This window comes from Microbacterium helvum (assembly GCF_014779795.1).
Classification (GTDB): domain Bacteria; phylum Actinomycetota; class Actinomycetes; order Actinomycetales; family Microbacteriaceae; genus Microbacterium; species Microbacterium helvum.
Window position 1 is genome coordinate 55,907 of sequence record NZ_JACXZS010000001.1, and the last position, 111,915, is coordinate 167,821.

106 protein-coding genes and 1 tRNA gene (2 of these 107 only partly in view) are annotated in these 111,915 nt (G+C 70.3%); 43 read left to right on the top strand and 64 right to left on the bottom strand.

The genetic code is table 11. From position 1 onward, the window contains the following. Window positions 1–451, top strand: the 3' portion of a protein-coding gene (locus IF188_RS00295) for an SRPBCC family protein (protein ID WP_191169795.1). The gene continues 5 nt to the left of window position 1, outside the view; 451 of the gene's 456 nt are visible here — the last part of the coding sequence; the start codon falls outside the window, past its left edge; it ends in the stop codon at window positions 449–451. Between the two features lie 85 nt (window positions 452–536). Here the strand turns inward: IF188_RS00295 and IF188_RS00300 are convergent, their stop codons facing one another. Together IF188_RS00300 and IF188_RS00305 are read right to left on the bottom strand one after the other, a co-directional pair. Then, a complete protein-coding gene (locus tag IF188_RS00300) occupies window positions 537–2,231 on the bottom strand; it encodes an ABC1 kinase family protein (RefSeq protein WP_191169796.1) in 1,695 nt (564 codons plus the stop codon). Between the two features lie 10 nt (window positions 2,232–2,241). Continuing rightward, window positions 2,242–2,805 carry a PadR family transcriptional regulator gene (locus IF188_RS00305; protein ID WP_191169797.1) on the bottom strand — a complete coding sequence of 188 codons (564 nt, stop codon included), beginning with the start codon at window positions 2,803–2,805 and terminating at the stop codon, window positions 2,242–2,244. A 104-nt stretch (window positions 2,806–2,909) separates the two neighbouring features. Here IF188_RS00305 and IF188_RS00310 point away from each other — a divergent pair, with 104 nt between their 5' ends. Beyond that, window positions 2,910–3,455 carry a MarR family winged helix-turn-helix transcriptional regulator gene (locus IF188_RS00310; protein ID WP_191169798.1) on the top strand — a complete coding sequence of 182 codons (546 nt, stop codon included), beginning with the start codon at window positions 2,910–2,912 and terminating at the stop codon, window positions 3,453–3,455. A 1-nt stretch (window position 3,456) separates the two neighbouring features. After that, window positions 3,457–4,257, top strand: a complete 801-nt coding sequence (locus IF188_RS00315; RefSeq protein WP_191169799.1) for an SDR family oxidoreductase — start codon at window positions 3,457–3,459, stop codon at window positions 4,255–4,257. A 57-nt stretch (window positions 4,258–4,314) separates the two neighbouring features. On the opposite strand, the gene IF188_RS00320 is transcribed toward IF188_RS00315, so the two are convergent. Next, the gene (locus IF188_RS00320) at window positions 4,315–5,745 is read right to left on the bottom strand and encodes a dihydrolipoyl dehydrogenase family protein (protein ID WP_191169800.1); all 1,431 of its coding nucleotides are present in this window, start codon (window positions 5,743–5,745) and stop codon (window positions 4,315–4,317) included. Between the two features lie 134 nt (window positions 5,746–5,879). Here IF188_RS00320 and IF188_RS00325 point away from each other — a divergent pair, with 134 nt between their 5' ends. The 5 genes from IF188_RS00325 (at window position 5,880) to IF188_RS00345 (ending at window position 9,401) form a co-directional block, all read left to right on the top strand. Further along, window positions 5,880–6,704, top strand: coding sequence for an ABC transporter ATP-binding protein (locus IF188_RS00325; protein WP_191169801.1), 825 nt, complete (start codon window positions 5,880–5,882; stop codon window positions 6,702–6,704). After that, complete coding sequence (locus IF188_RS00330; protein ID WP_191169802.1) at window positions 6,701–7,375, top strand: ABC transporter permease; 675 nt, start codon at window positions 6,701–6,703, stop codon at window positions 7,373–7,375. The genes IF188_RS00325 and IF188_RS00330 overlap by 4 nt, the downstream gene beginning before the upstream one ends. Further along, a complete protein-coding gene (locus IF188_RS00335; protein WP_191169803.1) occupies window positions 7,372–8,097 on the top strand; it encodes an ABC transporter permease in 726 nt (241 codons plus the stop codon). Before IF188_RS00330 ends, IF188_RS00335 begins: the two co-directional genes overlap by 4 nt. Window positions 8,098–8,125: 28 nt before the next feature. Then, a complete protein-coding gene (locus tag IF188_RS00340) occupies window positions 8,126–9,040 on the top strand; it encodes an ABC transporter substrate-binding protein (RefSeq protein ID WP_191169804.1) in 915 nt (304 codons plus the stop codon). A gap of 61 nt (window positions 9,041–9,101) precedes the next feature. Next, window positions 9,102–9,401, top strand: coding sequence for a hypothetical protein (locus tag IF188_RS00345; RefSeq protein WP_191169805.1), 300 nt, complete (start codon window positions 9,102–9,104; stop codon window positions 9,399–9,401). Between the two features lie 23 nt (window positions 9,402–9,424). On the opposite strand, the gene IF188_RS00350 is transcribed toward IF188_RS00345, so the two are convergent. The 4 genes from IF188_RS00350 to IF188_RS00365 form a co-directional block, all read right to left on the bottom strand. Further along, complete coding sequence (locus IF188_RS00350; protein ID WP_191169806.1) at window positions 9,425–9,820, bottom strand: DUF3054 domain-containing protein; 396 nt, start codon at window positions 9,818–9,820, stop codon at window positions 9,425–9,427. After that, entirely contained in the window at window positions 9,817–10,563 is a 747-nt protein-coding gene (locus tag IF188_RS00355; protein ID WP_191169807.1) for a sulfurtransferase, read from the bottom strand. The genes IF188_RS00350 and IF188_RS00355 overlap by 4 nt, the downstream gene beginning before the upstream one ends. 385 nt (window positions 10,564–10,948) lie before the next feature. After that, a complete protein-coding gene (locus tag IF188_RS00360) occupies window positions 10,949–11,866 on the bottom strand; it encodes an SDR family oxidoreductase (RefSeq protein WP_191169808.1) in 918 nt (305 codons plus the stop codon). 78 nt (window positions 11,867–11,944) lie between these two features. Next, the gene (locus IF188_RS00365) at window positions 11,945–13,384 is read right to left on the bottom strand and encodes an amidase (protein WP_224751266.1); all 1,440 of its coding nucleotides are present in this window, start codon (window positions 13,382–13,384) and stop codon (window positions 11,945–11,947) included. 160 nt (window positions 13,385–13,544) lie between these two features. Here IF188_RS00365 and IF188_RS00370 point away from each other — a divergent pair, with 160 nt between their 5' ends. The 3 genes from IF188_RS00370 to IF188_RS00380 all read left to right on the top strand — a co-directional run bounded on the left by IF188_RS00370 (window position 13,545) and on the right by IF188_RS00380 (window position 15,282). Beyond that, window positions 13,545–14,132 (top strand): Dps family protein, encoded by a 588-nt coding sequence (locus IF188_RS00370; protein ID WP_191169810.1) that lies wholly within the window; start codon window positions 13,545–13,547, stop codon window positions 14,130–14,132. Window positions 14,133–14,237: 105 nt separating this feature from the next. After that, on the top strand, window positions 14,238–14,609 hold the full coding sequence (locus IF188_RS00375) for a hypothetical protein (RefSeq protein ID WP_224751267.1): 372 nt from the start codon (window positions 14,238–14,240) through the stop codon (window positions 14,607–14,609). A 58-nt stretch (window positions 14,610–14,667) separates the two neighbouring features. Further along, window positions 14,668–15,282 carry a winged helix-turn-helix transcriptional regulator gene (locus IF188_RS00380; RefSeq protein ID WP_191169812.1) on the top strand — a complete coding sequence of 205 codons (615 nt, stop codon included), beginning with the start codon at window positions 14,668–14,670 and terminating at the stop codon, window positions 15,280–15,282. Between the two features lies 1 nt (window position 15,283). On the opposite strand, the gene fdhD is transcribed toward IF188_RS00380, so the two are convergent. After that, on the bottom strand, window positions 15,284–16,207 hold the full coding sequence (fdhD, locus tag IF188_RS00385) for a formate dehydrogenase accessory sulfurtransferase FdhD (protein ID WP_191169813.1): 924 nt from the start codon (window positions 16,205–16,207) through the stop codon (window positions 15,284–15,286). A 1-nt stretch (window position 16,208) separates the two neighbouring features. Continuing rightward, window positions 16,209–17,261: a GTP 3',8-cyclase MoaA gene (gene moaA, locus IF188_RS00390; RefSeq protein WP_224751312.1), complete on the bottom strand. Its 1,053-nt coding sequence runs from the start codon at window positions 17,259–17,261 to the stop codon at window positions 16,209–16,211. 268 nt (window positions 17,262–17,529) lie between these two features. Between moaA and IF188_RS00395 the strand changes: the two genes are divergently transcribed. Genes IF188_RS00395 through IF188_RS00415 form a run of 5 tightly spaced genes read left to right on the top strand, consistent with a single transcriptional unit; the run spans window position 17,530 to window position 24,386 of the window. Continuing rightward, the gene (locus IF188_RS00395; protein WP_191169814.1) at window positions 17,530–18,984 is read left to right on the top strand and encodes a cytochrome ubiquinol oxidase subunit I; all 1,455 of its coding nucleotides are present in this window, start codon (window positions 17,530–17,532) and stop codon (window positions 18,982–18,984) included. A 9-nt stretch (window positions 18,985–18,993) separates the two neighbouring features. Further along, window positions 18,994–20,028 carry a cytochrome d ubiquinol oxidase subunit II gene (gene cydB / locus IF188_RS00400; RefSeq protein ID WP_191169815.1) on the top strand — a complete coding sequence of 345 codons (1,035 nt, stop codon included), beginning with the start codon at window positions 18,994–18,996 and terminating at the stop codon, window positions 20,026–20,028. 10 nt (window positions 20,029–20,038) lie between these two features. Then, window positions 20,039–21,742, top strand: coding sequence for a thiol reductant ABC exporter subunit CydD (gene cydD, locus IF188_RS00405; RefSeq protein ID WP_191169816.1), 1,704 nt, complete (start codon window positions 20,039–20,041; stop codon window positions 21,740–21,742). After that, window positions 21,739–23,412, top strand: a complete 1,674-nt coding sequence (cydC, locus tag IF188_RS00410; protein WP_191169817.1) for a thiol reductant ABC exporter subunit CydC — start codon at window positions 21,739–21,741, stop codon at window positions 23,410–23,412. Before cydD ends, cydC begins: the two co-directional genes overlap by 4 nt. 29 nt (window positions 23,413–23,441) lie before the next feature. Further along, a complete protein-coding gene (locus tag IF188_RS00415; RefSeq protein ID WP_191169818.1) occupies window positions 23,442–24,386 on the top strand; it encodes a capsular polysaccharide synthesis protein in 945 nt (314 codons plus the stop codon). Window positions 24,387–24,413: 27 nt separating this feature from the next. Here IF188_RS00415 and IF188_RS00420 read toward each other — a convergent pair whose 3' ends face one another. From IF188_RS00420 to IF188_RS00440, 5 genes are read right to left on the bottom strand one after another with little or no spacing between them, the layout of a single operon-like run. Continuing rightward, entirely contained in the window at window positions 24,414–25,025 is a 612-nt protein-coding gene (locus IF188_RS00420) for a GNAT family N-acetyltransferase (RefSeq protein ID WP_191169819.1), read from the bottom strand. Between the two features lie 9 nt (window positions 25,026–25,034). Further along, window positions 25,035–26,297 (bottom strand): sulfate/molybdate ABC transporter ATP-binding protein, encoded by a 1,263-nt coding sequence (locus IF188_RS00425; RefSeq protein ID WP_191169820.1) that lies wholly within the window; start codon window positions 26,295–26,297, stop codon window positions 25,035–25,037. After that, window positions 26,294–27,124, bottom strand: a complete 831-nt coding sequence (locus IF188_RS00430) for an ABC transporter permease (RefSeq protein WP_191169821.1) — start codon at window positions 27,122–27,124, stop codon at window positions 26,294–26,296. The genes IF188_RS00425 and IF188_RS00430 overlap by 4 nt, the downstream gene beginning before the upstream one ends. After that, window positions 27,121–27,930: a molybdate ABC transporter substrate-binding protein gene (gene modA, locus IF188_RS00435; RefSeq protein ID WP_191169822.1), complete on the bottom strand. Its 810-nt coding sequence runs from the start codon at window positions 27,928–27,930 to the stop codon at window positions 27,121–27,123. Before modA ends, IF188_RS00430 begins: the two co-directional genes overlap by 4 nt. 1 nt (window position 27,931) lies before the next feature. Then, window positions 27,932–28,324 (bottom strand): TOBE domain-containing protein, encoded by a 393-nt coding sequence (locus IF188_RS00440; protein ID WP_191169823.1) that lies wholly within the window; start codon window positions 28,322–28,324, stop codon window positions 27,932–27,934. A gap of 98 nt (window positions 28,325–28,422) precedes the next feature. Here IF188_RS00440 and IF188_RS00445 point away from each other — a divergent pair, with 98 nt between their 5' ends. Genes IF188_RS00445 through IF188_RS00470 form a run of 6 tightly spaced genes read left to right on the top strand, consistent with a single transcriptional unit; the run spans window position 28,423 to window position 32,527 of the window. Further along, on the top strand, window positions 28,423–29,592 hold the full coding sequence (locus IF188_RS00445) for a ThiF family adenylyltransferase (protein ID WP_191169824.1): 1,170 nt from the start codon (window positions 28,423–28,425) through the stop codon (window positions 29,590–29,592). Beyond that, entirely contained in the window at window positions 29,589–30,836 is a 1,248-nt protein-coding gene (locus IF188_RS00450) for a molybdopterin molybdotransferase MoeA (RefSeq protein WP_191169825.1), read from the top strand. Before IF188_RS00445 ends, IF188_RS00450 begins: the two co-directional genes overlap by 4 nt. After that, on the top strand, window positions 30,833–31,396 hold the full coding sequence (moaC, locus tag IF188_RS00455) for a cyclic pyranopterin monophosphate synthase MoaC (protein ID WP_224751268.1): 564 nt from the start codon (window positions 30,833–30,835) through the stop codon (window positions 31,394–31,396). The genes IF188_RS00450 and moaC overlap by 4 nt, the downstream gene beginning before the upstream one ends. Continuing rightward, complete coding sequence (mobA, locus tag IF188_RS00460; RefSeq protein WP_191169826.1) at window positions 31,393–32,025, top strand: molybdenum cofactor guanylyltransferase; 633 nt, start codon at window positions 31,393–31,395, stop codon at window positions 32,023–32,025. The genes moaC and mobA overlap by 4 nt, the downstream gene beginning before the upstream one ends. Then, complete coding sequence (locus IF188_RS00465) at window positions 32,022–32,294, top strand: DUF6457 domain-containing protein (RefSeq protein WP_191169827.1); 273 nt, start codon at window positions 32,022–32,024, stop codon at window positions 32,292–32,294. Before mobA ends, IF188_RS00465 begins: the two co-directional genes overlap by 4 nt. Then, window positions 32,294–32,527, top strand: a complete 234-nt coding sequence (locus tag IF188_RS00470; protein WP_191169828.1) for a MoaD/ThiS family protein — start codon at window positions 32,294–32,296, stop codon at window positions 32,525–32,527. The genes IF188_RS00465 and IF188_RS00470 overlap by 1 nt, the downstream gene beginning before the upstream one ends. Window positions 32,528–32,621: 94 nt before the next feature. Here the strand turns inward: IF188_RS00470 and IF188_RS00475 are convergent, their stop codons facing one another. The 10 genes from IF188_RS00475 to IF188_RS00520 all read right to left on the bottom strand — a co-directional run bounded on the left by IF188_RS00475 (window position 32,622) and on the right by IF188_RS00520 (window position 44,073). Continuing rightward, window positions 32,622–33,071 (bottom strand): molybdenum cofactor biosynthesis protein MoaE, encoded by a 450-nt coding sequence (locus tag IF188_RS00475; RefSeq protein WP_191169829.1) that lies wholly within the window; start codon window positions 33,069–33,071, stop codon window positions 32,622–32,624. Then, window positions 33,071–33,550, bottom strand: a complete 480-nt coding sequence (locus IF188_RS00480; RefSeq protein WP_191169830.1) for a MogA/MoaB family molybdenum cofactor biosynthesis protein — start codon at window positions 33,548–33,550, stop codon at window positions 33,071–33,073. The genes IF188_RS00475 and IF188_RS00480 overlap by 1 nt, the downstream gene beginning before the upstream one ends. A 48-nt stretch (window positions 33,551–33,598) precedes the next feature. Then, window positions 33,599–34,819: an MFS transporter gene (locus IF188_RS00485; RefSeq protein WP_191169831.1), complete on the bottom strand. Its 1,221-nt coding sequence runs from the start codon at window positions 34,817–34,819 to the stop codon at window positions 33,599–33,601. Between the two features lie 98 nt (window positions 34,820–34,917). After that, window positions 34,918–37,365: an FdhF/YdeP family oxidoreductase gene (locus IF188_RS00490; protein WP_191169832.1), complete on the bottom strand. Its 2,448-nt coding sequence runs from the start codon at window positions 37,363–37,365 to the stop codon at window positions 34,918–34,920. Between the two features lie 120 nt (window positions 37,366–37,485). Next, window positions 37,486–38,157 carry a DUF305 domain-containing protein gene (locus tag IF188_RS00495; protein WP_191169833.1) on the bottom strand — a complete coding sequence of 224 codons (672 nt, stop codon included), beginning with the start codon at window positions 38,155–38,157 and terminating at the stop codon, window positions 37,486–37,488. A 47-nt stretch (window positions 38,158–38,204) separates the two neighbouring features. Further along, window positions 38,205–40,220 carry a helicase HerA-like domain-containing protein gene (locus tag IF188_RS00500; protein ID WP_191169834.1) on the bottom strand — a complete coding sequence of 672 codons (2,016 nt, stop codon included), beginning with the start codon at window positions 40,218–40,220 and terminating at the stop codon, window positions 38,205–38,207. A 52-nt stretch (window positions 40,221–40,272) separates the two neighbouring features. Further along, complete coding sequence (locus IF188_RS00505; protein WP_191169835.1) at window positions 40,273–41,040, bottom strand: SDR family NAD(P)-dependent oxidoreductase; 768 nt, start codon at window positions 41,038–41,040, stop codon at window positions 40,273–40,275. Next, complete coding sequence (locus IF188_RS00510; RefSeq protein WP_191169836.1) at window positions 41,037–42,170, bottom strand: Gfo/Idh/MocA family protein; 1,134 nt, start codon at window positions 42,168–42,170, stop codon at window positions 41,037–41,039. Before IF188_RS00510 ends, IF188_RS00505 begins: the two co-directional genes overlap by 4 nt. Continuing rightward, on the bottom strand, window positions 42,167–43,063 hold the full coding sequence (locus tag IF188_RS00515) for a sugar phosphate isomerase/epimerase family protein (RefSeq protein ID WP_191169837.1): 897 nt from the start codon (window positions 43,061–43,063) through the stop codon (window positions 42,167–42,169). The genes IF188_RS00510 and IF188_RS00515 overlap by 4 nt, the downstream gene beginning before the upstream one ends. Continuing rightward, the gene (locus IF188_RS00520; protein WP_224751269.1) at window positions 43,060–44,073 is read right to left on the bottom strand and encodes a zinc-binding dehydrogenase; all 1,014 of its coding nucleotides are present in this window, start codon (window positions 44,071–44,073) and stop codon (window positions 43,060–43,062) included. The genes IF188_RS00515 and IF188_RS00520 overlap by 4 nt, the downstream gene beginning before the upstream one ends. 72 nt (window positions 44,074–44,145) lie before the next feature. On the opposite strand from IF188_RS00520, the gene IF188_RS00525 reads away from it, so the two are divergent. The 5 genes from IF188_RS00525 (at window position 44,146) to IF188_RS00545 (ending at window position 48,986) form a co-directional block, all read left to right on the top strand. Then, entirely contained in the window at window positions 44,146–45,096 is a 951-nt protein-coding gene (locus IF188_RS00525) for a PfkB family carbohydrate kinase (protein WP_191169838.1), read from the top strand. A gap of 111 nt (window positions 45,097–45,207) precedes the next feature. Next, entirely contained in the window at window positions 45,208–45,936 is a 729-nt protein-coding gene (locus IF188_RS00530; protein WP_318152682.1) for a GntR family transcriptional regulator, read from the top strand. Window positions 45,937–46,040: 104 nt separating this feature from the next. Next, entirely contained in the window at window positions 46,041–47,312 is a 1,272-nt protein-coding gene (locus IF188_RS00535) for a Gfo/Idh/MocA family protein (RefSeq protein ID WP_191169840.1), read from the top strand. Window positions 47,313–47,316: 4 nt separating this feature from the next. Continuing rightward, window positions 47,317–48,201 (top strand): MBL fold metallo-hydrolase, encoded by an 885-nt coding sequence (locus IF188_RS00540; RefSeq protein WP_191169841.1) that lies wholly within the window; start codon window positions 47,317–47,319, stop codon window positions 48,199–48,201. Continuing rightward, window positions 48,198–48,986: an SDR family NAD(P)-dependent oxidoreductase gene (locus IF188_RS00545; protein WP_191169842.1), complete on the top strand. Its 789-nt coding sequence runs from the start codon at window positions 48,198–48,200 to the stop codon at window positions 48,984–48,986. Before IF188_RS00540 ends, IF188_RS00545 begins: the two co-directional genes overlap by 4 nt. Window positions 48,987–49,055: 69 nt before the next feature. On the opposite strand, the gene IF188_RS00550 is transcribed toward IF188_RS00545, so the two are convergent. The 9 genes from IF188_RS00550 to IF188_RS00590 form a co-directional block, all read right to left on the bottom strand. Continuing rightward, window positions 49,056–52,883, bottom strand: a complete 3,828-nt coding sequence (locus tag IF188_RS00550) for a family 43 glycosylhydrolase (protein ID WP_191169843.1) — start codon at window positions 52,881–52,883, stop codon at window positions 49,056–49,058. A gap of 40 nt (window positions 52,884–52,923) precedes the next feature. After that, window positions 52,924–53,910: a DUF4432 family protein gene (locus tag IF188_RS00555; protein ID WP_191169844.1), complete on the bottom strand. Its 987-nt coding sequence runs from the start codon at window positions 53,908–53,910 to the stop codon at window positions 52,924–52,926. Between the two features lie 19 nt (window positions 53,911–53,929). Next, window positions 53,930–54,817 (bottom strand): carbohydrate ABC transporter permease, encoded by an 888-nt coding sequence (locus IF188_RS00560; RefSeq protein WP_191169845.1) that lies wholly within the window; start codon window positions 54,815–54,817, stop codon window positions 53,930–53,932. Between the two features lie 11 nt (window positions 54,818–54,828). Continuing rightward, window positions 54,829–55,653, bottom strand: a complete 825-nt coding sequence (locus IF188_RS00565; RefSeq protein ID WP_318152683.1) for a carbohydrate ABC transporter permease — start codon at window positions 55,651–55,653, stop codon at window positions 54,829–54,831. A 160-nt stretch (window positions 55,654–55,813) separates the two neighbouring features. Beyond that, window positions 55,814–57,181, bottom strand: a complete 1,368-nt coding sequence (locus IF188_RS00570; protein WP_191169847.1) for an ABC transporter substrate-binding protein — start codon at window positions 57,179–57,181, stop codon at window positions 55,814–55,816. Between the two features lie 112 nt (window positions 57,182–57,293). Continuing rightward, entirely contained in the window at window positions 57,294–59,327 is a 2,034-nt protein-coding gene (locus IF188_RS00575; RefSeq protein ID WP_191169848.1) for a hypothetical protein, read from the bottom strand. 32 nt (window positions 59,328–59,359) lie between these two features. After that, on the bottom strand, window positions 59,360–60,889 hold the full coding sequence (locus IF188_RS00580) for a CoA-acylating methylmalonate-semialdehyde dehydrogenase (RefSeq protein ID WP_191169849.1): 1,530 nt from the start codon (window positions 60,887–60,889) through the stop codon (window positions 59,360–59,362). Continuing rightward, complete coding sequence (locus tag IF188_RS00585; protein ID WP_191169850.1) at window positions 60,889–61,800, bottom strand: class I fructose-bisphosphate aldolase; 912 nt, start codon at window positions 61,798–61,800, stop codon at window positions 60,889–60,891. The genes IF188_RS00580 and IF188_RS00585 overlap by 1 nt, the downstream gene beginning before the upstream one ends. A gap of 172 nt (window positions 61,801–61,972) precedes the next feature. After that, window positions 61,973–62,653 (bottom strand): phosphatase PAP2 family protein, encoded by a 681-nt coding sequence (locus IF188_RS00590; protein ID WP_191169851.1) that lies wholly within the window; start codon window positions 62,651–62,653, stop codon window positions 61,973–61,975. A 177-nt stretch (window positions 62,654–62,830) separates the two neighbouring features. Here IF188_RS00590 and IF188_RS00595 point away from each other — a divergent pair, with 177 nt between their 5' ends. Next, window positions 62,831–63,331: a nitroreductase family deazaflavin-dependent oxidoreductase gene (locus IF188_RS00595; RefSeq protein WP_191169852.1), complete on the top strand. Its 501-nt coding sequence runs from the start codon at window positions 62,831–62,833 to the stop codon at window positions 63,329–63,331. A gap of 19 nt (window positions 63,332–63,350) precedes the next feature. Here the strand turns inward: IF188_RS00595 and IF188_RS00600 are convergent, their stop codons facing one another. Next, the gene (locus IF188_RS00600) at window positions 63,351–64,712 is read right to left on the bottom strand and encodes a multidrug effflux MFS transporter (RefSeq protein WP_191169853.1); all 1,362 of its coding nucleotides are present in this window, start codon (window positions 64,710–64,712) and stop codon (window positions 63,351–63,353) included. Between the two features lie 245 nt (window positions 64,713–64,957). Between IF188_RS00600 and IF188_RS00605 the strand changes: the two genes are divergently transcribed. The 3 genes from IF188_RS00605 to IF188_RS00615 are packed head-to-tail and all read left to right on the top strand — an operon-like array spanning window position 64,958 to window position 66,838. Continuing rightward, window positions 64,958–65,674 (top strand): DUF3105 domain-containing protein, encoded by a 717-nt coding sequence (locus IF188_RS00605; protein WP_191169854.1) that lies wholly within the window; start codon window positions 64,958–64,960, stop codon window positions 65,672–65,674. A 5-nt stretch (window positions 65,675–65,679) separates the two neighbouring features. Next, entirely contained in the window at window positions 65,680–66,357 is a 678-nt protein-coding gene (locus IF188_RS00610; RefSeq protein WP_191169855.1) for a DUF305 domain-containing protein, read from the top strand. A 22-nt stretch (window positions 66,358–66,379) separates the two neighbouring features. Beyond that, on the top strand, window positions 66,380–66,838 hold the full coding sequence (locus tag IF188_RS00615; protein ID WP_191169856.1) for a hypothetical protein: 459 nt from the start codon (window positions 66,380–66,382) through the stop codon (window positions 66,836–66,838). Here IF188_RS00615 and IF188_RS00620 read toward each other — a convergent pair whose 3' ends face one another. From IF188_RS00620 to IF188_RS00635, 4 genes are all read right to left on the bottom strand, one after another. Next, the gene (locus IF188_RS00620; protein ID WP_191169857.1) at window positions 66,839–69,259 is read right to left on the bottom strand and encodes an HAD-IC family P-type ATPase; all 2,421 of its coding nucleotides are present in this window, start codon (window positions 69,257–69,259) and stop codon (window positions 66,839–66,841) included. Window positions 69,260–69,354: 95 nt separating this feature from the next. Continuing rightward, complete coding sequence (locus IF188_RS00625; protein ID WP_191169858.1) at window positions 69,355–70,332, bottom strand: carbohydrate ABC transporter permease; 978 nt, start codon at window positions 70,330–70,332, stop codon at window positions 69,355–69,357. After that, entirely contained in the window at window positions 70,332–71,672 is a 1,341-nt protein-coding gene (locus IF188_RS00630; RefSeq protein ID WP_191169859.1) for a carbohydrate ABC transporter permease, read from the bottom strand. The genes IF188_RS00625 and IF188_RS00630 overlap by 1 nt, the downstream gene beginning before the upstream one ends. Window positions 71,673–71,734: 62 nt before the next feature. Then, entirely contained in the window at window positions 71,735–73,078 is a 1,344-nt protein-coding gene (locus IF188_RS00635; RefSeq protein ID WP_191169860.1) for an ABC transporter substrate-binding protein, read from the bottom strand. A gap of 236 nt (window positions 73,079–73,314) precedes the next feature. Here IF188_RS00635 and IF188_RS00640 point away from each other — a divergent pair, with 236 nt between their 5' ends. Next, on the top strand, window positions 73,315–74,352 hold the full coding sequence (locus IF188_RS00640) for a LacI family DNA-binding transcriptional regulator (RefSeq protein WP_191170277.1): 1,038 nt from the start codon (window positions 73,315–73,317) through the stop codon (window positions 74,350–74,352). Window positions 74,353–74,360: 8 nt separating this feature from the next. Here IF188_RS00640 and IF188_RS00645 read toward each other — a convergent pair whose 3' ends face one another. The 8 genes from IF188_RS00645 to IF188_RS00680 all read right to left on the bottom strand — a co-directional run bounded on the left by IF188_RS00645 (window position 74,361) and on the right by IF188_RS00680 (window position 83,353). Continuing rightward, the gene (locus IF188_RS00645; RefSeq protein ID WP_191169861.1) at window positions 74,361–75,470 is read right to left on the bottom strand and encodes a Gfo/Idh/MocA family protein; all 1,110 of its coding nucleotides are present in this window, start codon (window positions 75,468–75,470) and stop codon (window positions 74,361–74,363) included. Beyond that, window positions 75,467–77,323 (bottom strand): DUF6807 family protein, encoded by a 1,857-nt coding sequence (locus tag IF188_RS00650; protein WP_191169862.1) that lies wholly within the window; start codon window positions 77,321–77,323, stop codon window positions 75,467–75,469. Before IF188_RS00650 ends, IF188_RS00645 begins: the two co-directional genes overlap by 4 nt. A gap of 265 nt (window positions 77,324–77,588) precedes the next feature. Continuing rightward, a complete protein-coding gene (locus tag IF188_RS00655; RefSeq protein WP_191169863.1) occupies window positions 77,589–78,932 on the bottom strand; it encodes an ABC transporter substrate-binding protein in 1,344 nt (447 codons plus the stop codon). 106 nt (window positions 78,933–79,038) lie between these two features. After that, entirely contained in the window at window positions 79,039–79,959 is a 921-nt protein-coding gene (locus IF188_RS00660; RefSeq protein ID WP_191169864.1) for a carbohydrate ABC transporter permease, read from the bottom strand. Further along, complete coding sequence (locus IF188_RS00665; protein ID WP_191169865.1) at window positions 79,946–80,872, bottom strand: carbohydrate ABC transporter permease; 927 nt, start codon at window positions 80,870–80,872, stop codon at window positions 79,946–79,948. The genes IF188_RS00660 and IF188_RS00665 overlap by 14 nt, the downstream gene beginning before the upstream one ends. Before the next feature lie 287 nt (window positions 80,873–81,159). Continuing rightward, window positions 81,160–81,543 (bottom strand): 50S ribosomal protein L7/L12, encoded by a 384-nt coding sequence (gene rplL / locus IF188_RS00670; RefSeq protein ID WP_191169866.1) that lies wholly within the window; start codon window positions 81,541–81,543, stop codon window positions 81,160–81,162. Window positions 81,544–81,596: 53 nt separating this feature from the next. Beyond that, window positions 81,597–82,085: a 50S ribosomal protein L10 gene (gene rplJ / locus IF188_RS00675; protein WP_191169867.1), complete on the bottom strand. Its 489-nt coding sequence runs from the start codon at window positions 82,083–82,085 to the stop codon at window positions 81,597–81,599. A 422-nt stretch (window positions 82,086–82,507) separates the two neighbouring features. Continuing rightward, a complete protein-coding gene (locus IF188_RS00680; RefSeq protein ID WP_191169868.1) occupies window positions 82,508–83,353 on the bottom strand; it encodes a hypothetical protein in 846 nt (281 codons plus the stop codon). 419 nt (window positions 83,354–83,772) lie between these two features. Between IF188_RS00680 and IF188_RS00685 the strand changes: the two genes are divergently transcribed. Continuing rightward, window positions 83,773–84,462, top strand: coding sequence for a YqaJ viral recombinase family protein (locus IF188_RS00685; protein WP_191170278.1), 690 nt, complete (start codon window positions 83,773–83,775; stop codon window positions 84,460–84,462). 429 nt (window positions 84,463–84,891) lie between these two features. On the opposite strand, the gene IF188_RS00690 is transcribed toward IF188_RS00685, so the two are convergent. The 6 genes from IF188_RS00690 to IF188_RS00715 are packed head-to-tail and all read right to left on the bottom strand — an operon-like array spanning window position 84,892 to window position 92,688. Further along, window positions 84,892–85,497: a histidine phosphatase family protein gene (locus IF188_RS00690; RefSeq protein ID WP_191169869.1), complete on the bottom strand. Its 606-nt coding sequence runs from the start codon at window positions 85,495–85,497 to the stop codon at window positions 84,892–84,894. Then, entirely contained in the window at window positions 85,494–87,368 is a 1,875-nt protein-coding gene (locus IF188_RS00695; protein ID WP_191169870.1) for a dipeptide ABC transporter ATP-binding protein, read from the bottom strand. Before IF188_RS00695 ends, IF188_RS00690 begins: the two co-directional genes overlap by 4 nt. After that, window positions 87,365–88,228, bottom strand: coding sequence for an ABC transporter permease (locus IF188_RS00700; protein WP_191169871.1), 864 nt, complete (start codon window positions 88,226–88,228; stop codon window positions 87,365–87,367). Before IF188_RS00700 ends, IF188_RS00695 begins: the two co-directional genes overlap by 4 nt. Beyond that, a complete protein-coding gene (locus IF188_RS00705; RefSeq protein WP_191169872.1) occupies window positions 88,228–89,184 on the bottom strand; it encodes an ABC transporter permease in 957 nt (318 codons plus the stop codon). The genes IF188_RS00700 and IF188_RS00705 overlap by 1 nt, the downstream gene beginning before the upstream one ends. Window positions 89,185–89,244: 60 nt before the next feature. Then, on the bottom strand, window positions 89,245–90,894 hold the full coding sequence (locus tag IF188_RS00710) for an ABC transporter substrate-binding protein (RefSeq protein WP_191169873.1): 1,650 nt from the start codon (window positions 90,892–90,894) through the stop codon (window positions 89,245–89,247). A 36-nt stretch (window positions 90,895–90,930) separates the two neighbouring features. Next, window positions 90,931–92,688, bottom strand: a complete 1,758-nt coding sequence (locus IF188_RS00715; protein WP_318152687.1) for an amidohydrolase — start codon at window positions 92,686–92,688, stop codon at window positions 90,931–90,933. Window positions 92,689–92,848: 160 nt separating this feature from the next. Between IF188_RS00715 and IF188_RS00720 the strand changes: the two genes are divergently transcribed. From IF188_RS00720 to IF188_RS00730, 3 genes are all read left to right on the top strand, one after another. Next, window positions 92,849–93,529 carry a TetR/AcrR family transcriptional regulator gene (locus tag IF188_RS00720; protein WP_191169874.1) on the top strand — a complete coding sequence of 227 codons (681 nt, stop codon included), beginning with the start codon at window positions 92,849–92,851 and terminating at the stop codon, window positions 93,527–93,529. Between the two features lie 159 nt (window positions 93,530–93,688). Next, on the top strand, window positions 93,689–95,428 hold the full coding sequence (locus IF188_RS00725; RefSeq protein ID WP_191169875.1) for an MDR family MFS transporter: 1,740 nt from the start codon (window positions 93,689–93,691) through the stop codon (window positions 95,426–95,428). Window positions 95,429–95,439: 11 nt separating this feature from the next. Then, window positions 95,440–95,898, top strand: coding sequence for a MarR family winged helix-turn-helix transcriptional regulator (locus tag IF188_RS00730; RefSeq protein WP_191169876.1), 459 nt, complete (start codon window positions 95,440–95,442; stop codon window positions 95,896–95,898). Between the two features lie 17 nt (window positions 95,899–95,915). On the opposite strand, the gene IF188_RS00735 is transcribed toward IF188_RS00730, so the two are convergent. Next, window positions 95,916–97,061: a Gfo/Idh/MocA family protein gene (locus IF188_RS00735; protein WP_191170280.1), complete on the bottom strand. Its 1,146-nt coding sequence runs from the start codon at window positions 97,059–97,061 to the stop codon at window positions 95,916–95,918. Window positions 97,062–97,157: 96 nt separating this feature from the next. Continuing rightward, on the bottom strand, window positions 97,158–98,204 hold the full coding sequence (locus IF188_RS00740; protein ID WP_191169877.1) for a substrate-binding domain-containing protein: 1,047 nt from the start codon (window positions 98,202–98,204) through the stop codon (window positions 97,158–97,160). 305 nt (window positions 98,205–98,509) lie between these two features. Here IF188_RS00740 and IF188_RS00745 point away from each other — a divergent pair, with 305 nt between their 5' ends. The 4 genes from IF188_RS00745 to IF188_RS00760 all read left to right on the top strand — a co-directional run bounded on the left by IF188_RS00745 (window position 98,510) and on the right by IF188_RS00760 (window position 103,428). Beyond that, window positions 98,510–99,985: a sugar ABC transporter ATP-binding protein gene (locus tag IF188_RS00745; protein ID WP_191170281.1), complete on the top strand. Its 1,476-nt coding sequence runs from the start codon at window positions 98,510–98,512 to the stop codon at window positions 99,983–99,985. Further along, a complete protein-coding gene (locus IF188_RS00750) occupies window positions 99,982–101,043 on the top strand; it encodes an ABC transporter permease (protein WP_191169878.1) in 1,062 nt (353 codons plus the stop codon). Before IF188_RS00745 ends, IF188_RS00750 begins: the two co-directional genes overlap by 4 nt. A 58-nt stretch (window positions 101,044–101,101) precedes the next feature. After that, a complete protein-coding gene (locus IF188_RS00755; RefSeq protein WP_191169879.1) occupies window positions 101,102–102,277 on the top strand; it encodes an ROK family transcriptional regulator in 1,176 nt (391 codons plus the stop codon). A gap of 128 nt (window positions 102,278–102,405) precedes the next feature. After that, window positions 102,406–103,428, top strand: a complete 1,023-nt coding sequence (locus IF188_RS00760) for an NADP-dependent oxidoreductase (protein WP_191169880.1) — start codon at window positions 102,406–102,408, stop codon at window positions 103,426–103,428. 83 nt (window positions 103,429–103,511) lie between these two features. Here IF188_RS00760 and IF188_RS00765 read toward each other — a convergent pair whose 3' ends face one another. Continuing rightward, complete coding sequence (locus IF188_RS00765; protein ID WP_191169881.1) at window positions 103,512–104,429, bottom strand: LysR family transcriptional regulator ArgP; 918 nt, start codon at window positions 104,427–104,429, stop codon at window positions 103,512–103,514. 68 nt (window positions 104,430–104,497) lie between these two features. On the opposite strand from IF188_RS00765, the gene lysE reads away from it, so the two are divergent. Further along, on the top strand, window positions 104,498–105,145 hold the full coding sequence (gene lysE, locus IF188_RS00770) for an L-lysine exporter (protein WP_191169882.1): 648 nt from the start codon (window positions 104,498–104,500) through the stop codon (window positions 105,143–105,145). Window positions 105,146–105,156: 11 nt separating this feature from the next. On the opposite strand, the gene IF188_RS00775 is transcribed toward lysE, so the two are convergent. Beyond that, window positions 105,157–105,534 (bottom strand): iron chaperone, encoded by a 378-nt coding sequence (locus IF188_RS00775; RefSeq protein WP_191169883.1) that lies wholly within the window; start codon window positions 105,532–105,534, stop codon window positions 105,157–105,159. 45 nt (window positions 105,535–105,579) lie between these two features. On the opposite strand from IF188_RS00775, the gene IF188_RS00780 reads away from it, so the two are divergent. Beyond that, window positions 105,580–105,855, top strand: a complete 276-nt coding sequence (locus IF188_RS00780; protein ID WP_191169884.1) for an acylphosphatase — start codon at window positions 105,580–105,582, stop codon at window positions 105,853–105,855. A gap of 14 nt (window positions 105,856–105,869) precedes the next feature. Here IF188_RS00780 and IF188_RS00785 read toward each other — a convergent pair whose 3' ends face one another. From IF188_RS00785 to IF188_RS00815, 7 genes are all read right to left on the bottom strand, one after another. Beyond that, on the bottom strand, window positions 105,870–106,916 hold the full coding sequence (locus tag IF188_RS00785) for an NAD(P)H-dependent flavin oxidoreductase (protein ID WP_191169885.1): 1,047 nt from the start codon (window positions 106,914–106,916) through the stop codon (window positions 105,870–105,872). Between the two features lie 107 nt (window positions 106,917–107,023). Further along, a complete protein-coding gene (gene rplA / locus IF188_RS00790; RefSeq protein WP_018172799.1) occupies window positions 107,024–107,716 on the bottom strand; it encodes a 50S ribosomal protein L1 in 693 nt (230 codons plus the stop codon). Between the two features lie 14 nt (window positions 107,717–107,730). Next, on the bottom strand, window positions 107,731–108,162 hold the full coding sequence (gene rplK, locus IF188_RS00795) for a 50S ribosomal protein L11 (RefSeq protein WP_018172800.1): 432 nt from the start codon (window positions 108,160–108,162) through the stop codon (window positions 107,731–107,733). Window positions 108,163–108,265: 103 nt separating this feature from the next. Beyond that, window positions 108,266–109,357, bottom strand: coding sequence for a transcription termination/antitermination protein NusG (gene nusG / locus IF188_RS00800; protein WP_191169886.1), 1,092 nt, complete (start codon window positions 109,355–109,357; stop codon window positions 108,266–108,268). Window positions 109,358–109,438: 81 nt separating this feature from the next. After that, the gene (secE, locus tag IF188_RS00805; protein WP_191170282.1) at window positions 109,439–109,711 is read right to left on the bottom strand and encodes a preprotein translocase subunit SecE; all 273 of its coding nucleotides are present in this window, start codon (window positions 109,709–109,711) and stop codon (window positions 109,439–109,441) included. 89 nt (window positions 109,712–109,800) lie between these two features. Further along, window positions 109,801–109,873 (bottom strand) — tRNA-Trp (locus IF188_RS00810). 153 nt (window positions 109,874–110,026) lie between these two features. Continuing rightward, window positions 110,027–111,124, bottom strand: coding sequence for an FAD-dependent monooxygenase (locus tag IF188_RS00815; protein WP_191169887.1), 1,098 nt, complete (start codon window positions 111,122–111,124; stop codon window positions 110,027–110,029). A 64-nt stretch (window positions 111,125–111,188) separates the two neighbouring features. Between IF188_RS00815 and IF188_RS00820 the strand changes: the two genes are divergently transcribed. Continuing rightward, the gene (locus IF188_RS00820; RefSeq protein ID WP_191169888.1) at window positions 111,189–111,794 is read left to right on the top strand and encodes a TetR/AcrR family transcriptional regulator; all 606 of its coding nucleotides are present in this window, start codon (window positions 111,189–111,191) and stop codon (window positions 111,792–111,794) included. 25 nt (window positions 111,795–111,819) lie between these two features. Here the strand turns inward: IF188_RS00820 and IF188_RS00825 are convergent, their stop codons facing one another. After that, on the bottom strand, window positions 111,820–111,915 hold the final stretch of the coding sequence (locus IF188_RS00825; RefSeq protein ID WP_191169889.1) for a pyridoxamine 5'-phosphate oxidase family protein. Its footprint extends 342 nt past the window's final position; the window shows 96 of its 438 coding nt (coding positions 343–438); the start codon falls outside the window, past its right edge; the stop codon is at window positions 111,820–111,822.

A 111,915-nucleotide genomic window follows, 5' to 3' on the forward strand; every position in this document is an offset into this window, starting at 1 on the left:
TCAGATCATCGAGACCATCGACGTCGACGTGCGGGTCACCATGGCCTACAACCAGTGGACCCAGTTCGAGAGCTTCCCGAAGTTCCTCGACGAGGTCGTGTCGATCACTCAGCTCGACGACACGCACAACCACTGGAAGGTGCGGGTCGGGCCGTTCGAGCGCGAGTTCGACGCCGAGATCACCGAGCAGCATCCCGACGAGCGAGTGGCGTGGCGCAGCGTCGGCGGCGACACGGCGCACGCCGGCGTCGTGACGTTCCACCGGCTCAGCGACACCCGTTCGCGCGTCGCCGTGCAGATCGACTGGGAGCCGACGGACGCCCTGGAGAAGCTCGGGTCGCTCGTCGGAGCCGGCTCGCACGCCGTCAAGAAGGACCTGCAGAACTTCAAGGAGTTCATCGAGAACGCCCCGCGCGAGACCGGCGCCTGGCGCGGCGACGTCGCGAGCTGACGCCGATGGATGCCGCGACCGGCCGGGTCGCGGCATCCATCACCGGCGCGTCGGGGCGACCCTCGTGGTCACGCGGCGCGCGGCCTCATTCGCCGGGGCGCCGGAGGAACCCCGAGAACAGCGTGTGCAGCAGCGGCAGCACCGACACGATCATGAGCACGGTGCCGATCACGAGGTCCTGCGAGCGCAGCACGGCACCGCTGATCAGCAGCCCCGCGAACAGCACCGCCGACACGGCACGGCGACCCATGCGTTCCAGTCGTCGAAGCTTCTGGTCGAGCTTGGGCACCTCGGCCACGAGTCTGCCGTCGACGATCTGCGACACCATCTCGTCGAGCCGCTTCGGCAGCCGCGCCACGACGCCGGCGACCGACACCGCCTCGCGCGCGAACCCCTGCACGAGGTTGCCGCTCTGGTCGCGCAGCAGCTGGTCGGCGTAGGGCTCGACGGCGTCCCACACGTTGAACGCCGGGTCCAGCGCGCTGCACACGCCGCTCGTGAGCGAGATCGCCCGCACGATCAGCAGGAAGTTCTCGGGCAGCTGGAACGGCAGCGAGCGCACCACGTCGCCGAACTCGGTGGCGAAGTCCTGGAACTCGCGGGGATCGACCTTCTGCAGCTCGGCGAAGCCCATGCCGCCGAATCGCGCGAACAGCGCCGTCATGGCGCGTTCGAGCTCGCCCGTGTCGGCGGACGGCAGCAGCGCGCCGACCTCGCGGATGCTCGCGACCATCTTCTTGCTGTCGCGCGCGGCCACCGCGATGATCAGCTGCTGCAGGCCGGTGCGCAGCGTATCGGGCACCTCGCCCATCATCCCGAAGTCGACGAACGTGAGCCTCCAGGGGCGGGCTCCCGGTGCGGCGTCCGGCTGTGCCGGCGTGACGAAGATGTTGCCGGGGTGCGGATCGGCGTGGAAGTAGCCGTCCACGAACAGCTGGTCGAACATGACGTTCGCGAACTCTTTCGCGACGGCCGCCGGGTCGATGCCGGCTGCGCGCAGTCCGTCGACATCCGTGATCTTGATCGCGGTGACGTCGGCGAGCACCAGGACGCGTCGCGTGGTGCGCTCCCACGCCACCTCCGGCACGGTCACCCGGTCGTCGCCCGCGAAGTTCTCGGCGAACCGCGCCGCGTTGCGGGCCTCGAGCACATAGTCGATCTCGTCGCGGCTGGTGCTCGCGAACTCCTCCACGAGCGCCGGCAGGTCGACGTGGTCGCGCACCACGCGCACACGGCTGAGCCACGCCGCCACCCGCCGCAGCGCCGCGAGGTCGACGTCGACGATCGCGTCGATGCCCGGTCGCTGCACCTTCACCACGACATCCGCGAAGCCGGTGTCGGCGGCATCCTCCGGATTGAGCCGTGCGCGATGGGCTTGACCGAGGGATGCCGCGGCCACCGGAGTCTCGTCGACCCACGCGAACGCCCGCTCGAGGGGGGCCCCGAGCTCGGCCTCCGCGAGCGCCCGGATGGCGGGGAAAGCGACCGGCGGGACCTCGTCCTGCAGACCCTCCAGCTCGGTCGTGATCTCGGGCGGCAGGACGTCCAGGCGCGACGACAGGAACTGCCCGACCTTGATCATGAGCCCGCCGAGCGACACCGCGAGCACGCGGAACCTCTTCGCTGCGTGCTCGAGGCGCTGCGGACGGTTGCGCGCGGCGAGCGCGCTCAGCCCGAAGCGCGGCAGGACGAGCTCGAACCACCACGCCTGCACCATGTAGCGCGACGCGAACCGCAGGATCCGCCGATAGCGGGCGCGCGTGTCACCGGCGTCTGCCATCGGTCTCCCGTCAGTCCTGAGCGAGGATGGAGTAGAGCCTACGCCGCGCCTCGTCCAGCACGTCGACGGCCTGCGCGACCTGCTCGGGCGTGCCGCCGCGGGCGACCTGCGCCGCCGCCTGCGCGAGCTTCGCCCCGGCCTTCGGCAGGGCCGTGGCTCGACCTGCCTCGGCGGTGCCGAACGCCTCCCAGGGCGCGGTCTGGTCCTCCCCCGCCTCGGCCTCTGCGCGACCGGCGTCGGTCAGCGCGTAGGTCTTCTTGCCGCCCGACTCCTCCGCGACGACGAGGCCCTCGTCGGCCAGCAGCTGAAGGGTCGGATACACCGAGCCGGGGCTCGGCTTCCACGCGCCGCCGCTGCGCTCCTCGATCTCGCGGATGATCTGGTAACCGTGCATCGGCTGCTCCGCGAGCACCGCGAGCACGGCGGCGCGCACATCGCCGCGTCCCACACGAGGGGCGAAGCGCTGCTCGAACGCCTCCCGCAGCTGATCCACCGCGTCGAAGAGGCCGCCTGAGAGCCCCTGTGCCGACGGCCCGCGGTGGCGGGGTCCGAATCCTGGATACGTACCGCTCATGACGACCTCCTGGCGAGTGCCTGACGATACTCCGACGATATATGCCGATATATCGTCGAGCAAGAAATGGTTGCCTGAGGCAATTACAGGAGTAGAGTCGAGTCATGGATGCCGCACCGCGCGCCGACCTGCTCTCCTCGCTCACCCGGCTCATGTCGCGGTGGTCGTCGAGCACCGTCCAGGCGCGCATCGCGAGCGGCGTCGGCGTCGCACTGGATCCCACCGAGATCCGCGCGGTCTACACCCTCGGCATCCACGGCGGCGCCGCGCGCCCGAGTGAACTCGCCGACGAGCTGAACGTGACGCGCCCCACGACGTCGAAGCTCATCGCCCGGCTGCTCGCCGACGGTCTGGTGACGCGCACCGCCCATCCCGACGACGGACGGGCGACCACCGTCGCGTTCACCGGGCGCGGGCGGGACGCCTTCCACCGGCTCGTCACGGCGGGGCAGATCATGGTCGACCACGTGCTCGACGACTGGACGCCCGCCGAGATCGACGCGTTCGGCGGGCTGCTGCGCCGCTTCGTCGACGGCCTGCTCACCGAATCCCCCGTTCCCCTGACTCACGCGGATCCCGCGCGAGAAGATCCCGCCGCACACCCGCGGCCCACCGCGACGGCGATCCCGTCGCCCGCAGAAGGAGACTGATATGCCCCGCACCTACGTCGTCACCGGCTCCGCGTCCGGCATCGGCGCCGCCACCGCCGAGCTGCTGCGCAGCAGAGGCGAGACCGTGGTCGGCATCGACTTGCACGGCGCCGAGGTCGAAGCCGACCTGTCCACCCCGGAAGGGCGCGCGGATGCCGCCGCCGGGGCCATCGCGAAGACCGGCGGCGTCATCGACGGCGTGATCGCGTGCGCCGGCATCTCTGCACCGATCGGCAAGACGATGTCGATCAACTTCTTCGGCGTGACCGAGCTGCTCACCGCGCTTCTGCCGGCCCTTCGTGCGTCCGAGGCGCCCCGCGCCGCCGTCGTGTCGTCGATGGCGTCGCTGCAGCCCGTCGATGCCGCCCTCGTCGACGCGGCGCTCGCCGGCGACGAGTCGACCGCGGTCTCGCGCGGCGAAGAGCTCGCCGCCCAGGGACCCGAGCTCGGCTACCTCAACTACCCCTCGTCCAAGCGCGCGCTGTCGCGCTGGGTGCGTCGCGCCTCGATCTCGGACGACTGGGCGGGCTCCGGCATCCCCCTCAACGCCGTCGCGCCCGGCACGGTGATCACGCCGATGACGGCGGGCCTGCTCGCGACGCCCGAGGGCGCGGCGATGGTCGACGCGGCCGTGCCGATGCCGCTCAACCACCACCAGCCCGCGTCGTCGATCGCGGAGCTGCTGGTGTGGCTGACCAGCCCGGCGAACACGCACATGGCCGGCCAGACGATCTACGACGACGGCGGCGCCGACGCGACCCTCCGCGGCGACGACATCTGGTCGTGGAACGACCCGAAGTGACCTGCGTCAAGCGTCGACGAAGTGGATGCCGCGGCCCCGGGCCGCGGCATCCCTCGCTCACTCGGGAGCCGGGCGACCGTAGGCCTCGAGCCAGCGCAGCCACACCTCGCTGATCGTCGGGTACGACGGCACCGCATGCCACAGGCGCTCCAGTGGCACCTCGCCGACGATCGCGATCGTCGCCGAGTGCAGCAGCTCGCCGACGTCCTGGCCCACGAAGGTCGCGCCGACGAGCACCCGACGCCGCTCGTCGACGATCGCCCGCGCCTGCCCGGTGTAGTGGTCGGCCACCTCGCTCGCACCTGCGACCCACGACAGGTCGTAGTCGAGCACGCGGACGTCGAGCCCCGCCTTCTTCGCCGACGCTTCGGTGTGGCCCACCGCCGCGACCTCGGGATCGGTGAACACGACCTGCGGAACCGCGGAATGGTCAGCGGTCGCCGCGTGCGCACCCCATGCGCCGTCATCCACGGCGCCGCCCCGAGCCCGCGCGGCGATGACGTCGCCGGCGGCGCGGGCCTGGTACTTGCCCTGGTGGGTGAGCAGCGCGCGGTGGTTGACGTCGCCGACGGCGTACAGCCAGTCGACGCCGCGCACGCGCAGCGTGTCGTCGACGTCGAGCCATGACCCGGGAGTGAGCCCGGCGACCTCCAGGCCGAGGTCGGCGGTGCGCGGGACGCGTCCCGTCGCGACGAGCACCTCGGCCGCGCGGACCTCGGTGCCGTCCGACAGCGCCAGCACGACCTGGCCGTCGGCGGCGCGCTCGGCGCGTTCGACCTCGACCCCGGTGCGGAGGTCGGCACCGGCATCCGCCAGCGCCTTCGCCACCGCCTCGCCCGCGAACGGCTCGACGCCGCGTAGCAGCCCCGATCGTGCGATGACCGTCACCGGAACGCCGAGCGCGGTGAACAGCGTCGCCATCTCGCTGCCGACCACGCCGCCGCCGAGGATCGCGAGGGATGCCGGCACCTCGCGCATGCCGGTCGCCTCGCGGCTCGTCCACGGCCGCACGTCGCGCAGACCCGGGATGTCGGGCAGCAGCGCGGCGGACCCCGTCGACACCGCGACGGCGTGACGGGCGCTGAGCACCGTCTCGGCGCCGTCCGAGCCGATGACCGTGACCTCGCGCTCGCCCGAGAGGCGCCCGTGCCCGCGGACCAGGTCGATGCCGGCGCCCTGCAGCCAGGTCACCTGCGACGTGTCGTCCCAGTGGTGAACGAACTCGTCGCGTCGGGCCAGCACCGCGGCGCGATCGAGCTCGCCCGTCACGGCGGCCGAGGCTCCCGTGACGTCGCGCGCGGCACGCAGCGCCGCGGCGGGCCGGAGCATCGCCTTGGACGGGATGCACGCCCAGTACGAGCACTCGCCGCCCACGAGCTCGCTCTCGACGATCACCGCCGAGAGGCCGCCCTGCACGGCGCGGTCCGCGATGTTCTCGCCCACCGGCCCTGCGCCGATCACGATCAGGTCGTATTCCCGAGCAGTCATGCGCCCCAACGTAGCGGCGCCCGGCGACACGAGCGACCCCTTGCATGCTCTGCCGCGCGGCGCAATCCTGTCCGCGTGTCGGAGGGGTGTGGTTATGTGGGAACCCCGCTGGCAAATCCGGCCGAAAGGGCAGCATGGCGATCGAATTCCGCGCGGTCTCGAAGAGGTATCCGGATGGCACCGTCGCCGTCGATGACTTCAGCGTGCTCATGCCCGCCCACAAGACGACGGTCCTCGTCGGGTCGTCGGGCAGCGGCAAGACCACGCTCCTGCGCATGATCAACCGCCTCATCGAGCCGTCCGGCGGGGTCATCGCGATCGACGACGAGCCGATCGCCGAACGCGACCCGGTGAAGCTGCGGCGAGGGATCGGGTATGTGCTGCAGAACGCCGGGCTGCTCCCCCATTTCTCCGTAGTCGACAACATCGCCACCGTGCCGGTGCTGAACGGCGTGCCTCGCGGCAGGGCCCGCGAGCGGGCACTGGAGCTCATGGACGTCGTCGGCCTCGAACGCGGACTCGCCAAGCGGTATCCGAGCCAGCTGTCGGGTGGCCAGCAGCAGCGCGTCGGCGTGGCGCGCGCTCTTGCCGTCGATCCCAACATCCTCCTGATGGACGAACCGTTCGGCGCGGTCGACCCGATCGTCCGGCGCGAGCTGCAGACCGAGACCATCCGGCTGCAGCGCGAGCTCGAGAAGACGATCGTGTTCGTCACGCACGACATCGACGAGGCCTTCCTGCTGGGCGATCAGGTCGTGATCCTCGAGAAGGGCGCGCGCATCGCACAGATCGGCACCCCCGAGCAGATCATCGAGAACCCCGCGAGCGACTTCGTCGCCGATTTCATCGGCGTCGAGCGGGGCACGAGAGCGCTGCACGCGAAGCAGACGCCGCGCGGCACGGTGCTGGTCGACGCCGCCGGCCGCACCCAGGGCGTGCTCGTGGAGGGCGCGGCATGAGCTGGGTGCTCGACAACCTCGACCTGATCTGGTCGCTCACCGTCGCCCATCTGCGGCAGAGCGCGATAGCGGTGGCGGCGGGGTTCGTCCTCGCGGTGCCGATCGGTTGGCTGGCGTTCCGGTACACGCCGCTGCGCGGCACCCTGCTCACGATCGTCGGATTGCTGTACACGATCCCGTCGTTCGCCCTCTTCCCGCTGATCACGGCGTTCCTGGGCATCCCGACGCTCTCCGAGGCGAATCTCATCGTCGCGCTCACGATCTACGCGGTCGCCATCATGACACGTTCGGTCACCGACGGTCTGGCATCGGTGGACGCGGCGACGCGCTCCGCCGCCGTCGCGGTCGGATTCGGCGCATGGCGGCGCTTCTGGACCGTCGACTTCCCGCTCGCCGGACCCGTGATCCTCGCGGGCCTGCGCGTCACCGCGATGTCGACGATCTCGCTCGCGACGGTCGGCGCCCTCATCGGCGTGCAGAACCTCGGCTACCTGTTCACGAACGGGTCGCAACGGCGGATCGTCGCCGAGGTGTTCGCGGGCGTCGTCGCGGTGGTCGTGATCGCGGTGCTCATCGATCTCGTCCTGCTTCTGCTGGGGCGTGCGCTGCTGCCGTGGTCCCGGCGCACCGTCACACCGCGCATGGACCGTCTGCAGTGGGCGCACGTATGAACTACTTCGTCGACGCCTTCGCGTGGATCTTCTCGCCGGACCGGCTGGAGGGTTCGCTGACGCTGCCGATGGCGATCGCCCAGCATCTCGCATTCACCTTCGGATCCGTGGCGATCGCGTCCGTGATCGCGATCCCGCTCGGCTGGCTCATCGGCCACACCGGCCGCGGTCGAGAGATCGCGGTGTTCCTGTCCGGCGCCGCGCGGGCGCTCCCCGCGCTCGGGCTCGTCGTGCTCCTCGTCATGCTGGCCGGAGTGACGCTCAAGACGGAGGCCGCCGTGACCGCCTTCGTGATCCTCGCCGTCCCGTCGATCCTCGCCGGGACGTACTCCGGCATCGAGGCCATCGACCGGTCGGTGATCGACGCAGGGCGGGCGATGGGAATGACCGAGTGGCAGATCCTGTTCCGGATCGAGATGCCCCTGGGTCTTTCGCTCCTGATCGGCGGACTCCGCTCCGCCAGCCTGCAGGTGGTCGCCACTGTGACGATCGCCGCCTATGTCGGCCTGGGTGGGCTCGGGTTCTTCCTCATACAGGGCCTGCAGACCCGCAACTACTCCGAGATCCTCGGGGCGGCGATCGTCGTCGTCGCCCTCGCGCTCGCCCTCGACGGCCTGTTCGCGCTGCTCGCGCGCTTCGCCGTGCCCCGCACGACCGGTCCGCGCGTGCGTCGACGTGATGCGCAGCCCGCTCCGCTTCCCGTCGTCCAGATGTCTCACTGACCCCCACCACCACATCGGAGGTACGACAATGTCCACCGCACGAACCCGCCTCGCACTCGCACTCGCGGGCACCGCAGCCGCGGCGCTCGCACTCGCCGGATGCGCCTCGAACGATCCGCTCAGCGGCGACAGCACCGACGCCGGCGGTGCCACCGAGTCGTCGACGATCGTCATCGGGTCGCAGGACTACTACTCGAACGAGATCATCGCCGAGATCTACGCCCAGGCGCTCGAAGGCGCCGGCTTCACCGTCGAGCGCAACTTCACCATCGGCCAGCGCGACCTGTACATGCCGTCGATCGAGAACGGGTCGATCGACCTGTTCCCCGAGTACACCGGCAACCTGCTGCAGTTCTTCGAACCCGACACGAAGGCGACCGAGTCCGAGGACGTGTACGCCGAACTGAAGGACGCCCTGCCCGACGGCCTCACGGTGCTCGACCAGTCCCCGGCCACCGATCAGGACTCGTACAACGTCACCGCCGCGTTCGCCGAGGAGCACAACCTCAAGACGATCGCCGACCTTGCGAACGTCGACGGCCTGGTGCTGGGCGGCGCGCCCGAGCTCGAGACGCGTCCGTACGGCCCCACCGGCCTCAAGGATGTCTACGGCGTCACCGTCTCGTTCTCGGCCACCGCGGGAACAACCGTCGATGAGCTCGTGGCGGGCGGCATCCAGGTCGCCGATGTCTACAGCGCCGACCCGCAGATCCAGACGAAGGATCTCGTGACGCTCGAAGACCCCGAGTCGCTGTTCCTCGCGTCGCACGTGGTGCCGGTCGTCAACGCCGACATCGCCGACGAGATCGCCGACGTGATCAACCCGGTGAGCGCGAAGCTCACGCCGGAGGGCCTCATCGCCATGAACGTCGAGTCGACCGAGGACGAGCGATCGGCCGAAGACATCGCGAAGGACTGGCTCGCCGACAACGGGCTCGACTGAGCGCGAAGCGAAGGCCGGCCCGGGGCTCCCCCGAGCCGGCCTTCGCGTCTACCCTGGACCCATGCCGTTCGGCCAGGTCATGACGACGGGCTTCATCGCCCTGCTCTTCCTGCTGCCGCTGTACTTCCTGTGGTTCGCGTTCGACTCGTACCGCAGGCGCCGGCGCGGCGAGACGCCTGCGCACTCGACGGGCGGAGTCGCGGCCTTCGATTCGATCTGGCAGCCGACCGCCGAGGACGCACGCGTCGTGTGGGAGGCCGAGCAGATCACGCCGGCACCCGCGCCGACGCCCGGCGATGGGCCCGGCGTGATCGACGGCAACAGGATCGTCATCGAGACCGGGCTGCGTCACACGTCCTGACGGGGCGGCCGCCGCGTGCCGCGTCAGCCGCGGCGCAGCCGGCGCACGAGAGCGGCGATCAGCCGCCAGCCGACGAGGGCGACGAGCAGCGTCACGGAGGCCACGATGATGAAGGGCAGCGCCGTGCCCTGGCCGGTCGCCAGGCGCAGCATCATCCCGCCCGCCACGGTGACCGCCCACACGCCGAGGCCGGTGCGCACCGGCGCGGCGGGTGCGCGCCACCCGAGCGTGACGAGCCAGCCGAGCCCGAGGCCGGCGAGGAACGGCCAGGACGTCTGCCACAGGCCCGACCAGATGTCGGAGTCATGGCTCGCACGCCCGGTCGCCGCGAACGCCACGACGAGCGCGATGTCGAGCACCAGGGCGAGCACGATCGCGGCAGCCGTCGGGCGCGTCCGGGCCGGTGCCGAGCCGGTCACGCTGCCGCCTCCGCGGCGAGCGGCGCGAGCGACGGGGTGAGGGCCTCGCGCTCGTCGAAGACGAAGCACTCGCCGTTCCAGTGGGCGCCGCCGACGTGCTCGAAGTAGCCGAGGATGCCACCGTCCAGCTGATAGGCCTCGACGCCGATCTCGCGCAGGTAGATGGCGGCCTTCTCGCAGCGGATGCCGCCGGTGCAGTAGCTCACGACGGTCTTGCCCTCGAGCTCCGCAGCGGCAGCGGTGGCGGCATCCGGGAACTGGGTGAACCGCTCGATCCGCCAGTCCAGCGCGCCCTCGAAGGCGCCGTAGTCCACCTCGAACGCGTTCCGCGTGTCGAGCAGCACGATCTCGCGTCCGTCGTCGTCGGCGCCGTCGTCGAGCCAGCGGCGAAGCGTCACCGGGTCGACCGCCGGCGCCCGGCCGGCGTCGGGGCGGATGGCCGGGTGGTCCATGCGGATGATCTCGCGCTTGACCTTGACGAGCATGCGCCCGAAAGGCTGCTCGCCCGACCAGCTCTCTTTCGTCGTCAGCCCGGCGAACCGTGCGTCGGCCCGCAGCGATGCGACGAAGCCGCGCACCGCCTCGGCGTCGCCGGCGAGGAAGAGGTTGATCCCCTCCTCGGCGAGCAGGATCGTGCCCTTCAGCCCCGCAGCGACCGCCCGCCCGTGCAGCACGGGCTTGAGGTCTGCGGCGTCGTCGAGGCGCGTGAAGAGATACGCCGAGATGTTGAGAACGGATGCCACACCTCCAGCCTACGGAACCCTCCGGCCGCGCCCGCCGGGCTCGCACGCGCTACGACACGGATCGCTGACGTCCCGACGCGGCCGCGTCAAGGGGGTGGCGCCCAGCGGCTGCGCGACAGAGAGTGGTCACATGGCCGCCGAGCGCGGCGGGCGGGAGGAATCATGACCGATCCGACGATCCCCGAACCGCTTCCCGGCCAGGTGCCGCCCGGCGAACGGCCGCCCGGCCCGGCACCCGCCCCCAGCGAGCCCTTCCCCACGACGCCCGATGAGCCGCCGTCGCCCTGGCCCGACGAGCCACTCGCCCCGAATCCCGAGGAGCCGCCGTTCCCCGGCACGCAGCCCGAGGACGCCGATGCCGTGACGGGCGGGCCAGCCCCGCGTCTCAGGCCGGCCGCACGCGTGCGGCCAGCAGTTGCTCGGCGAGGTGCCAGATCCGGGCTTGGGCGGCGGGGTCGGTGAGGCGACGATAAGGCCGCTGCCGTGCTGCCGCACCGCCGAGGTGCAGGAACCCCGACGGACCGAAGAACTCCGGTGCCCCCGGACTCGCCGGCGCCACGGCCGCGAGCAGCGCCGGCTCCGCTGCGCGCGCAGGCGAGTTGCCCACGAACCGCGCGAGCGAGTGCTGCGTGCCGCCCTTCGCACGGGCGCGCATCGCGGGCGCGATCGCGGTGTCGGGCGCGACCCCCGGGTGGCTCGACTGCACGGTGAGACCCCAGCCGCCGGTCGTCGAGCGACGCGCGAGCTCGCCGCCGAACAGCCCCAGCGCGACCTTGGAAGCCCCATAGGCCCGCAGCGCCCGGTACCGCCTCGCCGTCTGCAGGTCGTCCCAGTCCAGTCGCGAGATGCCGGCGGCGAGACTGAGCTGTACGACGACGCGTGATGCCCGCTCCTGCAGCAGCGGCAGCAGCGCCGTGGTCAGCGCGAAATGGCCGAGGAAGTTCGTCTGGAAATGCAGCTCGAACCCGTCCTCGGTGACGTGCCGCTCGGGGTCGCCGAGCAGCACGATGCCGGCGTTCAGCACCAGCAGGTCGATCGCGCCGTGCTCGGCGCGCAGCGTGTCGGCGAGCGCGGCGACCGAGTCCAGGCGTGCCAGATCGAGGTCGCGGAGCGTCAGCCGAGCGTCCGGATGGGTCTCACGGATACGGGCGAGGGCGCGCTCGCCCTTCGTGCGGTTGCGCACGGGCAGCACGACCTCGGCGCCGGCGCCGGCCAGTCCCCGCGCGATCTCGACGCCCACGCCGTCGCTGGCGCCGGTGACCACGGCGGTGCGTCCCCGCAGGTCGGGCAGCGTGATGGGCATGGCTCTCCGTTCGGCGTCCGCGTCAGAGAGGAGCAGGCACGGGCGCCCCAGATACGACGCCCGCCCCTTCCGCCGAGGCTACTCGCCGTCAGCTCGCCCGGCGGGCGGCGCCGGAAGCGCCGGAACGCCTGCCTCCACGACGCGGCCCGCGTCGAGCACCGCGTCCTCGGCGAACATCGGACCGATCAGCTGCACGCCCGCGGGCATGCCGTCGTCCGCGAGCCCGGCCGGCACCGCGAGCGACGGCAACCCGAGGAAGTTCGCCGCCACGGTGAGCCACAGGTCGCGCCACGCGCGGTCGGCGGCATCCTGCCCGCCGAGGTCGTAGTCGGGTCCGCGCATCCGCGACGCCGAGACCGGTCCGAGGATCACGGGCACCTCGGACTGCAGACGACGCCAGTCCGCGGCGACCACCGCGCGCTGCGCCCACGCCTCGGCGTATTCGCGCGCGGTCTCGTACGGCCGCGCGGCCGCCGTGCTGTCGCGCAGGAACGCCGTCGCCGAGCGCCCGAGCGGCATGCCGAGGTCCGTCGGGTCCAGCGACATGAGCATGTCGGTGCACGACAGCCGCCGCCAGATCACCGCGGCCTCTTCCAGACGCGGCGGATCGACGTCGACGACCTCCCACCCGGCCCGGGAGAGGGATGCCGCGGCCCGCTCGATCCCGGCGACCACGCGCGGATCCACGCCATCGCCGAACGATCGCACGACGCCGACCCGGCGAGGCAGGTCCCGCACACACGGGGCGTCGAGCGAGACCGGGTCGGTAGCATCCACTCCTCGCATCACGTCGAGCGCGAGCGCGACGTCGTCGACGGTGCGGGCCATCGGGCCGTTGACCGAGAACTCCTGCAGGGTCAGGGCGACGGGGTAGCCGGCGACCGCGGCTCGGGGCACGCGTCCCCGTGAGGGGCGCAGCCCGACGACGCCCGCCGCGTACGCGGGCAGCCGCAGCGAGCCGCCGAAGTCGTTGCCGAGCCCGACGGCGCTCATGCCGGTCGCGACCGACACCGCGTCGCCGCCGCTCGAGCCGCCGACGCTGCGATCGGGGCGCCAGGGGTTCAGCGTGCGCCCGAACAGGTCGTTGTCGGTGTCCCACCGCATGCCGAAGTCCGGCATGTTCCCCCGCCCGATCGGCACCGCGCCGGCGTCGCGCATGCGCTGGACGATCGTGGCGTCGCGCGCGGGCACGGCCTCGGCCATGCCGCGCCAGCCGTTGGTCGTGGCCGACCACGTCAGGTCGATGTTCTCTTTCACCGAGATCGGCACGCCCGCGAGCGGTCCCGGGTCGCCACCCGCCGCGAGCGTGGAATCGACGGTGGATGCCGCCTCCCGCGCCCGATCGGCGAACACCACGGTCAGGGCGTTCATGCCGGGGTTCACGCGCGCGATGCGCTCGAGATGGGCCTCGACGACCTCGGCCGCGCTGACCTCGCGCCGGCGGACGGCGCCCGCGATGTCGGCGGCGGAGGCGTGCGGCCCGAGTGCGTCGTGCGCGGGAGCGGAGGGTGCAGTCATCGCACCCATCCCACCATGCGCCGTCGTCGGGCGCACGCATGCCGCGACCGCCATAGCACTCCCCTTCGCCCGGGGCAATCCCTCCCCCTCGCCGCGGTTCGCCGGGTTAGCGTCGTGAGCATCCCGGCGACAGGCCGGCGTACAGGAACGGAGCGAACCCATGGCGACCACGACCGCGAAGAAGACCTCCGGCAGGACGAGCACGACCCGGCGCGCGGCGCCGACCCGTTCCCGTCGGACCTCCGACACCGCCGGCGCCGAGCTCACGCCCGAGCAGAACGCTGAGAAGGGGTTCCGCGCGTCCGAGTCGCTCAGCCAGAACCTGCAGAAGGTCCTCGTCGACCTGATCGAACTGTCGCTGCAGGGCAAGCAGGCGCATTGGAACGTCGTGGGCCGCAACTTCCGCGACACCCACCTGCAGCTCGACGAGATCATCGACGCCGCACGCACGTTCGCCGACACCGTCGCCGAGCGCATGCGGTCGCTGCACGCTCTTCCCGACGGCCGCAGCGGCGAGGTGTCGCGCACCACGACGCTGCCCGAGTTCCCGCAGGGCGAGATCGCGACGAGCGACGTGATCGACCTCATGACCGAACGGCTGGATGCCGTCGCCCAGACCTGTCGCGACGTCCACGACGACGTCGACGAAGAAGACCCCACTAGTGCCGACGTCCTTCACGCGATCCTCGAACGCGTGGAGCAGCTCTCGTGGATGGTGAGCGCGGAGAATCGCACCCCGCAGCGGTGACCCCTGGCGCCCTGACGCCGCCCGCCCGTCTCACGACCGGCGGGCGGCGTCATGTGCCGGAAGGGGTTCGGTCGTCGGGCGATGCGCGCCACTAGGATCATGCGCATGGCATCAGGCAACAAGAAGCAGGAACCCGAGCTCCACGGCGGAGTCCTCTCCGGCAACGGCAGCCCGGCCCTGTGGGGCACCCTCGTCGGCCTCATCGTGTTCGCGTTCGTCGCGGTGCCGATCTCGGCGGCCGTCCGCTTCGCGACCCACCCGATGACGCAGCAGCTGTTCGGCGGCCGTCTCGACGACGCGACCCAGGGCGGCTACGTGGCGTTCTGGTGGATCGTCGCGATCTTCCTGTTCGCGCTGCCGTTCCTCGTGGGCTGGGGCGTCGCGAAGCTGTCGGGCAAGACGCTCGCGATCATCGCGGCCGTCATCGGCCTGTTCTTCGTCGTGAGTCTCGTGCTGGGGCAGCTCTTCGTGTTCTGAGCCCGTCCGCGTGGATGCCGTCGGGCTTCGGCCGCCGGCATCCGGGGATAATGGGGGCATGGGGACCGGTTACAGCGCGATCTCTAGCTACTCCCGTGTCGAGATCATGCGGCTGCTGCAGGAGCGCCCGCAGCGGGCGATCCCCGAGCTCGCCCTGGCGACCGGCCTGCACGCGAACACGGTGCGCGAGCACGTGCAGCGTCTGATCGATGCCGGGTACGTGATCGCCGAGACCGAGCACCGCACGACGCGTGGCCGGCCGCGTGTGCTCTACTCCGCGGCCACGGGCGACGACGACGCGTCGAGCCCGGTCGCGGTGCGCCGCGCCGAGGCGGCCGCGCGACGCGGCGATCTGCTGCGTCGGATCTACGGCTCGGAGACCTCCGCCGGTCCCGACCCGCTCAGCACCGAGGCGCTGCACCAGCTCGATGCTCTCGTCGACGATCTCGGCGACGCGGGCTTCGATCCCGTCGTCGACGAGCGCGAGCTCACGGTCGACCTCACCCCCTGCCCGCACGCGCCGTCGGGGGCTCAGCGCGGCGTGCTCTGCGGCGTCCACGTCGGGCTCATGGACAGCGTGCTCGCACAGGCCGGTGGGCCGCTGCGCGTCGAGGGCATCGCGGCGTCGTGCGACCCGACCCAGTGCGTCGTCCAGCTGACGGCCACCGGCTGAGTCAGACGGTCACGCGATCGGATCGTGCGTACAGATTCATCGACGCACCGCGCACGAAGCCCGCGAGCGTCAGCCCCGCCTGCGCGGCCAGCTCCACAGCGAGCGAGGAGGGCGCCGACACGGCGGACAGGACCGGGATTCCGGCCATGACGGCCTTCTGCACGAGCTCGAAGCTCGCACGGCCCGACACCTGCAGCACCGTGCCCGAGAGCGGCAGGCGTCCGTCCAGCACCGCCCACCCGACGACCTTGTCGACCGCGTTGTGGCGGCCCACGTCCTCTCGCAGCACGAGCAGCTCGCCGGTCGCGACGTCGAACAGCGCGGCGGCGTGCAGGCCGCCGGTCTTGTCGAAGGCCGCCTGACCGGCGCGCAGCCGGTCAGGCAGCGCCGCCAGCAGCGCGGCATCGACGGTCACGGGATCCGCCGACACGTCGTACTGCGACCGCTTCTCGATCGCCTCGATCGAGGCGGCACCGCACACGCCGCACGCGCTCGTGGTCGCGAAGGAGCGGGCGCGCTCGTGCGCCTTCGCGTCGAGGCCCGGGGCGAGCGCGACGTCGAGGACGTTGTACGTGTTCTCGGTCGCCGACGGGGACGAGGCGAGCGCCGGTGCGCCGAGCATCCTGAGGGGCGCAGGCGCAGGCGCAGGCACCGCAGCCGTCGGCGTCGTCGTGCCCGGCCCGCCGCAGTGGATGGCCGCGCGCACGTCGCCGCCCGAGGCGATAACCCCCTCCGACAGCAGGAGCCCGGCGGCGAGTTCGAGGTCATGACCGGGCGTGCGCATCGTGACGGTGAAGGGCTCGCCCGCGATGCGGATCTCCAGCGGCTCCTCGACGGCGACGGTGTCGGCGCGGCGGCGTACGGCGCCGCCTGCCTCGGTGAGCGCGATCCGCGTGACCGGGGTGCGGGTCGTGACGCGGCCCATGTCAGCCGCCGATCGCGTTCATGCCGCGCGCCGGCTGCAGGAACGAGGGATCGTTGATGGCGTGACCGGGAAGTTTTCCGCGCACGCAGGAGCGCAGCATCCCGTCGATCTGTGAGGCGGTTCGCTCGTCGCCCCCGCGAAGGGCGGGCAGCAGGTCGTACTCGGTGGTCGAGAACAGGCAGTTGCGCAGCTGGCCGTCGGCGGTCAGGCGCAGCCGGTCGCAGTCGCCGCAGAACGGAGCGGTCACCGAGGCGATGACGCCCACCGTGTGCGGACCGCCGTCGAGCGTCCAGCGCGCGGCCGGAGCACCGCCGCGCCCGGGCACCGGTGTGAGCGTCCAGCGCGCGGCGAGCTTCTGCAGGATCTCGTCCTGCGTCACCATGCGGGCGCGGTCCCACGTGTGGCCGGCGTCGAGCGGCATCTGCTCGATGAACCGCATCTGCGCATCGTGCGCGACGGCGAACTCCACCAGGTCGACGAGCTCGTCGTCGTTGACGTCGCGCATCGCCACCGCGTTGAGCTTCAAGGGACGCAGAGTGGATGCCGCAGCCGCCGCGATCCCGTCCCGCACGTCATCGAGGCGGTCCCTGCGGGTCAGGTCGCGGAAGCGGTCGGGGCGCAGAGTGTCGATCGAGATGTTGAGCCGGTTCAGGCCCGCGTCGACGAGGCCCGGCAGCAGTTCTCGCAGCCGGATGCCGTTGGTCGTCATGGCGATGTCCACCGGGCGCCCGTCGGGACCGGTGATGGCCGCGAGCCGGCGGACGATCTCGACGATGTCGGTGCGCAGCAGCGGCTCGCCGCCCGTGAGCCGGAAGGTCGTGATGCCGTCGGCGGCCGCCACCCGGGCGACCCGCTCGATCTCGTCGAGCGTGAGGATGCTGGTCTTCGCGAGCCACTCGTTGCCCTGCTCGGGCATGCAGTACGTGCAGCGCAGCGAGCACCGGTCCGTCAATGAGATCCGCAGATCCCGGTGCACGCGGCCGTGAGTGTCGACGAGCGGATCCCCCACTCGCTGATCCTCCGGCCGGGCTCCCTCGGCGGGGCCGGCCACCATGGCCGCCGGCATCCCTCGCCCGATCGTGACGGGGATCGCGCTCACGCGCGCCGCCCCGATCGCCCCGTCCACACCGCCATGGTTCGAGGGTAGCCGCGCCGCGGAGGGATGGCGCGAGCGGGTGGATTATTCACGGCGAGGTGACCGGCGCGGCGGGGCGAACACTGGGAAGGTGGAGGCGCACGGTTCCGCTCCGTCAGGGGACTCCCGTGTGGTCTGACCACATGCTACGGTGGTCGCAACAGTCCGGATCGATCGGAGAACCCTCGTGGATCTGCTGGACCCCCTGCTGCTGGCGCGCTGGCAGTTCGGCCTCACGACGCTCTATCACTTCCTGTTCGTCCCGCTGACGCTCGGCATGGCGCTGACGGTCGCGATCTTCCAGACCGCGTGGTTCCGCACCGGCAAGCTCAAGTGGCTGCATCTGACCCGGTTCTTCGGCAAGGTGTTCCTGATCAACTTCGCCATGGGCGTGGTCACGGGCATCGTGCAGGAGTTCCAGTTCGGCATGAACTGGTCGGCGTACTCCCGGTTCGTCGGCGACGTCTTCGGCGCCCCGCTGGCGTTCGAGGGCCTCATGGCCTTCTTCTTCGAGGCGACGTTCATCGGCCTGTGGATCTTCGGGTGGGACAAGCTGCCCAAGGCGCTGCATCTCGCGAGCATCTGGATCGCGACGATCGGCGCGTGGTTCTCTGCCTACTTCATCCTCGCGGCCAACGCGTTCATGCAGAACCCCGTCGGCTTCACCATGGCCGAGGACGGCTCGCGCGCCGAGATGACCGACTTCTTCGCGGTGCTCACCAACCCGGTCGCGCTCGCCGCTCTCCCCCACACGCTCTTCGCCGCCTTCATGATGACCGCCGGCGTGATCATCTCGATCTCGGCCTGGCACCTGCTGCGCAAGCAGAACGTCGAGATGATGCGCTCCTCGCTGCGCTACGGACTGTGGGGCATGATCGTCGCCTTCGCCGGCGTCGCCGTCTCGGGCGACCAGCTGAGCCTCGTGATGGTGGCGACGCAGCCGATGAAGATGGCGGCCGCCGAGGCGACCTTCGACACCGTCTGCGGCGCCGACGCCTCGTTCTCGATCTTCACGCTGGGCACGCCCGACGGCACGAGCGAGCTGTTCTCGATCCGCGTGCCGTACCTGCTGTCACTGCTGTCGACGCATTCGCTCGACGGCTGCGTCGAGGGCATCAACGACCTCAACCACCTGTACACGACCGAGATGTTCCCGCAGTTCGCCGACCAGGTCGACGGCAACTTCGCCCCGATCCTGTGGGTCACCTACTGGGCGTTCCGCTGGATGATCGGTCTCGGCGGCATCGCCGCGCTCGTCGCGGTGGTGGGCCTGTGGCTCACCCGCAAGAAGGCCAAGCGCGAAGTCCCCGCGTGGGCGTGGCGCCTCGCGATCTGGGCCTGGCCGGCATCGCTGTTCGCGATCCTGGTCGGCTGGGTCTTCACCGAGATGGGCCGTCAGCCCTGGATCGTGTTCAGCCTCATGCTCACGGAGGACGGCGTCTCACCCTCGGTGCCGGGGTGGACCGTGCTGATCTCGCTCATCGCCTTCACGGCCATCTACGCCGCCCTCGCGATCGTCGAGATCGGGCTCATCATCCGGACCGGCAAGAAAGGCCCCGAGCCCCTGCCCGACCCCGATGCCCCCGTCGACCCCGACCGTGACGAAGCCGCGGACGCCGGCATCCGCACGACGGTGTACTAGGAGATCGAAATGGACCTCGCCTTCCTCTGGTTCTGGATCGTCGGCTTCCTGTTCGTCGGCTACTTCGTGCTCGACGGCTTCGACTTCGGCGTCGGCATGTCGCTGCCCTTCCTCGGCAAGAACGACGTCAGCCGCCGCCAGGTCATCAACACCATCGGCCCGGTGTGGGACCTCAACGAGACCTGGGTCATCGTCGCCGGCGCGTGCCTGTTCGCCGCGTTCCCGGAGTGGTACGCGACCCTGTTCAGCGGGTTCTACCTCGCGCTGCTGTTGATCCTGCTGGCGCTCATCCTGCGCGGCGTCTCGTTCGAGTACCGCCACCAGCGCGACTCGCTGCGGTGGAAGCGCGGCTTCGACACGATGATCGTCGTCGGCTCGGCGGTGCCGGCGTTCCTGTGGGGCGTGGCGGTCGCCAACATCGTGCAGGGCGTGCCGATCGACGCGTCGCACGAGTTCACGGGGTCGCTGCTGACGCTGCTCAACCCGTACGGGCTGCTCGGCGGCCTCACGACGCTGCTGCTGTTCTTCACCCACGGCGTGTACTTCGTCGCGCTGAAGACCGACGGGCAGGTCGCGGTCGATGCGCGCAGGCTCGCCGGCCGCGCCGGTCTTCTCACGATCGTGGTCGCTGCGGCGTTCCTCGTGTGGACCGTCGTCATGGCGTTCTCGCAGGGCCGCGACTTCGCGCTCGTCACGGCGATCCTGTCGGCCGTGGCGGCGGTGCTGCTCATCGCCTCGTGGATCTCGAACGCCCGCAGCCGCGAAGGCTGGGCCTTCGGTTTCGGCGCGGTGACGATCGTGACCGCGGTGCTGGCCGTGTGGTTCGCGCTGTTCCCGTACGTGATGCCGTCGACGACCGACCCGGCCTACAGCCTCACGATCGAGAACGCATCGAGCACGGATTACACGCTGACGATCATGTCGTGGGCGGCGCTCATCTTCCTGCCCCTCGTGCTGGCGTATCAGGGCTGGACGTACTGGGTGTTCCGCAAGCGCGTCACGCGTTCGCACATCGAGGCCGCCGCCGCGGCCCCCGCGCACTGACCGCGGCACGATGGAGGAGGACGACCGAGAGGACCCGGCACGCGCGTCGGTGAAGCCGGTCGACCCGCGCCTGCTGCGGTACGCGAGCGCGTCGCGCGGGTTCTTCGTCGCGATCGCGCTGATCGCGCTCGCGCAGACCGCCGTGATCGTCGCGTTCGCGTGGCTGCTCACGTCGGCGATCACCTCGGCGATCGACGGGATGCCGCCCGCCGGGCTCGCTCCGGCACTGGGGTGGCTGGCGGCCGTGATCGCGGCGCGTGCGCTGCTGCTGTGGGCGCGCGAGGCGGTCGCCTCGCGCGCGGCGGCCCGGGTGCAGACGCAGCTGCGGGAAGCGCTGATCGCGGCGGTCGGGACGCTCGGCCCGGAATGGCTCGCCGGCCGCAGCTCTGCCGCCCTTGCGATCACCGCCGGGCGCGGTCTCGATGCGCTCGAGGCGTACTTCGGCCGCTATCTGCCGCAGCTCGTGCAGACCGTCGTGGCCACGCCGCTCATCCTCGCGGTGATGTGGTGGCAGGACTGGATCTCGGGACTCACCGTGCTGCTGACGCTCCCCCTGATCCCGATCTTCATGGTGCTGATCGGCCTGGCGACGCGCGCGGTCCAGCAGCGTCAATGGCGGACGCTGCAGCACCTCGCGTCCCGGTTCAGCGATACCGTCCAGGGTCTGTCGACGCTCAAGGTGTTCGGCCGTCAGCACCGGGCAGCGGCATCCGTCGCGCGCGTCACCGACGAGTACCGCCGCGAGACGATGCGCGTGCTGCGGGTGTCGTTCCTGTCGGGCTTCGCCCTGGAGTTCCTCGCATCGATCTCGGTGGCGATCGTCGCCGTGTCGATCGGGTTCCGTCTCATCGACGGCGCGCTCACCCTCGCCGTCGGGCTGTTCGTGCTGCTGCTCGCCCCCGAGGCCTATCTGCCGCTGCGACAGGTGGGCGTGCAGTTCCACGCCGCCGCCGAGGGCGTCGCGGCGACCGACGACGTGTTCGACGTGCTCGACGCCGCCCGCGCCTCGGCAGGGTCCGCGACCGGACACTCGGTTCTCCCTGCTCCCCGGGTCTCCGAGGGGGGCGCCCTCGTCGTCCGCGATCTGCGCGTGCACCGCGGCGAGGGGATGCTGCCGCCTGTCGCCTTCTCGGCCGCCCCGGGCACCGTCACGCTGATCGAGGGGCCGAGCGGCGCGGGCAAGTCCAGCGTGTTCGCCGCGCTGCGCGGCGCTGCGACGTTCGACGGCGGCACGGAGTACGCAGGCGCGGACGTGCGCACGCTGCCGGCGTCGTCGTGGCTCGCGTGGGCCGGCCAGCAGCCCGGTCTGCTCGCCGGCAGCATCGCGGCCAACGTCGCGCTCGGCGATCCCGCGCCGGACGCCGGCCTCGTGCGCCGTGCGCTCGACCTCGCGTGCGCGGACTCCCTCGATCCGGCGCTCGAACTCGGCGTTCAGGGCGCCGGCCTGTCGGGTGGTCAGGCGCAGCGCGTCGCCGTCGCCCGTGCGTTCTACCGGTACCTGCGCGGCGGGGCCGCCGTGATCGCGCTCGACGAACCCAGCTCGGCGCTCGACCTCGACACCGAGGCGCGGCTGTGGCAGGGCGTCCGCGCGCTCGCCGACGACGGCGCCGTCGTGCTGCTCATCTCGCACCGCCCGTCGGCCCGCGCCGTCGCGGACGCCGTCGTGCGGCTGGCCGTTCGACAAGCTCAGGGACCGGGCATGGTGCGGGCATGACGACGACGAACGAGGTGCTGCGCGGGGCCATGCCGCCGGCGCGGAGATTCTGGTGGGCTCTCGCCGCCGGCTTCGCGTCCGAGGCGTCGGCGGTCGCGCTACTCACGGTGAGCGCGTGGCTCATCGTGCGGGCGAGCGAGCAGCCTCCCGTCCTGTACCTGTCGGCGGCGGTCGTGGGCGTGCGGTTCTTCGCGATCTCGCGAGCCGCGTTCCGGTACCTCGAACGGCTCACCGGCCACGACGCGGCGCTGCGGCAGCTGGCCTCGACGCGTTCCGACCTGGTGCGCCGGCTCATCCCCCTGGCACCCGACGGCCTCGCGCGCACCCGGCGCGGCTCGATGCTGGGCGCGCTCGTCGACGATGTGGACGAGCTGCAGAACCTGCCGCTGCGGGTCGTGCAGCCGCTCGCTTCCTCCGCGCTCGTCGCCGTCGGAGCCGTCGTGCTCGTCGCGTTCGTGTGGTGGCCCGCCGCGGTGACGCTGCTGGCGTGCCTGGCGGTCGCCGCCGCCGTCGCGACGCTGTGGGGGTGGGCGTCGGGTGGCCGCGCCGAGCGCGCGATCGCCCCGCTGCGAGCCGATCTCGCCGACGCGGTGGTCGATCACCTCGGCAGCCTCGACGTGCTGATCGCGTACGGGGCAGAAGCGCGCAGCCGCGACCGCATCGCTCACGCCGACGCGGCGCTGCGACGCGCGCTCGTGCGCCGCGCCGGCGCGCAGACCGCGACCGCCGCGCTCGTGTCGCTGCTGGCAGGCGCCGCCTCGATCGCCGCCGTGCTGGTCGCTGCGCCCGCAACGGCTTCCGGCGCGCTCACGGGCCCGGCGCTCGCGGTCGTCGTGCTGGTGCCGATGGCGGTGTTCGAGGTGTTCTCGTCGGTGCCTCTCGCGGCGTCCGCGTGGCGCCAGGTGCGTGCGTCGGCGGAGCGGATCGCGGATGCCGTTCCCTCGGCGGTCCCCGTCGAGATCCCCCGGGAGGCGCCCGCGGCGGCCGGCGAGAGCGTCGCTCCGCCGCTCGGCGAGGGGATCCGGCTGCGGGCCGCCGACGTGCGATGGCCCGGCACGACCGCGGCAGCCCTCCATGACGTCGACTTCGCCGTGCGGCCGGGCGAGCGCGTGCTCGTCGTCGGATCGAGCGGCGCGGGCAAGACCACGCTGGCGCACGCGCTGGTGCGCTTCCTCGAGACCGACGGCGTCTACGAGCTCGGCGGCAGGTCGGTGCACGATCTCTCGCCCGACGACGTGCGGCAGACGGTCGGCCTGTGCGAGCAGCATCCGATGCTCTTCGATGAGGACATCCGGCAGAACCTGCTCTTCGCCCGCGACACGTCGACGGATGCGGAGCTCGAGGACGCGTTGCGGCGCGTCGGCCTCGACGAGTGGGTGCGCGCGCGCGGCGGACTCGACGCGCGCGTCGGCGAGCGCGGCGCGCTGGTGTCGGGCGGGCAGGCGCAGCGCCTCGCGCTCGCACGCGCGCTGCTGCGCGGGTTCCCGGTGCTCGTGCTCGACGAGCCGACGGCGGGAGTCGACCCCGAAGCCTCCGACCGGCTGCTGACCGACCTGCTCGGCGCCGTGCCCGACGACCGCGCGGTCGTGCTGATCTCGCACATCCTCGTCCCCGACGGTCTCATCGACCGCGTCGTGCGGATCCACGACGGGCGCGTGATCAGCGCATGACTGCGTCGACCCCGGCCTAGGCTCGGACCGTGAGCGACGGCATCCGCAATCCGTTCGAGGGTCTCGATGCGCAACTGCGCCGAGCCGACCGGTTCCGCGACAGCGTCGATCCCGTTGCGGCGGTAGCCGCCTACCGCACGTTCACGGACTTCGTGAGACCGCGTCTTGCCGACCTGCGCGTCGCGGCGGGGCTGCCCGCCGAGCCCGGCACGCGCCGCGACGGCAAGGCGATCGCGGCGCGCGACGGAGCGGCGGTCGATCCCGCCTCGCTGGGCGTCTACACGTTCTGGAACAACCCGGTCGATACCGCGCCGCCGCTCGTGCAGGCGTGCATCAGCGAGCTGACGCGGCTGCACGCCGATCAGCCGCGACCTCTGATGGTGCTCGACGGCGCGTCGGCGCGCGAGCTCGTGGAGATCCCGGATGCCGTCGCCCAGGCCCTCGAGAAGGAGCATCCCGCCCACTTCTCGGACTTCGTGCGGATCAGCGTGCTCGACCGGCACGGCGGTGTGTGGGCCGATGCAACGTGCTGGGCGCCGGCACCCCTGGCGACGGCGGTCGCCCCGCTGCTCACGGCCGGTGCGCTGTACCCCCGCTGGACGCGGCGGCAGATCGGCAACTGGTTCATCGCGGCCGTGGCCGGGACGCCGCTCATCCGCCTGCAGCGGCTGACGCTGCAGGCATGGTGGGAGTCCGACGGCGGCATCCCCGACTACTTCCTGTACCACCGCATCTTCGAGGTGCTCTACGACCTCGTCCCCGAGTTCCACGGGCAGTGGCTCGCCGCTCCCCCGCTGTCGGCGGCCGCCGCCCACCTGCTGCAGCTCGGCATGATGCAGCCGTGGGATGCCGACGCGATGCGCTTCGTCGCGGGCACATCGATCGTGCAGAAGCTCAGCTACAAGTACGACACCGTGCCGGCGGGATCGGTGCTCGAACGGCTCGTGTCGGGGAGCCCCCTCGTCACCGGCTGATGCTGCCGCCCACCCGTCCGGGCGGTGTCAGAGGCGCTTGGCGAAGACTGCGGTGCCCTCGGGCGACGGCAGCACGTCGAATCCCACGCGTGGATAGAACGCGATGGCGCCGGCGTTCTCGGCCGCGGCGACCAGGTGCAGGCCCGGGACGCCCGCGTCGCGCAGCGCCTGTTCCAGCGTCTGGATGAGCCCGCGGCCGAGCCCCTGCCCCTGCGTCTCGGGCAGCAGGTCGATATGCAGGTGCGCCGGGTACTCGTCGCCGAACGGCTGCGAGCCCCCGTGCCGCGCGTACGCGTAACGGACGATGCCGTCCTGCCGCGACGCGCTCACCGGCTTCGGGTCGCCCTCGGGGCGCGGCCAGCGGTCGTGGAACCTCGGCCACCACTCGTGCGCGAACCACTCCTCGAACGCCGACGAATCCGGCGCGCCGACGACGTACCCGACCACGCGGCCGTCGTCGGCCTCGACCACGAACGCGAACTCGGGGTGGCGGGCGACGTATGGCAGCACGAAGATCTCGCCCCACAGTTCGTCGTCGTCGAGCAGACCCGTCGCGTCGGCTCCGGCGTCGGCGGTCTTGAGGCAGATGTCGGAGAGCGCCGGTTCGTCGCCGGGACGGAAGGGGCGGATTCGGGTCACGGCGCGAGTCTATTCGCCGCCCGCGTCCTCGCCTGCAGCGCCCTCCTGCCCGACGAGGAACCGCACGTCGGCCGGGTCGAGCCGCAGCGTCAGGCTCTGACCGGCGTCGAGCCCGGCCGCGAGCCCTGCGGGAACGTCGACGGCGACGTCCGGTACGGCGGTGCGCACACGCACCCCGGCCGGGGTCTGCTCCAGCCGCACGATCCGCGTGCGCCACTCCCCCGGTCCGCTCGGCTCGCCGTCGACGATCCGCACGTCTCCCGGTCGGAACACGGCGGCCGCTTCGCCCGGCGCAGGGGGGATGGATGCTTCCAGCATCAGCGCGCCGGCGTGCCAGGCAGCGGCCGTGACCGCGGGCCCGGCGGCCCCGCCCGACCCGGAGGCTCCGGCCCCGCCCGCCCCGGAGGCTCCGCTCGACGAGCCCGACGCGCCCGACGCGCCCGGCGGGGCGACAACCCTTCCGACGACGCGATTGAGCCCCGCGACCGCCGCGGCGAACCGGGTCGCGGGCGCCGCCAGCACCTCGCGCACCGGGCCGGACTGCGTGACGCGCCCGTCCTCGAGCACGACGAGGCGCGACGCGAGCGCCACGGCGTCGACGGCGTCGTGGGTCGCGACGATCGCGGCGGTCCGGGTCTCGGACAGCTGCCGGTGCAGCAGCGCGCGCACATCACCCGCGGTCTCGGTGTCGAGCGAGGTCAGCGGCTCGTCGAGCAGGATCACCGCGGGCTCCGTCGCGAGCGCGCGTGCGAGCGCGACGCGCTGCTGCTGGCCCCCCGACAGCTTCGCCGGCCGGCGTCCGCCGTGATCGGCGAGTCCCACGCGGCGCAGCCATTGCGCCGCACCGGCCGCCGCTGCGCTCTTCGACGCACCGCGCACGCGCAGGCCGAACGCCACGTTCTCTTGGGCGGTGAGGTGCGGGAACAGGCGCGCATCCTGACCGAGCAGCACCACGCCGCGCGACGCGGGCGGGGTGCGGCGTCGCGGGTCCGCGTCGAGCGTGCGGTCGCGCAGCCGCACCGAGCCCTCGTCGAACGCCGTGAGACCGGCGAGCACCCCCAGCAGCGTGGACTTGCCCGCCCCGCTCGGCCCCATGAGCGCCACGACCTCGCCCGCCGGCACCCGCAGGGTCGCGTCGAGCAGGAAGCCGGCGCGGCGCACCACGACCCGCGCGTCGAGGCCGGCGGGAGCGCCCCCGAAGCCGGCGCCGGCGCCCCCGAGGCCCGCGGGAGCGCCCGGCGTGACGGCATCCGGATCGTCCGAAGGACTCACCGCGGGGCCTCCGCCCGCCACGCGCGCACGAGCAGCAGCACGCCCACCGCGGTCACCAGCAGCAGCAGCGACAGCGCGACGGCGGTTCCCTGCGAGACGCCCGCACCGTTGAACGCGGTGTAGATCGCCAACGGCATCGTCTGCGTGACCCCGGGCGCGTTGCCCGCGAACAGCGCCGTCGCACCGAATTCGCCCATCGCGCGCGCGAAGCACAGCACGATGCCCGCCACCAGTCCCGGTGCCGCCAGCGGCAGGGTCACCCGGGCGAGGATCGTCCAGCGGCCCGCGCCGAGTCCGGCGGCCGCCTGCTCGTATCCCGTGCCGGTCGCCCGCAACGACCCTTCCAGCGCGAGCACGAGGAACGGCAGCGCGACGAAGGTCTGCGCCAGCACGACGGCCGTCGTGGTGAACGGAATGCGGATGCCCCACTCGGCGAGCGCGCCACCGAGCCAGCTGGTGCGCCCGAAGAGGAAGAGCATCGCCACGCCGCCCACCATGGGCGGCAGCACGAGCGGGACGGTGACCAGGGCGCGCAGCACGCCTGCCGTGCGGACGCCGCTGCGGGCGATGAGGAGCGCGAGCGGCACCCCCAGCACGACGCACACGACGGTCGCGATCGCGCCGGTGAGCAGTGAGAGACCCAGGGCCGCGAGCGCCTGAGGCGAGGTGACGTCGCTCCACAGCGTCGACCACTCCACGCGCAGGATCAGGGCGCCGAGCGGAAGGACCAGCAGGGCGAGTCCCAGCACGGCGGGCACGGCGAGCACACGCGGCACGAACCCCGCCCGCTCGCTGCGCGCGCGAGCGTCGGCCACTGCCCCGCTCATGGCGCCGCGAAGCCGAACGACGCGAGCACCGTCTGGCCGTGCTCGCCGAGCACGAAGGCCACGAACGCGTCGGCCGCTTCGGGGTTCGTCGAGCCGGTCAGCGCGGCGATGGGGTACCGGTTCACGACCGCGTCGGCGCCGTCGGCCTCGACGGTCTCGACCCGGTCGGTGGTGGCGGCATCGGTGACGTAGACGAGCCCGGCGTCGGCCTCGCCGGCGGCGACCTTGGTGAGCACCGCGGTGACGTTCTGCTCGTAGCTGTCGACGCTCGCGGCGACGCCCGCGTTCGAGAGGAGAGTGGTGGATGCCGCACCGCACGGCACCTCGGCGGCACAGAGCACGACGGTCAGACCCTGCCGTGCGAGGTCGCCGAGTCCGGCGACGCGGCCAGGATTCCCCTCGGGAACGACCAGCACGAGCGTGTTGCTCGCGAACAGTTCGGGTCGGCCGGCGAGATCCGCGTCCGCCACCTTGTGCATGTTCTTCTCATCGGCCGACGCGAAGACGTCGGCGGGGGCACCTTCGATGATCTGCGTGGCCAGCGTGGAGGAGCCGTCGTAGGTGATCGGCTGCACGTCGAGCGAGGGATGCTGCCGCTCGAAGTCGGCGGCGAGCTCGTCGAAGGCGCCCTTGAGCGAGGCCGCGGCGTACACCGTGAGTTCGCCGGTGAGCGCCGCCTCGTCCACCGGCGGATCGGCCGCAGTGGGGCCTTGATCGCCCGCGGTCGTGGCGCACCCGCTCACACCGAGGGTGAGCGCGGCGATGAGCGCGGTGCGGGCGAGGACGGTGCGGACTCGGCGCGGCATGTCAGCCCTTCGGCGTCTCGACGATGACGGTGGTGGCCTTGACGACGGCGATCGCCAGCGAGCCGGGCTCCAGGCCGAGTTCGCGCACCGCCTCGGACGACATGAGCGACACCACACGATGCGGCCCCGACTGGATGTCGACCTGCGCCATGACGCCGTCGGCCTGCACCCGGGTCACGAGGCCGACGAACCGGTTCCGGGCGCTCGAGAGCACATCGGCCGGATCCGCCGGCGTCTCGGCGAGCTCGACCGCCCGGGCGGCGAGCGCCTCGCCCGGGATCTCGCTCGGCGTGGCCCCGGTCGTCGGCAGTGTGCCGGCATCCACCCAGCGCCGCACCGTGTCGTCGCTCACGCCGAGCAGCCGCGCGGCCTCGGCGATCTTGTAGCTCGTCACGGCCACAACCTACACCCGCATCAGCGGCGTTCTCGCTGAGAATCCTCCGCATCTGCGGATGCGACCCGCGGGCACCGTGCGAAAGCTAGCCTGTGGGCATGGCCTTTCCCCCGCTCGTGCAGCCGGTCGCCGCGCTGAGCCACGCCGAGCAGACGCGCACGGCGCGCCATCGCGTGCTCGCCGGCTTCGGCGACGTCGCCCAGCGGCGCCTCGCCGCGGCGCACGTCGCGATCGTCGGCGCCGGCGGGCTCGGCTCCCCGGCGGTGCTGGCACTGGCGGCGGCCGGTGTCGGGACGCTGACCGTGATCGACGACGACGAGGTCGAGGCATCCAATCTCCAGCGTCAGGTGATGCACCGCGTCACCGACGTGGGCGCGGCGAAGGTCGACTCGGCCGTGCGCGTCGCCGCCGAGCTGTCACCCGCCACCGTGGTGCGCCCCCTGCGCGCGCGGCTGAACGCCGACAATGCACGCGAACTGCTCGCCGGCGCCGACGTCGTGATCGACGGCACCGACACGTTCCCGACGCGTGAGCTCGTCGCGGCGGCCTGCGAGGCCCTCGGCGTGCCGCTGGTGTGGGGCGTCGTGCAGGAGTTCCACGCGCAGGCGACGGTGTTCTGGTCGGCGCCGCCCGCCGGCACGGCGCCGATCGTGCTCGCGGATCTGTATCCGCCGGATGCCGCGGCCGACACGCCCTCGTGCGCACAGGTGGGCGTGCTCGGCACTCTGTGCCTGCAGCTCGGCTCGCTGCTGGCGACCGAGGCGATCAAGCTCGTGACCGGGATCGGCGAGCCGCTGTTCGGCCGCGTCCTCGTGATCGACGCGCTGCGCGGGCGCACCGACGAGGTGCCGCTGCGGCCTGCTGCCGCGCCTGCGGCGAACACGGCGCCCGAGCCGGCTCGGGCCGCCGGTGTCCCGGTTGCGCCACCCGCCCATCCCGCTGACACTGCGCCGATTGCGCAGCTGACGCCCGAGCAGACGTTGAGCGCTCAGCGCAGCGGCGCCGTCGTGCTGGATGTGCGCGAGCCCGTCGAGACGGCGCGCGGGGTGATCCCCGGATCGGTGCTCGTGCCGCTCGCGGAGGTGCTCGCGCAGCCGTCGGACGTGGCGTTCGGACGAGTCGTCGTCGTCTGCCAGGTGGGAATGCGGGCGCAGCGGGCGGCCCGCGCCCTGCGCGATGCCGGGGTCGAGGCTGCAGTCCTCGCCGGCGGGATCGACGCCTGGCCGCACCCGACGGTGCCCGCCGACGCGCTGAGCGAGGCGATGTGAGCGGGTTGCGCACGGTCGAGGAGCATCTCGCCGACGTGATGGCCGCGGTCTCGCCGCTCGGCGGCGAGACCGTCGCCCTGACAGCCGCCTACGGGCGCACCCTGCGCGAGCCGGTGCGGGCGGCCGTCGACATCCCGGTGTTCGACAACTCCGCCATGGACGGCTTCGCCGTGCGCTTCGCGGATGTGAGGGATGCCTCCGACACCGCGCCCGCCGTCCTCCGGGTCGTCGCCGATCTGCCGGCGGGCACGGCCGACGACCCCGCGCTCGCGCCGGGTGAGGCCGCCCGCATCATGACGGGATCGCCGGTCCCCACGGACGCCGACGCCGTCGTGCCGTTCGAAGACACCGTCGGCGGCTTGGAGGACTCGCTCGACCTGGTGCGCGTGCTGCGTGCGCCGCGCGCCGTCGGCGCGCACATCCGGCGTTCCGGCGAGGACGCCCGGGTGGGCGCCGAGGTGCTGCCCGCGGGCATCCTGCTCGGCCCGCTGCAGGCGGCCGCGGCGGCCGCCGCCGGGGTCGCCGAGATCGTGGTGGCACGGCGTCCGCGCGTCGCCGTCATCTCCACCGGCAGCGAGCTCGTCGCCCCCGGAGAGGAGCTGCGTCGCGGCCAGATCCCCGAGTCGAACAGCGTGCTGCTGAGCGGCCTCGCGGCCGACACGGGCGCGGTCGTGGTGCGACGCGACAGTGTTCCCGATGAACCCGCGCTGCTGGACGCACTGCTGACCGAGGTCAGCGCGCCGGACGCACCCGGCGGCCCGGCCGACGTGGTGGTGTTCTCGGGCGGCGTCAGCGCCGGAGCCTACGAGGTCGTCAAGACGACGCTGGCGCGCACGATGACGTTCACGAAGCTGGCGATGCAGCCCGGCAAGCCGCAGGGTTTCGGCCGGCTGCCGTCCGGTGCCCTGCTGTTCGGGCTGCCGGGCAATCCGGTCAGCGCCGCGGTGTCGTTCGAGGTGTTCGTGCGCCCCGCGCTGCTGCGGCTGCAGGGACGCGCGTCGACGGTGCGTCCGGTGGTGTCGCTGCCCGCAGCGGCGGGCTGGCGCACTCCGCCCGGCCGGCGGCAGTATCTTCCGGCGGTCATCGACCGCGCCGACCCGCGCGGCTGGCGCGTGCGGCCGGCGACCCCCGGCGGCTCGCACCTGGCCGGCGGCCTGGGCCGCGCCGAGGCGTACGCCGTCGTTCCCGCCGCGGTGGACGCCGTGACCGAGGGCGACCTCGTCGATGTCATGCTGATCTCATGACGCGCGACGAGTCGACCCCTGCCCCCAGCGACTCCGAGCCGACGAGCCCTTCGTCGCCGGAGCCCGGGCCGGCCTTCACCCATCTCGATGCCGCGGGACACGCTCGTATGGTCGACGTCACGCTCAAGCAGCCGACGGTGCGCTCCGCGACCGCGCGCGGGTTCGTCCGCTGCGCGCCCCACGTCGTCGCCGCTCTGCGCGACGGCGCCGTGCCCAAGGGCGATGTGCTCGCGGTGGCGCGGATCGCCGGCATCCAGGCGGCCAAGCGCACCCCCGAGCTGCTGCCGCTCGCTCACGTCATCGGCGTGCACGGCGCCGCGGTCGACCTGTCGATCGACGACGACGGCGTGGCGGTCGAGGCCACTGTCCGCACCGCCGACCGCACCGGCGTCGAGATGGAGGCTCTCACCGCCGTCTCGGTGGCCGCCCTCGCCGTGGTCGACATGGTGAAGGGGCTCGACAAGGCCACGTCGATCGAGCACGTGCGGATCGTCGCGAAGACGGGCGGCAAGAGCGGCGACTGGACCAGGCCGGGTGAGACCGGAGATCTCCGGCCGTGACCCGGCTCGGAGCCATCCTGCTCGCCGGCGGCCGCGCGACCCGCGTCGACGGCGCCGTGAAGCCGCTGTTCGACGTGGGCGGGCGCACGCTGCTCGCCGCCGCCGCTCGGGCTGCACTCGACGCCGGCGCACACCCCGTCACCGTCGTGGCGCCCGTGCTCGACGAGTCGCTCCCGGTCACGTGGGTGCGCGAGGACCCCCCGTTCTCGGGCCCGGCGGCGGCGACCGTCGCCGCGCTCGCCTCGTGGCCGGAGGCGGACGACCCCGAGTGGACGCTGCTGCTGGCATGCGACCTTCCCTCTGTCCACGCGGCGGTGCGCCGGCTCGTGGACGACATCGTGCTCCTCCCCTCCGACACCGACGGACTCTGCCTCGGCGACGCGTCGAGCCGCCCGCAATGGCTCATCGGCGCCTACCGCACGCGCGCGCTGCGGCCGGCGGCATCCACTCTCGCGGACGACGGGCGGGACGCCTCGATGCGCGCGCTCCTGGACGACCTGGCCATCACCGTCGTGACCGCGCCCGGAAACGAGACCCGCGACGTCGACACATGGCAGGATCTGGAAGAGGCCCGTGCTCGCGCGGGCGCCGCAACCGACCTGCACACCGCCGGTGAGGAGCCGTCATGAGCGATCAGTCCCGCACCCTTCCGCCCGAAGCGCTCGACGACTGGGCCGCCGCGCTGCGCGAACGACTCGGTCTGTCGCCGGACGACGTGCCGGTCGCCGCGGTGCTCGACCTGACCAAGGTGGTCGCGAACAGCGTCGCCCGCCCGGCCGCCCCGCTCGGGGCGTTCGCCGCGGGTCTTGCCGCCGGCCGCGCCGGCACCGACCCGGCCGAGGTGCTGGCGGCGCTCCGCGAAGTCGCCGACCTCGCCGAGGGGTGGGAGCAGCAGTAGTGGCCGTCGTCCGCTACTTCGCCGCCGCGCAGGAGGCCACCGGGCTCGACACCGAGCGCCGCACCGAGACCACCCTCGGCGCGCTGCGCGCGGCGGTGTCGACCGCGCATCCCGGGCTCGGCGGCATCCTCCCCCGCTGCGCCGTCCTCGTCGGCGGCTCGCGCGTCTCCGACGACACGCCGCTCGGCGCCGACGACCTCGTCGACGTGCTGCCGCCCTTCGCCGGGGGCTGAATTCGGCCTTGGGGCTCGGGGCGCCGCGGCGGCCGAGTGCGCGCGACGGCCGCGCGCGCCGCTGCGGGGACCCGCGCAGCCCGCACCCGCGCCGTCAGCCGCCGAGGCCGAGCCAGGTGGCGGTGCCGTCGGCTTCGAGCTGACGCTTCCACACCGGCAGACCGGTCTTGATGGTCTCGATGAGCGTGCGGCACACTTCGAAGGCCTCGGCCCGATGCGCGGCGGCGACCGCGATGACCACGGCCGCATCGCCCACGGCGAGCGTGCCGACCCGGTGCGAGACCGCGACGAGCGCCCCCGACGATCCCACGGCCTCAGCCGCGAGCCGCGCGAGCGTGGCCGGCGCGTCCGGATGCGCGGAGTACTCCAGTGCCACGACCGCCTCGGCCGCGTCGGGGTCGTGGTCGCGCACACGCCCGACGAACGTCGTCACCGCACCCATGCGAGGGTCGTCGACGGCCCGCAGGTGCGCGTCGAGGTCGAGCGCCGCACCGCTGATCGCGGCCAGCCGCACGGCGCCGGCGCCGCTCTCGAAGCCTGACATCAGTGGTCGCCGCCTTCGAGCTGATCGAGCACGTGCCGCGCGACCGACAGGACGACCGGCATGCCCGAGGCGACGCCCGCGGGTGAGCCCGGCAGATTCACCACCAGCACGCCGTGCGGGTCCACGACGCCGGCGATGCCGCGGGTGAGCATGCCGGCCGGCTTCTCGGCCGCACCGCGACGGCGCAGCTCCTCGGCGAGGCCCGGCACTTCGCGGGTCACGACGCGTGCGGTGCCCTCAGGCGTCTGGTCGCGGGGCGCGACACCCGTGCCGCCCGTGGTGATGACGAGTCCCACACCGGCGACGACGAGCGCGGTCAGCGCTCGCTCCACGCTGTCGGCGCCGTCGGGCACGATGACGGCGTCGTCGCACGCGAATCCCGCCTCGCGCAGGGCTGCCACCGCGACGGGTCCGCTGGCGTCGGATCGAGCGCCCTCGGCCGCCCGGTCCGACACGGTCACGACGGCGGCTCGGGTCATGTTCCCCAGCCTAGACAGGATCGGCGCCCGCGGCCGCGCCCGCGGTGGTCAGGCCTTCACCGGCCTTGCGTCACGCAGCATGCCCGCGACGACGAGCGCGCCCGCGGCCACGAGGATCAGCAGCCACAGACCGAGCGCATACGAGTTGGTCTCGGCGTTGTAGGTCGCGCCCATCACCAGCGGCGGGAAGTAGCCGCCGAGACCGCCCGCGGCGGCGACGACACCGGTGACGGCTCCCGCCTTGTCGGGCGGGGTGGACGGACCCACCCACGCGAACACCGCGCCCATGCCGAGGCCCATGGCTGCCGCCATGAGCAGGAACACCGTCCCCGTCAGCACGCCCTCGGGCGGCTGCTGGCCGACGACATAGGCGGCGGCGACGATGCCGGCGAGCGAGATGAGCGAGATCACCTTCGGGCCGAACTTGTCGGCCAGCACCCCGCCGATCGGGCGGGCGATCACCGCGGCCGCCGCGAACATCGCAGTCCGGGTGCCCGCGCCGACGGCATCCACATCATCCGGATAGATGGTGGTGAGGTACTTCGGCAGAAAGGTCGAGAACGCGACGAAACCACCGAAGACGATCGCGTAGAGGAATGACATCTCCCACGTGATCGGCAGCTTCAGCGCTCCGACGACCTTCGGGATGAGCGGCTGACGGCTGGCCGTCCAGGCGGGCGAGTCGCGCATCACGAACCACACCAGCGCCGCCATGGCCACCATGATCCCCGCGATCAGGAAGTGCGTCGGCAGGTAGCCGATGCTGAGCGCCAGCCGCGGGGTGAAGAACGCCGACACGGCCGTGCCGATCATGCCCATGCCGAACACGCCGGTCGCGAAGCCGCGACGCGCGGGCGCGTACCACGCGCTGGAGAACGGGATGCCGGCAGCGAAGATCGTGCCGGGGATGCCCAGCAGGAAGCCCGCGAACAGCAGCAGCGGAAAGCTCGCGATGGAGCCCGCCAGCGCCACCAGAAGCACCGCCGGCACCCCGGCCAGCAGTACGAGCGTGAACACACGGCGACCGCCGAAACGATCGGTGAAGGCGCCCACCGGCACCCGGCCCAGCGCACCGACGAGCACCGGCATCGCCAGCATGACCGAGATCTGGCCTTGGTCGAGACTCATCTCGTCGGCGTACACGCCCTGCAGCGGCGAGATCGCCATCCAGGCCCAGAACCCCACTGTGGAGGCGAGTGTCGCAAGGATGACTTGACCCAGTCCGCCCTTCAACGAGGGCTGGGTCTCGGCGTCGACAATCGTGCTCATGTGGGTTCTCCCGTCGTCATGCCCGAACGTATCGGCGTGCGTGTCGGCGGCGCAATGGTCGCCGGGGCACCTCGGTGCGTCCGGAGTGACGGATGCCGCTACCCGGCGTCGCGGCGGCGCTCCAGCCGCACCACCACCGACTTCGACGTCGGCGTGCCCGACACGTCGGCGACCGAGTCCAGCGGCACGAGCACGTTCGTCTCGGGGTAGTACGCCGCGGCGTTGCCGCGCGGCGTCGAATACGCCACGACGCGGAACGCGTCCGCACGCCGCTCCTCGACGGCGCCGCCCGGCCCGGCCCACTCCGACACGAGGTCGACGGTGTCGCCCTCGGCGAAGCCCAGCGCGTCGATGTCGTGGGCGTTCACGAGCACGACCCGGCGTCCGCCGTGGATGCCCCGGTAGCGGTCGTCCTTGCCGTAGATCGTGGTGTTGTACTGGTCGTGCGAGCGCAGTGTCTGCAGCAACAGCCTGCCGGGCGGGATCACGGGATACTCGAGCGGATTCACCGTGAACCGCGCGCGACCGTCCGGGGTCGCGAACGTCCGCGCGTCACGCGGCCCGTTCGGCAGATGCAGCGTGCGCCCCTTGTCGATGCGCTGCTCGTAGTCGTCGAACCCCGGGATCACGCGTTGGATGTGCGCGCGGATGAGTGCGTAGTCGCTCTCGAGCGCGGCCCAGTCGGCGTGAGGGACGTTGCGTGGATGCCGCACCCCGGTCGGGTCGGGACGCTCCGGCTCGACGGCACCGTGCTCGGGCAGCCCCCGGTCGGTCGACGTGGTGCCGGCCGAGGGTGCCGGGGCGCCGGCATCCCCTCGCTCCCCGAAGACCAGCTCGCACAGCCGGGCGACGATCGCGACCTCGCTCAGCAGGTCGTCGGAGGGCGGGGCCAGCCGTCCGCGCGAGGAGTGGACGGCGCCCATGGAGTCTTCGACGGTGACGCGCTGCTCGCGCACCGTGCCGTCCGCGCCGGCGCGGCGGTCTCGGTCGGTGCGGCCGAGCGTGGGCAGGATGAGCGCGCGGCGCCCGGTCACGACGTGCGAGCGGTTGAGCTTCGTCGACACGTGCACGGTGAGCCCGACGTTCGCCATCCCCGCCTCGACGACGGCGGTATCGGGTGTCGCCGACACGAAGTTGCCGCCCATGCCGACGAAGACCCGGACGCGGCCGTCCCGCATCGCGCGGATGGCCTCGACGGTGTCGAAGCCGTGGGCGCGGGGCGCGGTGAACGCGAACTCGCGGTCGAGGGCCGCCAGGAAGGCCTCAGCCGGCTTCTCGTAGATGCCGACGGTGCGGTCGCCCTGCACGTTGGAGTGCCCGCGCACCGGGCACACGCCCGCGCCCGCGCGACCGATGTTGCCCTGCAGCAGCAGCACGTTCACGACGTCACGCAGCGTCGCCACCGAGTGCTTGTGCTGCGTGAGCCCCATCGCCCAGCACACGATCGTCGCCTTCGACGTGCGCACCGCCTCGCCGACGCGGCGCAGCGCGTCTTCGGGGATGCCGGTGGCCGCCACCAGGTCGGGCCACGAGGCATCGTTCATCGCCTGCCGGTACGCCTCGAAGCCGCTCGTGTGCGCCGCGATGAACTCGTGGTCGAGCACACCGCCGGCCGCATCTTCGGCCTCGAGCAGGTGCTTGCCGATCGCCTGGAACAGCGCCTGGTCGCCGCCCAGGCGGATCTGCACGAACCCGTCGGCGAGCTGCGTGCCGCCGAAGGCGACGCCGCGCACCGTCTGCGGGTTCTCGAAGCGCAGCAGCCCGGCCTCGGGCAGCGGGTTCACCGCGATGATGGTGGCGCCCCGCTGCTTGGCCTTCTCGAGCGCCGACAGCATGCGCGGGTGGTTCGTGCCCGGGTTCTGGCCCGCGACGATCAGCAGATCGGTCTCGTGGATGTCGTCGATCGACACGGTGCCCTTGCCGATGCCGATGGTCTCGGTCAACGCCGAACCCGAGGACTCGTGGCACATGTTCGAGCAGTCCGGCAGGTTGTTCGTGCCGAGCCCGCGCACGAGCAGCTGGTACAGGAACGCCGCCTCGTTCGACGTACGGCCCGAGGTGTAGAACACCGCCTGGTCGGGGTCGTCGAGGCCGCGCAGCTCGTCGGCGACGAGCGCGAGCACGTCGTCCCACGAGATCGGCCGGTAGTGGGTCGCCCCCTCTTCGAGGACCATCGGATGCGTCAGCCGCCCTTGCTGGCCGAGCCACCAGTCGTCGTGCGCGCGCAGCTCGTCGAGCGAGTGCTCCGCGAAGAACTCCGGACCGACGCGGCGCAGCGTCGCCTCTTCGGCGACGGCCTTCGCGCCGTTCTCGCAGAACTCGGCGATGTGCCGCTTGTCCTCCTCGGGCCACGCGCACCCCGGGCAGTCGAAGCCGTCCTTCTGGTTGACGCGCAGCAGCGTCTGCGCCGAGCGCGTCACACCCATCTGCTCGTTCGCGATCTGCAGCGCGTGCAGCACCGCGGGCACGCCGACGGCGACCTTCTTGGGTCGTGTCACGCGCACGAGGGATTCGTCGATGTCCGCTGCCGGGGGCTTCGTCGCCATGCCCCCAGGCTATGCCTCACCCGCCCCTCAGGTTCATTCGTCACAGATGTACGCCGATCCCCCGGTACGGCGTACATCTGTGACGGATGAACGATGGGGAAGCAGGCCCGGCGACGGGGATCAGGGAGCGAGCAGACCGTCGAGCGTGACAGCATCCGTCCGCGCGCGTTCGAGCACGGCCTCGGCCGACGCCTGCACATCGGGGTGCGGGTCGCCGTCGAGGATCAGGGTCACGAGGGCGGCCATGCCCGCGTTCTGGTCACGCACGAGCTCGGCGAACCGGCGCTCGGCATCGGGCGACTGCGCGTCGACGAGTCCCTGCTCGGCCGACCACGTCGGCATGCCGGGCATCTGCGCGTGGTCAGAACCGTGACCGCCGCAGGGGCCGTCGACGGGCGGCTCGAGGGGGCGGGCCGGAGCCCACGAGACATACCATGCACGCAGATCGTCGAGCTCGGCGAGGTCGGCGGCCACGACGCTCTTCGCGTATGCCTCGGCGTCCGCGGCGATGCCGTCCTTGCGCAGCAGCGTCTGGGCGAGCTCCTCCTCTTTGACCCGGTAGTAGATCATGGCCTCGACGTAGCAGTAGTCGTCGGCGGTCACGGTCTCATCGACCTCTGGCGAGGGCCGGGATGCCGTCACGCCCTGCCCGTCCGTCGACGGACGCGTGCTCGGCACGGCCTCGGCCGGCGACGACTCCCCGACGGGCACGCCGAGCACCGCGAGCGTCGCACCGGCGGCGGCGGCCACGATGGCCGCCGCGAGCACGGCGACGGTCTTCGGTCTGCGCACGCGAAGGCCTTCCGGATCGAGAGGTCGATCCGCGGTCGAGAAGGGTCTCAGCGCCTGCCGGTGCCGAAGATCCCGCGGATCACTCCCCCGAGGATAGTCTGCGTCGACTTGGAGTTCAGGATCTGTTCGATGGGGGACTTCTGTGAACTGCGCGACGTGCGCGTCGTACCCGCCGTCTTCTTGAGCAGCCGCTCGTACTCCTGCTGCGCCTTCTTCTCGGCCGCCGCCGCGGCTTTGTCGGCCGCCGCCTGCTGCTTGTCGATCGCGGCCTTCTGCTTGGCGTACTCGGCGTCCGCCTTGGCCTTGGCCAGCGCCGCCTCCTCGGCCGCGGCCGCGTCGTCGGCAGCCTTCATCTTGGCGGCGAGGATCTCGCGTGCCGACTCTCGATCGATCGCGGTGCCGTACTTCGCCAGCAGCGGCGACGCCTTGACGGCGGCCTCGATCGCAGGATCCGGCGTCGGCGACATGAGGCCCTGCGGCGCCCGCAGTCGCGTCCACGCGACCGGGGTCGGCGCGCCCTTCTCGCTCATGACGGTGACGATCGCTTCGCCGGTGCCGAGCTCCTGCAGCACGCGCTCCAGGTCGTAGCCCGACTTCGGGTAGGTGCCGACGGTGGCGCGCAGCGCCTTGGCGTCGTCGGGCGTGAAGGCGCGCAGCGCGTGCTGCACTCGCGAGCCGAGCTGGGCGAGCACGTCGGACGGCACATCCTTCGGGGTCTGCGTCACGAAGAACACGCCGACGCCCTTCGAGCGGATGAGCCGCACGGTCTGGGTGATCGCGGCGAGGAAGTCCTTCGACGCGTCCTTGAACAGCAGGTGCGCCTCGTCGAAGAAGAACACCAGCTTCGGCTTGTCGGCATCCCCCACCTCGGGCAGGATCTCGAACAGCTCGGCGAGCAGGTACATCAGGAACGTCGAGAACAGCGCCGGCTTGTCGATCACTCCCGGCACCTCGAGCAGGCTGACGAAGCCGCGCCCGTCCGGCGCCGTCCGCAGGAAGTCGGTCACGGCGAACTCGGGCTCGCCGAAGAAGACATCGGCGCCGGCATCCGCGAAGGTGATCAGCTCACGCAGGATCACGCCGGCCGTCGCCGCCGACAGACCGCCGAGCTCCTTCAGCTCGGCCTTGCCCTCGGGGCTCGTGAGGTGCGTGAGCACCGCGCGCAGATCCGACAGGTCGACGAGCGCCAGCCCGTTCGCGTCGGCGTAGTGGAACACCAGCCCCAGGCTCGACTCCTGCGTGGCGTTCAGGCCCAGCACCTTGCTCAGCAGCAGCGGCCCGAAGCCCGACACCGTCGCACGTACCGGCACGCCCTTGCCGACCCCGCCGAGGGCGAAGTACTCGGTGACCGAGGCCTCGGGCTTCCAGTCCTGGCCGATCGCGCTCGTGCGCGCCAGCAGCTTGTCGTTCGGCTCGCCCGGCGTGGCGACGCCCGACAGGTCGCCCTTGATGTCCGCCGCGAACACCGGCACGCCCTTGGCCGCGAGCTGCTCGGCCAGCCCCTGCAGCGTGCGGGTCTTTCCGGTGCCGGTCGCCCCGGCGACGAGGCCGTGACGGTTCATCATCGCGAGCGGGATGCGGATCTGCGCCTCGGCGACGGGCTCGCCGTTGACGAGCGCGCCCAGGTCGAGCGTCGTCGCCTCGAACGTGTACCCCTTCACGATCGCCGCGACCTCGTCGGCGTCCAGCGGCGCGCCTTCGGCCGGCGGGGCGGGTGTGGTGGATGCCGCCGACTCTCCGCTGCCCGGAACAGGTGCCTCTGCCGCGACAGGTGCTTCTGCGACGGTGTCGGCCTGGCCCGGCGAGGACGCCTGTTCTGGCGCGGGGGCGGGGGCCGCGGGTGCGTCTGCGGGTGCTGCGTCCCCGGCCCCTGAACTCGTCGAGGAGCCGCCGGCGCGGGCCTTCGCGGCCTCGGCCTCGGCTGCCGCGAGCGCGGCCCTGGCCTGCGCGGCCTTCAGTTGCGCCTCGGCGGCGTCGGCTTCGGCGCGCAGCCGCGCGAGCTCCGCCTCGGCGGCCGCGACGGCCGGATCTGATGCGGTGGGCTCGGGCGCAGCGGCAGTCATGGCGTCAGCCTAGCCACGGGCCCCGGGTGGCAGCATCCGATCGTCGATCCGCTCAGTAGCGAAGCGCCTTGCCGCCGTCGACGACGATCTCCTGCCCCGTGACGAAACCGAAGTCGAGCGCCACGGAAGCGATCGCCTCGCCGATGTCACCGGCGTCAGCGAGCCGGCCCATCGGCACCGAGCGCGCTTCGGCCTCGAACCCGGCTCTGGCGTTCTCGGCACCGACCAGCCGCTCGTGCCAACCCGACACGACGGTCCCCGGGGCGACCGCGTTGACGCGGACGGCGGGCGCAAGCGCGACGGCCAACGCCCGGGTCAGCTGCGCCAGCCCCGCCTTGCTCACGCTGTAGGGAAGGGAGCTGCCCACCACCCGTGTCGCCGAGATCGACGACACGTTGACGATCGACCCGCCGCGGTCCTTCAGCGACTCCGCGAACGCCTGGCAGACCCAGAACGCACCCAGCAGGTTCGTCCCGAGGATCTCGTCCCACAGCTCGGGGGTGATCGCATCGAGGTCTGAGAACTCGATCTTCCTCGTGGTTCCCGCGCTGTTGACGAGGATGTCGAGCCCGCCGCTCGTGCCGATCACCTGCGAGGCGGCGCGCCGCACGGAGTCCTGGTCGGACACGTCGATTCTCAGCGGGTGCGCAGTGGCCCCGAGCGCCCGCAGCTCGACGCCGAGGCTCCGCGCTGCGTCCTCCGATCGCGAGTAGCCGATGTGGATCTCTGCGATCCCCCGTCGCGCAAGCTCGAGGCAGGTCGCGCGTCCGATTCCCGTCGCACCACCGGTGACCAGCGCGACGCGCGCTGCGACGCTCATGCTGCGCCCTCCGTGAGCCGGTCGGCGGCGCGTCTATCGTCCTCTGACATGGGCAGCGGCACCCCAGCACGCCTCTCCTGCGCGAGGTACACGCCCTTGATCACTTCGAGCGCCATGAGGCCGTCGCGGCCGGTCACCGCGGGAGCACGACGACCGCGCACGGCATCGAGGAACTCTGCGATCTGGCGCCCGTGGAACTCGGGCACACTGGTGCGTCCGGACTCCTCCCTCCGCCACACGGCCATGCGCTCCTCCTCTCCGTCGAATGTCCACAGGTCGTTGGTCGCCTGTGCCAGCTCGGGGCTCTCGGCGATGCCGACGCTGTGGCCGGCCGTCCCGTGCACCGCCAGCCGGAAGCCCGGTGCTCGATAGCCGACCGTCGTGCTGGGCTCGGACGCGAAGCCGTTCTCGAACGCCGTCGTCGCCTGCACCGTCGCGATCGCGCCGCCCTCGTAGGTGACAACGGCGCCCGCGACGTCCTCGACGTCGATGTAGTCGGCGTGCTTGAGCGTCGCCCACCGGCCGTAGACCGACGTCGGAGCGCCCAGCATCCAGTTCATCAGGTCGATGTAGTGGATCGCCATGGTCAGCAGGACTCCTCCTCCCTCGCCACGCCACGTGCCCCGCCAGTCGTCCTGCGCGTAGTACTGCCGGTCACGGCCGAGATGCGCCAGGCACTCCGCCGCGACCGCACGGCCGATCCGGCCCGCGGCGATCGCGCCATGCATGCGCTGCGCGGCGGGGACGAACCGGCGCTGGAAGACGGTGCCGAGCGCCACCCCTGCTTCCTCGGCAGCGACGACGAGCTCGTCGGCCTCGGCGAGCGAGGTCGTCAGCGGCTTCTCGACGAGCGCGGCGACGCCGGCCGAGACGGCGCGCATCGCAGGTTCGAAGTGCTGCTTGTGCGGCGTGGCGATGAGCACGGCGTCAAGGTCCGCGCGCTCGAGCATGCGATCCACGCTGTCGTACGCGGTCGCGCCGGGGTACCGCTCTGCGGCCTCCTCGGCTCTCGCCAGGCTGCGGGAGCAGACCGCGGCGAGCTGCACTCCGCCCAGGGATGCCGCGGCCTCGGCATGGATCGTGCCGAACCTGCCCAGCCCCACCACGCCGACACGGACCGGATCGGTCATCGCGTGCTCCCGTCTGACCCCAGGGTGATGCCTGCGGCGCGCGCCGCCTCCGACAACGTCAGGTACGAGAGCTCAGCAGCACGCACCTCATCGAAGTCCGGCAGCGCCTGCCGCCGCACGCTGATCTCGACGGACACGGTGCCGTCGTACGCGCCGTCGTCGAGCAGCCGGAGGAAGGCCGGGTAATCGAACTCGCCCTCGCCGGGGATCAGGAAGTCGAACCCGTCGGCAGCCCGGCGGTGGTCTTTGACCTCGACCACGACCGCGCGCGGCAGCAGTGCCGCGACGACAGCTGCCAGATCGAAGTCGCGCACTGCGAAGTGCGAGATGTCGAGGTTGATTCCGAGCGCCGAGGACGCGACGGCGTCCAGGACGGCGAGCGCGTGCTCCGGGGTCGACACGACGGCCCCGGCGTGGGGCTCGAGCGCCACGGTGCATCCGACGCCGTCGGCGTCGGCGACGAGTTCTCCGAAGCGGTCGATGATGAGCGCCTGGTCCGAGTCCCAGCTGTCCTGCGCGACGATCGGCGGCGGGTTGCCGCCCAGCAGCGGCGCCTTGGGCTTGTGCGCTCCCAGACTCACCGGCAGCGGCCGCCCGTCGCCGAGGACGGCCGCGACCTCGAACGAGCGGATCAGCCGTCGGCGGCTCTCGACCCACGTGTCGTCGTCGCAGACCAGTGGCGCGTTCGCCGTGACGCTCGAGATCTGGAGACCGACGTCTTCGGCGCAATGGCGCCACCGTGCCGCATCCTCGTCGGTGGCCGCGACCGCGTCGGTCGGCCACCCTTCGCAGACCGTGACCTCCACGCTGTCGTAGCCGATGCGCGACAGCGCCCGCACGGCCTCGTCGAAGGCGAGATGTGGCGCGGACCAGGTGTTGTAGCCGAGCCTCATGCCGTCTCCGCCCCAGGACGCAGCAGCTGCTTGACGCCCGCGCTCGTGCGCACCGCGTTGAAGGCCTCCTGCCACTGGTCCAGCCGGTAGGTGTGGCTGACGAGCGGCGCGAGGTCGACCAGACGCAGCTCGAGCAGCCGCATCGCCCGGTCCCACGAGTCGGGGGTGCTGGCGAAGCCGCCGGTGATGACGAGTTCGCGGAACGAGACGAGGGCGAGATCGATGGGGACGGCATCGCCGCGCTGCCCGATCTGCACGTACCGTCCACCGCGTCGAATGCGCGTGATTCCCAGGGCCATTCCGCCGGCAGACCCCGAGCACTCCAGGACGACGTCGACGTCATCGGGTGCGTCGTCGGGATCGGAGACGGCCGTGAAGCCCAGAGCCGCGGCGACGGTGAGCCGCTCCGCGTCGCCCGGCGTCCCGAGCACGGTCACCTCGCCGCCGGACACCTTCGCGACCTGGGCGGCGAGCAGGCCGATGGCACCCGGACCGATCACGAGCACGCGATCGGCAGCGCGTACGGCCGGCATCGGCTGGAACAGGGAGCGGCACACGCATGCCAGCGGCTCGCTGAGCGCCCCCGCTTCGACAGGGACGTGCTGCGGCAGGCGGCGCGCGTTGCGGGCGGGCACCACGATCTGCTCTGCGAACCCCCCGTCGGTGCCCGAACCGATCGACACGCGCTCTTGACACCGGTTCGGGTGCCCGGCGCGGCAGTCGCGACACCGGCCGCACGTGGAGAAGAAGGTCTCGAGCGCGACAGCCTCACCGACGCGCGCGGGATCGACACCGTCGCCGACCGTCGCGATGATTCCGCTCACCTCGTGCCCGAGCGTCACCGGCGGGCGCGAACCGTAACTGCCGTCGAGGATGTGCAGATCGGTTCCGCACAGCCCGGCCGCCGCGACATCGACGACGACCTGACCGGGAGCCGCCACGGGGCGGGGCACGTCCTGCAGCGCGATGTCGTCGGCTGCCGGACCCGTCTTTCGCAGAGCCTGCATCATCGGTTTCGTTCTTCCACGTGTCGCCCTCGACTGAACATGCCTGGGACTCTAGCAGATTGTTACTATGTCACTATGTCTGCACAGCGAGGTCCTTCACTTGACGTCACGACGGTCGGACGAGCGGTCGTCGACCTCTACCCGGCCGAGGACGGACGCGCCCCGAAAGACGTGGAGTCCTACCGCCAGTACCTCGGCGGATCGCCGACGAACGTCGCCGTCGCCGCCGCTCGCGCCGGGTTGCGCAGCGCCGTGGTGACGCGGACGGGCGACGACCTCTTCCACGAGTTCGCCGTCGACCAGCTCACGACGTTCGGCGTGGACACACGCTGGGTCCGGGCGGTTCCCGGCCGTCGCACGACGCTCGCGGTGTGCGATCTGCACGAACCCCACGAGCCGGCATTGACCTTCTTCCGTGACGCGCAGCCCCCGGAGGAGAGTCTGGATGCCGCCGAACTCTGCGAAGCCGCTTCGGCCTCCCGCGCATTGTGGATCACGGCATCCGGATTCACCTCCGAGCAATCAGCGGCGGCGCACGTCGCCGCGATCGCCGAAGCGGACCAGGTGTTCCTCGACCTCGACTATCGACAGGACTTCTGGTCGGCCGAGAGCGACCTGCGCGATCGCCTGCGCCCGGTGCTGGATCGCGTGGACGTGGTCATCGGAAACGTCCGCGAGGTCGAGATCGCGCTGGGTCAGACCGGCACGCCGGCGGACCTCGCGCGCGCCCTGGTGAAGAGAGGTCCACGCCTCGCGGTGGTCAAGGAGGGCTCCAAGGGCGCATCGGCGGCCACGCGGGATTCACTGATCGAGCAGCCGTCCTTCGAGGTGCAGACGATCAACGGGCTGGGCGCCGGTGACGCCTTCGGCGGCCAACTCGTGTGCGGCATCCTCACCGACCTGCCGCTCGAAGATACGATGCGTCACGCCGTGGCCGCCGGCGCCATCGTCGCCTCGCGGCGCGGCTGCTCGGTCGCCATGCCGACCATGACCGAGGTGGCGACGTTCTTGGAGTCCCGCACGTGATTCCCGACGGCGCGCCGGGCATCGGTTCCCTGCGCATTTCGCTCGAATTGTCGTCATAATGAGTTGACATGTTGCATAACGAATGAGGTGAGGATGTCGACGAAGGAAGCTGTGATACCCGTATCACTCGACCGCAACTCGCCCGTTCCGCTGTACTTCCAGCTCGCCGAGCAGTTGCAGGCAGCGATCACGGATGGATCTGCGCAGCCGGGCGACCCCGTCGAGAACGAGGTCGCGATGAGCAAGCGACTGGGATTGTCGCGTCCGACCGTCCGGTACGCGATCCGCTATCTCGTCGACCAGGGCCTGCTGGTTCGCAAGCGCGGGCTCGGCACGTTCATCACCAGTCGGCGCGTGCATCGCCGGGTCAGCAAGGGGAGCCTGTACGAGGATCTGTCGGCACAGGGACGGAATCCGACCACGAAAGTGCTCAGCCAGGCGAACGAACGCAACCCCAAAGCGGCGGCTGCACTCGAACTCGACCCCGACACCGAGCTGATCGCATTGAAGCGCCTGCGCTACGCCGACGGCGAGACCCTGACGATCATGCACAACTGGCTTCCCGCACGATTCGGCCCCATCACGAGCGAGGACCTCGAACAGCGCGGCCTCTACTCGATCCTGCACGATCACGGCGTGGGCCCGATCGTGGTCCACCAGTCGATCTCGGCTCGCCTGCCTTCCCCGGACGAACGCGACCTGCTTCAGATCTCCAGCCGCCTTCCCGTCATCGCGGTGAGTCGTACAGCCTTCCAGCCCGGCGGCGCTCCGGTGGAGTACGCCGAGCACGTCTACCGATCGGACAACTACGAGATCGAGCTCGTCCTCGAGGAGAACTGACGAGCGTCGCGTCAGCCGATGGGCGATTGTGAGCATGTATTGACATACTCACAATTGCCAGGCTAGATTGGCGGGGAAGAGACGACCCCGAAAGGCGCGCCATCATGGAACGAATCCCCCTCGCCATCGTCGGCAGCGGAGGGATGGGCACGCGGCATGTGTTCGGCTTGGCCGAGCTCGAGAGGGCCGGGCTGAATCCATTCGATCTCGTCGCTGTGTGCGACGTCGACAACGCGCGCGCGGAGCGTCTCGCAGACGAAGCCGCCGGGCGCCTCGGACGACGGCCGGCCGCTCACACCGACCTGGAATCCGCACACCGCGCCGGCGCGGCGGCGATCGACATCACCACTGTGCCGAGGTTCCATCACACGCTCGCCGCCGACGCGATCGCCCTCGGTCTCGACGTGATGGTCGAGAAGCCCGTCGGGTTGACGATCGCCGCCGCACGCGCGCTCAGGGCCGAGATCGCGGGGACGGATCGGATTCTGAGCGTGGCCGAGAACTTCCGCCGCGATCCCACGAATCGCCTTGTGAAGGCGCTCATCGACGAGGGCGTCCTCGGCGACCTTCGCTACTTCCACCAGAGCTCGGGCGGCGGCGGCAATCTCATGGCGATCTCGATGTGGCGTCATCTGAAGGACGAGAGCGGCATCCTGTTCGATGCCGGCACCCACTACACCGACCTGATGGAGTACTACCTCGGCCCTGCCACGAGCGTGTACGCCCAGATGCGGCTGTTCGAGAAGACGCGCTTCAACCCCGCCGCGACCGGCGGCGCACCGGCATCGAACCCCGGCGGAGTGTACGGTCAGTCCCAGGCGGCGATGCCGGCCGAATTCACGGCCACCGCCGACGACGCCCTCTTCGCCATGGTCAACTTCGAATCCGGCGCCATCGGTCAGTATGCGGAGAACCGTGCCGAGCACGGACGGCCGGGCTGGGCCCGCAGCCTTCACGGCTCTGCCGGCGCGGTCGAGATCCCCAAGGACCGCAGCGGCGAGCCGCTCGTCCTGACACTCGACGGGACACGCACCTATGCCGGCGCCGAGATCCTCCCCCTCGCGCCGGGCTTCCGACTCGACGATGCGACCGCGGCGCTCTTCGGCGGCGCGCGGGCGACGGCATACGGGCTCGACTTCGAGACCGTCGACCGGCTGCTGCTGGCCATCGAGTACGCCGAGTTCGGCTCGTGTATCCGTTCTCGCACGAAGCCCGAGGTCGGGCTCGACGAAGGACTGCGCGCGATCGCCCTCTGCTACGCGATGATGGAGTCCGGCGCGGCAGGGGGCACGATCGTGACGATCGACGACGTGCTCGACGGCGCGGTGCGCGAGTATCAGGCCAGCATCGACAGCGCGATCGGCGCGAGCTTCTGACACGATGGAGCGCTTCACTCCCGTCGTCGACGGCGTCTTCCTGCTGAAGGTCCCCTTCACGGGGGTGTGGACCGGGGTCGTCCTGGTGCTCGGCGACGGTGCTCCGATCCTCATCGACAGCGGCGGCGGCGCCGAGACCGTGGACTCGACGATCGTTCCGGCGCTGGCCGAGCTCGGCCTCGGGCTCTCCGACATCGGCTGGGTGCTCGCCACGCATATCCACGGCGACCACGTCGGCGGCATCGCGCGGATGCGTGCGCTCGCTCCATCGATCAGGGTCGCCGTGCTGCGCGAGTCCGACGCGCGCATGCGCGAGCCTCTCGCCTACAGCCGCGAGATCCGCGCCAGGTTCCCGGAGCACAGTGCTCCGCCGCCGCCCGTGCTCGATGGCGTCGAGCCCGACCGTCTGCTGGACGACGGCGACATGGTCGGTCCCCTCCGCACGATTCACACCCCCGGCCATGACACCGACGCGGCGTGCTTCCTCGACATCCGTACCGGGACGCTCATCACCGGCGACTCGTTGCAGTTGAACGGCACGATCTCGCAGGGGTGCGCACTGCTGTTCGATCCTGCCCGCTACCTGGCGTCGCTGCAACGGCTGCTGAGCCTTCCCGTGCACAACATCGTGTGCGGGCATCCCTATCTTCCGCTGGGCGAGATCGCCATCGGCGACGACGCCGCGCGCCGGTTCCTCGCAACGTGCATCGGCTGCTACGAGCACGATCGCGGATTCGTGGCCGGGATGACGCGTGCCGGCGTCACGGATCCACTCACCGTCGCGCAGGCACTGGTCGCCGACGTCGGCGGCGTCGAGCCCGCGAAGATGTTCCTGCCCATGCACACCGTCGCCGCCTATCAGTACGCGGCACAGAGGGAGCACGTATGAAGACCGTCCTCATCACGGGAGCATCGCGCGGGATCGGCGCCGGATGCGCCCTGGCGTTCGCGCGCGACGGGTATCACGTCGGCGTCAATCACCGCTCATCCGCGGACGGCGCCGAGAGCATCGCTCGGCAGTGCCGCGAATTCGGCCGCGAGGCAGAGGTGTTCGCCGCCGACGTGTCGGACTCGACCGCGGCCCGGGCGATGGTCGACAGCTTCGTGGATCGCTTCGGACGCATCGACGTGCTCGTCAACAATGCCGGTGGCGCCCTGCGGATGCCTGCCGGCGGGTTCGTCGAGATGCCCGTCGACTACTGGGACAGCCAGATCGCGCTCAACCTCAGCGCTGCGGCGTACTGCGCGCAGGCCGCCGCGAGGTCGATGGTGGCGCAGGGCATCGAGGGAGCGATCATCAACATCTCTTCCATCCACGGCGACGTGACCTGGGTGCGCCGCAAGGCGCTGCCGTACTCGGCGGCGAAGGGCGGACTCAACATGATGACGAAGTCGCTCGCGGTCGAGCTCATCGCGCACGGGATCAACGTGAACGGCATCGCCCCTGGCCTCATCCACACGAAAGCGCTCGACCGCTACTCCGAGCGCGACCTCAACGGCTTCAACCGCAAGATCCCGTTCGGCGGCGGCGGCACCCCCGCCGACATCGCCGAGCTCGCCGTGTTCCTCGCCGACAAGAGCAAGAGCCGCTTCATCGTCGGTCAGACGATCACCGTGGACGGCGGGCAGTCGATCGACGGCTCGATCGACTCCATGCTGGACGATTCCTTCTGAGGCCTGACGAGCTGACGGCGAACGGGCGCTGGGTGGTCGACGCGACCACTCAGCGCCCGTTTCGTGCGGTCAGCCAGCGGGTGTGAACCCGCTGACCTTGTCGCTGAGCGGGATCGGGTTCACGCTGATCGTGTACTCGGTCGCCAGAGGTGCGGGATGCCCCGACCCGTCGCCGATGCGCAAGCCCTCCGCGTCAGCGACATACGGCTCGATGAACGCGTACCGGGCCGTCTGGGTGTTGGGGCCCGGACGGGCCTGGAACAGGAACCAGTCGGTGCCCTCGTGATCGACGAAGTTCGGGCCGGTCCCGGTTCCGGTGACCTCGGCGTTCTTGCTCATGATCGGAGTCGGGTTCTTGACCCAGTTCGCGGCATCCATGGGATCGCCGCCCACGTACTTCAGATAGCCGATCGCGTAGTGGATGGTCCAGTAGCCGCTTGCGGAGTACGCCAGGTACACCTCGCCGTCATGCCCGTAAACTGCCGTCCCGCCCTCCACGACCTTCGGCCACCACTTGGTCGGGTCACTGGTGTCCTGCGCATAGCCCTGCATCTCCCAGTCGTACTCCGACCGGGTGATGACCGTCGGCTCACCGGTGAGCGTCCACGGGTTGACGATGCGGCTCATGTTGATCGTCTGGTGGAAGTCGGCTGTCCCGCGGCCCACCTCCGCGACGTAGGTGATGAACGTCTCGTCCGCCACGCGCATGAGCGAGATGCCCGCCACGAAGCTGTGGAAGTTGAAGTCCGGGTCGTCCGCATTCGTGATCCGGCGGGGCTCGTTCACTTCACCGGTGACGGGGTCTCCCCAGCGGCCGAACAGATCGTCGCCGTCGAGCGCCTTCAGCACGTACTGCCGCTGCCCCTCTGCCGCGGCCTCACCGAGTTCGGCGGCGGACAGGTACAGGTACCATCCGGCGTTCGCCTCGCCGACCTCGTCCGCCGAGAGGTGATGGATCTCGGGCGACCACAGGTTCGCCATATCGTCCGGGGCGAAGATGACCGACCCGACCGAACTGCCGAGATCGGCGGGGTTGGCAACCTTGTGCAGCTCGAGCGTCGCCCCGCCTGTGGCGATGAAGTAGTACTGCCCGTCGTGCGTGAACATGTACGGATCCGCGGCGCGCACGAGGGGATTCGCGAACGTCAGCTCGCCATCGGGCACCGACTCCGAAACTGCCTGATCGACATGCAGGGCGCTGGTCATCGAGCCGGCGAAGCCCTCCGCTCCCAGGATGTCGGTCAAGTGGCCGAACTCTCCGCCATTGACTGCGAGGTCGAATGTGCCGGCAAGCTCGGTCGAGCGCGACTTGGCCGGGGCGATCGTCGCCCAGAACTCGCCGCCGTTGACCGTGACGTCCACGTCGTAGTCCGCCGAGTAGGCGGCGCCGTCCTCTTCGTAGACGGCATACAGGCCCTGCGGGAAGGTTCCCCCGTTGATCACGGCCGATGCCGACCCCGAGCCCTTGCCCCGGTGCGCGAGCACGAGGGGGCCCGCGAACGTGCCGCCGTCGATCCGGACGTCGATGTCGGCGCCCATCGTCACGGCTTCCGTGCTATCGGACCCGCCGCGCAGGCCGGCCCAGTGACCGCCCTCGACGGTCACGGAGGTCGCCGGCGCCGGAACACTGTCGTCGCGCCCGCCGACGATTGTGAGATAGCTCTCGCCGCGTCGCGTGAACTCCGTCTCCACGCCGCTGCCGACCGTCAGCGGGTGCCCCATGCCGTACAGCGTGCCGTCGGTTCCCGGCGATTGCAGCGTCAGGTCGCGGAGCGTGGTGGGACCACCCAGTCGCATCGCCCCTTCGATCTGCAGCGCCGCACCATCGGCGGCGAAGTCGAGGTCGCCGTCACGCGAGGTCAGCACGACCTCGTCGCCGTACTCGCCGAGGTCGTATCCGCCGGCGATCGTGTAGCGGTCGGTGAGCACGACGCGGCCGTCGCCCGAGAGCGCGGCGATCGCCTCGCTCAGGTCCCCGACGGCATGGGCCGGGCTCCGGCCGTCGCCCGTGCCGCCTGAGGAGAGGTAGACCACCTCGTCGTCGCTGACGTGATCGAAGGAGCCGGCGATCTCGTCGACCAGATCGGTGTCGGCGCCGGGCAGGCGCACCAGCGCGCGCTCCGCGCCACCGGCATCGCCCCAGTCCGCCAACGACATCTCGCTGATTTCGGCGTCGCCGAGACGCACCTTGACCTCGGCATCGGCCCGCTCGAGTCGGGCGTCCTTCACTTCGCCGCCGAGGAACCTGGCCGTGAGACTCTCGGTGACACGGCCCGCAGAGGCGTGCAGAGTCTTCACCTCGCCGCCGTCGACGGTGGCCATCACACCGGCGACGTCAGCGGCATCGTCCGTGCCCGCCCACACCTCGGTGATCTCGCCACCCGCGATCGTGACGTCCGTGGTGCCGTCGTAGGGCCCGGCCAGGCCGGTGACCCCGACGACCCGGGCGAACTCGCCGGACCGAACGGTCAGCGAGGCACCCCCTCCCACGCCGACGACGCTCGCGCGGCTCCCGTGCTCGGTGCTGACGTCGTCTCCGATCACGAGATCCGCACCGTCGGCTTGCAGTTCCAGCGCACCGGCGTTCACCAGCGCCACCGACTCGAACGTGACGTCGCGTGCGAGCGCGACCTCCGCGTTCGCCGGGAACGCGATCGACGCGGAGCCGTCGCCGACGAACGACACGCGACCGGCACCGGCGGCGAGGGTGGCCGGGTCGACGTCCCAGTCGACCGGCCCGCTGATCGTGATGGCTCCCCCATCGGCAGCGAGCAGGCGGAGGGCGGTCTGCAGACTGGCGCAGGGCCGCTCCACGCTGCATTCCGTGCCCGCACCCGAGGAGCTGACGCGCACATCGGCCGTGTTCGTCGCGACGTCGAACAACGCTCGCAGAGCCGCGACTTGCTCTGCGGTGTAGTGCTGGCCGGCGAAGCGCACGGTCCGAATCGCGGCGAAGTCGAGGATCTGCTGGTGGCGCTCTTCGCCGCCCCACGCGTTCTGCGCCTGGATGGCATCCCATTCCACGCCGTCGAGCGTGAGGTCGACGTCTTCCACGACATTGTTGATGTCGATGGTGTTGATGTGACCACCGCTCAATGCGACGCCGGCGCCGCCCACGAGGTAACGGGTCACGTCGCCGCCGGTGTGCAACGCACCCACGCGGCCGCCGGTCATCGTGATATCGGTGCTGCCCGAGTAGTGGTTCTCCAGTGATGCCCCGAAGACCTCCTGGATGACACCGCCGTTGATCGTGATGTGCGACGTGCCGGTGTAGGTCTGCGTCCCGACGCCCTTCCCCCGGCTGAATCCCGCCACCTTGTAGAAGGTGCCCGAGTCGATCGTGATGTGAGAGTCCGCGCCGAGCGTAAGGTCCTCGTCTGAGGGACCGTGATACCCGCCGACGACGAACACCTGGCGCTTGCCTTCGGCATTCACCATCGTGACCCCGTCGCCGAAGGCGATCGGATTCCAGTTCGCGGCGAAGACCGCCCACTGCGAGGTCTGGATGTCCAGATCGGCGAAGGTCGTCGGCCCTGACAGGTTGTATTCGATGAATTGTTCGTCGGCGAAGATCAGACGCCCTGGGTAGTCCGTGGTGCCGTCAGAACTGGTGATGAGGATCTCGCCGGAGTGCTCCGGCTCCGAGATGCTCTTGATGAGCCGGTACTGGCCCATGAGGACGATCCGTCCGCCGTTCGGGGCCACTTTGGGCAGGGCTCCGGTCAGCGTGCGGACGGGGTCGTCCGGGCTGGTGCCGGAGTTGCGGTCATCGCCGCTGACCTGGGCCACGTAGATGACCGTCTCCTCCTCGGCCGACGCCGACGCGGCTGACAGCCCGGAGAGGGTCAGGGCGAGAGCGGCGACGATCGCCGCGAGGATGGTGGATACGCGCTTCATCGGGGCTCCACGGTGGTGTCGGTGATATGGAAAGGCGTGGTCACCCGGAGGTAACGGACAGCGTCACGGTCTTCGTGACGATCGCGCCGGGTTGGATGGTCGTCGCGGTGTCGGTCAGCGCGCGGGCTCTGTGCACACCGCTGGGGTACCCGCTCGCCGGCTCCAGCGCGAGCGAATGGGCGGCTCCGTACCAGGGGTAGTTCTGCCGGCCGCCGGCCTCATACCAGTACCAGGCGAACGGAAAGTCGTGTCTGCTCCACGCGAGTTCCACACCGAGACCGAGCTCCGGATTGTGGATGCGTGCACGCACGTGCTCGTCGTCGAACGATCCGAGGAACGCGAGCCGGGCCACCCCGCTGCGGTCGGCGGCCAGGCGCGAGAGATCGTGACGGGAGCCGTCGACCTCGGTGTGCTCGGGCCAGCGCCGCGGCGCTTGGGTGGGCGGAGTGTCGTCGGGCAGGTCGGGGTGCACCGCGCACCCGGTGATCTCGACCGTCGTCGACGGACCGATGAGCGGCTCGCCGAAGGCCGGATGCTGGCACCAGAGGACGTCGACAGGGCGCGCGCCGACATGCGTCACCGTCTCGGTGACGGTCACGCGATTCTCGGCGACCCTCACCTCCTTCGTCACGGTGAACGGACTGCGCGCCAGGGACGTCGTCATGCGGACGCCGCCCGGCATCGCCTCTGCGGCGAAGGGAGCAAGCCAAGTCTCACCATGGAACCCCCAGTCGACCCCGTGCTCGACACATGCCCGACCGGCGTTCGGGAACATCGTGTTCCACCCGCCTCCTGACCGGTCGAGGGCGAGGGCCTCAGGCACGCCCGGAAGCGGCAGCGCCCACGGTGGCCGTAGGCCCCACCGCGGGGTCCACAGCAGCTCCACGCCGCTCGCGCGGTCTCTGATCGACGACACGTCGCCGCCTTTGCCGGGGATGACGGTGACATCGAGCTGCTCCGTGGAAAGCCGCCTCGCCTCCCACCCCGAGACTGTGGTGATCCGGTGCTCCATGGCTGCGGTCGTCATCGCTTCTCCATTCGTTCCGTCAGCGCAGCCCCGCGCGCGCCATCGACCGCATGAACTGCTTCTGGAAGATGAGGAAGACGATCAGGATCGGGATGAGCGACGACACCGAACCCGCCAGCGCAGGTCCGAGCGAGACCGTGCCGTCCTCGGACATGAAGCGCGTGAGGCCGAGCGGGATCGTGTACTTGGACTCGTCGGTGATCATGATCAACGCAGTCTCGTAGTCGTTCCAGGTCGCGTCGAAGATCAGGATCGCCAGCGCCGCGAGAATCGGCCGCGCCAGGGGCAGGTAGATGTAGAAGAAGATCCGCCACTCGCCGGCACCGTCGATGCGCGCGGCCTCTCCGAGCTCACGCGGCGCCGAGGCGAAGTGCTGCCGGAGCAGGAACGTCGAGAACACCGAGGCGAGACCGGGCAGGATGAGCGCCCACAGGGTGTCGTAGAGGCCGATCTCCTGGAAGAACATGAACCGCGGGACCAGCAGCAGCTGTCCTGGCACCATCGAGGTCGCCAGGAAGGCGATGAAGAGCACGTTCTGGCCCTTGAATCGGAGCTGGCCGAAGGCGTAGCCCGCGAGCGTGACAACCGCGAGCTGCCCCACGATGGTCGCCAGCACGACGAGCGTCGAGTTGGAGAAGTAGCGGACCATCGAGCGCTCGCCGGTCCAGACGTTGATGTAGTTGGTCCACACCAGCGGGTCGGGGATCCACTGCAACGGGAGCTCGAAGATGTTGACGCTGTTCTTCAGCGATGACGAGAGCATCCACAGGAACGGGACCAGGAACAGGAACGCGATGAGGAACATCACCGCGCCGCGTGTCCAGTAGGCGAAGCGCTCCCGGCGCTTGCGACGCCGGTATCCCGGTCGGAGCTCGATCTTCGGCTGCTGGGCGGCCTCCGCGCTCATAGACGAAATCCTTAGTTGTAGAGTCCGCGGCCGCGCTGCAGCCGGAAGAAGAAGACCGATATCACCAGCACGCCCAGCATGCTCATCACGCCGATGGCGGCGGCGTAGCCAAAGCGGTAGGAGTGGAATCCGACCTCGTACATGTAGTACGAAAGGACGGTTGTCGAGTCTCCGGGGCCACCGGCGGTCATGAACTGAATCAGACCGAAGGCCTGCGACCGCCCGATGAACGACGTGATGAGAAGGAAGGTGAGGATCGGCACGAGCCCCGGCAGAGTGACCGTGGTGAACTTCCGGAGTGCACCCGCGCCGTCCAGCGTGGCTGCCTCATAGAGGTCTTCCGGCATATCCTGCAGCGCCGCGATGACCAGGACCGCGACGTACCCGGCACCGATCCACACGGACATGAGCACGATGGCCGGCAGTGCCCACTCCTGCGAGACGAACCACTTCGGAGGGTCCGAGAATCCGAGAGTGCGGAGCGTGTCGTTCACGATGCCCGACGTCGGGTGCAGCAGCAGCAGCCACACGGTGCCCGCCGCGACCGTGTTGACCAGCGCCGGAAGGAAGAAGATCGCCCGCAAGAGGCCACGGGCGGGCAGCGGACGGTTCAGCGCCAACCCGAGCACGACCCCCACGAAGACCGTGAGGGGCGTCCCGACGCCGGCGTAGAAGAGCGTCCGGCCGATGGACGACCAGAACATCGGGTCGCCCATCAGCTCCTGGAAGTTCGCCAGGCCGACCCAGCGGATGCCCTCGATCCCCGAGACCACGTTCCAATCGGTGAAGGCGATGAACAAGCCGGCGAACAACGGAACGACGAGGAAGAGCGCCACCCCGATGACCGTGGGCAGAAGGAAAAGCCAGGGAGTCCACCATCGGTAACCGTTGACGAGTGCTCGCGGCTGACGGCGGGGTGCGGACAGGAGGGCCGAACGCGGAGCCCGGCCCCCCTGTGTCGTCACATTCTCGGTCACAGTCATAGGCACGATGCTCTCAGCGCGCCTTGTCGATCGCTTCGTCTGCCTTCTGCTTCAACTCGGCGATCGCATCGTCCACCGACTTCGTCCCCAGCCTCACTTCGCTCTCGATCTGAGACTTGAGCTGCGAGATCTCGGTATAGGCCGGCGTGAGCGCACGCACAGACAGTGGCGGCTCCTCCGTGAAGAACGTCTTGTCGAACGCCTCGATGTCGAAGAGCTCCTCCGCGTCAGGCCCGAACAGGTTCTCGTACATCGTCGGCGAAGGGTCCTCGAACTGCTTGGGCGAGACCTTGCCGGCGGTCGTCATGTAGTCCGCGCCCTCGTCCATCCAGTACTTGACGAAGGTCCAGGCCGCAGCGGGGTACTCCGTCTTCGCCGAGATCTGCACGTCGTCCCCGCGGACGCCGGGGTTGAAGTATGGCTCCCCCTCGCTGGGGGCGGGGTAGGGCCGGAACGTGACACGGAAGTCGTGCGGATACTCGGCGAGGTTCTTGGCGTATCGGATGACGTTGTTCCCGTCGATCATCATGCCGAAGGTGCCGTTGAGGAAGTAGTTCTGCGCGTAGCCGCCGATACCTTCCGCCAGGATCCGCTCCTGCGTGAAGATCGATCCGTCCTCCTGCATGTCCAGCACGAGTTCGAGTTCGTCCCGATACGACGGGTCATCGAAGTTCGACTCCTCGCCGCCGTCCTTGTAGAGGTAATCGCCGCCGAGCGTGGCAGGGAACGGCTTGGGTGCGTTGTAGGCGCCCACCTCGAAGCCGGCGTCTTTGAACGCCTGCGCCACCTCGTGGTAGTCGTCCATCGTCCAGTCGAAAGGCACGTCGATGCCCGCCTTCTCGATCGCATCCTCGTTGATCGCCACGTAGTTCGGATACATCGAGGTGGGGATGGAATACAGCTTGCCATCGACCAGTGTGCTGATCGGCGGGTCCTCGGTGAACATCTTCAGGTCGCCGTCCTGGCTAGCGAGCTCCGTCAGATCCATCGCGAGGCCGGCCTCCGAGCGGCGCACGACGTCCACCGTGCCGTAGGAGAAGAACACGTCGATGGGGACGCCACCCTGCAGCGCCGTGTCCAGCTTGAGAATGCCCTCCGCGTCGTTGACGAACCGGACGTACTCGACGTCGATGTCGGGGTACTTCTCCATGAACGCATCGATCAGGGCCTGCGGTCCCATCTCGGGTGCCACACCGCCCCAGACGACGAGCGACCCCTCCTCGGCCGTTCCCTTGTCGACGGGAGAGTCGCTGCTCTTGCCGGCCGTCGGATCGCCGCCGCCTGCGCCGCACGCTGGGAGCAGTGTGATAGCAGCCACGAGTGCGAGCCCCTTGAACACCATGCCGCGCCCGCTGGCCCGCACGTCCTTTTTCCTCACCATTTCTTGACCTCCTTGTCGAGACGGATTCAGTCGACCGGGTACGCCCCTGAAGCCATTGCCCTCAGCATATGAAACGACACCCGTATGTGTCAATGTCCTTATGTATTTACATTTAATGATCGCTCACCCCGAGCGGTGCGATGGGCTCGCCGAGAGGCTCGGGCTGGATCGACCCGTCGATGACATCCAGACCGCGCTCGAGCTCGGTCCAGTCCTCCAGGGTCTGGAGCACCTCCAGCCGGAAGGCCGTCGGCCACGCCGGCAGCCACTCGCACGGGTGGAACTCGGTCACCACCGGTCGACCCCAGCGCGTGTGGAAGATGGCCTCGTCCTGCGACCCTGCCGGGCGCACCCGGCCCCGGACCGCAAGCGTGCCGTCCGAGATACTCTGGCTCGCACCGACCCAGAGTGCCAGCGCGCGTTCGCGCCACTGATCGTCCCCCGTGACCTCCGCGAGCTCGAAGAACGACAGCACGTCGTGCAGCGAGTACTGGTCGACCGCGGTGTGTGCGGTCGATACCGACGTCATCCCGAACGTATCGATGCCGACCTCGTGGAGCAGACTGCCATGGGGGTACTGCACGGTGAAATGCATCATCCAGGTGCTCAGATACCAGGCCGTCGTCTCCGCAGCCTCGACAAAGCGGCGGTCCCCGGTGAGCCGGTACAGGCGCAATGCCGAGATGAGCAGCGGACTGGAAGACTCCTTGTCGATGCAGTACGTGTCGAGCGCGCCCGCTGTCGTGTATCCATCGCGGAGCAGTTCGCCGTAGTAGAAGTCGAAGGCGCGCATGGCGCTGTGCAGGTACTCGTCCTCGCCCGTGACCTCGTATGCCTTGAGCAATGCGGGAACCAAGAAGCAGCCGACCGTTCCGCCCTCGCGGAAGACGCTCCCGTCGGGGTTCCAAGCCTTGGCGAACTGACCGTTCGGCTTCTGCTCACGCCGCGCGAAGTCGCAGATGCCTAGGGCGACGCGCTTGTACTCGGGCCGGGGCATGTCGATCCTCTCCGCGAGTTCGTATGCCGACAGCAGGTGCTCTGCAGCACCGCCGAGGTTGCAGGCATCGATCGGAAAGATGCGCTTGCCGTCGGCTCCGGTGACGAACTCGGGATGGTACTCCTCGTACGGGAGCTCCTTACCCGGCTGCTTGCTCTGCTCGCGCTTCTCGACGGCGGACTCCAAGACACCGTCCTGCTCGGGAGACAGGCTGAACTTGATGCGGATCATGCCGTTCGGGAGCGCGAACCGGCACCAATGGTCGAGCACGCTGAGCGCCTTGTCACGGGCGTCCTCATCGCCGCTGCGCAGATACTCCTCGAGGAGCGCGAGCGACAGAAGTGCGCTCTGACCGACCCACCCGATCTCGTACTTGGAGATCCGCGCCTTTCCGAATGCGGTGATGTCGTCGTGCCATCCGCATCCGCGGTTGATGCTGATGAAGCCGTCCGCCTCTTTCGACCACAGGAACTTCGTATAGGCGATGCTGAGTTCATACAGACGCTGCGGCCCGAACGGCTCTCGTACGGCGTGACCGTAATAGCGGAACGCGAAATCGAGCAGCGGCGCATAGTCGAGGTGCGGGCGGTCCACCGCGAACCCGCCGATGATCGCTTGGAAGGTCCGCCGTGGCTCCATCGATCCCTCGTAGGCGTCCTTCCAGAAGTGGCGATGCAGGACCTGCGGGCCTTCGACCTCCGGCCACAACAGCGAGTGCCGCTGCACGTCGCCTTCGCGGGTGAGCGAGCAGCTGACGGCATCGTCGAGCGCACCGGTGAGCACGACGGCTTGACCGGTCGCGGCCGAGTATGTGCACGCGGGGACGGTGCAGCGGTGCCACGCCCAGGTCCACGGAGTGCCGTCCGCGGCACGATCCCCCACATACTCCGGCGTATCGCCCCAGCCGTTGCCGTCGTAGCTGATGCCCGGGACCATCGTGTAGTCCGGCGTGAAGGTCGTCTCGATCTCCATCCTCATCGAGTCGGTCGGCTCGTCGCACACCCGCTCCCACAGCCAGAACCCGTCCTCGATCGGGGTGAAGCTGTCGGTCGCGCCCGCACGTGGCAGCACTCGCAGGATCGGTGCGCCGTCGCGCCGCAGCGTCCACTCATCGGCATCGGAAACGAACTCGTACGTGTCGGTGGTCATCATCGCCCTTGCGTGTGTCGTGATCATGGGGGTCAGTTGTTCTGGGGGAAGCCGAGGTTGATGCCGCCGTGGCTGGCGGGGTCGAGCCAGCGGCTGGTGATGGCTTTCTCGCGGGTGAAGAAGTCGAACCCGTGGACGCCGTAGGCCTTCGCGTCGCCGAACAGCGACTTCTTCCAGCCGCCGAACGAGTGGTAGGCGACGGGGACGGGGATGGGCACGTTGATGCCGATCATGCCGACGTGGACCTCGTTCTGGAACCGGCGGGCGGCGCCGCCGTCGTTGGTGAAGATCGCGGTGCCGTTGCCGAAGCGGCCGGAGTTGATGAGCTCCAGGCCCTCGTCGTAGCTGGCGACGCGGACCACCGACAGGACGGGTCCGAAGATCTCCTCGGTGGAGGCGCGGGAGGTCGTCGGGACGCGGTCGAGCAGGGTGGGGCCGAAGAAGAACCCGTCCTGATGCCCGTCGACCTGGAACCCGCGACCGTCGACGACGACCTCCGCCCCGTCGGCCTCGGCGATGTCCACGTACTCGGCCACTTTGGAACGGTGGATGCCGGTGATCAGGGGTCCCATGTCGGGCTCGACGCCGTCGGGCTCCAGGCCGGCCGCGCCGTTGCCGATCCGCAGCCTGGCGATGCGGTCCGTGATCTTGCCGATGAGCTCGTCGGCGACGGGCTCGACGGCGAGGACGACCGAGATGGCCATGCAGCGTTCCCCGGCGGCGCCGTAGCCGGCGTTCACGGCGGAGTCGGCGACGAGGTCGAGGTCGGCGTCGGGTAGCACCAGCATGTGGTTCTTGGCTCCGCCCAGGGCCTGCACCCGCTTGCCGTGCTGGGCGGCGGTCTCGTAGATGTACTCGGCGATCGGGGTCGAGCCGACGAAGCTGATCGACTCGACGACCGGGCTTTCGAGCAGCCCGTCGACGGCGGCCTTGTCGCCCTGCAGCACCGTGAACACCCCGTCCGGGAGCCCGGCTTCCTTCCACAGTGCCGCCAGCCACAGCGCGGCCGACGGGTCCTTCTCCGACGGCTTGAGCACGACGGCGTTGCCCGCGGCGATCGCGATCGGGAAGAACCACATCGGCACCATCGCCGGGAAGTTGAACGGCGAGATGATCCCCACCACACCCAACGGCTGTTTCGTCGAGTACACGTCGATCCCGGTCGACACGTTCTCCGAATACGCACCCTTGATCAGATGCGGGAACCCGCACGCGAGCTCGACGACCTCCTGACCACGCAGGATCTCACCCATCGCGTCCGAGACGACCTTCCCGTGCTCGGACGTGATGATCTCGGCGAGCTCCCGCTTGCGCGCGTTCAGCAACTCCCGGAACGCGAACACCACCGCCTGCCGGCGTGCGATCGAGTAGCCGCTCCAGGTCTCGAACCCCGCACGCGCCGACGCGATCGCCGCGTCGATCTCTGCCTGGTCGGCGAGGGCCACGTGCGCGGTGACCTGACCGGTCGCCGGGTTGAACACCGGAGCAGTACGACCGGACGCCGACGGATACTCGGCACCATCGATCCAATGCGGGATCACACGGACGTCTCGCACTGACATCACCTGTCTTCCTTCGGGAGCTCGTCGGGGTGCACGAGCCGGGCAGCCTGGTCGATCGCCGCCGCGACGTCACCGCCCGACGGATACAGCAGGGTGCGACCGACGGTCAGCCCTCGCACCCCCGGCACGCGCAGCGCTCGCTCCCAGCGCTCGAACGTCTCCTCCGGGTCGGGGCCGGCGTCCCCGCCGAGCAGGAGCGTGGGCAGCGTGGTCGCCGCCATGACCCGCTCCATGTCGTCGACGACGGGGATCTTCAGCCAGCTGTGAGAACTGGTGGCGCCGAGGCCGGCTGCGATCGTCACGGAGTGGACCACCGCATCCGTCGACAGATCGTTGACGACGCGCCCGTCGACCCGGCGGCTGATGAACGGTTCGAGCACGATCGGCAGATCTGCTGCCGCGCACTCGGTGACCACGTGCCCGGTCGCTTCGAGTGTCGACACGGTCGCCGGGTCGTCGAGGTCGACGCGGATCAGCGCCTTCGTCATGTCGGCGCCCATCTGTTTGGCCGAGTGCGCGTCGATGGCGGTGTAGCGGTCGTCCATCTCGAAGGTAGATCCGCGGAGTCCCCCACGATTCATCGAGGCGACGACGACCTTGCCCTCAAGCAGGCCCAGCAGCGCGAGATCGTCGAGGATATCCGCGGTGCCGAGCACGCCGTCCACACGAGGATGGCTCAGCGCCACCGCGAGCCTCTCGAGAAGCTCTCTGCGGTTCGCCATCGCGAACGGGTCCGCACCGACCTGCAACGCACCGCGTGCCGGATGGTCAGCCGCGACGATGAACAACCGGCCGTCGGCTCCGATGACAGGGCGGCGCTTGCGCGACAGATGTGCACGTTCGACGGCACCGGGATCGGTCGCGCGGACGGTACGAAGACGGGCCAGCTCCGCAGACTCGATGCGCGTCATCAGTCAGACCGTCCTTCAACGTCTGGCATCACCTCGATGGGGATGCGGTGTCAACCGTATGTCCTGACAATAACACATTGTGAGGAAGACGTGTAGATCCGACCACGGTCATGACCGCGTGGGAGAACTCCCCGTTGCAGAACTCAGGCGACGGGGCGACGGCGCGGCGCGCTCAGCCCTTCCACCGACGCTCTGCCGGGTGGTCCACCCTCTCCCGTGCCATCGGCACCGCGAACGCGGCCGCGACCAGGAGCGCGGCGGCCACGCCGATGAGCGCGCCGCCAACCGTGTCCGACAGCCAGTGCGCGTGCAGGTACGTGCGGCTGAACGCCATCAGCAGCACCCACGTCGCGCCGACGACGGCGATCCACACGCGCGGGAAGATGATGACAGCCGCGACGGCGATCGTCGCGGCGTTGGCGACGTGGCCCGACGGGTACGAGCCGTAGTCCGAGACGATGAGGATGTCTTCGGGCCGGACCCGGCCGAACGCGTGCTTGAGCACCTGGACGAATGCGGCCGAGACGGCCTCAGCCGCCAGGAAGTACGCCGCCGCCCATGGCCTGCGCAGCAGGATGAGACCGATCGCGCCCCCGATCGGCACCGCGAGGACGCCGACCCAGCCGCCGCCGATCCAGTTCATGACGCGCGAGAACCCGGCGAGGGCGGGATGCCACCACTCGGCGACGACCGTGTTCCACCAGTCGTCGATCGGCAGCGGGTCGACGCCGCGGCTCAGGATCCACCACCCCAGGGCGACGGATGCCGCCGCGAGCACCGCGCCCGTGACGAGCAGGACGACGACCGTCCTCGCCACACCCGGGCTCGCGTCTGCGCGCCGCACATCGGTCATCGCCCCATTCTGCCCGCCACCGCCCTGATTCCGCGGACCAGGCGCTCGTCGACGACGCACGTCCTCGCCGAACACGCCCGTCGTGAGCGCGGACAGCGTGCGTCCTCGGCGACGACGCAGGATCTCGACCGAACCGCAATCGGCCGCCGGCCGCAGGCGAGGCGGCAGGATGGCGGGATGACCGCTGTCGTCGACGTGCTGCGAACCGTGATCGCACCCCTCACTCGCACCCGCGTGTTCCGCAGGTTCATCGGACCGTCCCTGCTGCCGCCGGTGGAGCGCCTCGTCGCGGGGATCTCGCGCGGACGCGTGCAGCTGAGCGCGCTGCTCGTGCCTTCCCTGGTGCTGCACACCGTGGGGGCACGCTCGGGCGAGCCGCGAGACGTGCCGCTCATGTACACGCCCGACGGCCATGGCCGCGCGATCGTCGCCGGCACGAACTTCGCCGGGTCGCGGCATCCGGCCTGGACGTCGAACCTGCTCGCGCACCCTGACGCCGCCATCACCGTGCGGGGACGCCGCATGCCGGTGCACGCGACGCCCGTGCCGGACGCAGAGCGCGACCTGGCGTGGGCGCGGATCGAGGCGCAGTGGCCGGGATACCGCGGCTACGAGCGCGAATCGGGGCGCACCGTGCGCCTGTTCCGGCTGCAGCCGGTGCGGCCGACCGTCGACTGAGCCGGTCGGCCCCTCCGCCTCAGGGCGCGAGGCGCTCGACCGAGCGCGGACGCACCACGAGCCACAGCGCCAGCAGCCCGATGATCGAGCAGCCGACCATGACCGAGGCCATCGTGGTCGCCGTGATGCCGGCATCCCGCGCGATCCACCCCACCAGCGGCGACACGAGACCCGCCACACCGAAGTTGGTCGCACCGATGATCGACTGCGCGGTCCCCGCCGCCTTGCCGTGACGATCCAGTGCCAGCACCTGCACGCACGGGAACGTGAAGCCGCACGCCGCGATGAAGATCCACAGCGGCACGACGGTGCCCCACAGCCCGAGACCCAGCTGGTCGGTGACGACGATGGCGGATGCTGCCAGCACGAGCACCGCCGTCGACCACGCCATCACCCACTGCGGGCCGAACCGGGCGGCCAGGCGCGATGCGGTCTGCACCCCCACGACGACACCCAGTGAGTTGACGGCGAACAGGATGCCGTACTGCTGCGCGTCGAAGCCGTAGGTCTGCTGGAACAGGAACGACGAGCTCGACAGGTACGAGAACATGCCCGAGAAGGTCATGCCGCCGATGATCAGCACGCCGATGAAGACGCGGTCGCTGAAGACGCTCCGATAGCGCTGCCACACGGTGGTCGCACCGCGTTCGCTGCGACGGGCCTTGGGCAGCGTCTCGGGCAGGAAGATGATCGCCGAGACGAGCATGACGGCGCCGTAGACAGCCAGCACCACGAAGATCCCGCGCCACGGCATGACTGCCAGCAGCGCGGAGCCCACGAGCGGCGCGAGCACGGGCGCGACGCCCGAGACGAGCGCGAGGCGCGACAGCATGACGACGAGACGACGGCCGCCGAACAGGTCGCGCACGATCGCGGCGGCCACCACACCGCCGGCCGCGGCGCCCGCGCCCTGCAGCACGCGGGCGGCCGACAGCAGCTCCAGCGTCGGGGCGAGCGCGGCGGCGGTGCTGGCGAGCACGTGCAGGGCGGTGACGCTCAGGAGCGGCCAGCGTCGTCCGACCTTGTCGCTGAGCGGGCCGACGATCAGCTGCCCCAGGGCGAAGCCGATCATGGTGCCCGTGAGGGTCAGCTGGATGAGCGCCGCCGTGGTCTGGAAGTCCTCCTCCAGCACCGGGAACGCGGGCAGATACAGGTCGATCGTGAACGGCCCGAGTGCGGTGAGCGCACCGAGCAGCACGATGTAGAGCACACGGCGGCGGTGCGGGATCGAGTCGCCGGGGTGCAGCACGATCGGCGCGGTGGCCGGGTTGCTGCCGAGCGTGCGGATGGCGCCGGTGTCGCTGCGAGGCGCCGGCTGCGGTCGCGGTTCGTGGGGGCGGTCTTCGGGCTTCTGGACGGGAACGGAGGCGGTATCGAGCAACGGCGTGTTTCGTTTCGGCGCGGGAATCAGGCGACAGGAACAGTCGAATCGATTCGAGTTTCCACGATACCCGATCGGTTCATCCGTCACAGATGTACGCGCGATCGCGGGTTCGGCGTACATCTGTGACGGATGAACACTTGGGAGGCTCCCAGGCCCGCTTACATGCGGCCGCATAGGATGAGGGCAGTCCAGCATCCCTGCCCGCGGGCCTCGCGCCCGGCGGCCGAGCCGAGATCGAGCACATGACCCCGACCCCGACCCCCGCCGAGAAGCGCACGAGCGGCAATCCGGCCACTCAGGCCCAGATCAACCTCAGCGTCAAGCAGCAGCGCGAGCAGAAGCGTCAGGAGAAGCTCGCCGAGTACCAGAAGCAGCTCGCCAAGCGCCGTCGCAGCAAGCTGGTGTGGTGGATCGTCGGGTCGGCGGCGGCGGTCGCGGTCGTCGCCGCGATCGTGGCCTCGTTCGTCTTCGCCCCTGCGCCCGCGCCGACGTACGCCCGCGGCGACGGCGACGGCAGCTCCATCGAGGGCGTCGAGACGTTCGACAACACCGCGACCCACGTCGAAGGCACGGTCGACTACCCGCAGACCCCGCCCGCCGGCGGCGACCACAACGCGATCTGGCTGAACTGCGGCGTCTACACGCAGCCGGTCCCGAACGAGAACGCCGTGCACGACCTCGAGCACGGGGCCGTGTGGATCACGTACGACCCCGCGCAGGTCACCGATGACGACATCGCGAAGCTCGAGGCCGTCATGCCGTCGACGTTCGCGACGATGTCGCCGTACGAAGACATGGACACCCCCATCGCGGTGAGCGCGTGGAACGCGCAGCTCAAGGTCGACTCGGCCGACGACCCCCGCATCAAGGAGTTCTTCACCGCGTACTGGCACTCGACCAACGCGCCCGAGCCGCAGGCGCTGTGCACCGGCGGCCTCGACGCCCCCGGCAAGAAGTAGGCCTCGTGAGCTCTGACGCGCCGGCGGGCCGGACGCAGCGGTGGATCATCATCGCCGTCGCGCTCGTGCTGATCGGCGCGCTCGGCTTCGCCGTCGGCCGCTTCACGATGTTCGGCACGCAGAGCGCCGCCGCGACGCCGGGGACAACCTCGCCCGAGGCGGGCTTCTCGCGCGACATGCAGGCGCATCACGCGCAGGCGATCGAGATGGCGATGGAGATCTACCGCAAGACCGACGACGAAGAGCTGCGCGCCCTCTCGTACGACATCGCGACGTCGCAGGCCGCGCAGCGCGGCGAGATGTTCGACTGGCTCGTGCAGTGGGGTCTTCCCCAGGCCGGCGGCCCGATGATGGAGTGGATGCGGGATGCCGGCGGCTCAGCTCACGAGCACGGCCAGGCGTCGTCCGCGCCGATGACCGACGACGAGGCCCGCGAGGCGATGGGCATGGCGTCGGCCGCCGAGATCTCCGCCCTGCAGGCGGCGAGCGGCACCGAGGCGGACTGCCTGTTCCTGACGCTCATGATCCGGCACCACGAGGGCGCGATCCCCATGGCCGACGCGCTGCTGGAGCTCGGCAGCGACCCCCGGGCACGGGAGGTCGCGCAGGCGATGAAGACGGGCCAGACGGCCGAGATCGACGCCATGACGTCGATGCAGAACCGCCTGGGGTGCTCGGGCTGAGTCGGGTCGTTACAGTGGTCGCGTGAGCGCCGACCCGCCCGTGACCGCAGCCGAGACCCGTCGACGCCGTCCTGTGATCGTGACGATCGCGGTGGTGCTCGTGTACATCAGCGCGTTCGCCAACGTGGCGCTCGGCGTGCTCGTGCTCCTGAGCCGCTACGAGGTCGCTGAGGCCGACGTGCTCCGGGTGTCGCTGCTGGGCGCGGCGATCATCCTGTTCGGGCTGCTGCTGATCGGCATGGCGTCGGGGCTCGCCCGCGGCAGCCGCCTCTCGCGCCTGTTCGCGACGATCTACCTCGCGGTGCTCTTCGTCTTGAGCGTGTTCACGATCGCGACGACCGACGGCTGGGACTGGGGCTCGATCATCGACGTGGCGATCGAGGTCCTGATCCTGATCGCGCTGTGGGCGCCGCCCGGCTCACGGCACTTCACGCGTCCGACGATCGACGCCGAGGCTGACGCGCAGGCGACCGTCGACTGATCACACCGCGGCGAGCGCCTTCGCGACGTACCGGCGGTGGAAGAACCGGACGATCTCGATCGCGCCGATCGTGAGGCCGGTCACGATGACGATGAGCCAGGCCGCGTCTTCACCCGGATCGACGAGCTGGAAGAACTCGGTGGCCAGCGGGATCGTGAACACGCCGACGAGCCCGATGAACATCGCGCCGATGATGAGCCCCTTGATCCGGGTGATCGGGCGCGACAGCACCGTGAGCACCCAGATCCCGACGACGGCGAGGATGATGGTCGAGCCGGTGCGAAGCTCCTCGATGCCGACCCCGATCGCGGTGGCCGCCAGCGAGTAGAGCGTCAGCGCGATCGCGATGATCACGCCCGCCGGGATCGCGAAGCTCAGCGAACGCTTGAGGAAGCCGGGCACGTACCGCTGGGCGTTCGGCAGCAGCGCGAGGAAGAAGGCGGGGATCCCGATCGTCAGGCCATCCGTGATCGACAGCTGCCGCGGCAGGAACGGGAACGGCAGCACCAGCAGTCCGAACAGCACCGCGAGCCCGGTCGCGTACGCGGTCTTGGTGAAGAAGAGCATCGAGACGCGCTCGATGTTGGCGATGACCTGTCGCCCCTCGGCCACCACCTCGGGCAGGTGCGAGAACCGGCCGTCGAGCAGCACGATGCGGGCGACCGCCTTGGTGGCCGCGGCGCCCGAGTTCATCGCGATGCCGAGGTCCGCGGTCTTGATCGCGAGGGCGTCGTTGACGCCGTCGCCGGTCATCGCGACGGTGTGGCCGCGCGACTGCAGCGCGATCACCATGCGCTTCTTCTGCTCGGGGGTCACGCGTCCGAACACCAGGTTCTGCTCCAGCACCTCGCCCAGCTCGTCGTCGTCCTCGGGCAGCCGCCGTGCGTCGAAGCCCTCGGCGACGTCGACCCCCACACTCCGCGCGATCGCGGCGACGGTGCGCGGATTGTCGCCCGAGATGACACGGATGCCGACGCCCTGGGCGCCGAAGTACTCCAGGGTCTGCGCGGCATCGGGACGCACCTGCTCCTGGAAGGTCACCACGGCTACGGCGACCAGGCCGGCGGGCAGCCGCTCCTCCTCGGCGTCCTCCGCCGTGATCGTCGCATCGGCATGGCCCAGGACGAGCGTGCGGCGCCCGGTCGAGGCGAGCTCGGTGACCACGCGCCCGAGCTCCGCGGTCGCGTCGGTGGCGGCATCCCCGAAGACCATCTCGGGGGCGCCCAGCACCCACGATCCGGCGGGCCCGGCGGCGAACGACACGGCGCTCCACTTGCGCGCCGACGAGAACGGGATGTACGCCGCCGCAGCGAGCGGCTCGGCGACCGGGAACGGCTCGCGCAGACAGCGGGCGGTCGCGTTCGCGTCGGGTGCGGCGCCGAACGAGCCGAGCACCGCCTCGTGGCCGGGGGCCGCCTCCCCCAGCTCCCGCACGGCGTCGAACGCGATCTCGCCGGCCGTCAGCGTGCCGGTCTTGTCGAGGCAGATGACGTCGACGCGGGCGAGCCCCTCCACAGCGGGCAGCTCGTTGACGAGCACCTGTTTCGAGGCGAGCTTGGCCGCGCCGACCGCGAATGCGATCGACGTCATGAGCACGAGCCCCAGAGGGATCATCGCGGTGATGGCCGCGATCGAGTTGACGATCGCCTGCACCCAGTCGCCGCTCTCGAAGGCGGCCGCCCATCCCCCGAACACCATCATCTGGGCGTTGCAGACGAGCAGACCCACCGGTCCGATGATCCAGCTCATCCACTTCAGCACGCGGTTGACCGAGTTGCGCACCTCGGACGCGACGAGCGAGAAGCGCTTGGCCTCGCCGGCGAACCGGTTCGCGTACGAGTCCGCCCCGACGCGCGTCACGCGCGCGGCCCCCTCGCCGGCCACCACGATCGATCCCGACAGCGCCTCGTCGCCCGGCTGCTTGTCGACCGCGTCGGACTCGCCGGTCAGCATCGACTCGTCGATCTGCAGACCGCGGCTCTCGATCACATCGGCGTCCGCCGGCACCTGATCGCCCGCGCGCAGCACCAGGATGTCGTCGATCACGACGCCCTCGGGCGCGATCTCGGCCTCGGCGCCCTCTCGGCGCACGCGGGCGCGCGGGGCGTTCAGCAGCGCGAGACGGTCGAGCGCCCGCTTGGCGCGGAACTCCTGCACGCACCCGATGATCGAGTTCGCGAACGCCGCCAGCCCGAACAGCGCGTCCTGCCAGCGCCCCAGCACGAACAGCACGAAGAAGCACGCGAACACGATGCCGTTGAACAGCGTGAACACGTTCGCCCGGACGATGTTCCAGACGCTCCGGCTGGTGTCGGCCGTGTGGGCGTTCGTGCGCCCCGCGGCCACGCGCTCCGCGACGTCGGCGGCGCTCAGTCCGGGGTCCAGTGCCGCGGCGGCCGGGGCGTCTGCGGAGGCGTCCATGCGATCAGGTTAGCGAGCGCGGGTTTCGGCGAGGGATGCCGCGGCCCCGGCTCTCTGCGAGACCCGGGGCCGAGGCATCCCTCCTCCGACGATGGTCAGCCCTTGGTCGCACCCGCCATCAGGCCTCGGACGAAGAAGCGCTGGAGCGCGAGGAACACGATCATCGGCACGATCAGCACGAGGAACGCGCCCGCCGACACCAGGTACCACCGGTCGCCCCACGAGCCCGACAGCGAGTTGAGCGTCTGCGTCATCGGCAGCGACGACGTCGGAGCGAAGATGGTCGCCACGAGCAGGTCGTTCCACACCCACACGAACTCGAGGATCGCGAAGGACGCGAGCGCCGGGGTCGCCAGCGGCAGGATGATCCGGAAGAAGATCTGCCCGTGGCCCGCGCCGTCCACGCGCGCCGCCTCGATCACATCGGACGGGATCTCGGCGATGAAGTTGTACAGCAGGAAGATCGCCAGCGGCAGCGCGAAGATGACGTGGGCGATCCACATCGTCGCGAAGCTGTGGTCCACATCGCGCATCTCCAGGCCCGGGAACACCGCGACGTCGCCGATCTCGAGCCCGCGCGAGAACAGGCTCAGGAGCGGCACCAGCGCCATCTGGATCGGCACGATCTGCAGCGCGAAGACCGCGACGAACAGCATGCCGCGCCCCTTGAAGTCCATCCACGCGAACGCGTAGGCGGCCAGCGATGCGATGGCGAGCGCGAAGATCGTCACCGGGATGGTGATCGCGAGCGAGTTGAGGAACGACTGCCCCAGGGTCAGCGCCGTGCCGCCGGAGGTCAGCGCGTCCTGATAGTTCCCGGTGGTGAAGTCCGGGTTCGTGAAGACCGTCCACCAGCCCGTCGACGCCGAATCGGCACCGGGGCGGAACGAGGTGATCAAGAGCCCCAGCGTCGGGATCGTCCACAGGAACGCGATCGCGATGGCGATCACCGTCGCCACGGGCGAGGTCATCCGCTTCTGCGCCTGCGCCTCGTTGCGACGGGTCTCACGCGCCACCTTGCGCGCGGCCGACTTGTCGAACTGCGGGCTCGTCTTCTCGTCGACAGCGGTCATCATCGCACCTCCCTCTGCAGGCGCAGCTGTCTGACGTTGTAGATGATGAGCGGTGTCACGAACACGAAGATCAGCACGGCGAGCGCCGCGGCGTGACCGTAGCTCTGGAAGCGCTGCTGCTGGTTCACCATCTCGAAGCCGAGCACCGTGGAGTTCGAGCGACCGCCCGTCATCACGGCCACGATGTCGTACAGCTTCAGCGCGGAGATCGTGATCGTCGTGAGCACGATGACGATGGCGGTGCGGATGCCGGGGACGGTGACGTTGATGAACCGCTGCCACGCGTTGGTGCCGTCGAGCTGCGCCGCCTCCATCTGCTCCGCCGGCACCGCCTTGATCGCCGCGGACAGCACGACCATCGCGAATCCCGTCTGCGCCCACACGAACGCGAAGAGCAGGCAGAACGTGTTCACGAGCGGCCAGGTGTCGAGCCAGCGGACGGGCTCGCCGCCGAAGGCGACCACGATGGCGTTGAGGATGCCGATCTGGTTGCCCTGCCGGTAGTCGTAGACGAACTTCCAGATGAGGCTGATGCTCACCGGCGCGATCGCGAAGGGGATGAAGACCAGGATCTTGAGGATCCGGTCTCCGCGCGCCCGCTCCATGAAGGCCGCGTACGCCAGCCCCACGATGGTCGAGAAGATCGGCGCGAAGATCGCCCAGATCAGGGTGTTGATGATCGACCAGAACCCCTGCGGGTTGGTGAACGCCCAGCGGTAGTTCTCCCAGCCGACGAAGTTCTCGCCGGTCTTGTCGAAGAACGACTGGATGACGGTCGAGATGGTCGGATAGACGAGGCCGACGAGGATCAGGATCGCAGCGGGCGCCAGGAACAGCGTCAGCTGATACAGGTACCCGGCGCCCTCGCGTGCCCGGTAGTCGGCGTAGAAGAGCAGGCCGCCCGCGATGAGCGCGATCGGAACGACGTAGAGGACCGCGTTCTGATAGGGCCGCAGCATCATCAGCGCCACGAAGGGGATCGCGAAGCTGGAGATCAGCCGCAGCCAGAAGTAGCCCGTTCCCTTGCGGGGGGCGTACTCGATGAGCACCAGGAGGACCGCGACGACGACCCCGAACACCAGCAGGACGATCGGGATCTGCACGATCGGCCCCAGTTCGCCGATCCACTGGAAGAACGAGTTGAACGAGAAGCCCAGCGACGTCGGCCGCGCATCGGGGTTCGGCGGGCTGAGGAACAGGAAGATCACGAGCGCCGCGATCAGGATGAAGCCGACCGCGACGACGATCCGGGTGGTCGTGCGCGACGGCGGCTTGCGTTTCGCCGGGTCCGGCGGCGGTGGCACTTCAGCCTGATCCACCGAGGCTGCGGTCTGGGACATGGTCCGCCCTTCCTCCGTCGTCGTCGACGACGACGGATCAGCCGTCGCCTCGGCGCCGGGCGTCAGTTCTCGTAACCTGCCTGGATGTCTTCCAGCACCTGCGGCGTCGGCTTGCCGTCGATCCAGTCGACCATGCCGCGCCAGAAGGAGCCCGACCCGACCGTGGCCGGCATCAGGTCCGAGGCGTCGAAGCGGAACACCGTGTCGGGGTCCTGCAGGACGGTCATCGCGTCGGTGAGGAACTTGCTGGACGCGAGCGACGGGTCCGCACCGGTGTTCGCCGAGATGGCGCCACCCAGCGACACGCGGGCATCGGCCCATTCGGGCGTCGACATGTACTCCGCGACCTTCTGCGTCGCGGCGTCGTCGGAGAAGAGCGTGACGAGCTCGCCACCACCCGACACCGAGAACGGCTCGCCCTCGAAGCCCGGCATCAGGAAGGCGTAGACGTCGCCGTCCTCCGCCACGTCGGGCGTCGCACCGTCGGCCGTCTGCACCGCGAGGAAGTTGGCGGTGAGGAACGACGCCTGGTGCGTGAGCGCGCACGTCCCGTTCGCGACGGCCGCGGCGATCGGGTCGCCGAACGCGGTGGAGTTGATGCTCTTCACATCGCCGAAGCCGGCGTTGACGTACTTCGGGTCGAGCAGCACCTTGGCCACCTCGTCGAACGCCGACTCGATGTCCGGGTCGGTGAACGGCGTGTCGCCGTTCGCCCAGCTGTCGTAGACGTCCGCACCGGACTGACGCAGCACGAGGTCTTCGATCCAGTCCGTGCCGGGCCAGCCCGACGCGGCCTCGGACGAGAACCCGGCACACCACGGCGGCTGGCCGGTCTTCTCCTGGATCGTCTTGGTCAGATCCAGCAGCTCCTGCCACGTCTCGGGGATCTCGACGCCCCACTCCTGGAAGCTCTTCGGCGAGTAGTAGATGTAGCCCTTCAGGTTCGCGAGCATCGGCGCGGCGTAGAAGGTTCCATCCACCGAGCCGATCTCTTTCCAGGCCGGTGCCCAGTACTCGTCGACGTTCGCCTCGACCTCGTCGCTGCCCTCGACCACCTCTCCGGTGTCGACGAGCGAGCGGAACAGGCCGGGTTGCGGGACGATGGCGATGTCAGGGGCCGAGCCGCCGTCGACCTTCGTCACGATGTTGCCCTCGAAGCCCTTGTCGCCGGTGTACACGACCTTGATGCCGGTGTCGGCGGTGAACGCGTCGAAGGACTTCTGAAGCGCGTCCGCCTCGGTGCCGGTGATGCCGCCCGCGATCTGGACGGTCTCCCCTTCCAGCGAGCCGTCGTCCGTATTCCCCTCGTCGCCGCCCTCGGCACATCCGGCGAGTGTGAGAGCCGCAACGGTGGCCAAGCCGAGTGCGATGTAGCCGTGTCGCCGGCGGGATCGCAATGCAGTCATGGTGTCTGCCTCCTCTTCGAGTCCGCGGGCGGCACTCGTGTGCCCCCCGCACGTGAGAGATCGGGAACCGATTCCATGCTCACGCTAGGGGATGCCGCAGAGCCGCACAATGACCGTGGGTCACAAGTCGGTAAACAGCGCCGTCCGGCTGGCGGACTCGGCACGACGAGGGCAAGATGAACTCTGGAACCGGTTCCGGACGACCGCGGACCGGGGTGCAGCGCGAGGAGGACCCGATGGCGGGCATCGCCGATGTGGCGCGCGCGGCAGGCGTGTCGAAGTCGACCGCCTCGCGTGCGCTGACCGGCGGCGGGTACGTCTCGCAGTCCACCCGGGTGCGGGTGAGGGATGCCGCGACCGCCCTCGGCTACGTCCCCACCACGAGCGCGGTCAGCCTCGTGACCGGTCGCACGCAGACGGTGGGCGTGGTGATGCCGTCGCTGGACCGCTGGTTCTTCGCGCAGGTGCTCGAAGGGGTGCAGGACGCCCTGCTGGAGCGCCGGTACGACCTGGCCCTGTACGGAGCGGCGCCCGAATCGGCCGCACGGCGCGAGATGTTCGAGCACTTCCTCGCCCGCAAGAGGTTCGACGGCCTGATCGCGATCGGCATCGAGCCCAGCGCGCGCGAACTGGAGCGCCTGGTCGCATTCGGCAAGCCCGTGGTCAGTGTCGGCGGCTACGACGTGGGCACCAACGCGGTCTCGATCGACGACCAGGCGGCTGCGCGCATCGCGACCGACCACCTGATCGGCCTCGGCCATCACGACATCGTGTTCCTCGGCGGCGATCCCGACGGGCGCCGCACGAGCTTCGGCGACGGTCGCCGGCTGGACGGGTACCTCTCGGCCATGCGGGATGCCGGGCTTGCGGCATCCGCTCGCCACGTCCAATCGGAGGTGGCCATGCCGGGCGGGTACAGCGCCGCCGTCCACCTGCTCGGCGACCGCCGCACGCGGCCGACGGGGATCGTCGGGGTGTGCGACGAGGTCGCGGTGGGCGCGATCATCGCGGCGCGGCGCCTGGGCATCCGCGTGCCAGAGCGCCTCAGCGTCGTCGGCATCGACGATCACGCGTACGCGGACATGTTCTCGCTGACGACGCTGCAGCAGCGCCCTCATCAGCAGGGCCGCGCGGCCGCGGAGCTGCTGCTGCGTCAGCTCGACGAGCCGGACTCGCCGATCCACCGGCTGTACGAGCCGTCCCCGCTCGTGGTGCGCAACTCCACCGCGCCCGTCGACGACGACGCGTCGGCCATCATCGGCGTCGGACGCTGAGCGCCGCCTCAGAGCACCCCGAGATCGCGGAACGTACGACCTTCCCACGCGACGGCTTGGACGGCATCCTCCACGCCATCCACGACACGGAAGATCTCGTCACCGCGGCGCTCGGACCGCACGAGGCTGCCCGCGACCGGAGTCGGCGGCGGACCGCCGACGACGGCTTCGAGCACTCGCGTGAACGCGCCGGTGCGTGCGAGCGGCGCGACGAGATCGGACCCGTCGCGGGCGTGGCCGACCAGATCGTCCAGCAGCGCGACACGCTCGAACCCGTAGGTGCGCGGCAGCGCGCGGCCGTCGCGGAAGACGTGCAGCGTGTCCAGCGTGTAGTGGTAGACCAGATGGCCGCGCGTGCCGCGCACCAGCACGTGCGGCTCGGTGCGCCGCGGTGCCGTCACCGCCAGTCCGGCCGCCAGCCGCGCGCCGCCGCGCAGCCTCACGACCAGCGACGACGTGTCGTCGGTGGCGATGTCGTTCGCCCGGCGCAGGTCGGCGTCGACGTCGACGACGTCCTCCGGCGTGACGGCGCCGGCGATCGCGAACGCCGTCGCGACCGCGTGGGCGAGCGGATTCGTCACGACGCCGTCCGCCACGAGCCGGCCGTCGATCACGCGATGGCCGGCCCACGGCGCCCGGCGCCAGTACTCCTCGGAACGCGACCACGACCCCACGGCGCCGTAGTGCACGACGTCGCCGATGACGCCGGATGCCGCGACCTCGGCGGTGGCCGGAACCCCCGCGCTGCCCAACGACTGGAAACCGACCTGCACCGCCCGAGATGCGGCATCCCCCGCCCTCAGCAGTTCCCGATGATCGACGACCGACGGAACCGGCGGCTTCTCCAGCAGCACGTGGGCGCCGTGTGACAGTGCCAGGCGCGAGAGCTCGGCGTGGGTGGGGATCGGAGTGCTGAGGATCGCGATGTCGAGCTCGACGGCGTCGATCATCGCGGCCGCGTCGGCGAAGACGTGCGTCGTGTCGGGCACCGCTCCGCCGCCGCGGGGATCGGCGACCGCGACGAGCTCGAGCTCCGCGGCGCGCGAGAGCGTGGCCTCGACGTGCGACCGGCCGTGCCCATGCACGCCGGCGATGCCGACGCGCAGGCGCTCCGTCACAGCCCGGCCTCGGCCCTCAGCTCTGGCAGCGCCGCCTCGACGGCGGCGGCATCCGCCAGCTCCTCGTCGAGCACGTAGGCCGTGAGCTCGAGGTCGAGCTCGCCGCCCTCGGGCAGCGTGCGGGGTTCGTCCCACGCCACCGACGGCCCGGCGCCCAGGTACTCGGCGAAGCGCACGAACCACGGCATGCGCTCGGCGCCCTGCGTCAGCACGACGGTGGTGCCGCGGTCGGGGAACGTGAACGCCAGCCACTCGGTCGTCGCGCCGTGCACCTCGCGCTCGGTGTCGCCGGCGGGACTGAACACGCGCGCGATCTCGGGCGCGAACCGCCAGAAGATGCCGCCGTACCCGGCGCCCTCGCGCCCGTTGGTCGCCGGCGAGCCGAACGTGATGGCATCCAGGGTCGCCTTGAGGTGGCTGCGCCAGCGCAGCGCCCAGCCGTTCGCGAGCTCGGCCGAGCGCAGCTCGCGCACCTCGACCAGCTGCGTCGTGCCGCTCTGGTCGACCCAACTGAGGCGTTCGTCGAGCACGTGACCGTCGATGTGCAGGCGGTCGCGGCGCTGGCGGCCGTGGTTGGGCACCATGATCGACCCCTCGCCGCGGACGTAGGTGCGGCCGCCCCAGAACGACGTGCCGTTGACGTCGGCGATCGCGAGGCTGACGCCCAGGTGGTGCGGGTGATCGGTGGGCTCGGTGACCGTCAGCGGGGTGCCGGTGCGCGAGATGACCGCGTCGAGGTACGGACGCGGCGACAGCACCGAGTCGACGCTGGTGCCCTCTTCGTACTGGGCGACCACGGTCGAGCCGAGCCGCAGCACCGGTCGGGCGGGGCCGACCCAGCCGCTCGCGTGAGAGGCGGGGCCGGAGCTGCGGCGCGGCACGAGGACGGGTCGATAGAACAGGGGGTGGTCGGCGCTCTCGCCGTCCAGTGCTTGACGCATGCGATTCCAGGCCTGCCGCCCGATCTCGATCCGCGGGACCGACATTGTCGTCAGCGGAGGGGCGGCGAAACGGGACTGCGGGATGTCGTCGATCCCGACGATGGACAGTTGTTCCGGCACCTCGACGCCGACCTCGCGCAGGCGCGACATCAGACCGAGGGCGACGAGGTCGTTGAAGGCGATCGCGGCGGTCGCGCCCGTCTCGAGCACGGCGTCCGCCGCGTCGTAGCCGGACTCCATGCTCGACCCCGCCGGGATGGTGAGGAACTCCAGGTCGGGGTACTCGCGCGCCAGCTCGCCGAGCCCCTGCGCGCGGAGTTCGTTCGCGTAGCTGAGCGGGGGCCCCGCGACGTAGGCGATGCGGCGATGGCCGAAGCCGCGCAGATGCGTGCCGAGCTCTTTGATCGCCGTCGCGTAGTCGACCGACAGCTGCGCGGCCGGCGTGTCGTCGACGCGGCGGTTCACCACGACGACCGGGGTCGTCCGCTGGATGAGCTCGCGCAGCTCGGCGTCGGGCATGCGCGGCGAGACGAGCACCAGCGCATCGCACTTGCTGCGCGCCTCGCTCGCGATCTCGGCCTCGACGCCGACCGCCTCGGCACTGTCGGCGACGAGCACGCGGTATCCGTCGCGGGCGGCGGCGACCGTCAGCCCCTTGAGCACGCCCTGGAACAGCGGATTCTCAAGGTCCGGCACCAGCAGCGCGATCGTGTGGCTGCTCCCTCGCACCAGACTGCGGGCGGCCTCGCTCGGCGAGTAGTTCAGGGCCGCGACGGCGCGATTCACCTTCGCGACGATCGCGGGATCGACCGTGGCGACGCCGTTGAGGACGCGCGACACCGACGCCTGCGACACACCGGCGTACTGTGCGACCTGCGCCATCGTGATGGGGCGCGACGTGACCTCGGTCAAACCGGATCCTCTCTTTCGTCAATCATGGGCGTGCGCGGGCACGGTGGGGCGCATTCGCGCGGGTGAGGGATGCCGCGCCCGCGGTTCCCGCGTCCGCCGCTGCCGACGCGACCCGGCGCGGGTGCGGGCCGGTGTTGCGCGGCCGGGCGGTGCCGCGGGCTCGGGCGGTGCCGCCCGGGACCGGACCCCTCATCACTTCGGTCCGGCCCCGTGCGGTCTTGAGGGCGAGGGCTGCGCCCGGGGGGCTGGCGCAGCCCGTCGCCGGCTAGATCGCTGCGTCGTCGAGCGCGCGCTGGAGCTCCTTGATGAAGCTCTTCGCGGCGTCGGCCGGCGTCAGCTCGCCGAACAGCACCTTCTGGGTGTGCTGGTCGATGATCGTCTCGATCGCGCCGCCACCCGGCGGGGTCGCCGGCGGGGCGTCGCCCACGCGCGGCGCGATCTCGTCGAGGAATGCGACGACCTCCTGATCGACCTCGCCGAGCTTGGGCGTGATGTACTCGCGGATCTTCTCGTTCGCAGGGACGCCGCGCTCGGCGAGCAGCAGGTCGGCCGCCTCTTCGCTGTTGGAGAGGAAGTCGAGGAACAGCGCGACCTCGGCCGGGTGCTCGGTCTTGGCAGAGGCCGACCAGAACATCGACGGCTTGTAATAGGCCGCCGTGCCCTCGCCCTCGTCGGTCGTCGGCACCATGAGCGGAACGAGAGTCTGGCCGCTCGCCGAGCGCAGGGCTGCCACCTGGTTCGACCACCATGGGCCGAACGCGGACTGGTTGGTCGCGGTGAACGACTCGGCGAGACCCGCCGACTCGCGCTCGATCGTGGCGGACGGGTCGGGCGTGCCGCCCGCCTCCGTCACGTCGAGCAGGTTCTGCCACCACGCCGCGAGGGTCTTCTCGCTCGCGGCCACCTCGGGCGATCCGTCCTCGGCGTACAGGGACTCGCCGTGCTGGCGCAGCCAGTTGTTGAGGCCGCCGTCCTCGAAGCCCCACGACTGCGAGCCGATGACCGCGCCGCCGCTCTTCTCGGTGACTTCTTCGGCGATCTCGTTGAGGTCGTCCCACGACCAGGTCTCGTCGTCGGGCAGTTCGATGCCGAGGCTGTCGAGCAGATCGGTGTTCGCCATGTAGGTGTAGGTGTTGATGCCCACCGGGATGCCGTACTGCGTCCCGTCGAGCGCGCCCGTGCCCAGCACCGAGTCAGGGAAGTCGCCCGTCGGCAGCTGGTCGCCGAGCGTGCCGAGGTCCAGCAGCACGCCGTTGGCCGCGTAGGTCGACAGCTGCTTCTCGTCCATCTGGATGATGTCGGGTGCGTCGCCGGCGGCGACGGTGGTCGCCAGCTTGTCCCAGTAGCCGGCCCAGTCGGTGTACTGCGGCTCGATGGTGATGTTGTCGTGCTCGGCCTCGAAGGCCTCGATCAGCTGCTGCGTGATCTCGTGGCGGACGTCATTGCCCCACCACGTGAACGTGAGGGTGACGGGCTCGTCCGACAGCGTCGGGCCTGTGGCCGGCTCCTCGGTGGGGGTCCCGCTTGCGCACGCGGTCAGCGCGAGCGTCGTCGCTGCGCCGAACGCGGCGAACTGCACCCAGCGGGCTGCGGTTCGGTTGCGTCGCATGTCTTGCATCCTTTCGACCGGAGTCGGTGTGTGGGGGTGGTGCGGTGTGATGAGGACGGACCACCCGGTCCGTGAACTGTGGTGCGGCATCCAGTGCCTCTGGATGTCACTTGATCCCGGTCGTCGCGATTCCCTTGATGAGGAACTTCTGGCCGAACAGGAAGATCAGGAAGATCGGGATGAGCGAGACGACGCTCATCGCGAACATCTGCGCGTAGTTGGTGACGCTCTGGGCGTCCTCGAACGACCGCAGTGCGAGGGGGACGGTGTACAGCTCGGGCTTGGTGAGGAACACCAGCTGCGAGAAGAAGTCGTTCCACGTCCAGATGAAGGTGAAGATCGCGGTGGTCGCGAGCGCCGGCGTCATGAGCGGCAGGATCACCTGCAGGAAGATGCGCGGATGCCCGGCGCCGTCGATCCGCGCAGCCTCGTCGAGCTCCTTCGGGATGCCGCGGATGAACTGCACCATCAGGAACACGAAGAAGGCGTCCACGGCCAGCATCTTCGGCACGATCAGCGGCAGGAACGTGTTCACCCAGCCCAGCTGCGAGAACAGGATGTACTGCGGGACGATGATCACGTGGATCGGCAGCATGATGCTCAGCAGCATGATGCCGAACCACAGCCGCTTGGCCGTGAACTCGAGCCGCGCGAACGCGTAGGCCGCCATCGAGCACGAGATGAGGTTGCCGACGATGCACCCGACGACGATCACCGCGGAGTTCCACAGGTAGACGTTGAACGGGTACTGCAGCGCGTTCCAGCCGTCGGTGTAGTTCGAGATCTCGAAGCTGTCGAAGATGATGCCCGGCTCACGGAAGATCTCGTCGTTGGGCCGCAGCGAGCTCACGACCATCCAGATCACCGGGTAGAGCATGAGCGCCGCGAGCGCGATGAGCAGCGTGTGGCGGATGATGCTCGTCAGCGGCTTGCGGAACGGGTTGGACTGGCGCCTGGCGGGCGGACGCCCCGTGACGACCGTCTCGGTGGGCAGGGCCACGATGGGCTCGGGATCAATTTTCGTCATCGTAGAACACCCAGAACTTGGAGGACCAGAACGCGACCACGGTGAGCAGCGCGGTGATGATCAGCAGGAGCCAGGCCATCGCCGAGGCGTAGCCCATGTTGAAGTTCGCGAAACCCTGCTGGTAGAGGTACAGCGTGTAGAAGAGCGTCGAGTCGACGGGGCCGCCGGTGCCGCCCGAGACGATGTAGGCCTGCGTGAACGACTGGAACGTGCCGATCAGCTGCAGCACCGCGTTGAAGAAGATGATCGGGGTGAGCAGCGGGATCGTGATGCGGAACAGCTGCTGACGCCTGTTCGCGCCGTCGACGGCCGCCGCCTCGTAGTACATCGAGGGGATCTGACGCAGCCCCGCGAGGAAGATGATCATCGGCGACCCGAAGGTCCACACGTGCAGGATCATGAGGGTGCCCAGCGCCGTGTCGGGGCTCGAGATCCATCCCTGTCCCTCGATGCCGAACCACGCGAGCACCTGGTTGATGAGCCCGTCGACGCCGAAGATCTGACGCCACAGCATCGCGATCGCGACACTGGCGCCGAGCAGCGACGGCAGGTAGAACGCCGATCGGTAGAAGGCGAGCCCCCGCAGACCGCGATCGAGGATGATCGCCAGGAAGAGCGCGACGGCCAGCTGCAGCGGGACCGAGACCAGCACGTACGTGAAGGTGACCTGCAGCGCGGTGTGCAGGCGCTCGTCCTCCCACATGCGCACGTAGTTGTCGAGGCCGTTGAACTTGGGCGGGCTCAGCAGGTTGTACCGCGTGAACGACAGACCGAGCGATGCGAGCATCGGGCCGATGGTGACGAGGGCGAGGCCCACGAACCACGGCGCGAGGAACAGGTAGGCGGCCTTGTTCTGCTTCTTGCCGACCGCCTTGGCGCCCTTCAGGCGGGTGAGCTCGCCGAGTGCGCTCATGTCGCGGCCTCGTGCGGCCTGGTATCGGGACGGTGCGTCGTCGTCACCGCGTCCTCCGGATTCATCGTCGTCGAAGAGTCGAGAATGCGCTTTCTGGAATGCGCTTTCTCATTCTTGCCAGAGTGGATGCCGGAACGCAAGCCTTTCCGGAAAATCGCGGCAGATCGGTCGTCGAAGCGTGAGATAGGGCTTACTCAGATGCCGGTGTGCGGGCCGTCTTCGGCGACCCCCGGGCATGACGAAAGCCCCGGGTGCGAGCACCCGGGGCTTTCGTGGAAGGAACGAGATTACTTGAGGGTAACCGTCGCGCCGGCCTCTTCGAGGGCGGCCTTGGCCTTGTCGGCCGCGTCCTTGTTGACGCCCTCGAGGACGGCCTTGGGGGCGCCGTCGACGACAGCCTTGGCCTCGCCGAGGCCCAGCGAGGTGAGCTCGCGGACCGTCTTGATGACCTGGATCTTCTTGTCGCCGGCAGCCTCGAGGATGACGTCGAACGAGTCCTTCTCCTCCTCGGCAGCAGCCTCGGCACCCGCGCCACCGGCGCCGGCGACGGCGACGGGAGCAGCAGCGGTGACCTCGAACTTCTCCTCGAACGCCTTCACGAACTCGCTGAGCTCGACAAGGGTCAGGCCAGCGAACTGCTCGAGCAGCTCCTCAGTGGTGAGCTTCGCCATGATGTGTATCTCCTAGATGAATGGGGTTTGTGTGGGGAAGACGTACGGGTCGCTCACGCGGCCTCGGCGGTCTCCAGCTTTTCGCGAAGCGCGTCGATGGTGGCAGCAGCCTTGCCCATCGTCGCCTTCATCATGCCCGCGGCCTTCGCCAGCAGAACCTCACGGCTCTCCAGCGAGGCGTACTTGTTGACCTCGTCGGCGCTGAGGGCGTTGCCCTCGAAAACGCCACCCTTGATCACGAGAAGCGGGTTGGCCTTGGCGAAGTCACGCAGAGCCTTCGCGGTGGCGACGAAGTCGCCGTGCACGAACGCGATGGCCGAGGGGCCCTTGAGGTCCTCGTCCAGCGCCGTGATCCCCGCGTTGTTCGCGGCGATCTTGGTCAGCGTGTTCTTCACCACGGCGTATTCCGCGTCCTGACGGATGCTGTTGCGCAGCTGCTTGAGCTGGGCAACCGTCAGACCGCGGTACTCGGTAAGCAGGACGGCGTTCGAGTTCTCGAAGTTCTTCGTGAGCTCGGCGACCGATGCATCCTTCTGCGCCATGGTCACTCCTTGTGTGGATGAGACGCTCCGCGATGGCGGGGCGCCGGCCGGCGGCATCCGCTCATCTGCTCTCAGCAGGCAAAAGAAAAAGCTCCGGCGCAAGCGCACGGAGCTTCAAGAGAATCATCGTGACACCTGCGCGGGCCCCTGCTGATGCAGTGCTTCGATCCCGTGCGCTTTCACGCACGACGATGACCGGCGGTCTTCGGCTTCCTCCAGAGTACGTGATCCCCCGCCCCCCGCCAAATCCGCGGTCCGCCCCTCCCCCTCCCGTCCGCCGCCGCCCCCTCCTCCCCTCCCCCCTCCTCCTCCCCCCTTCTTCGTCGACAACGCGGTTTCTCGCCGAGCGACCACGTCAGCGCCGGGTACGACATGCTGTCTCGGCGAGAAACCGCGTTGTCGGCATCCAGGGGAACCGGATGTCAGCGCGGCAACGAGATGCCGAAGGACGACAGCCGCGCAGCGAGCGCCTCCGCAGTGCGGACGTGCTTCTCGTCGACGCGGACCATGCGCTTGCCGGTCGTCCCACGGATCCAGTCCTCGCGGCGCTTCTCGTCAAGGATCACCTGCTCGACAGTCCGTCCGGTCCGCAGCGCTTCGTCGAGGTACTTGCCCGCGCCGTCTATCTCAAGGAACGTGGCGATGTCCTCGATCTCGACGTCGACGCGCAACACCCTCCCGTCAGGCCCCCGCACCTCGACCTGAGGTCGAAGCCGGCGAAAACCGAGCCTGTGCAGGTGCCCGCGACCCGCGCTCTCCGCAGGAGATTCCGCCCGACCGTCCGCGAGAGCGAGGACTTCCGCCGCAGTCCTGACTCCGCGACGACCGACGCCGCCCGCGACTCTCGCCAGCATCTCGTCTCGCCACGTCTGCGCACCCGCTTCGTCGTATGCGCCGTCGTCGCAGGCGACGAGCCGGAGCGCCGCGTCTGCCGCCGCGAGTCCCGCTGCGAACGGCAGCGTGCAGGCGAGATCCAGTACCGTGCGCTCGAGCGTCGTGACGCGGATCCCCTCCCGGACCGTCACGTCCTTGTCGGCGAGCGCATCGCCGTGGCGACGCATCCCGTTCCGGCTCGAGATGTGCTTGCCGTCGGGAACCGTCACATGTACGACCTCAGGGGTGCAGCGGTACAGCGGGAGTTCCCACACCACTGCGGCGGAGTCGTACGACGCGACCGAGTCGCCTCCCCGCATCTCCGCGAAGGCCGCGGCCACCTGAATCCGGTGTCTCGACTCCGGCCACAGCGGATCCCAGTCGGCGTCCTTCACGTACTGGTTGCGTTGCAGCCGCCGCAGTTCACCCGCCGACACGGATCGCGCGATCTCACGCTCCCGCCATCTGTTGCGATCGAGCGCCTCGCGAGTGAGGAGCACGCTGCGCGCCTGCGCGAAGCTGATGTGGTGAGGCATCACAGGATGCTGACACGGTCGTTTCGCCGCGGCACACGCCGGCGGGCGAAAGTGGAATCCTCGTCGATGACCGCATCCGAGCCCCGTTGGGGAGGAAGCCCGCTCGACCCCGATCCGACAACGCGGTTTCTCGCCGAGCGACCTCGTCGTCTGCGTCGAGATCGTGGTGGTTCGGCGAGAAACCGCGTTGTCGACAGGAAGGACAGCAGGCATCGACGAGAACGCGCGTCGCGTCGGCGGATGTCGGCACGGCGGCGTAGCCTCGAAAGGTGACCCCGATGCCCGCAGCCGTGCCCGCGTTCGCGGCGCAGGCTCCTGAGCTCGCGGCCCGCATCGTCGCGGACTCGCGCGATCGGGTCGCCTGGGTGCGGGCACGCTCTCGGGGCATCACGGCCACCGATGTCGCGACGCTGACCTCCGAGAAGGCGATCGCACGGGCCGCCGACGCGAAGCTGATGGGCTCGGGCTTCTCGGGCAACGCCTACACCGCCCACGGGCGGGCGCGCGAGCCCGAGATCGCCGGCTGGGTCGCCGCGACCCACGGCATCCAGCCGTCATCGGCGCTCTTCCACGCGGTCGTCGAGAAGCGCCATCTCGCGACGCCCGACGGCATCGCGGTCGATGCGGCAGGGCGTGTGACGCTCGCCGAGATCAAGACGACGAACAAGGCGTGGCGCAGCATCCCCCGCTCCTACCTGCGGCAGGTCTGGTGGCAGCAGCATGTGCTGGGTGCCGAGCGCACTCTCGTCGCGTGGGAGCAGCACGACGACTTCGTCCCTGTCGGCGATGAGCCGCGGTGCGCGTGGGTCGACCGCGACGACGCCGAGATCGCGAAACTCGTTCGGCTGGCCACGGCCCTCATCGACGAGCTGTATCTGCGTCACACCCGCACACGCCAGGGCGAGCGGATGCCGCAGCCGCCCACTCCCCCGCGCGAACCCTTCCGCGCGCTGGCGCTGGCCGACTGACTGCTGCAGACTGCCGCCGCGCCGAGTGACCGGCAAGGTTCGCGCCGAGATCAGAAGCTCTCAAACCATGATGAACGTCCTGTTCACATCGCCTCGCTGAACCTCCCGTTCACACAGCCCCGGACACCCCGCGCACGCCCCGTGCGAGCCGGAAGTTCACTCGCCCCGTGTGAGCCGGAAGTTCACTCACCCCGTGTGAGCCGGAAGTTCACTCACCCCGTGTGAGCCGGAAGTTCACTCACCCCGTGTGAACCGGAAGTTCACTCACCCCATGTGAACGGGAAGTTCACTCACCCCGTGTGAACGGGAAGTTCACTCACCCGGTGTGAACGGGAAGTTCATTGCCCGAATCGGACACACCCGCGTCGACGGCGAACCCCGTCGCATCGGATCGCACGGGCGCACCCTCGTCGCGCGGGCCGCGCGCACTCACTCCACGCGCCAGCCACCGCTACGCCGCGTGATAACGACGTGGGCGCCGTTGTGCACGCCGCCGTCGAACCGAGAGGCGTCGACGTCGAGTTCAGCCAGCAGTGCGAGCATCGTCAATCCGCTCGTGACGACGAGGACGTCGTGAACGGGTGCCTCGGCCGCCGCGATCTCGAACGCCTCGCGTGCACGCGCCCGCAGTGTCGCCGCGGACTCGACGGGCAGCGCACCGTGATCGGCGAGGTCCGGAAGCGCGACCAGCGCTTCGAGCACCCCGCCGCCGTCGGCGGGACCGTAGGCGCGCCGCAGGTCGTTCCAGAGCCGGGCGCTCAACGCTCCCTCGTAGGCACCGAACGCGAGCTCACGCCACCGCGCGTCGGCCCGCGCCGGGACGCCCGGCATCGCGAGCGCCGCCGTCTCGCGATGCCGCCCCGAGTCGGCGCAGAACACGGCTCCCACGGAGCCCGCCGCGCCGACGGAGACACCGAGCGCGGCCGCCTCGGCCCGGCCGCGCTCGGTGAGCGGGGAGTCGCACCAGCCCTGGACGCGGGCCAGCACGTTGAGCATCGTCTCGCCGTGACGGGCGACGAGCACCCGTCCCGTCATCGCGCCTGCCCGGATGCCTCGATCCGCGCTTCTTCGACCGCCGCCGCCTCCGACCCGGCGTCGGCGGGGGTGGCGGCATCCACCCGGTCCGAAGCGGTGCCGAGCACGGCCTCGACCTCCGCGCCGGCGGCGCCCGCATCCCACCCCGGCTTGGGCACGGAGTCGATGAGCAGGCGCGTGTACTCGTGCTGCGGGGCGACCAGCAGGGTCGTCGTGTCGCCACGTTCGACGATCTCGCCCCGCCGCATCACGACCGTCTGCTCGCACACGCGACGCACCACCGCGAGATCGTGGCTGATGAACAGCACGGTCAGCCCACGCTCGCACCGGATGCGGTCGACCAGGTCGAGCACCTGCGCCTGCACCGACACGTCGAGGGCGCTGGTGGCCTCGTCCATCACGAGCACGTCGGGCTCGATCGCGAGGGCGCGGGCGATCGCGACGCGCTGCCGCTGACCGCCCGACAGCGTGCGCGGCCGCGCCGCCGCATGCTTCTCACCGAGGCCGACCTGCTCCAGGAGCGACAGCACCCGCGCGCGTGCCTCGGCCGAGCCCAGGCGCGCGTGCAGCCGCAGTGCATCTTCGATCGCACGGCCCGCGGTGATCCGCGGGTCGAGAGACAGGTATGGGTCCTGGAACACCATCTGCACGCTGCGGGCGTGCGCGATGCGCTCCGCCCGCCCGTGCGGCACCGCGGTGCGCTCACGACCGTCGATGCGGATCTCGCCGGCGTCGGCGCCCTCGAGCCCCACGATCATGCGCGCGAGCGTCGACTTGCCCGACCCCGACTCCCCCACGACTCCGAGCGCGCCGCCGCGTGGCACCTCGACCGACGCGTCGATGACGGCTCGCACCGGCTCCTTGCCGCGGCGCAGATAGGTCTTCGACACCCCCGATGCCTGGAGCATCGGGGCTGCCGGGCCGCCGGCATCCGCACCCCCGTACCCGGCGTCGGAGGTCTTCGACGACCCGCCGACCAGCGGATGCTCCGATCCGGCGTGTCGCGCAGAACCTCCGACGCCCCGCCCGTCGTCAGCGCTCGGTGCCGCCCCGACCAGCGTCGGCGTGGCAGCGACGAGCCGGCGCGTGTACTCGGCGCTCGGGGCCCGCAGCACATCGTGCGCACGCCCCTGCTCGACGACCTGACCTCCGCTCATGACGTAGACGCGGTCGCACAGCGACGCGGCGAGGTTGAGGTCGTGGGTGATGAAGAGCATCCCCATGCCCCGCGAGGCCCGCTGCTCGGTGAGCACGCCGATGATCTCGGCCTGCGTCGTCACATCCAGGGCGGTGGTCGGCTCGTCGCACACCAGCAGCTGCGGAGACGTGGTGAGGGCGCCCGCGATCATGACGCGCTGCAGCATCCCGCCCGAGAACTCGTGCGGGTACTGCCGCAGGTGGTCCTCGGGCCGCGGCAGGCGCACTGCGGCGAGCAGCTCGATCGCTCGCGCACGCGCATCCTGCGCCGACCAGCCTTCGGCCAAGCGCAGCGCTTCGGTGAGGTGATCGCCGATGGTGCGCATCGGGTTGATGCCCGCTCGGGGATCCTGGAAGATCATGCCCGCTCCACGCCTCCGCAGCTGCCGCAGCTGCGGCCCGGGGGCGGCGAGCACATCGGCTCCGCCGAGCAGAACGTGGCCCTTCACGGCGGCGCGGTCGGGGACGAGCCCCAGCACCGTCCGCGCGGTCAGCGACTTGCCCGACCCGGACTCCCCCACGAGTCCGACGGTCTCGCCCGCGGCGACCGACAACGAGATGCCGTGCAGCAGTCGCGTGCCTCCCGGCAGGTCGAGGGTGAGATCGCTGATGTCGAGCAGGGCGGGAGCTCGGGTCACCGCGCCGTCGCGCTGGTCGATCGTGGCCGGGGTCATGCCGGGATCTCTCCTCCGATGCGGTCGGAGAGCTCTTCTCCGATGATGTTGACGGCGACGACCACGACGACCACGGCGACGGCGGGGACGATCGCCGGCAGGAAGTGCCCGCCGAGGAGGCCCGCCTGGGCCTCGTTGATCATCGCGCCCCAGTCGGCGGTCGGCGGCTGGACGCCGAGGCCGAGGAACGACAGCCCGGCGAGTTCGGCGAGCACGTACCCGAAGTTCAGGGTCGACTGGGCGCCGACGATCGGCGTGACGTTCGGCAGGACGCGCCGCAGCGCGATCCAGGCGCCGCCGAAGCCCTGCACGCGGTAGGCCGCGACATACGGGCGACTGCGCTCGGCGGCGACGAGCGAGCGGGTGAGCCGGGCCACGAACGGCGCGTACGAGATGCTCATGGCGATCACCGGGGCGACGAGCCCCTTGCCGAACAGCGCGACCGCCATGATCGCGATGAGCAGCGACGGGAACGCGAACAGCACGTCGAACACGCGCCCGAGCGCGGCGTCGATCCAGCCTCCGCGCCACCCGGCGAGCAGTCCCAGCAGGATCCCGAGCACCGTCGAGGCGACCACCACCAGCAGCGGTCCGAGCAGTGCGGTCTGGGCTCCGTAGATGAGGCGGCTCAGGGTGTCGCGGCCGAGACCGTCCGTGCCGAGCCAGTGCGCGGGGCTCGGACCGGCGTAGACGGCGGCGAAGTCGACGGCGTCGGGATCATACGGCGCGAGGAACGGGGCGAAGATCGCGGCCAGCGTCATCGCCGCGACGACGCCCAGGGCGATCGCGAAGCTGAGGGTCGTGCGCGGCAGCCGCGGCGCGCGCAGCACCTTGACGGCGAGCGTCGGGGTCGTGGTCATCAGCGGGCACCTGCTCCGGCGGCGGATCGCGGGTCGATCCAGGGTTCGAGGACGTCGATGACGGCGTTCACGACGACGAACGCGGTCACCACGAGGAGGACGATCGCCTGCACGACGGGGAAGTCGAGGCGGTCGACGGACTGCACGAGCAGCGACCCGATGCCGGCCAGGCCGAACGCGGCCTCGACGATCGAGCTCGCGACGAGGAGCCCGGCCACGAGCATGCCGCTCACCGTCAGGATGGGCCCCACGGCGTTGCGGAACACGTGGCGGCGGATCACGGTCCCTCGCCGGAGCCCTCGGCTGATCGCGACCTCGACGTGCTCGCGGCCCAGCTGGTCGATCATCGACGAGCGGGTGACCTTGCCGACGAGAACCACGAACACGATCGCCAGCGCTGTCGAAGGCAGCACGAGGTGATACACCGTGTCCCAGAACCCCTCGCCCGAGCCGAACGACGGGAACCAGCCGAGCTGCACCGCGAAGACCGCGATGAGCACGATCGAGCCGACGAACGACGGGATCGCCCCGAGCACCGTGAGGCCGATGAGGATGGCCCGGTCGCCCAGCCGCCCGCGGTTGAGCGCTGCGATCGCGCCGGCGACGAGACCGACGACGGCGATCATCGTTCCGGCGATGACGACGAGCCCGAGCGTGACCGGCAGCCGTTCGCCGAGGACCGCGGTGACGTCCTGCCGGTACTGCAGCGACCGGCCGAGGTCGCCGTGGAGGATGCCGCCGACCCAGTTCAGGTACTGCTGCCAGGGGGGCAGGTCGAGTCCGTACTGCGCAGTGACCTGGGCGACGGCTTCAGGGCTGGGCTTGCGTCCCCGCAGCAGGAACGCGACGGGGTCGCCCGGCACGAGGAACCGCGAGAAGAAGACGAGGAGGGATGCCAGGAACAGCGTCAGCAGCAGCCCGCCGAGCTTGCCGGCGATCCGGCGCAGAGCGATCATCGTCGCTCCCTTCGTGGGGAGGGCGCGGGGCCGGGCCCGAAGGCCCGGCCCCGCGCGAGGTCACCGTGCGCCAATGGTGGCCGCCCACGGGTAGTAGAGCATCGCGACGGACGGGGCCACGCCGGTCACGCGGTCGCCGAGGAACACCGTCATCGGCCCCTCGAACAGGGGCAGCCACGGCAGCTGCTCGTTCGTGATGCGCTGGGCCTTCGCCGTCACGTCGCTGCGCGCGGCGGGGTCGTCGATGGCGACGGCCTCGTTGACGAGCGCATCGAAGTCGGGGTCGCTCCAGTTGCCGTAGTTGCTGAACTCGCCGGTACGCAGCACGCTGTACATCTCCAGCGGGTCGGGGCTGGACAGGTACCACGAGGTGTAGAAGAGGTCGGTCCCCTCGCGGGCGCTCGGGTCGGAGAACAGCGCCGTGTACGCGCTGGGGCTGACGGTCTCGATCTTCGCCTTCAGCCCGATCGACTGTGCGGCGGCGGCCGCGCCCTGCGAGATCACGGCGAAGTCGTTGCCGATCGGCGCGGTCGTGATGACGATCTCTTCACCGGCCGCCCCGGCCTCGTCGACGAGCTTCTTCGCGGCATCCAGGTCGTGGTCGTACTCCTGCAGTCCGTCGAACGCCGCGGTCATCGCGGCGTCGCTCGCGCCCACCCACACCGACTCGGTGGTGAGGGCGTTGGTGACCTCGCCGTAGCCCTTGGCGGCAGTATCCAGCATCCCCTGCCGGTCCATCGCCATCATGAGGGCCTGACGGACGCGCAGATCGCCCAGCGGACCTTCGAGGTCGCTCACGATCAGGCTGCCGACCGCGGTGTTGAGTCCGAAGTAGACCTCGCCCTTGCCGGAGTCCTGCAGCTGCGCGATCGCGTCGGTGGGGATCATCCAGCCGCCGTCGACCTCGCCGGACTTCAGCGCGTTGACGCGTGCGTTCGAGTCGGTCATGAAGAGGATGTCGACCTCGCCCGCCTTCGCGCGCAGGGTGTCGTCCCAGTAGCCGTCGTAGCGCTTCAGGGTGACGGATTCGCCGGACTTCCACGCAGTGAGCTCGAACGGGCCGGTGCAGTTGACGAGCCCCGTCGAGTTGCCGTAGTCGGCGCCCTTCTCGGCGAGCGTCGCGGCCGATTCGATCACGCCGGCCGAGCCGCCCATCGCGAGGTTGAACTGCGAGTTCGGCTGCGTCATCGTGACGGTCACCTGGCGATCGCCGGTCTTCTCGATCGACGCGACGTTCTGATACACCGAGTACCACGACGACCCGACCTCGGGATCGAGGTGGCGGCTCATCGACGCGACGACGTCGTCGGCGGTGAGCGGCGTGCCGTCATGGAAGGTGACGCCCTGACGGATCATGTAGACCCAGGTGTCGGGCGTCGGGTGCTCGTACGCCTCGGCGAGTCCCGGCGTCAGCGTGTAGTCGGGGTTCAGCCGCAGCAGCGACTCGCACACGTTCGACAGCACCTGGTTGTCGGAGTAGTCGAACGCGTACGCGTAGTCCAGCGAGTAGGGCTCGGAGTAGCTGACCCATGTGAACGAGTCGATGTCGCCCGACGGTGCGTCGGTCTGGGCGGTGAGCTCCCACTCGGGGGCGGGGGTCTTCTCGTCGTCGGCGGCGGGGGCGCTGCAGGCGGCGAGGGCGAGCGCGCCGGCGACGGCGATGCCCGCGGCGGCGCTCAGGCGACGTGCGGTGCGTCGGGTGGTGGACATGGTTCCTCGGCTCTGAAGGTGATCGGGTGCGGGAAGTCAGAGACGAGTGGATGCCGGGCCCCCGGCATCCACCGTCTCCACGGTGCGGGCGTACACGCGTTCGCCGTCGATCCACGTCGAGGCGACGCGGCACGTGTACAGCTGGTCGGCCGGCACGTCGAACGGGTTGGGTTCGACGACGACGAGGTTCGCGAGATATCCCTCGCGGACGAGGCCAGTGTCGTGGTCGCGGTGGTTCACGAACGCGGTGCCGGACGTGTAGGCGGCGAGCGCGGTCGCCAGGTCGAGACGCTGCGCCGGCCCGCCGAGCGGTTCGGCGTCTTCGAGCGGCGCCACGCGGTTGACCGCGATGTGGATGCCGGCCAGCGGGTCGGCGGTCGACACCGGCCAGTCGCTCCCGCCCGCCAGACGCACCCCGGCACGGTGCAGGTCGCCGAAGGGGTACTGCCGGTCGGCGGCCGAGGCGGCGAGGAACGGCAGCGTCAGCTCGTCCATCTGGTCCTCGTGGCACGCCCACAGCGGCTGCATGTTCGCGACCGCGCCCAGCTCCGCGAAGCGCGGCACGTCGGCCTCGGCGACGACCTGGATGTGGGCGAGGTGGTGGCGGCCGTCGGTGTCGCCGTTGACCTCGCGGGCGTCCTGCAGCGCGTCGAGCGCCTCGCGCACCGCACGGTCTCCGAGTGCGTGGAAGTGCAGCTGGAACCCCGCCGCATCCGCCGCGACGGCGTAGTCGCGCAGCCTCTCGGGAGCGATGAACGACAGTCCGCGGTTGTGCGTGTCGTGGCCGTGCGTGTCGCGGTAGGGCTCGAGCATCGCGGCGGTCTGGTTCTCGGCGACGCCGTCGACCATGAACTTGATGGAGCCGAGCGAGAAGCGGTCGGACTGCCCGAGGGCCGCGATCTCGTCGCGCAGCCGGATCATCTCGTCGAGCTGCTCAGCGCCCTCGGCGCGTTCCCACCACTGGGCGCCGACGACGTGCGCCTTGAGCGTGCCGTCGGCGAGGGCGCGCCGGTAGGTGGCCAGGCCACCTGTGATTCCGGGGAAGTTGCCGACGAGGGCGTCCTGCCACCCGGTGATGCCCAGCGCGAGCAGCTCGTCCTGAGCGCGCAGCAGGCCGGCGTACGCGGTGTCGGCCGAGACCGCCGGACGCACCTCGGCGAACAGGTCGCCGGCGCCCTCGTGGAACGTGCCCGCGGGGAATCCGTCGGCTTCGCGCTCGATGCGACCGTCGACGGGATCGAGGGTCGCGGCGTCCACTCCCGCGAGGCGCATCGCCGCGGTGTTGGCCCATGCGCTGTGGTGGTCGCGGCTCGCCAGCAGCACCGGCCGGTCGGGCACGATCTCGTCGAGAAGGCCTCGCAGCGGCGCCCCGCCCGGGAAGTGGTCCATCGACCAGCCGCCGCCCACGATCCAGTCGACCTCGGGGTTCTCGGCGGCGTAGCGGGCGATCCTCGCGAGCGTGTCTGCGGCGTCCTCGGACTCGGTGAGGTTGCACTGCAGCAGCTCGACGCCGCCCGACACCGGGTGGATGTGCGCGTCCTGGAACCCGGGCGCCAGCAGGGCCCCGTCCAGGTCGACGACGACCGTGTCGGGACCGATGAGAGCGGATGCCTCGTCGTCGGCGCACACCGCGACGATGCGGCCGTCGCGCACGGCGACGGTGCGACCGGTGAGCGCCTGCGTGCTGCCGGCGGGCACCGCGTCGGAGGTGAACACGGCACCGCCGGTGAAGACGGTGTCGGCGAACGCGCACTCGACCGCGCGGGTGCTGCTGGGGGTGGCGTCGGTGCCCACGGGACCTCTCCTTCGTCATCGAACGGGTCGACTGACGATAGATCGACGTCACCACCGATGTCAACACTGTTGACAGCCGTGTTGATCAGACCGTTATGATCGAGCCGTCACAGCCGGCGTCGCGAGGCGTGGCACGATGAGACGGCGACGGAGGCGGAACATGGCGGGACGAACGGCGACCGAGAAGTCGGGCGGAAAGCGGCTGGACCGTGCCACGATCGTCGCCGCAGGGCTCGAGCTCGCCGCCGCGCCGGGTGTGGCATCCCTCTCGATCCGCGATCTCGGCGCGAAGCTCGGCACCGACCCGACGGCCATCTACCGCCATTTCCGCAGCAAGGACGATCTGATGGCCGCCCTGCTCGACGAGCTGACGCTGCAGGGCCTCGCCGCCGTCACCGCCGCCCCCGACGAGTGGCGCGAGCGACTGCGCCAGCTCGCGTCCGCGACGCTGTCGCTGTTCTACCGGCATCCGGCCGTCGGCCAGGAGGCCGTCGTGCTCACGACACACGGCCCTGGCGAGCTGGCGGCGATCGAATTCATGCTCGACGCGTTCTCGCGCGCGGGACTGACCGGCGACGTCCTGGTGCAGCATTACGCCCTGATGGCCTCGCAGATGCTGTCGAGCGCCGCCGGCGTCGCCCGCGCCCGCGCCGAGCGGGGTGGCGACGAGGCCGACGGAGCGAGCCCCTGGTTCGAGGGACCGCTCCTGGTCGACCCGCGCACGCACCCGCACATCGCGGCGGTGTCGGCGCAGCTGCTCGACCTCGAGGACCGCGAGCTGTTCGCGCTGGGCGTCGAGGCCGTCATCCGCTCCGCCGAGCGCGCGGCCGGAGCGAACTGACACGCAGCTCGCGTCGCATCCGGAGCGGATCGGGAGGAATGGTTGACGTCCGTCAACCATGGGCGTATCGTTGACTTTCTTCAACTGTTGACATTCGTCAAACAATTCTTGCGTCACCGTCGCCGCAGCACCCTTCCCCCTCCCTCACGAAGGACTCCTATGGCCACGTCCACCCCGGCGACCGGGTCGGTCGCCACCGCAACCGCCGGCACCCCCACCGATGCCGACGAGAAGCGACGCCACCGCAGAGTGCTGCAGGCGCTGAGCGGCCTGCTGCTCGGCATGTTCGTCTCGATGCTCGCGTCGACCGTCGTGTCGACGTCGCTCCCCGTCATCGTCCACGACCTCGGCGGCGACCAGGCCGCGTTCACCTGGGTCGTCACGGCGACGCTGCTGACGACAGCGATCTCTACCCCCATCTGGGGAAAGCTCGCCGACCTCTTCAACCGCAAGCTTCTCATCCAGCTCGCCATCGTGATCTTCGTGCTCGCGACCGCGGCCGCCGGGTTCTCGCAGGAGCCGGGCACCCTCATCGCTTTCCGCGCCGTGCAGGGCATCGGCGCCGGCGGTCTGGCGGCACTCAGCCAGGTCATCATGGCCGACATCATCAGCCCCCGCGAGCGCGGCCGGTACATGGGCCTGTTCGGGGCCGTCATGGCCGTCGCCACCGTCGGCGGACCGCTCCTGGGCGGCTTCATCACCGACACGTTCGACTGGCGCTGGAACTTCTTCATCGCGCTGCCGTTCGCCGTGGCCGCGCTCATCATCCAGCAGCGCACGCTTCATCTGCCGCCGCGCGCCAAGACGAAGGCGCGCATCGACTACTTCGGCATCGTGCTGCTGTCCACCGCCGTGTCGCTCCTGCTCATCTGGGTCACCAACGCGGGCAAGGACTACGACTGGTGGAGCACCGAGACCATCCTCATGGTCGGCGGGGCGCTGGTCGCCGCGATCCTGTTCGTCGTCGTCGAGCTGCGCTCCAAGGAGCCGCTGGTCCCCCTGACGATGTTCCGCAACCGCACCTTCACCCTGGCGGTCATCGCGTCGATCTCGATCGGCATCGCGATGTTCGGCACCTCGGTGTTCCTCAGCCAGTACATGCAGCTCGCACGCGGCGCGACCCCGACCGAGGCCGGCCTCATGACGATCCCCATGATCGCGGGCCTGCTGCTGGCGTCGATCATCATCGGCGGTCTGGTCACCCGCACCGGACACTGGAAGCCGTACCTCATCGTGGGCGGCGTGCTGCTGATCGCCGGCTCGTACCTCCTGTCGACCATCCACTACGACACGAACTTCGTGCTGGTGTCGGTGTACATGTTCGTGCTCGGCGCGGGTGTCGGCATGACGATGCAGAACCTGGTGCTGATCGTGCAGAACACGGCGAAGCCGAGCGAGATCGGCGTCGCGAGCTCGGGCGTCACGTTCTTCCGCAGCCTCGGCGGCACGATCGGCGTCTCGGTGATGGGCGCCGCCCTGGCCACCTCGGCGACGAACCTGTTCACCGAGCGCAAGGACGACATCGTCGCCGCGATCATGACGCTCGGCGAGAAGGGCGCCGCGATCGGCGAACAGCTCCAGTCGGGCACGATCCCGCAGGTGTCGTCGCTGCCTGAGGCGATCCGCGTGATCGTCGAGGACATCTACGCGCAGGCCATCGCGCACTCGTTCCTCATCGCCGTGCCGCTCGCGGTCGTGAGCCTCATCGCGATCATCTTCCTGCCCAACAAGCCGCTCACGCGCATGACCACGAGCGAGCGCGTGCAGGCGAGCGAGGCCGACCTCGCCACGGTGTCGACCGCCGAGGCGATGGAGACGCTGGCGCCGGTCGGCACCGACGAGATCGAGAAGGATGCCGCACCCGCCGCCGACACGGCGGACGAGGCATCCCGGCGCTAGTGTCGAACACGATGATCCCCGACGACACTCGAGCGGCGCGCACCGAAGCGGTGCGCGCCCTCGAGGCGGAGTTCGGGGAGCTCATCAACCGGTTCCGCCGCATCATCACCGAGAACGCGAACCGCGTGAGTCCCGGCATGCTGCCCGGCGCCTACAAGGTCTTCACGACGATCGTGCGCCGCGAGAGCGTCACGCTGTCGGGACTCGCGGAGTCCTTGATGGCAGACAAGGGCCAGATCAGCCGCACCGTGCGCGAATTGGAGGGCCTCGGCCTGATCCAGCGCACCCCCGACCCGGCGGACGGACGCTCCAGCCTGCTCTCGCCCACGCCGTTCGGCCTGGAGCGGCTTGAGCAGGCTCGGTCGCCGCAAGAGAGCCTGCTGGTCGACGCCCTCGAGGAGTGGCCGCTCGACGACATCCTCAACCTGACGCGCCTGCTTCACGCCCTGACGGCCGAAGAGCTGCCGTAGCGGGGGACGGCGCCCGCTCAGACTTCGAGCGACGTCCAGACGCTGCCGGCGGCCGAGCTGCGCTCCACCGCGTCGAGCACGCGCTGCACATGCAGCCCGTCGGCGAACGAGGGACGCGGCGCCACGCCCTCATCGACGGCCACCACGAAATCGCGCACCTGATGCGAGAAGCCGTGCTCGTATCCGAGCATGTGCCCCGGCGGCCACCACGGCGCGAGATAGGGATGGTCGTGCTCGGTGACGAGGATCCGGCGGAACCCCTGCTCGAGCGCCGGCTGCGACGCGTCGTAGAACTCCAGTTCGTTCAGCCGCTCGAGGTCGAACGCCAGCGCCCCCTGCGATCCAGAGATCTCGACGCGCAGCGCGTTCTTCCGCCCGGTGCGGAAGCGGCTCGCCTCGAATGAGGCGAGCGCTCCGGAATCCAGGCGACCGGTGAAGAACGCGACGTCGTCGACAGTGACCCGGCCGCGCTCAGCGGCGGCGGTGCCCGAGAGCCCCACGCCCTTGCCCAGCAGTGGTCGCTCGTCGACGAGCGTCTCCATCACGCCCGAGACCGAAGTCACCCGCTGGCCCGTGATGAACTCGGCGAGATCGACGGCGTGGGCGCCGATGTCGCCGAGCGCACCGGACCCGGCACGCTCTCTCTCGAGGCGCCACGTGAGCGGCGCCTCGGCATCCATCAGCCAGTCCTGTAGGTACTCGGCGCGCACCTGGCGGATCTGCCCCAGCCTCCCCGCTGCCACCAGATCCCGGGCGAAGGCCGCCGCCGGCACGCGCCGGTACGTGAAGCCGACCATCGATGCGACACCGCGCTCGGCTGCCGCTGCCGCGGCCCGCTCCATCGCCTGCGCCTCTTCGACGGAGTTCGCAAGAGGCTTCTCGCACAGCACGTGCTTGCCCGCCTCCAGCGCCGCGATCGCGATCACGGCGTGCGTGTCGCCCGGCGTCACGATGTCGACGACGTCGATGTCGTCGCGTGCGACGACAGCACGCCAGTCGGTCGCGCTCTCCTGCCATCCCCACGCGCCGGCCGCTGCCGCGACGGCGTCGGCGTCGCGACCGACGACCACGGCCATCTCCGGCTGCCGGGGAAGATCGAAGAACCGAGGGGCGACCCGCCACCCCTGGGAGTGTGCGGCGCCCATGAAGCCGTAGCCGATCATGGCGACCCGAAGCGTGTCGGTCACGCGGTGTCCTCTCGGTGAAGGGATGGGCCCGGGGCGTCCACGGTCGGCGGGCGCCCCGGGCACGACATCGGTCTACTCGAACGACAGGTCGATGTACTGGTCGACGTTCTCCTTCGTGACGACCGGGGCGTCCAGGACGATCCGGTTCGGGATGCCGGGCGTCACGAGGTCGCTCATCGTCTTGCCCTGCGCGATGAGGCGGGCGAGCGCCACACCGTCCGCGGCCTGCGTCGAGGGGTAGATCACAGTGGCCTTGAGCACGGTGTCGTCGGCCTGGATCGCCTCCATCGCGCTGCGGCTTCCCGCGCCGCCCATCATGAAGAACTCATCGCGTCCCGCCGAGTCGATCGCGGCGAGGACGCCGATGCCCTGGTCGTCGTCGTGGTTCCAGATCGCATCGATGTGGGGGTTGGCGGCGAGGAGCTGGGAGGCCGCCTCCTCACCCCCGGCCACGGTGAAGTCGGCAGCGACGCGGGCCGACACCTCCAGGCCACAGTCGTCCAGCGCATCCGCAAAGCCCTGGGAGCGGTCCTGAGTCAGCGGCAGCGAGTCGATCCCCGCGATCTCGGCGACGATCGCGTCCGTCTTGCCGTTCAGCTGCTCGCAGATGTACGTTCCCGCACTCACACCCATGCCGTAGTTGTCACCCAGGACGGTGGTGCGCGCGGCGAACGGACTTGAGAACTCGCGGTCGACATTGATGACGGGGACGCCTGCCTCCATCGCGGCGATGGCCGCCTCGGTCAGTGCGGCGCCGTCAGACGGGAGCAGCACGATCGCGTCGACGCCGTCGTTGACGAAGGTCTCGACGGCTGCGATCTGGGCGATCGGGTCGTCGGTGCCCTCCGCGACGCGGAGTTCGACATCGTCGTAGCTGTCTGCTGCCGCCTGGGCACCGGAGTTGATGGCGCCGAGCCAGCCGTGGTCTGCGGCAGGTCCGGAGAAGCCGATGACGACGGTGTCGCCGCTCTCCGCATTCTCTTCCGCCGATGTCCCCTGGTCGACGACATCGCCCTCATCCGCACCGGAGCCGGTGCAGCCCGCGAGCAGACCGATCGCTGCGATGATTGCGGTGCCGGTGAGCGCGAGCCGGGTGCGCGCTTTCAGGTGTGAGCGCATGATTCCTCCTTGAATGTGATGCAGCTGTGACAGCGCGCCACCCGGGCGCCTGATGTGCCCGCACTCGAGGAGTCCACGCTGACGAGCCTCACCGTAGCAGAAGCAATGTCTGCACCGACAGCTTTTGCCTCTGCTCTGGCAGAAGTCGGGAATCACCGGAATGACGGGCGTCTGTATTCGGTCCGGTCCTGCCGGCTGACCTGAACGACGCCGCGAACTGCCCCCTCGGCAGCAGCGCGAACGCGTGTTATGTTCATCGCGTGATCAAAGATGACCATGCGGCGGCATTACTGCGCGTCGCCGGCGTGACGAAGTCGTTCGCCGGGGTGCGTGCCCTGCGAGGCGTGGACCTCGAGGTCCTTCCCGGAGAGGTGCACTGCATCCTCGGCCAGAACGGCGCGGGCAAGTCGACGCTGATCAAGACGCTGGCCGGAGTGCATCTTCCCGACGAGGGCGCCATCACGTGGCAGGGCGAACCGGTCGAGATCGGCGCCCCCGAGGCCGCGATCGAGTTGGGGATCGCCACGATGTACCAAGAGCTCGATGTGGTCGACGGCCTCACGGTCGCCGAGAACATCTTCCTCGGACATGAGCTCTCTCGCGGAGGGTTCACGAAGCGCTCGGAGGCGGCCCGCCGCACCAGAGAGATCCTGCGGCGCCTCGGCCACAGCGGCATGTCCCCCCACATGGAGGTGGGACGACTGAGCGCGGCCGGCAAGCAGATCGTGAGCATGGCGCGCGCCCTCTCGCACGACATCAAGCTCATCATCATGGACGAGCCGTCCGCGGTGCTCGACAGCGAGGAGGTCAAGAACCTCTTCCACGTGGTGCGCGAGCTCACCGCTCAGGGGATCGCCGTCGTCTACATCACCCACCGACTGGAAGAGATCCGTCAGATCGGCGATCGCATCACCGTCCTGAAGGACGGCCGGTCGATGGCGAGCGGGCTGCGTGCTACCGAGACCCCGACCCCCGAACTCATCCGCCTCATGACCGGCAGGTCGGTCGAGAACGTCTTTCCGCCCTCACAGCCAGTGCCAGACGGCGCACCGGTGGTGCTGGAGGTCGACGGCCTGTCCTGCGCAGGCTCCTTCGAGGACGTGTCGTTCTCGGTGCGCGCCGGCGAAGTGGTGGGCCTGGCCGGCCTCGTCGGCTCGGGACGGTCCGAGATCCTCGAGACGGTGTACGGCGCGCGACGCGCCACCGCCGGCACGGTGAGGGTGGGGGGCAAGCGGCTCCCCCGCGGATCGGTCGTCGCCGCCGTCCGCGCCGGAGTCGGGCTCTCGCCCGAAGAGCGCAAGAGTCAGGGGCTGGTCCTCGACGAGCCCATCTATGTCAACGTGACACTGCCGTCCATGTCGCGGTTCGCCACGGCGGGATTCTTGAACGAGCGCGCGGAGCGCACCGCCACCAAAGAGCAGATCGATGCGCTGGAGCTGCGTCCGGCCGACCCTGACCGAGAGACGATCACCCTCTCGGGCGGCAATCAGCAGAAGATCCTGCTCGCGCGCTGGCTCGTCCACGGCACCCGGGTGCTGCTGCTGGACGAACCCACCCGCGGCGTGGACGTCGGCGCGCGCGCTGAGATCTACGCCCTGATCCGGCGCCTTGCCGCCGCGGGAAACGCGATCGTGGTCGTCTCCAGCGAGATCGAGGAGGTGCTCGGACTCGCCGACACCGTCCTGGTGATCGCGGACGGACGGCTTCTCGACACGCGTCCCGCTTCGCAGATCGACGAGCACGGAGTGCTCGATCTCGTCATGAAAGGAACCGCCGCGTGAGCGAGCAGACAACTCCGGGCGCCGAGGTCGCCGCCCCGAACGGCGACCTGGTCGCGCCGGCCGACGACAGCGCACCGCGCAATTCCGGCGTGCAGCGCTTCTTCTCAGGATCCATCGGCAGAAACCTGGGGCTCGTCCTTGCTCTGATCGTGCTGGTGGTCGTGGGCGCGGTCACCGCGCCCGACACGTTCCTCAGCGTGAGCAACGTCCTGACGATCCTGCGGGCGGCGTCCATCGTCGGTGTGATCAGCATCGGCATGACCCTCGTGATCATCGCGGGTGGAATCGACCTCTCAGTGGGGTCGGTGATGGGCCTGGCATCCGTCGTCGCCGCGCTGGCCGTTGTTCAGGACCTGGCCGACCAGCTCCACTGGATCGTGATGGTCGTGATCGCACTGGCGGTCGGGCTCGCCGCAGGCCTCGTCAACGGCGTCGTCATCGCCTACGGCAAGGTGGTCGCGTTCATGGCGACCCTCGCCATGCTCGTCGCCGCGCGAGGGCTCGCCGAGATCCTGGCCGAACGGCGCACCCTCCAGATCGGGGATCGCGACTTCATCACGTTCATGAACCTCGACATCATCGGCATCGACATGCTGATCTGGATCTTCGCCATCGTGGCGGCGCTGGGCTGGGTCATCCTCAACCGGACGACCTTCGGACGCCGTACTGTTGCGATCGGCGGCAACCGGGAGGCTGCGCGGCTGGCCGGTATCAACGTCAAGCGCCACACGATGTGGCTGTACGCCATCGCGGGTCTGTGCGCCGGCATCGCCGCCGTCATGATCCTCGGACGCACGACGGCCGGCACGTCCACCCATGGAACCCTGCTCGAGCTCGATGCGATCGCCGCCGTCGTCGTCGGCGGCACGCTGCTCGCCGGCGGCCGCGGGACGATCACAGGCACGGTGCTGGGCGTCCTCATCTTCCAGACGCTGACGAACGTGTTCGTGCAGAACAATCTCTCTTCGTCCGTTCAGGCGGTGGTGAAGGGTGTCATCATCGTGGTGGCCGTACTCCTGCAGCAGCGCTTCGCCAAGCCGACCGGTCGATCGGCCTGACCGGGCGCGCAGCGGTGGATCGGGGCCCACTCGCCCGCCGATAGTCTGGGAGACGAAGATGAGCGGCGAAACGACGACCACCTCTGCAGGCGTGAACGAGCTGTTCCAGCTGCTGCGCGATGGCGTGCCCCGCACCCGGGCGGAACTGGCGAAGTCCACGGGGCTGGCGCGCTCGACGGTGGCCGCACGCGTCGACCAGCTGATGCGCATGGGTCTCATCACGCCGGTCGCCGAAGCCGCGTCGACGGGTGGCCGGCCGCCGTCGCTCTTCGCTCTCAACCCGGCCGCCAGGGTCGTCATCGCCGCGGACGTCGGCGCGTCGCACGCGACGGTCGCCGTGACCGATCTGACCGGCAGCATCCTGGCCGAACACTCCGAGTCCCTGGACATCGCCCTCGGTCCGGAGCCGGTGCTGACCTGGCTCGTCGACGGCGCCACGATGCTGCTCGATCGGCTCGGCCGCGATCGCTCTCATGTCGCCGCCGTCGGCATCGGCGTCCCGGGACCCGTGGAACACTCCACCGGGCAGCCCGTGAACCCGCCGATCATGCCGGGATGGAACCGGTTCGACATCCCCGGCTGGCTCAACCAGCACCTCGAGGTGCCGGTGCTCGTCGACAATGACGTGAACATCATGGCGCTCGGCGAGCGCTCGGTCGCGTGGCCCGGCGTCGAGCACCTGATGTTCGTGAAGGTGGCCACAGGCATCGGGGCCGGCCTGATCTCGGGCGGCACGCTGCAGCGCGGCGCACAGGGCGTGGCCGGCGACATCGGGCACGTCCAGGTCGCCCGCGCCGCCGACGTCGCCTGCCGCTGCGGCAACCGAGGCTGCCTCGAGGCGATCGCGTCGGGCCCCGCGATCGCGCGCACGCTGCGCGAGGCCGGCATCGACGCCCACAGCGGCTCCGACGTCGTCGACCTCGTCGAGCGGGGCAGCATCGAAGCGGTCCAGGCGGTGCGCCAGGCCGGGCGCGACATCGGCGAGGTGCTGACCACCTGCGTCAGCCTCGTGAACCCGTCCGTCATCGCGATCGGCGGCTCGATGGCGCGCGTCGGCGAGCATCTCATCGCCGGCGTACGCGAGATCGTCTACAGCCGCTCCATCCCGCTGGCCACCGAGCATCTGTCGATCGTCCAGTCCTCGGCTGCGGGGCACGCCGCGGTCATCGGCGCGAGCATGCTGGCGATCGAGCATGTGCTGTCGCCGCAGTCACTCGCCGTCGGCTTCCGGTGATCGACGCGGTTCGCGGCGTTCGCGCAGCGGTAGCGCCCGCGTAACACGGGCGAGACGAACGCAGGGTTGACTGGGGTCACCGGGTTTCGTCCGTGCCGACGACGGCACGCCCGCGAAGGGAGTCCGCGATGAGGATCAGGTCGCTGCGATCGACGTCGGCACCGGCGCTCGAACCGGTCACCGCGCCGCCCGCGCAGATGCGGGCGATGCTCGTGGACGCCCCGGGCGGTCCCGACTCGCTGGGTGCGGCATCCCTCTCCGTCCCGACGCCGGTCCTCAGCGAACTGCTCGTGCGGGTGGTCGCGGCGGGCATCAACCCGATCGACGCGAAGACCCGCAGTGGGGCCGGGGTGTCGGCGTCGACGTCCTTCCCGACGACGCTGGGGTACGACTTCAGCGGCGTCGTGGTGAAGAGCCCGTACGAGGCGCATCCCCTGCCGCCGGGCACCCCGGTGTTCGGAATGGCGTCATTCCCGCGCACCGGCGGCACCTACGCCGAGTACGTCGTGGCGCCGACGCTGTCGGTGGCCCGCAAGCCGGCGGCGCTGTCGCACGTCGAAGCCGCCGGAGTGCCGCTGGCGGCGCTGACGGCGTGGGGACTCGTCGTCGAGACCGCCCACGCGCACGAGGGGCAGCGGATCCTGATCCACGCGGCGAGCGGCGGCGTCGGGCACTTCGCCGTGCAGTTCGCCGCGTACTTCGGCGCGCACGTGACCGCGACCGCATCGGGTCGCAACGCCGCCTGGGTGCGCGAGCTCGGCGCGGCCGTCGTGATCGATCACACCACGACGCGGTTCGAGGACGTCGTGGGCGACGTCGACGTCGTGATCGACCTCGTCGGCAATGTGCACGACGACACCGGCACCCGTTCGCTGACGGTGCTGCGCCCCGGCGGCCTGTACGTGCTCGTGCCGACGGGCTCATGGCCGGGCTTCGCCGAGGCGGCCGCCGAAGCCGGCGTGCGCGCCACCTCGTACAAGGTCGTGCCCGACGGCGGCGCCCTCGCGACCATCGCCCGGCTGCTCGACTCGGGGGCCGTGCAGGTTTACATCGACCGCGTGTTCGACCTCGACGACGCGGCAGCCGCCCATCGCGAGCTCGAGCTCGGACACACGCGCGGCAAGATCGTGCTGCAGGTCGCCGCCGGCTGACCGCCCGGCACCCGAGCCGTCGGCCGGTGCCGACCGAGTTCACTTGCGCTGAACGTACGCCCCGCCCGCGTGCGGCCGTACATTCAGCGCAAGTGAACCGATTCAGCGGCCGGGGTGAGCACGCGGCGTCCTTCGGCGACGACCTCGTCGGCGATGGCATCGAGCAGCGGCGAGCGCAGGTTCCACTGCTGCCAATGCAGCACGACATCGGACGCCGGGCCACCCAGCAGCACCAGCTCTCCACGCTCGAGCGCGTCCTGCGACTGGAACCGGGGAAGCATCGCCCACCCGAGGCCCAGCCGCACCGCGGATGCGAAGTCGCTCGACGCCGGCACGTAATGCCGCGGCGGCCGCGCGGGGTCGACACCCTGCCGCGCCAGCCACTCGTTCTGCAGGTCGTCGCGTCTGTCGAAGTCCACGAGCGGCGCCTGCCCGAGCGCCGCGGCACGGTCGCCGCCGAGCCAGCGCTCGACATACCCGGGCGTCGCGACCGCCTCGTACCGCATCGCCCCGAGCACCGCCGAGCGGCACCCGGCCACGGGGGTGGCGCGCGACGTGACGGCGCCCATCACGGTGCCGGATTCGAGCAGGCCCGCGGTGAAGTCCTGGTCGTCGCGGTGCAGGTCGAAGACGACGGGATGCCGCACCGCCAGCCGCGCGAGCGGTTCGAGGAACCACGTCGCCAGCGAATCGGCGTTCACCGCCAGCGGGACGCTCGTGAGCACCGACTCGTCCTCGCCGCCCGCGCCGAGTTCGGCGAGCGCATCGTGCTCGAGCAGCGCGAGCTGCCGCGCGAGTCGGATCACCGCCGCGCCGGCCTCGGTGGCGCGCACCGGCTTCGACCGCACCAGCAGCAGGCGTCCGAGATGCTCCTCGAGCGTCTTGATCCGCTGGCTGACAGCGGACGGGGTGACATGCAGGCGGCGCGCGGCCGCGTCGAGCGTTCTCTCGTCGACGGCGACGGCGAGGGTCTCGGCCAGCTCGAACGGGATGCGCAGCATAAGCACTGCTAATGGTACTGAAGAACCATGAGCTGGACGACGGATCTTCGGGCTCGTAGCGTCGAGGAGTGCTCACCCCGATCGTCTCCGGCCTCGGCCTCGGCTTCTCGCTCATCGTCGCCATCGGCGCGCAGAACCTGTTCGTGCTGCGTCAGGGGCTGCGCCGCGAGCACGTGCTGCCGGTCGCGGCGATCTGCGCCGCCTCGGATGCGGTGCTCATCGCGCTCGGCGTCTCGGGCATCGGGTTCGTGCTGCAGGCGGTGCCGTGGCTCGTCGACGTCGTGCGCTGGGCGGGAGCGGTCTTCCTCGTCGGCTACGGACTGCTGGCTGCGCGGCGCGCGTGGCGACCGTCGGGCGCGGCACTGGGCTCCGGTGAACCGGTGGAGGAGGCATCCGGACCCCGCCCCTCGGGGATCGCGACACGCACCCGGCTCGCCCCGGTGCTGCTCACCTGCCTCGCGCTGACATGGCTGAACCCCCACGTCTACCTCGACACCGTGTTCCTGCTCGGCACCGTCGCGAACACGCACGGCGACGGCAGGTGGCTGTTCGCCGCGGGGGCGATGGCGGCCAGCGTGATCTGGTTCTTCGGCCTCGCGTTCGGCGCCCGCCTGCTCGGGCGGTGGCTCTCGTCGCCGCGATCCTGGCGCATCCTCGACGCCGTGATCGCGGTCGTCATGATCGCACTCGGCGTCTCGCTGGTGCTGCCCGGCTGACGCCGCGCAGCTCAGCGCTTGCGCAGCGTCGGGTCCTCGATCTCGGCGACCCGCGCCGCCACGATCGCGCGGATGGTCGCGTCGGGCAGCGGGCGGTCCGGCTGGAACCGGATCGTGCCCTTGTCGTGCTCGAACGTCGCGCGTTCGGCGTCGGGCAGCCCGTCGGCGACCACTTCGGGCACCCGCCCGCTGAACGGGTACACGCCGATGTGCTTCTTCGTGCGCATCACGGCGATCAGCGCCTTGCCGCGGTACAGCAGAGCGGGCATGCCGTAGCTCTTGCCCTGCTCGACGTCGGGCAGCTCGCTGCGCACCACGTCGAACACGTGCGAGACGACCGCGCGGTCGTCGGGATCGAGGCTCTCGAGGTACTCGTCGACGGTTCCCATACCGGCATCCTGGTCCGCGCCGACCTGGCGCGGCAAGATGGCGGCATGAGACGCGTGCACGTGATCGTCGACGGCGAGGTGCAGGGTGTCGGCTATCGGTACACGATGCAGCTGGTGGCGCGCGAGGCCGGCGCCGCAGGCTGGGTGCGCAACCGGCGCGACGGCACCGTCGAGGCCGAGGTCGAGGGCACACCGGGTCAGGTGGACGAAGTGCTCGCCTGGATGGCCTCCGGCCCGCCCGGCGCACAGGTCTCGTCGGCGGCCGTGACCGACACCGAGCCCACCGGTGCGCGCGGCTTCGAGGTGCGCGGCACGGCGTGACCGTCCGCTCCGGCTCAGGCCGGCAAGCCGGCCGCGAGTTCGGCGAAGACCTCTGCCGCGTCGTCGCTCGGCGCGAGCCCGGCCGCCTGCCCGGCCCACAGCGACACCAGATCGCCGTCGCCGCGCCGACCCGCCTCGGCCCGGAACTGCCCCGTGAGCCAGTTCTGCGCCGGGAACGGTGCGATGACACCCGCGGTCTCGATCGCGCGCATCGCGCGATTCGGGATGCCGCGGGCCAGACGTCCGCTCATCGCCCGGGTGAGAACCGTCGTGATGTCGCCCGCCGCCGCGATCGCCTGCCTGTGCGCCTCGGTCGCGGCGGACTGCCGCGTGCGCAGGAACGCCGTGCCGATCTGAACCCCCGACGCGCCCAGCGCGAAGGCTGCGGCCACACCGCGCCGGTCCGAGATTCCGCCCGCGGCGATGACCGGCACCCTCACGGCATCGACCACCTGCGGTACCAGCGCGAACGTGCCCACGAGCGAGGCCTCGGCCGGCTGCAGGAACGACACCCTGTGACCGGCCGCCTCGGCGCCGGTCGCGACGATCGCATCGACGCCGGCGGCATCCAGTTCGACCGCCTCGGCGACAGTCGTCGCCGTCCCGAAGATCCGGATGCCGCGGCTGTGCGCCGCCTCCACCAGGCGGTGGTCGGGCACACCGTAGACCAGGCTCAGGACCGCGGGTGCGGCATCCATCACGGCGGTCAGCTGCGAGGCGATGTCGGGCAGGAAGGTCGACGGCGGGTGCGGCACGGTCAGACCGACCGCCTCGTACAGCGGCGCGACCGCTGCGAGAGCGGGCGCCAGGTCCACGTCCGCGGGTGCGACCTCGTCGCCCGTCGGCAGCCACAGGTTCACCGCGAAGGGGCGCGACGTGGCCGAGCGCAGCGCCGCCACCGTGTCGCTGATGCGGTCGGCGTCGTAGCCGTACAGGCCGTACGAGCCGAGGCCGCCCTGGTCGCTGACCGTCGCGGTGAGCTCGATGGACGACAGTCCGCCGAAGGGGCCGAGCACGATCGGCGCGACGATTCCGAGAAGCTGCTGGAGGGTGTCGGCCATGCCTCGACGCTACTCCCGGGCGCGCCGGCGCGAGCCCGTGTGACGGTGGGAACGACGAAGCCCCCGACCGGCGGACCGGGCGGGGGCTTCGTACGGCGTCATGCGTGTCAGACGAGCGCGTTGACGTCCAGCGGGATGCCGGGGCCGAACGTGGTCGACACGGCGCCCTTCTGGATGTAACGGCCCTTCGAGCTCGAGGGCTTCAGGCGCACGATCTCTTCGAGCGCGGCCTTCAGGTTCTCGTCGAGCTGGTCGGCCGAGAACGACGCCTTGCCGACGACGAAGTGCACGTTGGCGTGCTTGTCGACGCGGAACTCGATCTTGCCGCCCTTGATCTCCTCCACGGCCTTGGCCGGGTTGGGGGTCACGGTGCCGGTCTTGGGGTTGGGCATGAGGCCGCGGGGGCCGAGCACCTTACCCAGACGACCGACCTGGCCCATGAGCTCGGGCGTCGAGACGGCCGCGTCGAACGCGGTCCAGCCGCCGGCGACCTTCTCGATGAGCTCGGCGCCGCCGACCTCGTCCGCACCCGCGGCGATCGCGGCCTCAGCGGCCGGACCCGTCGCGAACACGATGACGCGGGCGGTCTTGCCGGTGCCGTGCGGGAGGATGACGGTGCCGCGCACCATCTGGTCCGCCTTGCGGGGGTCGACCGAGAGCTTCAGCGCGACCTCGACGGTCGAGTCGAACTTCGCCGAACCGGTCTCCTTCGCGAGGGCGACAGCCTCGGTCGGAGTGTAGAACTTGTCCGCCTCGATCTTGGCGGCAGCAGCCTGGAAGGCCTTGGACTTGGTAGCCATAGTCGTTATTCCCCTCAGTCCTCGACCGTGATGCCCATGGAACGGGCGGTGCCGGCGATGATCAGCGAGGCGGCCTCGATGTCGTTCGCGTTCAGGTCGGGCATCTTCGTCTCGGCGATCTGGCGCACCTGCTCCTTGGTGAGCTTGGCGACCTTGACCGTGTGAGGCGTCTTCGAGCCCTTCTGGACGCCCGCAGCCTTCTTGATGAGCTCAGCGGCCGGCGGGGTCTTCAGGATGAACGTGAAGCTGCGGTCCTCGTAGACGGTGATCTCCACGGGGATGACGTTGCCGCGCTGCGACTCGGTCGCGGCGTTGTACGCCTTGCAGAACTCCATGATGTTGACGCCATGCTGACCGAGCGCGGGGCCGATCGGCGGCGCCGGGTTGGCTGCACCGGCGTTGATCTGAAGCTTGATCAGGCCGGTCACCTTCTTCTTCGGTGCCATTCTTGTTTCCTTTCATCGAACGGATGCCAGGGGCATCCCTTCTCCCGCACGTCCGGCATCTCCGGACAGCGGTTCCCCCGGGACGATACCCGGGAAGTCTGTGTCAGAGCTTGGTGACCTGGTCGAACGACAGCTCGACCGGGGTCTCGCGCTCGAAGAGCGAGACGAGGACCGTGAGCTTGCCGCTCTCGGGCTTGATCTCGCTGATCGTGCCGGGCAGGCCCGCGAACGAGCCCTCCTTGATCGTGATGGTCTCGCCGACCTCGAAGTCGACCTCGGCGATGACGCGCGCGGCCGCGGGCTGGCCCTTCTTGGCGGCGCCGCCCTTCGCGGAGGCGACCTCCTTGACCTCGACGAGGCTCTTCAGCATGTTGAAGGCCTCTTCGAAGCGCAGCGGGGTCGGGTTGTGCGCGTTGCCCACGAAACCGGTGACGCCGGGCGTGTGACGCACGACCGACCAGGTGTCTTCGTTGAGCTCCATGCGCACGAGCACGTAGCCGGGGATCCGGACGCGCGTGACCATCTTGCGCTGACCGTTCTTGATCTCGACGACGTCCTCCATCGGGACCTCGATCTGGTAGATGTCCTCCTCGACCTCGAGCGTCGACTTGCGCTGCTCGATGTTGGCCTTCACCTTGCGCTCGAACCCGGCGTAGGAGTGGATGACGTACCACTTGCCCGGAAGACTGCGCAGCTCGGTGCGGAACGCCTCGTAGGGGTCCTCGTCCTCGTCGGCCTCGCCGGCCTCTTCATCGGCCTCGACCTCGTCCACGACGGCGGCTGCGGCATCCACCTCGGCGACGAACTCGTCGTCGAGGACGGGCTCGTCCTCGTCGCCGTTGACGTCGGGGCCGTCGTAGGGAGCGACCTCGGTGGCCTCTTCGGCCTCACGCTCGGCCACCTCTTCGGCGATGGAGTCGTTGATCACTTCGGCGGCGGCCTCGGTCTCGGCCGCTTCGTCCAGGTTCAGTGCGTCGTTCACGATCGCGTCAGCCTCCGGGTCGTCGATGTCGATGTCGTCCAGGTCGGAGTCGTCCTCGGCTTCGTCGTCCACCACGTGGATCGCGAGGTGCTCTGCGGCCTCGACCGAGTGCTCCTCCGCCGCCAGGACGTTGCCCTCCTGGGCCTCGTCGTCCTCAGACGACTGCTCGGCAGCCGTCGCCCAATCCGCGTCGTCCGAATATCTTTCCGTCACGTGAGTTCTCTTCCGTTCCGTCCGCTGCCGGACCTGCGGTCCGCCCGTGTCATGGCCCCGGCGTGCGCAGGGCCCTCGGGATCAGGAGCCGGGCACCCCGAAGACGTTCGCCGTGATCCACACGAACAGCACGTCGAGGCCGTAGACGATGAGCATCATCACCACGACGAAGCCGAGCACCACCAGCGTGTACTTCAAGAGCTCCTGGCGCGTCGGCGTGACGACCTTGCGGAGCTCGGCGAAGACCTGACGGATGAACAGGGCGATGCGAGCGAAGACGTTGGGCTTCTTCTCGCGAGGCGTGGTCGTTCCCGCAGCGGGGACGACTTCGCCCTTCGGCTCGTCCTGAACCATCGATGCCACCTGATTACCTTCCGTGAGCCGACACGGATCGGCACACTGTGTTTGTCAACCACCGGACGCTGCCGGTGTTGCGCTGAGCGCAGGGCGGACAGGAATCGAACCTGCAACCTGCGGTTTTGGAGACCGCTGCTCTGCCAATTGAGCTACCGCCCTAGAGACCCGGAGGTCTCGCTGAACCCCGCACTCCTCCCCCATCTTTCGACCGGGGAGCGCTGTTCCTGCCTGGCAGGCACAGCGAAAGAATGCAGACTTCAACTGCATGATCAAGTGTACGGCATGCCCGAGGGCCCCGCGAACCGGCCCGCGTCAGATCCGGCGGACCAGCCGCGCGAGGAGGTTCCGGATGCCGAGGGCCACGGCGCCGGCCGGCACGAGGAACGCCGCACCGAGCGCCGCCCCGCTCTGCGCCCGTTCCACTGCGGGACGATGCCGGGCCTCATAGGTGGCGAGGGCGGTCGCAAGGTCGGGCGCGCCGCGCAGCGCCGCGTCGAGCCGCGCGGCACCGAGGAGCGCCATGCTCGACCCCTCGCCGAGGATCGTGAGGCTCGACGCGGCATCGCCCAGCAGCACCACCCGCCCCCGCGACCACGAGTCCGCGGTCACCCGACGAACGCGGTCGAAGTACAGGTCGGGCGCGTCGTCCACGGCGGCGAGGAACTCTGCGGCACGCCACCCGGAACCGCCGTACACGTCGCGCAGCAGGGCGATCTGCGCCTCGCGCCCGACAGGCGCGACGTCCGTGCGGAAGATGAACGCGGCACCCGGCCGCCCGCCCCCAGGATGCACGGTGAGCGAGCGCCCCGGCTCGTTGTACATCTCGATGCGGCTCGGATCGTCGATCCGCAGCGGCAGCGGTGCGGTGGCGATCGCCAGCCGCGGCGCGCGCCGGACTCCGGCTCGCGCGCCGCCGTCGCCCCACAGCGCACGGCGGGTCGCGGAGTTCTGCCCGTCGGCGCCGATCACGAGGTCGAACCGCTCTTGCGCGCCCGACGCGAAGCGCACGTCGACTCCGGCCGCATCGGCCGAGAGCGTGTCGAACGTGTCGTCGTAGCGCACCTCTGCAACGTCGCGGGCTGCCGTGGTGAGCACCGCCGCGAGGTCGGTGCGCGGGATCTCGATGTCGGCGGCATCCATACGCATTTCGATCGTCGTGAACGCGCGACCGTCGCGACCGATGAAGGCGATCGTGCGGGCACCGGTGTCGTGCGCGCGGACCGCGGCTTCGAGACCCAGTCCGCGCACGACGCCGAGGGCCTCGCCGCGGATGTCGACCGGGCTGCCGCTCGAGCGCACACCCGCGCTGCGCTCCACGACCGTCACCCGGTGCCCGGAACGACCGAGGAACGCCCCCGCCGCGGCGCCCGCGATGCCGGCGCCGACGATGAGGATCCGATATTTCTGCATGCACTGCAAGTTAGCACTCAATGTAGTTCTGCACCATATGCAGTTTTTCGGCTAGTCTCGTCGCATGGCAGGACTGCGCGAAGTCAAGCGCGAGCGCACGCGTCAGCTGCTCGTCGCCGCGGCCGATCGACTGTTCCGCGAACGCGGGTATGCGCAGACGACGGTCGCCGACATCGCCGCGGCCGCGGGAGTCTCCACGCGCACCGCGTTCACGTACTTCCCCACCAAGGACGACCTGCTCTTCCCCGACGCCGACGAGCGCGTCCGCACGGCCGTCGAGGCGCTCGAGCAGCGGGCGGCCGACGATGAACCCGTCGACGCCCTGCTGCGCGCCCTGCGCAGCGCCGATATCGCGGCCACCGACCTGCTCGGCGACCGCGCCGCGCTTCGCACGTCGCTGATCGAGAGCGAGCCGTCGGTGCGCGGGCATGCGCTGCGACGGCTCGCGGATGCGCAGTCGACGATCGCAGCCGCCCTGCATCGCGCCTACCCCGACCGCTACAGCTCCGTCCAGGCGGCCGCACTCGTCGGCGCGTTCGTGGGTGCGGCGTCCGCCGCGGCGGCGGTCGTGTCGCGCGACCACGCCGGCGCCTCGGACGACGAACGACGCGCGGCCCTGAGCGACGCCGTCGGCGAGGCGCTCGCGCCGTGGACGACCGCTCCCTCCTGACGGCGCTGCCCTCGCCTGGCCGGGCTCAGTACTGCTGCACCCCGTACCGGTCCGGCTCCGGCGCCCGCTCGAACGCGCGGCCGGAGATCACGATCGGCTCGACCCTCACATAGGTGTACTT

What these genes read in the sequence shown, in the direction of transcription:
- IF188_RS00300 (WP_191169796.1), bottom strand. Translation starts at nt 2,231, where the DNA reads ATGGCAGACGCCGGTGACACGCGCGCCCGCTATCGGCGGATCCTGCGG.
- IF188_RS00305 (WP_191169797.1), bottom strand. Translation starts at nt 2,805, where the DNA reads ATGAGCGGTACGTATCCAGGATTCGGACCCCGCCACCGCGGGCCGTCG.
- IF188_RS00310 (WP_191169798.1), top strand. Translation starts at nt 2,910, where the DNA reads ATGGATGCCGCACCGCGCGCCGACCTGCTCTCCTCGCTCACCCGGCTC.
- IF188_RS00315 (WP_191169799.1), top strand. Translation starts at nt 3,457, where the DNA reads ATGCCCCGCACCTACGTCGTCACCGGCTCCGCGTCCGGCATCGGCGCC.
- IF188_RS00320 (WP_191169800.1), bottom strand. Translation starts at nt 5,745, where the DNA reads ATGACTGCTCGGGAATACGACCTGATCGTGATCGGCGCAGGGCCGGTG.
- IF188_RS00325 (WP_191169801.1), top strand. Translation starts at nt 5,880, where the DNA reads ATGGCGATCGAATTCCGCGCGGTCTCGAAGAGGTATCCGGATGGCACC.
- IF188_RS00330 (WP_191169802.1), top strand. Translation starts at nt 6,701, where the DNA reads ATGAGCTGGGTGCTCGACAACCTCGACCTGATCTGGTCGCTCACCGTC.
- IF188_RS00335 (WP_191169803.1), top strand. Translation starts at nt 7,372, where the DNA reads ATGAACTACTTCGTCGACGCCTTCGCGTGGATCTTCTCGCCGGACCGG.
- IF188_RS00340 (WP_191169804.1), top strand. Translation starts at nt 8,126, where the DNA reads ATGTCCACCGCACGAACCCGCCTCGCACTCGCACTCGCGGGCACCGCA.
- IF188_RS00345 (WP_191169805.1), top strand. Translation starts at nt 9,102, where the DNA reads ATGCCGTTCGGCCAGGTCATGACGACGGGCTTCATCGCCCTGCTCTTC.
- IF188_RS00360 (WP_191169808.1), bottom strand. Translation starts at nt 11,866, where the DNA reads ATGCCCATCACGCTGCCCGACCTGCGGGGACGCACCGCCGTGGTCACC.
- IF188_RS00365 (WP_224751266.1), bottom strand. Translation starts at nt 13,384, where the DNA reads ATGACTGCACCCTCCGCTCCCGCGCACGACGCACTCGGGCCGCACGCC.
- IF188_RS00370 (WP_191169810.1), top strand. Translation starts at nt 13,545, where the DNA reads ATGGCGACCACGACCGCGAAGAAGACCTCCGGCAGGACGAGCACGACC.
- IF188_RS00375 (WP_224751267.1), top strand. Translation starts at nt 14,238, where the DNA reads ATGGCATCAGGCAACAAGAAGCAGGAACCCGAGCTCCACGGCGGAGTC.
- IF188_RS00380 (WP_191169812.1), top strand. Translation starts at nt 14,668, where the DNA reads ATGGGGACCGGTTACAGCGCGATCTCTAGCTACTCCCGTGTCGAGATC.
- fdhD (WP_191169813.1), bottom strand. Translation starts at nt 16,207, where the DNA reads ATGGGCCGCGTCACGACCCGCACCCCGGTCACGCGGATCGCGCTCACC.
- moaA (WP_224751312.1), bottom strand. Translation starts at nt 17,261, where the DNA reads ATGGTGGCCGGCCCCGCCGAGGGAGCCCGGCCGGAGGATCAGCGAGTG.
- cydB (WP_191169815.1), top strand. Translation starts at nt 18,994, where the DNA reads ATGGACCTCGCCTTCCTCTGGTTCTGGATCGTCGGCTTCCTGTTCGTC.
- cydD (WP_191169816.1), top strand. Translation starts at nt 20,039, where the DNA reads ATGGAGGAGGACGACCGAGAGGACCCGGCACGCGCGTCGGTGAAGCCG.
- cydC (WP_191169817.1), top strand. Translation starts at nt 21,739, where the DNA reads ATGACGACGACGAACGAGGTGCTGCGCGGGGCCATGCCGCCGGCGCGG.
- IF188_RS00430 (WP_191169821.1), bottom strand. Translation starts at nt 27,124, where the DNA reads ATGAGCGGGGCAGTGGCCGACGCTCGCGCGCGCAGCGAGCGGGCGGGG.
- modA (WP_191169822.1), bottom strand. Translation starts at nt 27,930, where the DNA reads ATGCCGCGCCGAGTCCGCACCGTCCTCGCCCGCACCGCGCTCATCGCC.
- IF188_RS00445 (WP_191169824.1), top strand. Translation starts at nt 28,423, where the DNA reads ATGGCCTTTCCCCCGCTCGTGCAGCCGGTCGCCGCGCTGAGCCACGCC.
- moaC (WP_224751268.1), top strand. Translation starts at nt 30,833, where the DNA reads ATGACGCGCGACGAGTCGACCCCTGCCCCCAGCGACTCCGAGCCGACG.
- IF188_RS00465 (WP_191169827.1), top strand. Translation starts at nt 32,022, where the DNA reads ATGAGCGATCAGTCCCGCACCCTTCCGCCCGAAGCGCTCGACGACTGG.
- IF188_RS00475 (WP_191169829.1), bottom strand. Translation starts at nt 33,071, where the DNA reads ATGTCAGGCTTCGAGAGCGGCGCCGGCGCCGTGCGGCTGGCCGCGATC.
- IF188_RS00480 (WP_191169830.1), bottom strand. Translation starts at nt 33,550, where the DNA reads ATGACCCGAGCCGCCGTCGTGACCGTGTCGGACCGGGCGGCCGAGGGC.
- IF188_RS00485 (WP_191169831.1), bottom strand. Translation starts at nt 34,819, where the DNA reads ATGAGCACGATTGTCGACGCCGAGACCCAGCCCTCGTTGAAGGGCGGA.
- IF188_RS00490 (WP_191169832.1), bottom strand. Translation starts at nt 37,365, where the DNA reads ATGGCGACGAAGCCCCCGGCAGCGGACATCGACGAATCCCTCGTGCGC.
- IF188_RS00500 (WP_191169834.1), bottom strand. Translation starts at nt 40,220, where the DNA reads ATGACTGCCGCTGCGCCCGAGCCCACCGCATCAGATCCGGCCGTCGCG.
- IF188_RS00505 (WP_191169835.1), bottom strand. Translation starts at nt 41,040, where the DNA reads ATGAGCGTCGCAGCGCGCGTCGCGCTGGTCACCGGTGGTGCGACGGGA.
- IF188_RS00510 (WP_191169836.1), bottom strand. Translation starts at nt 42,170, where the DNA reads ATGACCGATCCGGTCCGTGTCGGCGTGGTGGGGCTGGGCAGGTTCGGC.
- IF188_RS00515 (WP_191169837.1), bottom strand. Translation starts at nt 43,063, where the DNA reads ATGAGGCTCGGCTACAACACCTGGTCCGCGCCACATCTCGCCTTCGAC.
- IF188_RS00520 (WP_224751269.1), bottom strand. Translation starts at nt 44,073, where the DNA reads ATGATGCAGGCTCTGCGAAAGACGGGTCCGGCAGCCGACGACATCGCG.
- IF188_RS00525 (WP_191169838.1), top strand. Translation starts at nt 44,146, where the DNA reads ATGTCTGCACAGCGAGGTCCTTCACTTGACGTCACGACGGTCGGACGA.
- IF188_RS00535 (WP_191169840.1), top strand. Translation starts at nt 46,041, where the DNA reads ATGGAACGAATCCCCCTCGCCATCGTCGGCAGCGGAGGGATGGGCACG.
- IF188_RS00540 (WP_191169841.1), top strand. Translation starts at nt 47,317, where the DNA reads ATGGAGCGCTTCACTCCCGTCGTCGACGGCGTCTTCCTGCTGAAGGTC.
- IF188_RS00545 (WP_191169842.1), top strand. Translation starts at nt 48,198, where the DNA reads ATGAAGACCGTCCTCATCACGGGAGCATCGCGCGGGATCGGCGCCGGA.
- IF188_RS00550 (WP_191169843.1), bottom strand. Translation starts at nt 52,883, where the DNA reads ATGAAGCGCGTATCCACCATCCTCGCGGCGATCGTCGCCGCTCTCGCC.
- IF188_RS00555 (WP_191169844.1), bottom strand. Translation starts at nt 53,910, where the DNA reads ATGACGACCGCAGCCATGGAGCACCGGATCACCACAGTCTCGGGGTGG.
- IF188_RS00560 (WP_191169845.1), bottom strand. Translation starts at nt 54,817, where the DNA reads ATGAGCGCGGAGGCCGCCCAGCAGCCGAAGATCGAGCTCCGACCGGGA.
- IF188_RS00570 (WP_191169847.1), bottom strand. Translation starts at nt 57,181, where the DNA reads ATGGTGAGGAAAAAGGACGTGCGGGCCAGCGGGCGCGGCATGGTGTTC.
- IF188_RS00575 (WP_191169848.1), bottom strand. Translation starts at nt 59,327, where the DNA reads ATGACCACCGACACGTACGAGTTCGTTTCCGATGCCGATGAGTGGACG.
- IF188_RS00580 (WP_191169849.1), bottom strand. Translation starts at nt 60,889, where the DNA reads ATGTCAGTGCGAGACGTCCGTGTGATCCCGCATTGGATCGATGGTGCC.
- IF188_RS00585 (WP_191169850.1), bottom strand. Translation starts at nt 61,800, where the DNA reads ATGACGCGCATCGAGTCTGCGGAGCTGGCCCGTCTTCGTACCGTCCGC.
- IF188_RS00590 (WP_191169851.1), bottom strand. Translation starts at nt 62,653, where the DNA reads ATGACCGATGTGCGGCGCGCAGACGCGAGCCCGGGTGTGGCGAGGACG.
- IF188_RS00595 (WP_191169852.1), top strand. Translation starts at nt 62,831, where the DNA reads ATGACCGCTGTCGTCGACGTGCTGCGAACCGTGATCGCACCCCTCACT.
- IF188_RS00605 (WP_191169854.1), top strand. Translation starts at nt 64,958, where the DNA reads ATGACCCCGACCCCGACCCCCGCCGAGAAGCGCACGAGCGGCAATCCG.
- IF188_RS00620 (WP_191169857.1), bottom strand. Translation starts at nt 69,259, where the DNA reads ATGGACGCCTCCGCAGACGCCCCGGCCGCCGCGGCACTGGACCCCGGA.
- IF188_RS00625 (WP_191169858.1), bottom strand. Translation starts at nt 70,332, where the DNA reads ATGACCGCTGTCGACGAGAAGACGAGCCCGCAGTTCGACAAGTCGGCC.
- IF188_RS00630 (WP_191169859.1), bottom strand. Translation starts at nt 71,672, where the DNA reads ATGTCCCAGACCGCAGCCTCGGTGGATCAGGCTGAAGTGCCACCGCCG.
- IF188_RS00635 (WP_191169860.1), bottom strand. Translation starts at nt 73,078, where the DNA reads ATGACTGCATTGCGATCCCGCCGGCGACACGGCTACATCGCACTCGGC.
- IF188_RS00640 (WP_191170277.1), top strand. Translation starts at nt 73,315, where the DNA reads ATGGCGGGCATCGCCGATGTGGCGCGCGCGGCAGGCGTGTCGAAGTCG.
- IF188_RS00655 (WP_191169863.1), bottom strand. Translation starts at nt 78,932, where the DNA reads ATGCGACGCAACCGAACCGCAGCCCGCTGGGTGCAGTTCGCCGCGTTC.
- IF188_RS00660 (WP_191169864.1), bottom strand. Translation starts at nt 79,959, where the DNA reads ATGACGAAAATTGATCCCGAGCCCATCGTGGCCCTGCCCACCGAGACG.
- IF188_RS00665 (WP_191169865.1), bottom strand. Translation starts at nt 80,872, where the DNA reads ATGAGCGCACTCGGCGAGCTCACCCGCCTGAAGGGCGCCAAGGCGGTC.
- rplL (WP_191169866.1), bottom strand. Translation starts at nt 81,543, where the DNA reads ATGGCGAAGCTCACCACTGAGGAGCTGCTCGAGCAGTTCGCTGGCCTG.
- rplJ (WP_191169867.1), bottom strand. Translation starts at nt 82,085, where the DNA reads ATGGCGCAGAAGGATGCATCGGTCGCCGAGCTCACGAAGAACTTCGAG.
- IF188_RS00685 (WP_191170278.1), top strand. Translation starts at nt 83,773, where the DNA reads ATGCCCGCAGCCGTGCCCGCGTTCGCGGCGCAGGCTCCTGAGCTCGCG.
- IF188_RS00690 (WP_191169869.1), bottom strand. Translation starts at nt 85,497, where the DNA reads ATGACGGGACGGGTGCTCGTCGCCCGTCACGGCGAGACGATGCTCAAC.
- IF188_RS00695 (WP_191169870.1), bottom strand. Translation starts at nt 87,368, where the DNA reads ATGACCCCGGCCACGATCGACCAGCGCGACGGCGCGGTGACCCGAGCT.
- IF188_RS00700 (WP_191169871.1), bottom strand. Translation starts at nt 88,228, where the DNA reads ATGACCACGACCCCGACGCTCGCCGTCAAGGTGCTGCGCGCGCCGCGG.
- IF188_RS00705 (WP_191169872.1), bottom strand. Translation starts at nt 89,184, where the DNA reads ATGATCGCTCTGCGCCGGATCGCCGGCAAGCTCGGCGGGCTGCTGCTG.
- IF188_RS00710 (WP_191169873.1), bottom strand. Translation starts at nt 90,894, where the DNA reads ATGTCCACCACCCGACGCACCGCACGTCGCCTGAGCGCCGCCGCGGGC.
- IF188_RS00720 (WP_191169874.1), top strand. Translation starts at nt 92,849, where the DNA reads ATGGCGGGACGAACGGCGACCGAGAAGTCGGGCGGAAAGCGGCTGGAC.
- IF188_RS00725 (WP_191169875.1), top strand. Translation starts at nt 93,689, where the DNA reads ATGGCCACGTCCACCCCGGCGACCGGGTCGGTCGCCACCGCAACCGCC.
- IF188_RS00730 (WP_191169876.1), top strand. Translation starts at nt 95,440, where the DNA reads ATGATCCCCGACGACACTCGAGCGGCGCGCACCGAAGCGGTGCGCGCC.
- IF188_RS00735 (WP_191170280.1), bottom strand. Translation starts at nt 97,061, where the DNA reads ATGATCGGCTACGGCTTCATGGGCGCCGCACACTCCCAGGGGTGGCGG.
- IF188_RS00740 (WP_191169877.1), bottom strand. Translation starts at nt 98,204, where the DNA reads ATGCGCTCACACCTGAAAGCGCGCACCCGGCTCGCGCTCACCGGCACC.
- IF188_RS00755 (WP_191169879.1), top strand. Translation starts at nt 101,102, where the DNA reads ATGAGCGGCGAAACGACGACCACCTCTGCAGGCGTGAACGAGCTGTTC.
- IF188_RS00760 (WP_191169880.1), top strand. Translation starts at nt 102,406, where the DNA reads ATGAGGATCAGGTCGCTGCGATCGACGTCGGCACCGGCGCTCGAACCG.
- IF188_RS00765 (WP_191169881.1), bottom strand. Translation starts at nt 104,429, where the DNA reads ATGCTGCGCATCCCGTTCGAGCTGGCCGAGACCCTCGCCGTCGCCGTC.
- IF188_RS00775 (WP_191169883.1), bottom strand. Translation starts at nt 105,534, where the DNA reads ATGGGAACCGTCGACGAGTACCTCGAGAGCCTCGATCCCGACGACCGC.
- IF188_RS00780 (WP_191169884.1), top strand. Translation starts at nt 105,580, where the DNA reads ATGAGACGCGTGCACGTGATCGTCGACGGCGAGGTGCAGGGTGTCGGC.
- IF188_RS00785 (WP_191169885.1), bottom strand. Translation starts at nt 106,916, where the DNA reads ATGGCCGACACCCTCCAGCAGCTTCTCGGAATCGTCGCGCCGATCGTG.
- rplA (WP_018172799.1), bottom strand. Translation starts at nt 107,716, where the DNA reads ATGGCTACCAAGTCCAAGGCCTTCCAGGCTGCTGCCGCCAAGATCGAG.
- rplK (WP_018172800.1), bottom strand. Translation starts at nt 108,162, where the DNA reads ATGGCACCGAAGAAGAAGGTGACCGGCCTGATCAAGCTTCAGATCAAC.
- secE (WP_191170282.1), bottom strand. Translation starts at nt 109,711, where the DNA reads ATGGTTCAGGACGAGCCGAAGGGCGAAGTCGTCCCCGCTGCGGGAACG.
- IF188_RS00815 (WP_191169887.1), bottom strand. Translation starts at nt 111,124, where the DNA reads ATGCAGAAATATCGGATCCTCATCGTCGGCGCCGGCATCGCGGGCGCC.
- IF188_RS00820 (WP_191169888.1), top strand. Translation starts at nt 111,189, where the DNA reads ATGGCAGGACTGCGCGAAGTCAAGCGCGAGCGCACGCGTCAGCTGCTC.